The 113314-nt window shown below is 73.2% G+C and carries 104 protein-coding genes, 1 tRNA gene and 1 pseudogene (2 of these 106 only partly in view); 54 read left to right on the plus strand and 52 right to left on the minus strand.

The features are described 5' to 3' along the window. Positions 1 to 299 carry the end of an Ig-like domain-containing protein gene (locus CXR44_RS03135; RefSeq protein ID WP_219601646.1) on the plus strand. The gene continues 2668 nt to the left of window position 1, outside the view, so 299 of the gene's 2967 nt are visible here — the last part of the coding sequence; its start codon lies beyond the left edge, outside the window; it ends in the stop codon at positions 297 to 299. Between the two features lie 160 nt (positions 300 to 459). Further along, positions 460 to 945 carry a DUF5946 family protein gene (locus CXR44_RS03140; protein ID WP_101783277.1) on the plus strand — a complete coding sequence of 162 codons (486 nt, stop codon included), beginning with the start codon at positions 460 to 462 and terminating at the stop codon, positions 943 to 945. Positions 946 to 965: 20 nt separating this feature from the next. Here CXR44_RS03140 and CXR44_RS03145 read toward each other — a convergent pair whose 3' ends face one another. Next, on the minus strand, positions 966 to 1841 hold the full coding sequence (locus CXR44_RS03145) for an LLM class flavin-dependent oxidoreductase (protein WP_101783278.1): 876 nt from the start codon (positions 1839 to 1841) through the stop codon (positions 966 to 968). 85 nt (positions 1842 to 1926) lie between these two features. Here CXR44_RS03145 and CXR44_RS03150 point away from each other — a divergent pair, with 85 nt between their 5' ends. Next, positions 1927 to 2412, plus strand: coding sequence for an SRPBCC family protein (locus CXR44_RS03150; protein WP_101783279.1), 486 nt, complete (start codon positions 1927 to 1929; stop codon positions 2410 to 2412). On the opposite strand, the gene CXR44_RS03155 is transcribed toward CXR44_RS03150, so the two are convergent. From CXR44_RS03155 to CXR44_RS39260, 7 genes are all read right to left on the minus strand, one after another. Next, the gene (locus CXR44_RS03155) at positions 2400 to 2771 is read right to left on the minus strand and encodes an ArsR/SmtB family transcription factor (RefSeq protein ID WP_101783280.1); all 372 of its coding nucleotides are present in this window, start codon (positions 2769 to 2771) and stop codon (positions 2400 to 2402) included. The two genes, CXR44_RS03150 and CXR44_RS03155, sit on opposite strands and share 13 nt — an antisense overlap. Positions 2772 to 2900: 129 nt before the next feature. Then, on the minus strand, positions 2901 to 4100 hold the full coding sequence (locus tag CXR44_RS03160) for a cytochrome P450 (protein WP_101783281.1): 1200 nt from the start codon (positions 4098 to 4100) through the stop codon (positions 2901 to 2903). Further along, entirely contained in the window at positions 4100 to 5164 is a 1065-nt protein-coding gene (locus tag CXR44_RS03165) for a methyltransferase (protein WP_144069838.1), read from the minus strand. Before CXR44_RS03165 ends, CXR44_RS03160 begins: the two co-directional genes overlap by 1 nt. 45 nt (positions 5165 to 5209) lie before the next feature. Beyond that, complete coding sequence (locus tag CXR44_RS03170; RefSeq protein ID WP_144069839.1) at positions 5210 to 6226, minus strand: aromatic ring-hydroxylating oxygenase subunit alpha; 1017 nt, start codon at positions 6224 to 6226, stop codon at positions 5210 to 5212. Positions 6227 to 6271: 45 nt separating this feature from the next. Next, positions 6272 to 7168: a helix-turn-helix domain-containing protein gene (locus CXR44_RS03175; protein WP_101783284.1), complete on the minus strand. Its 897-nt coding sequence runs from the start codon at positions 7166 to 7168 to the stop codon at positions 6272 to 6274. Positions 7169 to 7238: 70 nt separating this feature from the next. Continuing rightward, positions 7239 to 7727: an ester cyclase gene (locus CXR44_RS39255; RefSeq protein ID WP_180903161.1), complete on the minus strand. Its 489-nt coding sequence runs from the start codon at positions 7725 to 7727 to the stop codon at positions 7239 to 7241. Positions 7728 to 7744: 17 nt separating this feature from the next. Continuing rightward, entirely contained in the window at positions 7745 to 8188 is a 444-nt protein-coding gene (locus tag CXR44_RS39260; protein WP_180903162.1) for an ester cyclase, read from the minus strand. A gap of 169 nt (positions 8189 to 8357) precedes the next feature. Between CXR44_RS39260 and CXR44_RS03190 the strand changes: the two genes are divergently transcribed. Continuing rightward, complete coding sequence (locus CXR44_RS03190; protein WP_101783286.1) at positions 8358 to 9404, plus strand: aromatic ring-hydroxylating oxygenase subunit alpha; 1047 nt, start codon at positions 8358 to 8360, stop codon at positions 9402 to 9404. Between the two features lie 63 nt (positions 9405 to 9467). On the opposite strand, the gene CXR44_RS03195 is transcribed toward CXR44_RS03190, so the two are convergent. From CXR44_RS03195 to CXR44_RS03205, 3 genes are all read right to left on the minus strand, one after another. After that, positions 9468 to 10037, minus strand: coding sequence for a DUF5655 domain-containing protein (locus CXR44_RS03195; protein WP_101783287.1), 570 nt, complete (start codon positions 10035 to 10037; stop codon positions 9468 to 9470). Positions 10038 to 10079: 42 nt separating this feature from the next. Beyond that, entirely contained in the window at positions 10080 to 11669 is a 1590-nt protein-coding gene (locus CXR44_RS03200) for an MFS transporter (RefSeq protein WP_101783288.1), read from the minus strand. A gap of 112 nt (positions 11670 to 11781) precedes the next feature. Then, positions 11782 to 12150: a VOC family protein gene (locus CXR44_RS03205; RefSeq protein WP_101783289.1), complete on the minus strand. Its 369-nt coding sequence runs from the start codon at positions 12148 to 12150 to the stop codon at positions 11782 to 11784. A gap of 136 nt (positions 12151 to 12286) precedes the next feature. Here CXR44_RS03205 and CXR44_RS03210 point away from each other — a divergent pair, with 136 nt between their 5' ends. Then, entirely contained in the window at positions 12287 to 13507 is a 1221-nt protein-coding gene (locus CXR44_RS03210) for an FAD-dependent oxidoreductase (protein WP_101783290.1), read from the plus strand. Positions 13508 to 13755: 248 nt separating this feature from the next. Here the strand turns inward: CXR44_RS03210 and CXR44_RS03215 are convergent, their stop codons facing one another. From CXR44_RS03215 to CXR44_RS03250, 8 genes are all read right to left on the minus strand, one after another. Then, positions 13756 to 14346 carry a hypothetical protein gene (locus tag CXR44_RS03215; protein WP_101783291.1) on the minus strand — a complete coding sequence of 197 codons (591 nt, stop codon included), beginning with the start codon at positions 14344 to 14346 and terminating at the stop codon, positions 13756 to 13758. 9 nt (positions 14347 to 14355) lie between these two features. Further along, positions 14356 to 15825 (minus strand): alpha/beta hydrolase, encoded by a 1470-nt coding sequence (locus CXR44_RS03220; protein ID WP_101783292.1) that lies wholly within the window; start codon positions 15823 to 15825, stop codon positions 14356 to 14358. Positions 15826 to 15836: 11 nt separating this feature from the next. Beyond that, complete coding sequence (locus tag CXR44_RS03225; RefSeq protein WP_101783293.1) at positions 15837 to 17261, minus strand: alpha/beta fold hydrolase; 1425 nt, start codon at positions 17259 to 17261, stop codon at positions 15837 to 15839. Then, positions 17258 to 18346, minus strand: coding sequence for a class I SAM-dependent methyltransferase (locus CXR44_RS03230; RefSeq protein ID WP_101783294.1), 1089 nt, complete (start codon positions 18344 to 18346; stop codon positions 17258 to 17260). The genes CXR44_RS03225 and CXR44_RS03230 overlap by 4 nt, the downstream gene beginning before the upstream one ends. 193 nt (positions 18347 to 18539) lie before the next feature. Next, entirely contained in the window at positions 18540 to 19799 is a 1260-nt protein-coding gene (locus tag CXR44_RS03235) for a cytochrome P450 family protein (RefSeq protein WP_101783295.1), read from the minus strand. 52 nt (positions 19800 to 19851) lie between these two features. Continuing rightward, positions 19852 to 20868, minus strand: coding sequence for an SRPBCC family protein (locus CXR44_RS03240; protein WP_101783296.1), 1017 nt, complete (start codon positions 20866 to 20868; stop codon positions 19852 to 19854). 48 nt (positions 20869 to 20916) lie between these two features. Further along, complete coding sequence (locus CXR44_RS03245) at positions 20917 to 21561, minus strand: DUF6073 family protein (RefSeq protein ID WP_101783297.1); 645 nt, start codon at positions 21559 to 21561, stop codon at positions 20917 to 20919. 44 nt (positions 21562 to 21605) lie between these two features. After that, entirely contained in the window at positions 21606 to 22913 is a 1308-nt protein-coding gene (locus CXR44_RS03250; RefSeq protein WP_101783298.1) for a HEAT repeat domain-containing protein, read from the minus strand. Between the two features lie 295 nt (positions 22914 to 23208). Here CXR44_RS03250 and CXR44_RS03255 point away from each other — a divergent pair, with 295 nt between their 5' ends. Continuing rightward, positions 23209 to 24429 (plus strand): KR domain-containing protein, encoded by a 1221-nt coding sequence (locus tag CXR44_RS03255; RefSeq protein ID WP_180903163.1) that lies wholly within the window; start codon positions 23209 to 23211, stop codon positions 24427 to 24429. Then, a complete protein-coding gene (locus CXR44_RS03260; RefSeq protein ID WP_101783300.1) occupies positions 24426 to 25265 on the plus strand; it encodes a hypothetical protein in 840 nt (279 codons plus the stop codon). Before CXR44_RS03255 ends, CXR44_RS03260 begins: the two co-directional genes overlap by 4 nt. Positions 25266 to 25299: 34 nt before the next feature. Here the strand turns inward: CXR44_RS03260 and CXR44_RS03265 are convergent, their stop codons facing one another. Beyond that, the gene (locus tag CXR44_RS03265) at positions 25300 to 27696 is read right to left on the minus strand and encodes an AarF/UbiB family protein (RefSeq protein WP_144069841.1); all 2397 of its coding nucleotides are present in this window, start codon (positions 27694 to 27696) and stop codon (positions 25300 to 25302) included. 143 nt (positions 27697 to 27839) lie between these two features. Here CXR44_RS03265 and CXR44_RS03270 point away from each other — a divergent pair, with 143 nt between their 5' ends. The 3 genes from CXR44_RS03270 (at position 27840) to CXR44_RS03280 (ending at position 30339) form a co-directional block, all read left to right on the plus strand. After that, positions 27840 to 28292, plus strand: a complete 453-nt coding sequence (locus tag CXR44_RS03270; RefSeq protein WP_144069842.1) for an SRPBCC family protein — start codon at positions 27840 to 27842, stop codon at positions 28290 to 28292. After that, the gene (locus tag CXR44_RS38760; RefSeq protein ID WP_144069843.1) at positions 28289 to 29566 is read left to right on the plus strand and encodes an AarF/UbiB family protein; all 1278 of its coding nucleotides are present in this window, start codon (positions 28289 to 28291) and stop codon (positions 29564 to 29566) included. The genes CXR44_RS03270 and CXR44_RS38760 overlap by 4 nt, the downstream gene beginning before the upstream one ends. Positions 29567 to 29643: 77 nt before the next feature. Further along, complete coding sequence (locus CXR44_RS03280; protein ID WP_101783303.1) at positions 29644 to 30339, plus strand: winged helix-turn-helix transcriptional regulator; 696 nt, start codon at positions 29644 to 29646, stop codon at positions 30337 to 30339. Between the two features lie 40 nt (positions 30340 to 30379). Here CXR44_RS03280 and CXR44_RS03285 read toward each other — a convergent pair whose 3' ends face one another. From CXR44_RS03285 to CXR44_RS03295, 3 genes are all read right to left on the minus strand, one after another. Continuing rightward, positions 30380 to 31312 (minus strand): hypothetical protein, encoded by a 933-nt coding sequence (locus CXR44_RS03285; RefSeq protein WP_101783304.1) that lies wholly within the window; start codon positions 31310 to 31312, stop codon positions 30380 to 30382. A 31-nt stretch (positions 31313 to 31343) separates the two neighbouring features. Continuing rightward, on the minus strand, positions 31344 to 31724 hold the full coding sequence (locus CXR44_RS03290) for a VOC family protein (RefSeq protein WP_101783305.1): 381 nt from the start codon (positions 31722 to 31724) through the stop codon (positions 31344 to 31346). Positions 31725 to 31804: 80 nt separating this feature from the next. After that, the gene (locus tag CXR44_RS03295; RefSeq protein ID WP_101783306.1) at positions 31805 to 33019 is read right to left on the minus strand and encodes a cytochrome P450; all 1215 of its coding nucleotides are present in this window, start codon (positions 33017 to 33019) and stop codon (positions 31805 to 31807) included. A gap of 126 nt (positions 33020 to 33145) precedes the next feature. Between CXR44_RS03295 and CXR44_RS03300 the strand changes: the two genes are divergently transcribed. Beyond that, positions 33146 to 33769 carry a hypothetical protein gene (locus tag CXR44_RS03300; RefSeq protein WP_101783307.1) on the plus strand — a complete coding sequence of 208 codons (624 nt, stop codon included), beginning with the start codon at positions 33146 to 33148 and terminating at the stop codon, positions 33767 to 33769. Continuing rightward, entirely contained in the window at positions 33766 to 35037 is a 1272-nt protein-coding gene (locus CXR44_RS03305; RefSeq protein WP_101783308.1) for an ABC1 kinase family protein, read from the plus strand. Before CXR44_RS03300 ends, CXR44_RS03305 begins: the two co-directional genes overlap by 4 nt. Before the next feature lie 12 nt (positions 35038 to 35049). Here the strand turns inward: CXR44_RS03305 and CXR44_RS03310 are convergent, their stop codons facing one another. Next, on the minus strand, positions 35050 to 35460 hold the full coding sequence (locus CXR44_RS03310; RefSeq protein WP_101783309.1) for an SRPBCC family protein: 411 nt from the start codon (positions 35458 to 35460) through the stop codon (positions 35050 to 35052). 457 nt (positions 35461 to 35917) lie between these two features. Here CXR44_RS03310 and CXR44_RS03315 point away from each other — a divergent pair, with 457 nt between their 5' ends. From CXR44_RS03315 to CXR44_RS03370, 12 genes are all read left to right on the plus strand, one after another. Beyond that, a complete protein-coding gene (locus CXR44_RS03315) occupies positions 35918 to 36820 on the plus strand; it encodes a DUF1702 family protein (RefSeq protein WP_101783310.1) in 903 nt (300 codons plus the stop codon). Beyond that, the gene (locus CXR44_RS03320) at positions 36817 to 38721 is read left to right on the plus strand and encodes a CRTAC1 family protein (RefSeq protein WP_101783311.1); all 1905 of its coding nucleotides are present in this window, start codon (positions 36817 to 36819) and stop codon (positions 38719 to 38721) included. Before CXR44_RS03315 ends, CXR44_RS03320 begins: the two co-directional genes overlap by 4 nt. Next, positions 38718 to 39638, plus strand: coding sequence for an RnfABCDGE type electron transport complex subunit D (locus CXR44_RS03325; RefSeq protein WP_180903165.1), 921 nt, complete (start codon positions 38718 to 38720; stop codon positions 39636 to 39638). The genes CXR44_RS03320 and CXR44_RS03325 overlap by 4 nt, the downstream gene beginning before the upstream one ends. 5 nt (positions 39639 to 39643) lie before the next feature. After that, positions 39644 to 45166, plus strand: coding sequence for a type I polyketide synthase (locus tag CXR44_RS03330; protein WP_144069844.1), 5523 nt, complete (start codon positions 39644 to 39646; stop codon positions 45164 to 45166). Continuing rightward, on the plus strand, positions 45163 to 45603 hold the full coding sequence (locus CXR44_RS03335) for an acyl-CoA thioesterase (protein ID WP_101783313.1): 441 nt from the start codon (positions 45163 to 45165) through the stop codon (positions 45601 to 45603). Before CXR44_RS03330 ends, CXR44_RS03335 begins: the two co-directional genes overlap by 4 nt. A gap of 12 nt (positions 45604 to 45615) precedes the next feature. Beyond that, on the plus strand, positions 45616 to 46227 hold the full coding sequence (locus CXR44_RS03340; protein WP_101783314.1) for an NADPH-dependent F420 reductase: 612 nt from the start codon (positions 45616 to 45618) through the stop codon (positions 46225 to 46227). A 62-nt stretch (positions 46228 to 46289) separates the two neighbouring features. After that, positions 46290 to 46832 carry a hypothetical protein gene (locus CXR44_RS03345; RefSeq protein WP_101783315.1) on the plus strand — a complete coding sequence of 181 codons (543 nt, stop codon included), beginning with the start codon at positions 46290 to 46292 and terminating at the stop codon, positions 46830 to 46832. Then, positions 46829 to 47275 (plus strand): hypothetical protein, encoded by a 447-nt coding sequence (locus CXR44_RS03350; RefSeq protein ID WP_101783316.1) that lies wholly within the window; start codon positions 46829 to 46831, stop codon positions 47273 to 47275. The genes CXR44_RS03345 and CXR44_RS03350 overlap by 4 nt, the downstream gene beginning before the upstream one ends. Positions 47276 to 47428: 153 nt before the next feature. After that, on the plus strand, positions 47429 to 48487 hold the full coding sequence (locus CXR44_RS03355) for a polyprenyl synthetase family protein (RefSeq protein ID WP_180903166.1): 1059 nt from the start codon (positions 47429 to 47431) through the stop codon (positions 48485 to 48487). Further along, positions 48484 to 49968, plus strand: coding sequence for a phytoene desaturase family protein (gene crtI, locus CXR44_RS03360; RefSeq protein WP_101783514.1), 1485 nt, complete (start codon positions 48484 to 48486; stop codon positions 49966 to 49968). The genes CXR44_RS03355 and crtI overlap by 4 nt, the downstream gene beginning before the upstream one ends. Next, a complete protein-coding gene (locus CXR44_RS03365) occupies positions 49965 to 50864 on the plus strand; it encodes a phytoene/squalene synthase family protein (RefSeq protein WP_101783318.1) in 900 nt (299 codons plus the stop codon). Before crtI ends, CXR44_RS03365 begins: the two co-directional genes overlap by 4 nt. After that, a complete protein-coding gene (locus tag CXR44_RS03370; RefSeq protein WP_245898788.1) occupies positions 50861 to 51856 on the plus strand; it encodes a phosphate acyltransferase in 996 nt (331 codons plus the stop codon). The genes CXR44_RS03365 and CXR44_RS03370 overlap by 4 nt, the downstream gene beginning before the upstream one ends. A gap of 77 nt (positions 51857 to 51933) precedes the next feature. Here the strand turns inward: CXR44_RS03370 and CXR44_RS03375 are convergent, their stop codons facing one another. Continuing rightward, positions 51934 to 52638 carry a spheroidene monooxygenase gene (locus tag CXR44_RS03375; protein ID WP_245898789.1) on the minus strand — a complete coding sequence of 235 codons (705 nt, stop codon included), beginning with the start codon at positions 52636 to 52638 and terminating at the stop codon, positions 51934 to 51936. Here CXR44_RS03375 and CXR44_RS03380 point away from each other — a divergent pair. After that, a complete protein-coding gene (locus tag CXR44_RS03380) occupies positions 52613 to 53257 on the plus strand; it encodes a glycerol-3-phosphate acyltransferase (protein WP_101783320.1) in 645 nt (214 codons plus the stop codon). The two genes, CXR44_RS03375 and CXR44_RS03380, sit on opposite strands and share 26 nt — an antisense overlap. On the opposite strand, the gene CXR44_RS41555 is transcribed toward CXR44_RS03380, so the two are convergent. The 3 genes from CXR44_RS41555 to CXR44_RS03395 all read right to left on the minus strand — a co-directional run bounded on the left by CXR44_RS41555 (position 53160) and on the right by CXR44_RS03395 (position 56738). Further along, positions 53160 to 54398 carry a glycosyltransferase family 2 protein gene (locus CXR44_RS41555; protein WP_101783321.1) on the minus strand — a complete coding sequence of 413 codons (1239 nt, stop codon included), beginning with the start codon at positions 54396 to 54398 and terminating at the stop codon, positions 53160 to 53162. The genes CXR44_RS03380 and CXR44_RS41555 overlap by 98 nt on opposite strands. Beyond that, positions 54395 to 55852: a phytoene desaturase family protein gene (locus tag CXR44_RS03390; protein ID WP_180903167.1), complete on the minus strand. Its 1458-nt coding sequence runs from the start codon at positions 55850 to 55852 to the stop codon at positions 54395 to 54397. The genes CXR44_RS41555 and CXR44_RS03390 overlap by 4 nt, the downstream gene beginning before the upstream one ends. A gap of 67 nt (positions 55853 to 55919) precedes the next feature. Further along, complete coding sequence (locus CXR44_RS03395) at positions 55920 to 56738, minus strand: carotenoid biosynthesis protein (protein ID WP_245898790.1); 819 nt, start codon at positions 56736 to 56738, stop codon at positions 55920 to 55922. Between the two features lie 142 nt (positions 56739 to 56880). Between CXR44_RS03395 and CXR44_RS03400 the strand changes: the two genes are divergently transcribed. Further along, positions 56881 to 57300, plus strand: a complete 420-nt coding sequence (locus CXR44_RS03400) for a peptidase inhibitor family I36 protein (RefSeq protein ID WP_101783322.1) — start codon at positions 56881 to 56883, stop codon at positions 57298 to 57300. Positions 57301 to 57363: 63 nt separating this feature from the next. Here the strand turns inward: CXR44_RS03400 and CXR44_RS03405 are convergent, their stop codons facing one another. From CXR44_RS03405 to CXR44_RS03415, 3 genes are all read right to left on the minus strand, one after another. Continuing rightward, positions 57364 to 60264: a M36 family metallopeptidase gene (locus CXR44_RS03405; protein WP_101783323.1), complete on the minus strand. Its 2901-nt coding sequence runs from the start codon at positions 60262 to 60264 to the stop codon at positions 57364 to 57366. A gap of 137 nt (positions 60265 to 60401) precedes the next feature. Further along, complete coding sequence (locus tag CXR44_RS03410) at positions 60402 to 61205, minus strand: glycerophosphodiester phosphodiesterase (RefSeq protein WP_101783324.1); 804 nt, start codon at positions 61203 to 61205, stop codon at positions 60402 to 60404. Between the two features lie 97 nt (positions 61206 to 61302). Then, entirely contained in the window at positions 61303 to 62106 is an 804-nt protein-coding gene (locus tag CXR44_RS03415; RefSeq protein ID WP_425437396.1) for an NAD-dependent protein deacetylase, read from the minus strand. A gap of 235 nt (positions 62107 to 62341) precedes the next feature. Between CXR44_RS03415 and CXR44_RS03420 the strand changes: the two genes are divergently transcribed. From CXR44_RS03420 to CXR44_RS03435, 4 genes are all read left to right on the plus strand, one after another. Next, positions 62342 to 63085, plus strand: a complete 744-nt coding sequence (locus CXR44_RS03420) for a phosphatase PAP2 family protein (RefSeq protein ID WP_101783325.1) — start codon at positions 62342 to 62344, stop codon at positions 63083 to 63085. Then, on the plus strand, positions 63078 to 63776 hold the full coding sequence (locus tag CXR44_RS03425; protein WP_101783326.1) for a phosphatase PAP2 family protein: 699 nt from the start codon (positions 63078 to 63080) through the stop codon (positions 63774 to 63776). Before CXR44_RS03420 ends, CXR44_RS03425 begins: the two co-directional genes overlap by 8 nt. Positions 63777 to 63853: 77 nt before the next feature. Next, entirely contained in the window at positions 63854 to 65029 is a 1176-nt protein-coding gene (locus CXR44_RS03430; RefSeq protein ID WP_101783327.1) for a flavin-dependent oxidoreductase, read from the plus strand. 283 nt (positions 65030 to 65312) lie between these two features. Continuing rightward, positions 65313 to 66527: an amidohydrolase family protein gene (locus CXR44_RS03435; RefSeq protein ID WP_101783328.1), complete on the plus strand. Its 1215-nt coding sequence runs from the start codon at positions 65313 to 65315 to the stop codon at positions 66525 to 66527. Positions 66528 to 66713: 186 nt separating this feature from the next. Here the strand turns inward: CXR44_RS03435 and CXR44_RS03440 are convergent, their stop codons facing one another. Next, entirely contained in the window at positions 66714 to 67241 is a 528-nt protein-coding gene (locus CXR44_RS03440) for a DoxX family membrane protein (RefSeq protein WP_101783329.1), read from the minus strand. Positions 67242 to 67475: 234 nt separating this feature from the next. On the opposite strand from CXR44_RS03440, the gene CXR44_RS03445 reads away from it, so the two are divergent. From CXR44_RS03445 to CXR44_RS03460, 4 genes are all read left to right on the plus strand, one after another. Beyond that, a complete protein-coding gene (locus CXR44_RS03445) occupies positions 67476 to 68183 on the plus strand; it encodes a CBS domain-containing protein (protein WP_101783330.1) in 708 nt (235 codons plus the stop codon). Positions 68184 to 68286: 103 nt separating this feature from the next. Then, positions 68287 to 70587 carry a phosphoketolase family protein gene (locus tag CXR44_RS03450; protein WP_101783331.1) on the plus strand — a complete coding sequence of 767 codons (2301 nt, stop codon included), beginning with the start codon at positions 68287 to 68289 and terminating at the stop codon, positions 70585 to 70587. 304 nt (positions 70588 to 70891) lie between these two features. Further along, complete coding sequence (locus CXR44_RS03455) at positions 70892 to 71281, plus strand: VOC family protein (protein WP_219601647.1); 390 nt, start codon at positions 70892 to 70894, stop codon at positions 71279 to 71281. Next, positions 71278 to 72180 (plus strand): sigma-70 family RNA polymerase sigma factor, encoded by a 903-nt coding sequence (locus tag CXR44_RS03460; RefSeq protein ID WP_101783333.1) that lies wholly within the window; start codon positions 71278 to 71280, stop codon positions 72178 to 72180. The genes CXR44_RS03455 and CXR44_RS03460 overlap by 4 nt, the downstream gene beginning before the upstream one ends. Before the next feature lie 225 nt (positions 72181 to 72405). Here CXR44_RS03460 and CXR44_RS03470 read toward each other — a convergent pair whose 3' ends face one another. After that, the gene (locus CXR44_RS03470) at positions 72406 to 73743 is read right to left on the minus strand and encodes an erythromycin esterase family protein (RefSeq protein WP_101783334.1); all 1338 of its coding nucleotides are present in this window, start codon (positions 73741 to 73743) and stop codon (positions 72406 to 72408) included. Between the two features lie 60 nt (positions 73744 to 73803). On the opposite strand from CXR44_RS03470, the gene CXR44_RS03475 reads away from it, so the two are divergent. Next, positions 73804 to 74355 carry a helix-turn-helix domain-containing protein gene (locus tag CXR44_RS03475; protein ID WP_101783335.1) on the plus strand — a complete coding sequence of 184 codons (552 nt, stop codon included), beginning with the start codon at positions 73804 to 73806 and terminating at the stop codon, positions 74353 to 74355. Between the two features lie 434 nt (positions 74356 to 74789). Here the strand turns inward: CXR44_RS03475 and CXR44_RS40015 are convergent, their stop codons facing one another. The 5 genes from CXR44_RS40015 to CXR44_RS03500 all read right to left on the minus strand — a co-directional run bounded on the left by CXR44_RS40015 (position 74790) and on the right by CXR44_RS03500 (position 78525). Beyond that, positions 74790 to 75218: an IS5 family transposase gene (locus CXR44_RS40015; RefSeq protein ID WP_219601648.1), complete on the minus strand. Its 429-nt coding sequence runs from the start codon at positions 75216 to 75218 to the stop codon at positions 74790 to 74792. A gap of 38 nt (positions 75219 to 75256) precedes the next feature. Then, positions 75257 to 75673, minus strand: a complete 417-nt coding sequence (locus CXR44_RS03485; protein ID WP_101783519.1) for a nuclear transport factor 2 family protein — start codon at positions 75671 to 75673, stop codon at positions 75257 to 75259. Between the two features lie 439 nt (positions 75674 to 76112). Next, complete coding sequence (locus tag CXR44_RS03490) at positions 76113 to 76769, minus strand: CBS domain-containing protein (protein ID WP_101783336.1); 657 nt, start codon at positions 76767 to 76769, stop codon at positions 76113 to 76115. 81 nt (positions 76770 to 76850) lie between these two features. Continuing rightward, positions 76851 to 77723: a universal stress protein gene (locus CXR44_RS03495; protein WP_101783337.1), complete on the minus strand. Its 873-nt coding sequence runs from the start codon at positions 77721 to 77723 to the stop codon at positions 76851 to 76853. Positions 77724 to 77862: 139 nt separating this feature from the next. Then, positions 77863 to 78525, minus strand: coding sequence for an adenylate kinase family protein (locus tag CXR44_RS03500; protein WP_101783338.1), 663 nt, complete (start codon positions 78523 to 78525; stop codon positions 77863 to 77865). Positions 78526 to 78627: 102 nt separating this feature from the next. Here CXR44_RS03500 and kstD point away from each other — a divergent pair, with 102 nt between their 5' ends. Next, positions 78628 to 80454, plus strand: a complete 1827-nt coding sequence (gene kstD / locus CXR44_RS03505; protein WP_219601649.1) for a 3-oxosteroid 1-dehydrogenase — start codon at positions 78628 to 78630, stop codon at positions 80452 to 80454. A 1-nt stretch (position 80455) separates the two neighbouring features. On the opposite strand, the pseudogene CXR44_RS03510 reads toward kstD, so the two are convergent. Both CXR44_RS03510 and CXR44_RS03515 read right to left on the minus strand, forming a co-directional pair. Further along, positions 80456 to 80778 (minus strand): annotated as a pseudogene (locus CXR44_RS03510) (TIGR03618 family F420-dependent PPOX class oxidoreductase); the annotation flags it as partial. A gap of 37 nt (positions 80779 to 80815) precedes the next feature. After that, entirely contained in the window at positions 80816 to 81670 is an 855-nt protein-coding gene (locus CXR44_RS03515; RefSeq protein ID WP_245898794.1) for an N-acetylmuramoyl-L-alanine amidase, read from the minus strand. 114 nt (positions 81671 to 81784) lie between these two features. On the opposite strand from CXR44_RS03515, the gene CXR44_RS03520 reads away from it, so the two are divergent. The 6 genes from CXR44_RS03520 (at position 81785) to CXR44_RS03545 (ending at position 86596) form a co-directional block, all read left to right on the plus strand. Further along, positions 81785 to 82189 carry a GntR family transcriptional regulator gene (locus CXR44_RS03520; protein WP_180903168.1) on the plus strand — a complete coding sequence of 135 codons (405 nt, stop codon included), beginning with the start codon at positions 81785 to 81787 and terminating at the stop codon, positions 82187 to 82189. Next, entirely contained in the window at positions 82186 to 83082 is an 897-nt protein-coding gene (locus CXR44_RS03525) for an ABC transporter ATP-binding protein (RefSeq protein ID WP_101783341.1), read from the plus strand. Before CXR44_RS03520 ends, CXR44_RS03525 begins: the two co-directional genes overlap by 4 nt. Beyond that, positions 83079 to 84098 carry a transporter gene (locus tag CXR44_RS03530; RefSeq protein WP_101783342.1) on the plus strand — a complete coding sequence of 340 codons (1020 nt, stop codon included), beginning with the start codon at positions 83079 to 83081 and terminating at the stop codon, positions 84096 to 84098. Before CXR44_RS03525 ends, CXR44_RS03530 begins: the two co-directional genes overlap by 4 nt. A gap of 40 nt (positions 84099 to 84138) precedes the next feature. Continuing rightward, a complete protein-coding gene (locus CXR44_RS03535) occupies positions 84139 to 85401 on the plus strand; it encodes an alpha/beta hydrolase family protein (RefSeq protein WP_101783343.1) in 1263 nt (420 codons plus the stop codon). A 46-nt stretch (positions 85402 to 85447) separates the two neighbouring features. Further along, positions 85448 to 85825, plus strand: coding sequence for a hypothetical protein (locus tag CXR44_RS03540; RefSeq protein WP_101783344.1), 378 nt, complete (start codon positions 85448 to 85450; stop codon positions 85823 to 85825). A gap of 99 nt (positions 85826 to 85924) precedes the next feature. Next, the gene (locus tag CXR44_RS03545; protein ID WP_101783345.1) at positions 85925 to 86596 is read left to right on the plus strand and encodes a DUF6766 family protein; all 672 of its coding nucleotides are present in this window, start codon (positions 85925 to 85927) and stop codon (positions 86594 to 86596) included. Here the strand turns inward: CXR44_RS03545 and CXR44_RS03550 are convergent. Next, positions 86521 to 87387, minus strand: coding sequence for a 1-aminocyclopropane-1-carboxylate deaminase/D-cysteine desulfhydrase (locus tag CXR44_RS03550; RefSeq protein WP_101783346.1), 867 nt, complete (start codon positions 87385 to 87387; stop codon positions 86521 to 86523). The genes CXR44_RS03545 and CXR44_RS03550 overlap by 76 nt on opposite strands. Before the next feature lie 44 nt (positions 87388 to 87431). Between CXR44_RS03550 and galK the strand changes: the two genes are divergently transcribed. Further along, positions 87432 to 88553, plus strand: a complete 1122-nt coding sequence (gene galK / locus CXR44_RS03555) for a galactokinase (RefSeq protein WP_101783347.1) — start codon at positions 87432 to 87434, stop codon at positions 88551 to 88553. A gap of 18 nt (positions 88554 to 88571) precedes the next feature. Here the strand turns inward: galK and CXR44_RS03560 are convergent, their stop codons facing one another. The 4 genes from CXR44_RS03560 to CXR44_RS03575 form a co-directional block, all read right to left on the minus strand. Beyond that, positions 88572 to 89408 carry an SAM-dependent methyltransferase gene (locus tag CXR44_RS03560; RefSeq protein WP_101783521.1) on the minus strand — a complete coding sequence of 279 codons (837 nt, stop codon included), beginning with the start codon at positions 89406 to 89408 and terminating at the stop codon, positions 88572 to 88574. Positions 89409 to 89525: 117 nt separating this feature from the next. Further along, positions 89526 to 90299, minus strand: coding sequence for an enoyl-CoA hydratase-related protein (locus CXR44_RS03565; protein WP_101783348.1), 774 nt, complete (start codon positions 90297 to 90299; stop codon positions 89526 to 89528). 40 nt (positions 90300 to 90339) lie between these two features. Then, the gene (locus CXR44_RS03570) at positions 90340 to 91494 is read right to left on the minus strand and encodes a nitric oxide synthase oxygenase (RefSeq protein ID WP_245898796.1); all 1155 of its coding nucleotides are present in this window, start codon (positions 91492 to 91494) and stop codon (positions 90340 to 90342) included. 411 nt (positions 91495 to 91905) lie between these two features. Beyond that, positions 91906 to 91977 (minus strand) — tRNA-Asn (locus tag CXR44_RS03575). A gap of 126 nt (positions 91978 to 92103) precedes the next feature. Here CXR44_RS03575 and CXR44_RS40565 point away from each other — a divergent pair. Beyond that, on the plus strand, positions 92104 to 92448 hold the full coding sequence (locus CXR44_RS40565; protein WP_101783350.1) for a YtxH domain-containing protein: 345 nt from the start codon (positions 92104 to 92106) through the stop codon (positions 92446 to 92448). Positions 92449 to 92492: 44 nt separating this feature from the next. Here the strand turns inward: CXR44_RS40565 and CXR44_RS03585 are convergent, their stop codons facing one another. Genes CXR44_RS03585 through CXR44_RS38765 form a run of 3 tightly spaced genes read right to left on the minus strand, consistent with a single transcriptional unit; the run spans position 92493 to position 94428 of the window. Next, a complete protein-coding gene (locus CXR44_RS03585) occupies positions 92493 to 92966 on the minus strand; it encodes a hypothetical protein (protein WP_101783351.1) in 474 nt (157 codons plus the stop codon). Next, on the minus strand, positions 92963 to 94237 hold the full coding sequence (locus tag CXR44_RS03590; protein ID WP_101783352.1) for an amylo-alpha-1,6-glucosidase: 1275 nt from the start codon (positions 94235 to 94237) through the stop codon (positions 92963 to 92965). The genes CXR44_RS03585 and CXR44_RS03590 overlap by 4 nt, the downstream gene beginning before the upstream one ends. A gap of 32 nt (positions 94238 to 94269) precedes the next feature. Continuing rightward, positions 94270 to 94428 (minus strand): DUF4175 domain-containing protein, encoded by a 159-nt coding sequence (locus CXR44_RS38765; RefSeq protein WP_144069845.1) that lies wholly within the window; start codon positions 94426 to 94428, stop codon positions 94270 to 94272. A gap of 178 nt (positions 94429 to 94606) precedes the next feature. On the opposite strand from CXR44_RS38765, the gene CXR44_RS03595 reads away from it, so the two are divergent. The 7 genes from CXR44_RS03595 to CXR44_RS03625 are packed head-to-tail and all read left to right on the plus strand — an operon-like array spanning position 94607 to position 103215. After that, positions 94607 to 95776, plus strand: coding sequence for a hypothetical protein (locus CXR44_RS03595; protein WP_101783353.1), 1170 nt, complete (start codon positions 94607 to 94609; stop codon positions 95774 to 95776). After that, positions 95773 to 98019, plus strand: coding sequence for a serine/threonine-protein kinase (locus tag CXR44_RS03600; RefSeq protein WP_101783354.1), 2247 nt, complete (start codon positions 95773 to 95775; stop codon positions 98017 to 98019). The genes CXR44_RS03595 and CXR44_RS03600 overlap by 4 nt, the downstream gene beginning before the upstream one ends. Next, entirely contained in the window at positions 98016 to 98921 is a 906-nt protein-coding gene (locus tag CXR44_RS03605) for a PP2C family protein-serine/threonine phosphatase (RefSeq protein ID WP_101783355.1), read from the plus strand. The genes CXR44_RS03600 and CXR44_RS03605 overlap by 4 nt, the downstream gene beginning before the upstream one ends. Then, positions 98914 to 100206, plus strand: coding sequence for a vWA domain-containing protein (locus CXR44_RS03610; protein WP_101783356.1), 1293 nt, complete (start codon positions 98914 to 98916; stop codon positions 100204 to 100206). The genes CXR44_RS03605 and CXR44_RS03610 overlap by 8 nt, the downstream gene beginning before the upstream one ends. Then, complete coding sequence (locus CXR44_RS03615; RefSeq protein WP_101783357.1) at positions 100206 to 100886, plus strand: FHA domain-containing protein; 681 nt, start codon at positions 100206 to 100208, stop codon at positions 100884 to 100886. Before CXR44_RS03610 ends, CXR44_RS03615 begins: the two co-directional genes overlap by 1 nt. Continuing rightward, complete coding sequence (locus CXR44_RS03620) at positions 100883 to 102409, plus strand: hypothetical protein (RefSeq protein WP_101783358.1); 1527 nt, start codon at positions 100883 to 100885, stop codon at positions 102407 to 102409. Before CXR44_RS03615 ends, CXR44_RS03620 begins: the two co-directional genes overlap by 4 nt. Next, the gene (locus CXR44_RS03625; protein ID WP_101783359.1) at positions 102406 to 103215 is read left to right on the plus strand and encodes a transporter substrate-binding domain-containing protein; all 810 of its coding nucleotides are present in this window, start codon (positions 102406 to 102408) and stop codon (positions 103213 to 103215) included. Before CXR44_RS03620 ends, CXR44_RS03625 begins: the two co-directional genes overlap by 4 nt. Before the next feature lie 112 nt (positions 103216 to 103327). Here CXR44_RS03625 and rpoD read toward each other — a convergent pair whose 3' ends face one another. Together rpoD and dnaG are read right to left on the minus strand one after the other, a co-directional pair. Next, positions 103328 to 104431, minus strand: a complete 1104-nt coding sequence (gene rpoD, locus CXR44_RS03630) for an RNA polymerase sigma factor RpoD (RefSeq protein ID WP_245898797.1) — start codon at positions 104429 to 104431, stop codon at positions 103328 to 103330. A gap of 499 nt (positions 104432 to 104930) precedes the next feature. Beyond that, positions 104931 to 106772 (minus strand): DNA primase, encoded by a 1842-nt coding sequence (gene dnaG, locus CXR44_RS03635; protein WP_101783361.1) that lies wholly within the window; start codon positions 106770 to 106772, stop codon positions 104931 to 104933. 204 nt (positions 106773 to 106976) lie between these two features. Between dnaG and CXR44_RS03640 the strand changes: the two genes are divergently transcribed. Beyond that, positions 106977 to 107831 (plus strand): M23 family metallopeptidase, encoded by an 855-nt coding sequence (locus tag CXR44_RS03640; RefSeq protein WP_245898799.1) that lies wholly within the window; start codon positions 106977 to 106979, stop codon positions 107829 to 107831. A gap of 16 nt (positions 107832 to 107847) precedes the next feature. Here the strand turns inward: CXR44_RS03640 and CXR44_RS03645 are convergent, their stop codons facing one another. After that, positions 107848 to 109068, minus strand: a complete 1221-nt coding sequence (locus tag CXR44_RS03645; RefSeq protein ID WP_101783362.1) for a deoxyguanosinetriphosphate triphosphohydrolase — start codon at positions 109066 to 109068, stop codon at positions 107848 to 107850. 81 nt (positions 109069 to 109149) lie between these two features. Here CXR44_RS03645 and CXR44_RS03650 point away from each other — a divergent pair, with 81 nt between their 5' ends. After that, the gene (locus CXR44_RS03650; protein WP_101783363.1) at positions 109150 to 110679 is read left to right on the plus strand and encodes a M48 family metallopeptidase; all 1530 of its coding nucleotides are present in this window, start codon (positions 109150 to 109152) and stop codon (positions 110677 to 110679) included. Positions 110680 to 110709: 30 nt separating this feature from the next. Further along, positions 110710 to 111669 (plus strand): DUF5996 family protein, encoded by a 960-nt coding sequence (locus tag CXR44_RS03655; RefSeq protein WP_101783364.1) that lies wholly within the window; start codon positions 110710 to 110712, stop codon positions 111667 to 111669. Here CXR44_RS03655 and ppdK read toward each other — a convergent pair. After that, on the minus strand, positions 111666 to 113314 hold the 3' portion of the coding sequence (gene ppdK / locus CXR44_RS03660; RefSeq protein ID WP_101783523.1) for a pyruvate, phosphate dikinase. Its footprint extends 1045 nt past the window's final position; the window shows 1649 of its 2694 coding nt (coding positions 1046–2694); the start codon falls outside the window, past its right edge; the stop codon is at positions 111666 to 111668. The two genes, CXR44_RS03655 and ppdK, sit on opposite strands and share 4 nt — an antisense overlap.

Below are 113314 nucleotides of genomic sequence, written 5' to 3' on the forward strand. Positions count from 1 at the left end.
GCGGCTACGTCCGCTACCGGCACGCGGCGGCAGGATCGACCTGGACCCTCTACGACGCGCAGTGGCGGACGTTGCGCGAGGTCGTCCTGCCGGCGGAGCGCGGCCTGAAACCGGACACGGTCTACGCCCTCCGGATGGTCGTCCGCGGCCCGTCCATCAGCGTCCACGTCAACGACGAACCCGTCATCGAGGGGGACAACCCGACGCACAACCCCTCCGGGAAGGTCGGGTTCTACGCGGCGGGCTTCGCCCGCCTCGACTTCGACGACATCACTCTCTCCCTGCCGTGCACACCCTGACCCCCCCTGCCACCGCGGCCCCGAGGCCCTCGCCGTCGTCGGCGGGGGCCTCCCCTGGTACGCGGGGCCCTCTCCCGGCGCCCGCCGACGCCCGCGGCAGGGCCCCGGGCCACCGTAATCCCGTCGACAAGGTCGTCTCCGGCCGCCTAGGGTGCGGCCCATGGCAGACGAGCGGATCACGGGTCAGTGCGACTGCGGCGCGCCTGCCGGCCCGCTGGGCGTGTGCGCCGACTACTACCACGCGATCCTGGCCGAGGAGCAGGCCGATCCGCGGATGTACCGGTGGCACGCGCCCGTGGTGTGCGCGTATCTCCTGCAGCATCCCGCGCAGGCTCACGAGAAGCACCTGGACAACCAGTTCCGGCTGCTGCAGCTCTACCTGGACAGGGGCCTCGACGCGCTGCTCCGCGTGGCGGCTCACCAGGTGGCGCGCAACAACCACCGGGCACGGACGGGCTACGACCTGACGCCCCTGGCCGCGTACGCGGCGCTCCCGGCGGGCGGGCCTCCGCGGCGCTTCCGCGCCGCGTTCAGCGGGTTGCCGTTCGGCGGCAGCTTCGTGTCCGGCGGGTACGAGGCGTACGGGAACGGCGTCGAAGCCATCGCCGGAGCGACGGTGGAGGCCTGGAGGGCCGTCCCGGCCTGAGGCTCGGCGCCCCCGGATGTCTAGCGGGCGGCCTGAGCGGTGGTGTAGCGGTCGACGAGGTCGGCGAGCCGGGCCACCTGGCCGAGCTCGGGTGACCAGCAGTAGAGGATGACCTCGTCCGCCCCGAGCTCCTCGAACCCGCGCAGCGCCGTGCGGATCTGCTCCTCGGTGGTGAGCATGCCCTCCACCATCCAGTGGGAGGCGCCGACGATGGCGTAGCACTCGCTGATCGCCGCCTTGGCCGTGGCGACCGTCCGGTCCGAGCCGAAGGCCACGTTGAGCTGGCCGACGTTGCGCGGGCGGTCGGGCCGGCCGGCCTGCGACCACTCCTTGTCGACCGCGCGGAAGAGGTCGCCGGCCCACGGCGGAGGCGCGGCGCACAGCAGCCCGTGCCCGAACCTGGCCACCCGCGCCAGAGCCGCCGGCGCGAACGCCCCGAACAGGATCTCCGGGCCTCCCGGCGTCAGCGGCGCCGGCCCCACCGGCCCCAGCCCGCAGTCGGTCCGCCCGCCCGCCCACAGCTGCCGCAGCGCGATCAGCTGACCGTCGAGCCGGCGGCCCCGCCCCTTGAGCGGCATGCCGGCCGCGGCGAAGTCGTCGGTCCGGCTGCCGACCCCCATCCCGAGGGTGAACCGGCCACCGGCGAGCCGATCGAGCGTGGCCGTCTGCTTGGCCAGCAGGGCGGTGTCGCGCAGCGGGCCGATCAGCACCTCGGTCTGGATCCGGATCCGTCTCGTCGTGGCGGCGACGGCGGCCAGCATCACCAGCGGCTCCGGGTTGCGCCAGATGAAGCGGTCGAGCAGTCCGAGCGTGCTGAACGGTCCCGCGTCCGCCTGCCGCGCCCAGTCCAGCAGGAGGTCAGGTTCCTCACCCGGCAACCCGATTCCGATCTTCATCGGTGTCTCCTTCGCAAGTGCGCCGTCTGGCCCGTGGGGATAGACTCGCTCTGGTTCCTCAGTCGCTGATCGAGAGCTGACGGATATGACGGACGACCCCCAGGCGATCAGGCTGGATGAATACCTGCCGTATCCTCCGGACCGCGTGTGGCGGGCGTTCGTCGAACCTCGGCTGGTGACGAAATGGCTCGGCCCGCAGGATTTCCAGCCGGTCGTCGGCCACCGGTTCACCATCGTGGCGCCCGCCGTGCCGGCGACGAGATTCGACGGCGTCATCCACTGCCAGGTGCTCGCCATCGAGCCTGAGCGGATGTTGCGCATCAGCTGGGACGATCACGGTCCCAGCGGGGCGCGGTGCACGGCGACCTGGCGGCTGGTGGCGGAGGGCCACGGCACCAGGCTGTTCTTCGACCACGAGGGCTTCGACCCGGACAACGAGCTGCAGCAGCGGGCCCGGCGGATCATGGGCGGCGGCTGGCGGTCCTGGCTGTTCAGCCGGCTGGAAGCGGTCCTCGCCGGCACGGCCGCCGGGCCCGACGTCGCCCGTGAGGGCCGGCCCTACCGGCCCTGACGCTCGTTCTCCTCCTCCACCACGGTGTCGCGCAGGAGCCGCAGCCGCTCCTGCCAGTAGAGCTCGTACGGGTGCAGCCAGTTGGAGATCTCCTGCATGGGCGCCCGGCACAGGGAGTAGTGGCGTTCCCTGCCGACCTTCCGCTCCGTCACCAGGCCGGAGTCGCGCAGCACCTTCAGGTGTTCGGACACGCTGGGGCGGGCCATGTCGAAGTGCGCGGCGAGGTTGTTGACCGACTGCGGCCCCTGGAGCAGCAACTGGAGGATGCGGCGCCGCACCGGGTTGGCCAGCGCCGGGAACACGTCGTCGAGCAGGGTGGGGACGCCGTCCGGCGTCGTGGTCTTCCCGCTCCGCGGCATGGTTCGCAGCCCTTGGTCGCACCGTCGTCGGCGGCCCGATACTCGCCGACTTCAGTACATTATCAGTAGGCGCTATCCTACCTGTCAACGCGGGACACCCGGCGGGTGAGGGGCCCGGCGCCGGCCCCCTCACCACGTCACCGGGAGCGCCTCAGGCCCTCGCACCAGCCGGTCGACCTTCCAGGCGATCCGCTCCGGGGCGACGGCGAGCCGCAGCCCGGGGACCCTCCGCAGCAGCCCTTCGATGACCAGCTCGATCTCCGCCCTGGCCAGTGCCGCGCCCATGCACCGGTGCGGCCCGAAGCCGAACGTCAGGTGCTGCTCCCTGGCCGCCTCGAAGTCGATCTCGTCGGGATCGTCGAAGACCCGCGGGTCCCGGTTGGCCGCCGACAACTGGGTGTAGACGGCCTCCCCCTTGGCGATGAGGGTGTCGCCGATGGTGACGTCCTCCGTGGCGACGCGGGCGAACCCGCCCGGGCTCTCCAGCGGGACGAAGCGCAGCAGCTCCTCGACGACCCGGGGCACCGGCGCGCCGCCGCCCCGGGCCAGCTCGGCGTAGACGCCGTCGCGGAGCATGACGAACATCATGTCGGCGATCTCGTTGACGGTGGTCTCGTGGCCGACCACGAGCAGGGTGACGCCGAAGGTCACCAGCTCCTGCTCGCTCATCACCGCCTCGGTGTCGCGGGCCCGCACCATGGCGCTGAACAGGTCGTCGGCCGGCGCCACCCGGCGCTGCCCGACCAGCCACCGCAGGTATTCGGTGAGGCTCCGGAAGGCGGCGAAGATCTCCTCGGGGGTGAACGCCGTCACCGACATGACGATGTCCGACCACACCCGGAACTTCTCCCGGTCGGCGAACGGGACGCCCAGGATCTCGCAGATCACCGAGACGGGAAGGGGCAGCGCGAGACTCTTCACGAGATCGGCCGGCGGTCCCTCCCTCATCATGTCGTCGAGCAGCCCCTCGACCTGGTCGGCGATCCACGGCCGGAGCCGCTCCACCCGCCGGGGGGTGAACGCCCGGGCGGCCACCTGGCGGACCCGCGTGTGGTCGGGCGGATCCATGCTCATGATCATCTCGGGGTTCTGGACGATCTGCGGCTGCAACCGGGGCAGGTCCATGGTCAGCGTCACGGCGCGGCTGAACCGCGGGTCCGACAGCACGAATTTGGTGTCCTCGTACCCGGTGACCAGCCACGCGTCCCCGCCGAACGGCATGCGGACGCGGGCGACCCGCTCCGACTCCTGCAGCTTGCGGTACTTTCCGTCCAGCTCCAGCGCGGTGGTGGGGCCGAACGGGAACGGGTGGACGGCGCGCTCGTCCATCACGGGCTCCCGGCCGGACGCAGTTCGAGGATCGCCAGCCCGAAGGAGGTCGGGTGCGAGCCGGCCACGGTCAACCCGGCCCGGGCCGCCAGCTCCTCGTACTGCGGGAGGCTGCGCTCCTTGCCACCGCAGAACAGCAGCATCATGATGTCCAGCCGGGCCAGGCTCCGCTGGTCGCCCGCGCCGCCGACGATCGTCTCGATCACCAGGAGCCGGCCGGTGGACCCGAGCGCCTCGGCGCCGCGCCGCAGCACCGCCACGGCGTCGTCGTCGGACCAGTTGTGCAGGACGTTCATGAGGATGTAGGTGTCCGCCCCGTTGGGCCAGGCGGCGAAGAAGTCCCCTTCGACGAAGCCGGTGCGGCCGGCGACCGGCGAGCCGGCCAGGTGGGCCCGGGCCGTCGCGACCCCGGCCGGGGTGTCGAACACGATGCCGCGCGCCTCCGGTGAGACGCGCAGGACGGCCTCCAGCAGCAGCCCGTGGCCGCCGCCGACGTCGACGACGTCGCCGAGGGCGCGCCAGTCGACGGCCTCGATGATGCTGTCGAGCGAGATGCGGGTCTTGTGCGCCATCGCCTTCTCGAACGACGCCGCCAGCGGGGGGCTGCCGGCGAGGTCCGTCCAGACGTCCCGGCCGAAGAGCCGCTCGTACACCGGCTCGCCGGTCCGTACCGCGTCGAGCATGAGCACGGGTGTGCGGTCGAGCCGGCACATCGCGCCGTCCAGGTGCCACCAGTCGCGCATGCTGACCGGGCTGTCCTCGCGCATCAGCTCCGACAGCCTCGTCGGGCGGTAGAGGCCGGCGGGCCCGTCGTGGTCGAAGACGCCCAGGGACGCCAGGTAGCGCAGCAGGCGGCGCACCGCTTCGGGATGCACGCTCTCCCCGGCGGCCTCCAGCCCCTTGAGGATCGTGTCGGCGGACGCGCCGTCGGGCGCGATCAGATCGGCCAGCCGGAGCGTCGCCGCCACGCGGATGGCCCACGGCGCCACGGTGTCGGTCAGGGCGACCATGGTGCCGAACGCGCTGTCGGCCTGGGGGTCGGGGGTGGCACGGGCATCGGACACCTTGAACTCCGTTCGGGAGCGGGACACCGTGGCGTCTCGCGGCGTCTAGCTGAGGAACTCCCGGGCCGGATTGGCTCGGGGGTAGGTCCGCATGTAGTCCAGGAACAGCGCCAGGGTGCTGTCACGGGAGGTGAGCAGGCCCGGCTGGAAGTGGATGGTGTCGAAGATGTCGGAGTCGTCGGAGTAGAACTGCATCTGCGCCTCGAACACCTGCTGCAGCGCCCGCTCCGCGGCCTCCTCGCTCTCCGACTCGCCCTTGCGGACGCCGTAGACGAAGAAGGAGTCGGTCCGGCCGGGGGCCGGCAGGCTGGGCGAGGTCATCCAGAAGTACCAGCGGCCGTTGAGCAGGCCCGTCTGCAGGAACAGGTTGGGGCCGTGGATGTCGATCCGCACGTCGTACGTGGTGCCGTCCGGCAGCGAGCCGACGAGGTCGTACCCGTGACGATGCCCGCCGTGCCGCACCGTGTCGGCGGGCGGCACCTTCAGGTCGAACCCGTGCGGCAACGACAGATGCTGCAGGTCGAGCGTGTGCGCGGACACCATCCAGGGCTCCATGGCCAGGTGCCCGAACCGTCCCCGTCGCGCCCGGATCTCCTCCTCCGGGCAGGGCAGATCGGGAATCCGGAAGATCGGCTCGGTGCCGTTGAACGCCCACACGACGCCGAACCTCTCCGCGGTGGGGAACCGGAACAGCCGCGCGCCGCTCGGCACCGGGTCGCCGCTGCCGGTCCGGCGGCACACCCCCTCCCCGTCGTAGGCCCAGCCGTGGAAACGGCAGCGCAGCATGCCCTCGGACACGGTCCCCACGCTGAGGTCGGCGCCCAGGTGCACGCAGTAGGCGCTCACCACCGACGGCCGGCCCGATCGGTCGCGGAACGCGACGACGCGCCCGCCGAGGAACTCCGCGCCGACGGCCTTGCCTGCCGTCAGGTCGGCGGCCATGCAGATCGGATACCAGCTCTGGGTGTAGAGGCCGTCGTCCCCCTCGTGGGGAAGGGGTTCGCCCATCGGGCGGGGAACCGGATCGTCGGGGCCGGTCGCCGGAGCCGGGGATTCGGTCACGGGTCACCTCCGCAGTCCGTGTCGCGCGGTGGGCCAAACGCTAGATCAGGCCAGATCCCGGTACTTCTTCGATCCTGCTGAAGCTCGGGCGGCGCCGACCGGCACGCTCTCCGGCGCCGCGTCGTGCCGGCTCTCCTGGGCGGCGAGCAGCGGGGAGGCGAAGACGATGGGGGGATCGCTGGGCCGGCGCGGGCGCAGGTCGATGACGATGCTGCTCTCGCTGACGTGGCCGTCCTCGACGTGGACGTGCCCGTACGAGCCGACCAGGTACTGGTTCGGCAGGTCGTTGGTCATCAGGGCCTCGATGTCCGCGTCGGGCGCGAAGCTCATCGCGAGGGCCATGTAGACGCCGTCGGGGCCGGCCACCATGTCCACCTCGGTGGACTCCCTCGCCATGGCGCAGGCGGCCGGCCAGCCCTGCGGGATTCCCGACTCGAACAGGCCGACCAGCGCGATGTTGCCGGGTTCGAGGCCGTTGAACCGCACGCGGAGCTTCCGGGTCCGCCCGGCCCTCCGCGGAGGCGGCGCCGCCGCGGCCAGCACCGCCTCCCACGACTGGTCGGACATCTCGCTGATCAGCCGCCGGAACTTGCGCGGCGAGACCCCGACGTGCCGGGCGAACTGGTGGGAGAAGGTGCCGAGGCTCGTGTATCCCACCTGCATGCAGATCGTGGTGATGTCCAGGTTCGTCGCCGCGAGCAGCCGTTTGGCCTCGGCGATCCGCAGGGCCGCCAGGAACCTCGCCGGAGTGGTGGCGGTGATGACCCGGAACACGCGAAGGAAGTGGAACGGGCTGAAGCACGCGGTCTGCGCCAGGTCGTCGAGCGAGTGCGCGCGGGACAGGTCGCGCCGGATCTTGACGAGGACCTGTTCGACCGCCCGGAGCCGGTGATCGTCGTAGCCGTCGGCCTGCTCCGTCGTGCTCTTCTCCCGAGTCCGCACACCTACCTCCAGGTCCCCGTAGGATCCATCGATGCGTCGTGGATGTCCACCCGCCGCCCGCGGCGGCCGGTCAGGCGCGGCTGGAGGCTTCCGGATCCGGCCACATCGACGCCCATCCGCCCTGGGCGCCGTGCGTCTCCCGCAGCAGGTCCGGGATCTTGGCCACGTCGAAGACCCCCCAGTGCTCCACGATCTGCCGGCCGTCGAAGCGGAAGGTGTTCGAGCCGCCGATCGCGAAGGTCCGGCCGGTGGCCGGGATCCCCATGAACTCGCCCGTGTGCGCGAAGTGCAGCTCGATGGCCTGCGACAGGTAGTCGCCCTCGCACACCGAGACCAGGACCTCGACCTTGGTGGTGGTCAGCGCGTCGGCGGCCTGCCCGAACCGGTGCGCGACGCCGTCGCGGCCGGGAGGATCCCACGGGGGCGCGAAGTGGTCCACGAACTCCGGGGCCAGGACCTCCTGGATCGCGGTGAAGTCCCGGGAGAACAGCACGGCCCCGCGGAACCGCCGGACGATCTCCTCCCGCTCGGCCTTGGTCGTCGCCAGTTCGTCGTTCACATGCCCTCCCGGGTCCGTCAGGCGGTCGCCTCCAGCAACGCGCTGTCGATCAGTCCGAGCTGTTCCAGCAGATGCACGGTGTCGGCCACCCCCCAGTGCTCGACCACCTTGCCGCCGACGATGCGCAGCTGGCCCATCAACGCGCAGCGGACGGCCCGGCCGGTCGGCTGGATGTTCAGATAGGGGCCGGAGTGGGTCGCCGAGACCGTGAGCCGGGTGCTGACGAGATCGCGCTCGGCGATCATCTCCTGGACGTCGATCCGGATGTCCGGGAACGCGGCGATGAAGCGTTGCATCTCGCTGCCCACCTGGCCGGCCGGCATGGCCCCGTCGCGGCCGTGGTGCACCATGTCCGGGGCCCAGTGCCGCATCATCTCCGCGACGTCCCGCACGTTCCAGGCGTCGACGAGCCTCTGGACCACGGCCTTGTTGGCGGCCAGCTGTGCCGGATCGGCGTTCATGGTTCCTCCCGTCGGCGCCACCACGAATGACACCCTCATAGAGGAACACATCGGCAGGTGCCGCGGTTTCTTCGAGATTGTCGTTCTCCCGGGCCCGATTGACCCGGCCGTCAGGCGGTGGTGACACTGAACGCGGTCTGGCGCCTGCCCGGAAGGGACGGGATTCACTGTGAGGGTCACCGACAAGAGGGTCACCGACAAGAGGGTCAGCGACAAGAGGGTCAGCGACGACGTACGACCTCGGCCCCGCGCCGAGCCGATCCCGTCCGAAGGCGCGGACGGCCTGTTCACGCAGACCTGGTTCCCGGTGTGCCTGAGCAGCGCGCTGCCGGCGACCGGGGGCATCGTCGGCGTCGATCTGCTCGGCGGCCGGGTGGTGGCCGTGCGCTCGTCGTCCGGCGAGGTGTCCGTGTTCAGCGCGTACTGCGTCCATCTGGGCGCCGACCTGTCGGTGGGCCGCCTCGACGGCGACGCGATCCGCTGCGCCTTCCACGGCTGGCGCTACGGCATGGACGGCCGGTGCCTGTCCGCCAACGGCACGCCGGTCGATCCCCGGGCGCGCCTGTTCCGCTTCCCCACCGTCGAGACGCACGGGATCGTGTGGGCGTTCAACGGTTCGGCCCCGCTGTTCACGCTCCCCCAGCCGGACCCGCCGATGCCGCAGGCTCCCGTGGCGACGAGGACACTGGCGTTCGACCAGGAGCTGGCGGTGGATCCCTGGGTGGTCGCGGCCCAGACCATGGACCTGCAGCACTTCGCGCTGCCGCACGAGGGGAAGTTCGTCGAGGACCCCGGCGACTCGGTCGCCTGGGACGAGTTCTCCGTGGGATACCGCTATCACGCGCTGATGCCGGGCGGTGAGGAGTACCGGGTCTGGGCGTCGATCCACGGCAGCAACATCTTCTGGCAGCAGGGCACGCTCGACGGCCGCTGGTTCTACTGGATCACCGGCATGGCGGCGCCCCGGCCCCGGACCACCGCCTCGTTCTTCAGCTGGGGCACCCACGTGTTGCCCGGTGAGACCCGGGAGGCGGCCGACTTCCTCACCCGCGTGCAGGCGTTCATGTTCAACCTGCTGGCCGAGGACGCTCCCGTGCTGATGACCATCCACTACACCCCGGGGCTGCTGACCCGGAGCGACGCCGCGCTCGCCGGCTTCTTCTCGTACCTGCGCCGCTATCCGCGGGCGAACCCGGCGCGCGACTTCCTGCGCTGACGCGCGTTCCGCCGGCCCCGTGGCGGGGCCGGCGGAAACGGGCCGCGATCGGGGACCGGCGGGTCAGTTCTGCTCGTAGGCCTGTCGCAACAGCGCCTTGACGCCGTCGTCGACCTGTTCGGCGGTGGTCAGGCCGGTCTTGTGGGTGGACTGGCCCGGGGCCGTGGCCGGCTTGAGCCGCTCGTCGGACGGCGGGTCGACGAACCGCAGCCCGAGGTCCACCCGGCTCGCGGTGGCCGGTTGCACGGCGGCGAACTGCCGCTTGCGGTTCACCGCGACGAAGCCGGCGCGCACCTCGACGACGACGTCGTCACCGAGCGAGGTGGCCGCGGCGAGGAGCGCCTCGTAGATCGGCTTCAGGCCCTGCTTCGATCCGGCGTACTGGGCGGCGAGATGATCGTCGGCGGTGGGCTCGGCCCATCCGGCCTCCTTGGCCGCGGCGATGGCGATCGCCTCCTGCTGCGGCTTGGTCAGCCCGTGCTCGGACTTGAGCCATTGCCGCACCGCGCGCTGGTCGAGCGGGTCGATCCCGGACTTGCCGACCGCGGCGACCCACTCCTCGACCGACTTGCCGGTCTTCTCGGGAAGGGACGCCGAGACGCGGACGAGCATCTCCGCTCCGGAGAGCGCCATGCCGTGTTCCTTTCGTCGGGTTGCGGGAGGGGGAGGATCTGCTCAGCCCCAGGAGGCGGCCGGCTCCGCCGGAGCCTTGACCCGGCTCGCGATCATGGCCGCCACGACCATGAGCACGGCGCCCACGATCATCGCGGTGTTGAGGCCGCTGGTGAAGCTCTGGCCGACCGCGGTCCTGATCTGCGCGCCCACCTCCGGGGCCACGCCGCTGACCTGCGGCAGGAAGCCCTGGGCCGCCACAGCCGCCTGGTCGCTCGCCCGGCCGACGACGTCCTCGGGCACGCCCGCGGCTGCGAGGCGTCCGGGAAGCTCCGCGGCGACGCGCACGCTGATGATCGTCCCGAGGATCGCCGTGCCCAGCACGGCGCCGAGCATCAGGCCGGTCTGCTGCATGCCCGACGCCGTGCCCGCGAGATCGGCGGGGCTGTGTCCCAGGATCACCCCGACGGCCACCGGGACGATCGCCCCGATCCCGACGCCCATCAGCCCCAGCGACGGGCCGAGCAGGACGTACGACGAGTCGGCCTGCAGCAGCGTGATCCCCACCGAGCCGAGCGCGACCAGGACCGCGCCGAGCATCATCGGCACCTTCGGGCCCCGGTCGTTGCCGAGTTTGCCGCCGACCGCGGCGCCGAGGCCGAACAGGACGGTCTGCGGGAGCAGCAGCACGCCGGCGAGCAGCGGTGAGGCGCCCTGCACCTGCTCCAGGTAGAGGCCGAAGTAGAAGTAGCTGCCGAACGCCACGAACGCGGCCATCGTGAGGACCACGACGGCGGCCGACAGGGAGGTGGAGCGGAACAGGCTCAGCGGCAGGACCGCGTTGGCCGATGCCTGCTGCCGCCACAGGAACAGCGCCGCCAGCACGGCGAAGGCCAGGAAGAGCAGCCCGGTCACCAGGTCGAGACCGTCCACGGGGATGCGGACGATCCCCCACACCAGGGCCAGCAGCGCGGCCGACAGCAGGACCACGCCGGGGATGTCGATGGACGCGGCCAGGCGCTGCTCGCGCCCCTTGTCGATCAACAGAATTCCGGCGATCACCACGATCGCGCCGATCGGGACGTTGAGGAAGAAGATCCCCCGCCACCCGAACTGGTCGACCACCAGGCCGCCGACGAAGGGCCCCGCCGCCATGGCCAGCGCGCCGAACCCGGCCCAGATCCCGATGGCCGTCTTCATCCGGTCGAACGGGAACAGGTTCCGGATGATCGCCAGGGAGTTGGGCGCCAGCACGGCGCCGAACAGCCCCTGCACGACACGGGCGGCGATCAGCACCTCGACGGAGCCGGCCAGCCCTGCGACCACCGAACTCGCGGCGAACCCGACCATGCCCACCAGGAAGGTGTTGCGGTGGCCGAACCTGTCACCGATCTTCCCGGCCGTGATCAGGAAGACGACCACCGCGAACATGTAGCCGTTGCTCACCCACTGGAGCTGGGTGATCTCGGTGCCGAGCTCGACGGCGATCTGCGGGTTCCCGATCGCCATCACGGTGGAGTCGAGCGCCTCCATCATGGCTCCGAGAGAGACGAGCACCAGGGTGATCCACATCCGGCTCGAGACGGCGCCGGCGGGTGCGGGCTCCTCCGCGCCGGATGGTGACCACGTTTCGTCACGTGGCGGTTGGGTCATGGCTTCTCCCACGGAGACGTCTCGGCGCCGGCGGCCCCTTGCGGGGGTGCGGACCCGAGTGCGAGGCGACTGGCGGATCACCGCGGGCGTGCCGCGCGGTGGCGACGGACGGTCAGGCTGCGCCGTCGGTGAGGATGAAGGTGTTGCCGTCGGGGTCGGCGAAGGACGCCTGCTTGCCCCACGGCGTCTCGGTGGGGTCGTCGACGGAGACGCCGGCGTCGCGCAGGGCCTTGACGGCCACGTCGGTGTTCTTGGTCTCGAGCATGGCGTTCTGCAGCTTGGGCGTGTCCGGGAGCCAGGTGCACAGCACCAGCGTCGTCTGCCCGCCCTTGGGCGCCACCTCGATCCAGCGGAGGTTGTCGCCCATCGGCATCGGCGCCTCGCTGCGGAGCTCGAACCCGAGCTTGTCGACGTAGAAGGCCTTGGCGGCGTCCTGGTCGGCGACGGGAATGGTCAACTTCTGCAGATGCGTGATTTCCATGCGGCAATCGTAGGTAGGGAAGATCCTACCCGTCAAGTGTCGGCTACTTCCTACACGTTCCGGGGTGTCACGCCCTCGCCGCCGGCGCGGCAATGTCGAAGAAGGTTCCGCCGCCGGCCTCGGGGATGCTCGGAGCATGCACCAGGACAGGCGCGGCACCGTGCTCGTGGCAGGCGGCGGCATCGCCGGGCTGGCCCTGGCGACCGCGTTGCGCCACCGCGGGCTGGGCGCCGTCGTGCTGGAGCGCTCGGCCGGGCCGGACCGGACCGGTGGCGGGCTGGTGCTGGCCCCCAACGCCGTCAAGGCGCTCGCCGCGATCGCGCCCGGCCTGGCCGACCGGGTCCGCGCGGCCGGCCATCCCGCCGGGGGCCGTGACACTCCCCCGCACCGCAGCGCCTTCCTCGACGAACGCGGCCGCGTGCTCGGATGGGTGTCGTTCGACGGCTACGAGGACCGGTGGGGCATGCCCGCCGTCACCATCCTGCGCGCCGACCTGCACGCGCTGCTCCGGGAGGCGGCGGGCGAGGCCGGGGCGGAGCTCGTCGGCGGATTCGCCGCCGCCCGCTACCGCGACAGCGGCTCGCACGTCGACCTGATCGCCCGCACCGGCGACGTCCGGCGCGGCGACGTCCTGGTCGGGGCCGACGGCATCAACTCCGCCGTACGCGCGCAGCTGCTGGGCGACGGGGACCCCCGCTACCGCGGGTTCACCGCGGTGCGCGGCATCGGGCCGGCCCCCACCGCCCACCCCGACGGCTTCATCGCCTACGGGCGGGGCCTGGTCCTGTTCGCCGCCGCCCTCGGCGGCGGCGACCTCTACTGGGTGGCGTCGATGACCGCGCCGCGCGGCGTCGCGCCCCGCCTGCCGGTCGCCGAGGTGCTGGCCCAGGTGATCGAACGCACCAGCACCTGGCACCCTGACCTGCGCAAGGTACCGGCCTCGGCCGATCCGGCCGGATGCGTCGTCCACGACGTCCACGACCGGCCGGCGCCGCGCAGGTGGGGCCGGGGCCGCGTCGTGCTCGCCGGCGACGCCGCGCACCCCATGGTGTACACCCTCGGCCAGGGCGCCGGGACGGCCCTGGAGGACGCGGCCGTCCTCGCCGCCGCCCTGGCCGGTCCCGCGGCCCGGACCGCCGGCGGAGTGGAGCGGGCCCTGCGCCGCTACGCGGCCGAACGCGGCCCGCGCGTGCGCGGGATCGTGCGGCAGTCACGGATGCTGGGACGCGTCGCGCACGTGCGCTCGCCGCTGCTGGTCCAGCTCCGCAGGGGGATCCTCATCGCCGCGACCCGCGGAAGCGACACCGGCGGGCAGAACGCGGGCCTGTTCGGGTGGACGCCTCCGCAGGAGGACTGACACCGGCCGTACGCGTCCTCCGGACCGCCGCCCCTCCGGCAGGACCGGCACCGGCCGTACGCGCCCTCCGGACCGCCGCCCCTCCGGCAGGACCGGCACCGGCCGTACGCGTCCTCCGGGCCGCCGCCCCTCCGGCAGGACCGGCACCGGCCGTACGCGCCCTCCGGGCCGCCGCCCCTCGGGGTGGGCCGGCACCGGCCGTACGTGTTCCGGGTGGGGCGCCGACCGGCGGCGGGCCGGTCGGCGCTTCACCGGTCGCGGGACCGGCTCGCCAGGTAGGCCGCTCCCCGGGCGGAGATGCGGTAGCCGGTGCCCAGGCTGACGGTCAGCCCGAGGTTCTTGAGCTTGCGGACGTCCAGCTTGAACTGCGCGGGGTCGCGGCCCAGCTCGCCGGCCAGGTCGGCGGCGCGCACCGCGGGCCGCCGACTGATGATCTCCAGCGTCGCCTCGGTCCACGGGCCGGTCCCGCTCGCCCGGTCCAGCCGGGCGAGCCTGCCCGCGAGGGACTCCAGCTCCTCCGCCGGCAGGTCGCCGGAGGCCGCCAGCTCGTCGCGCGGGTCCGGCTCCTCGACGAACCTGACACGGAGCCGGTAGACGGGATCGCCGGGGCGCCCGCGAAGATCCGCGACGGCGGCGGCGGCCGACGGATAGCCGGCGGCCCGCGCGTCGGCTTCGGTGATCTGCTCGGCCACCACGACGTCGATCGCGTCGACCGCCACCCGGCCCAACGCGGTGCGGTACACGTTGCCCGCGGTCGCCTGCCGCTGCCGCCAGCGGCGGAACAACACGGTGATGGTGCCGCTGCGGATGCCGTCGTGCCGTTCCCTCTCGATCAGCATGGGGGAAGGCTACCCGCCGGCGCCCGTCATCCCCGGGCCGGACGCGACCGGCTCCAGCAACCTGTCCGGGTTGGGGCAGACGTGATCGGGGCCCGGCGTCCGGCCGGTCAGCAGGAAGTCGGTGACCAGCTCGTTCAGGCGGACGTTGCCGTAGAAGGGGAAGACGCGGTGGTGGGCCGTGTCCGCGACGGCCACGAAGGTCGAGCGGTCCCCCAGCACCTCGTGCATGCGCCGGGCGGCCACCCACGGGGTGGACATGTCCTCGTCTGCGGCCACCAGCAGGTAGCTGCCGCCACCCGCCTCCGTGCCGAGCCGGGTGGCGGGTTCGGCCGGCGGGACGGGCCAGAAGGCCGGGGCCTTGATCCCGTTGAGCGCCGCGCCGGTCCAGGGGAACTCCTCGGCCGCCTTGAGCATGTCCTGCTCGTACAGGGCCGGGCTGCGCGGCCACGGCGCGTCGCCGGCCAGGATCGCGAGCTGGGCGACCGTGCCGCTCTCCTCCTTCGGCTGCCCGAACATCCGCGCGAGGAAGTCGACGCTGTCCGCGTCGAGGTCGGCCCCGGTGCGCAGGTGCCGGACGATGTCGGCGAGGACGGGGTAGGCCTTCTCGCTGTTGAGTATCCCCACCGGGATCAGCCTGGCCAGGGTGCGGTCGAGCGGGAAGCCCATCAGCGTGACCTCGTCTCCCCGGTCCACCGCGGCGAGCACCGCGTCGTAACGGGCCCGCACGTCGGCGCCGGTGGAGCCGAGCCGGTAGGTGGCGTGCTCGGTGGCGGCCCACCGGCACCACCGGTTGAGCGCGCGTTCGCCGTTCGGGGGGAAGTCGGTGAACAACCCGCGCCACACCCAGTCGGGGCTGCAGATCGCGTCCAGCACCGCCCGGTTCAGGTGGGCGCCGAACATCTCGCCGTAGACCGCGCCGAGATAGGTCCCGTACGAGTAGCCCAGGTAGTCGATCCGGTCGGCGGCGAGCACGCCGCGGATCACGTCCATGTCCCGGCAGATGTTGCGGGAGTTGGCGTGGGCGAGCAGGTCGAGGGAGCCGGCCGAGCACTTGGCGGCCACGGTGGCCTGGTAGCGCACCTCGGCGTCGAACGACTCGGGATGGTGGAACACCCAGAAGCGCTCGGCCGGTTCGAGGTCGCAGAAGATCGGGGTGCTCGCTCCCATGAACCGGTGGTCGAAGCCGACGATGTCGTACGCCTCGACGAGCTCGCCGGGCAGGCTGCCGAGCAGCGCGGACAGCAGGCTCAGGCCGCTGTTGCCCAGGTCGTCGCCGGGGCCGATCATGAGCACCCCGTGGCGGCGGCCGGTCGCCTCGTGCCGGGCGACGCCGATCTCGATGTCCCGCTCGCCGGGGCGCCGGTAGTCCAGGGGGACCCGCAACGCGGCGCGGCGGGCGCCGCCCAGCGCGGGGTCCGGGGCGCTCCATTCGGCCTGCTGGCGGTGGTAGGCCGCCAGGTCCGGGCTTGGCTGGTTCATCGTCGGCCCCCTCAAGGCTCTCGCGTCCCCTCGCCGTCCAGGGTGAGGTCGGCGTCCGGCAGCCGGCCCGTCGTCAGGAACTCCTCGGCCACCGCGGTCACCCCGGCGTGGCCGGCGAAGGGGAAGATCCGGTGCTCGGTCATGCCGCGTACCATGACCAGCCGGGCCCGCTCGCCCAGCAGGCGCCGCATCTGCGTCGCGCCGACGGCGGCGGTGAACATGTCCTGCTCCGCCTGGACCAGCAGCACTCCGCCCGCCCCGGTGGGGCCGAACACCGTAGGCGGTTCGAGCGGCTGGACCGGCCAGAACGCGCCCGCCTTGACGCCGAGCAACGCCCGGCCCATGAAGCCCGACGCCTCCTCGCTCGCCGACTCGTACTCCTCCAGCGCCCGCGGCCAGGCCGCGTCCCCGCACAGGATCGCCATCTGGGCGGCGGCGGTGGAGGCGTCGCGCGGGACCGCGAACATCGAGCCGATGAGCTGCTGGGTGGCCGCCTGCAGGGGTGCCCCGGTCCTGGCCGACCGCACGACGTCCGCCAGCGCCGGGTGCGAGCGTCGCGAGCTCAGCATCATCATCGCCAGCACCCGGAGGAACTGGTCGTCCAGCGGCACCGGCACCCCGGGAAGCATGATCCCCCCGGCGCCCGCCTTGCTCAGCACCTCCTCGAAGGCGTCGCGCACCTGCTCCGGGGTGTCGCCGAGCGGCCCGGCCGGCCGGGCGGTCACCGCGCACCAGCGCCGCAGGGCGGCCTCGCAGTTGCGCGCGAAGTTGCCGAACAGGCCGCGCCACACCCAGTCGGGGCTGAGCACGCTGTCGAGGATCACCCGGTCGGCGCGGTCGCCGAACAGCTGGCAGTACACCGCGGCGACGTAGGAGCCGTAGTTGTGCCCGAGCAGGCAGATGCGCTCCTCGCCGAGGCCACGCCGGATCACGTCGATGTCCCGGGCGATGTTGCGGGTGGTGATGTGCGGCAGGACGGCCAGGGAGCGCTCGGCCGCCTTGGCGGCGATCTCGGCCTGGAAGCGGACCTCGGCGGCGAACGACTCCGACTGGTGGAACACCCAGAAGATCTCCCGCTGGTCCAGCCCCCACTGCAGCGGCGCGCTCTCGCCGCTGAAGCGGTGGTCGAACCCGATCACGTCGAAGCGGGCGGTGACCGCCGGAGGCAGCGCCTTCACCAGCGCGCCGGCCAGCGCAATGCCGGAGCTGCCCGGATCGTCGGGCGCGACGACCAGCGCGCCCAGCCGGACGCCGCGCTCGCCGGCCGGGTGACGGGCCACGGCGATGTCGATCGTCGGCCCGTCCGGATCGCGGTGGTCCACCGGTACGGGCACCCGCGCCCGCTGCGAGCCGTCGGGTGCCTGCGTCCAACGGATCGGTGCGGCCGGTGACGGGGCGTCGGTGACCGGACGGGCACCCGGGGCTGCGCTCATCATGCCTTCCTGATCTGGTAGAGGACGTTGAAGGGCGTGGGGGCGGCGATCCGCTGGGGAACCGTCAGCCCGGCGTCGGCGCACATGCCGGCGAGCACCGGGTGAGGGAGCCCCATCATGCCCGCCACCACCGGTCCCGTCCGGGACAGCGGCACCGAGTACAGGGTGCTGGTGCCGTAGAGGAAGGCGGCGACGTCCCCCACGTTCTCGTGCGGGTCGGTGGAGCAGTGGGTCTCCAGCAGCAGCAGGACGCCGGTCGGGGCCAGCGTCCGCGCGACCCTGCGCAGCACCTCGGCGGGGTCGGCGGCCAGGTGCAGCGAGTCGAACGCCATGACCAGCTCGTAGGGTCCGGACAGCCCGTCGGCGAAGTCCGCCACCCTGGTGACCGTCACACGGTCGGCGACGCCGTACTCGGCGATCTCCCGGCGGGCCCGCCCGACGTTGAGCTCGTGCCGGTCGACGCCCTCGAACCGCGACGCCGGGAACCGCTGGGCGAGCAGGGCGAGCGCCGTGCCCGACCCGCAGGCCAGGTGGGCCGCGCGGGCGCCGGAGGCCAGCTTCTCGGCCAGGCCGGGGACGAGCGGCACCCACTGGTCGAGCAGCATCGCCCGGAGCCACTTGGCGCTCATCTGCCAGGTGGCCTCGTACATCGCGGGCGGGTAGTCGGCCGGGCCCAGTCCGGCGCCGCTGCGGAAGCAGTCCGCCACCCGGTCGGCCATCGCGGCCAGCGGCGGGATGAGCCGGGCGATGCCGCCGACGTAGAAGGGTGAGCCGGGGTCGGCCAGGAGCGCGGCGTGGGCCGGCGGCAGCCGGAACTCGTGTCCCGAGGGATCCATCTCCAGGTAGCCGCCCGCGGCCAGCGTCCGCGCCCACTCACGCACGTAGCGGGAGTCGACTCCGGCCCGCCCGGCGATGTCGTCGGCGCTGCGGGCGGTGCCGTCGGCCAGCGCCGCGAACAGACCCAGCCGGTCCCCGAGGGCGCACGCCAGGGTCACCATGGCGCGGCTCAGGTCCGCCATGAACCGCTCCCCGGCCGCCAGCGTCCGGTCGATGTCGGCTCCACGGTCGGAAACGATGGGGTTGCCCATATGCGCCGCCTGTCGTCGGTTGCCTGTCCGGTTCCGCCAGCGTAGGCATCGCCTCAGCCGGGCGGCTTCTTCGAGATTGCGCCCGCTCCGGGCCGCGAACCCGGGTCGGGAAGGCGGGCTCGGACATGGAGACCGGCACGCCGGTCCGCGTCAGTGCGCAGGGACCGGCGTGCCGGCGGGATCTCGGGAGGCGCTAGGCGGCGTCGCGCCGGGTGAACCAGACCGGCAGCTCGCCGAGGCCGCGCAGGACGCCCGTCTCGCGGTACTCCAGCTTCTCGACGGGGACGGCCAGGGTCATCTCGGAGAACTCGTTGAGCAGCGAGGTGAACGCGATCTCGGTCTCCAGGCGGGACAGGGGCGCCCCGATGCAGTAGTGGATGCCGTAGCCGAACGCCAGGTGGTTGCGGTCGCCGCGGCCGACGTCGAGCCGCTCGCCGCCGTCGAACCTGCGCTCGTCACGGTTCGCCGAGGCGTTGGCGATCGTCACCAGCGCGCCGGCCGGGATCGTGACGTCGCCGATCGTGACGGGCTCGGTGGCGACCCGCAGCATCGCCCGCTCCACGGGGCCGTCGTAGCGGGCCAGCTCCTCCACGGCCGACGCCATCAGCGACGGGTCGCGGCGCAGGCGGGTGATCTCGCCGGGGTTCTGGAGCAGGGCCAGCATCCCGTTGCCGATCAGGTTGACGGTGGTCTTGTAGCCGGCGATGAGCAGCAGGTTGGCCGTGGAGACGACCTCCTTCTCGGTGAACCTGCTGCCCGAGTCGGACGCCACGATCAGCGCGCTGAGCAGGTCGGGCTGCTGCTCCTCGTGCCCGGAGCCGGGCTTGAGCTCGGCGCGCTTGCGCGCGACCAGCTCGACGAAGTACTCGCGCAGCATCCGGTTGGCCTCGTACGGGCGGATCCGCTCGCCCTTGACGTAGGTCGGGGTCAGGGCCGCGAGCACCCAGGTGGTGAAGCTCACCGCGTCCTGGTACGGGACGCCCAGCAGCTCGCAGATGACCTTGATCGGCATGGGCGCGGCGAACGTGCTCATGAAGTCGACCTGCTTGCCGGTCTCGATCCCGGCGATCAGTTCGTCGGTGATCTGCTGGATGCGCGGACGCAGCCGCTCCACCCGCTCGGCGGTGAACGCCTTGTTCGCCAGCTGCCGGAGCCGGGTGTGCTCGGGCGGGTCGGCGTTGAGCATGTGCGGCTCGGAGTCCTCCTCGCCCTCGTCGTAGAGCTCCGTCTGCCGCATGACCTCCCACATGTTGCGGGGGTCGCGGGAGAGCCGGCGGTCCGCGAGCGCGGCCCGCGCCTCCTCGTAACGCGTGATCACCCAGTGCTCGATGCCACGCGGCTCCTTGACGAGCTGGACCGGTCCCTCCTCCCGCATCTGGGCGTAGATCGGGAAGGGATCGTTGCGAAGGTGCTTCTGATAGAGCGGGTGAACCTCGTCCTCGGCGTGTGCCATATCGCCGATCCTTCCGTTGTGTCTTGGTGGGGATGGGTGCGCGGCCCGGCCGTCAGCCGGGGAGGCCGCCCGGCATGTCCGGCGGCGCGGACATGCGCCGGACGAGGCTGCCGAGACGGTCGAAGGCGCCGGCCCAGAACTGGGTGAGCAGGATGCGGTCGTGCGGGGCGGTGTCCGTCGAGCCGAACATCTCCCACCCGTGGTGGAAGACCTGCAGCAGGCTGCCGCCGAGGTGGGTCGGCTCGATCCACAGGTGGCCGGACAGGTGGTCCGGCCACCCTCCGCGGTCGAGCCTGAAGTCCAGGCTCGGCAGGTACGACGGGAAGCGCTGCCCCGCCTCGACGTGCTCGGTGACCGTCAGGACGCAGCTTCCGCTCGCGTCGCCGATCACGAACGCCATCGGATCGCCGACGTTCAGCGACCCCGCCGTGCGGCCCGTCCAGTACTGCAGGGCGGGGACGGCGGTCAGCGCCGCCCACGCCTCGTAGGCCGGCGCGGGCAGCTCGGCCTGCACGTAGGGCCCCATGCGCCGCCAGGTCCAGCGCATGTCACGTCCGGTCTGGACGTGGTCGGACAGCTGGTCGAGGATGCCAGGCCAGCCGGTGCCGTTCCAGCTCCGCCAGTCCGAGGGCCCGTTCGCGCTGATCTCCGTGGTGGTGACGGTGGTGGCGGCGCCCACGGCGGTGAGCTGCCACGTCACGCGGGTGGCCGGGCCCACGCCCACCCACCGCCACCGGTAGCTCAGCCTCGCCCCGTGGCCGTCCGTGCCGGGCGGTTCGACGACGTCGGTGTGACACCAGAAGAACTCCCCGTCGCGGAAGTCGAGCATGCTGCGCTCGTTCTCCCGGGCCCAGGTCGCGCCGGTCCGCGCCAGCCAGTGCCCGACCCGGCCGGGATCGGTCAGCGCCGTCCACACGCTGTCCAGATCGGCCGGGACGGTCACCGTCGTGATCACCCGTTCCCAGCGCTCGTGCGCGACCGGCTGGGCCGTCGACCGGAAGGGCGGGAAGGGCGACGGCTCCATCAGGGGGACGGTGAAGTCGTCGGGCAGTGATGTGACGCTGGTCATGGCATCCTCGGCTCGATCGGTAGGGGCGGCGGACCGGTCGCGCCCCGGTCAGGCGATCTTCTCCGGGGCCAGGTAGCCGCCCATGTTGAACCGCAGGCTGGTCAGGTAGCCGACCGGGTCGCCGTCGGGGTTCTTGAGGTCGTGCAGCGGGAGCATCCGGTAGATCTGGCCCTTGCCGGGGGCGCCCGCCGGCGGGATCGAACGGACGTCGTCGATCGTGAGGATGACCGGCTCCCTGTTGAAGAGCGTCTTGCCCAGCTTGGGCATGTCGAACAGGCAGCCGACCGCCATCCGGCACGCCTTGGCCGCGGGGCCCTCGCCGGCGTACGGGTCGAAGGGGGTGCGGATCTGACCGGCGGACAGGCAGGTCGGGTTGAGGGTGACGGTGATGGTCCCGAGCTCTTCCGACTCCCCGGTCATCTTCATCTCGATGAGGTTGGTGTAGACCTCGGCGTCGGCCCATTCGTTCTCGGTGGGCTCGGACCGCACCACCCGAACGTAACCGTCGAATTCGACGTCGAATTCGCCGACGCCGGGAATGGCGAACGTGTCCCAGGAGTGGAGCCCGAGATTGTCGATTCCGGCCTCCGGCGGCGTCCATTTGACGACCGGCGTGCCCTCGTACAGGTTGGGCACTCCGTCGACCGGCACCGGCCGGCCGAAAACCGTGGTCTTCTCGGAATTGCTGAGCATGGCTGTTCCTTTCCGGGGAGTGTGTGATCGCGGGGGGCGGCGGCTCAGATGCCCACGGCGCGGTAGTCGCAGCAGGTGCGCCCGGGCTCGTCGGCGATGCCGTCCTGGTTGCTGTCGATCTCGCCGTCGACCGTGCTGTAGACGTCGCGCGAGTTGAGGTCGATCCGGCCGTCGCCGTCCCAGTCGTTCAGCTTCCCCTTGAAGGTGCCGAGGATGAACACGTTGGTCAGGTCCCTGACCTCGGGGTCGTGCATGGTCGACAGGATCCCGTTGCCGGGCTGCAGGATCTCCTCGAGGGACTTGCCGGCCACGCCGGCGACGTTCGTGTAGCCCCAGCCCTGGAACCGGCCGCGTACGTACCTGATGGCGTCCTCGCCGCGGACCTTCAGGTTCGGGTCCAGGTGCCAGGTGCCGTAGCGGGCGAACCCGATGCGCGTCTCGTGGGTGCCCATCGACGGGTCGTCCGCCCGCCCGGACTTGAAGAACGTCCGCGGGACCTGCGACTCGAAGAAGAAGTTGCCGCGGTCGCGCCTGGAGCGCTCGGTGAAGCCGCGGAACAGGTAGTTGTCCATGTGCGGCGAGCCGTCGGTGTGCAGGCCGCTGATGCTCTTGGCCATCAGCAGCTGCTTCTCGCGGGTGGCCACGTTCGGGCACGCGTGCGCCTGCCCGTAGATCCGGGCCAGGCCGAGGGGGCCGAGCGAGATCTTGCCCCAGTGCCGGTTGGTGTCGTCCAGCCGGACGTACAGGTCGCAGTGGATGAGCAGGTAGATGGTCTCGTCGAAGGTCCGGCCCTCGGTGAAGACGCCGCTGCGGCCGTCGAAGGCCGGGTCCCCGGTGGTGAGCTCGCTGGCGAACAGCCGCGACCACTCGGCGATCTCGGGGTCGGAGTCCGTCGCGAAGCGGCGCAGCGCCGCGATCGCGTGCGGCCCGCCGAGCTTCTCCATCGCCCACAAGGTGTCCCAGCGGACCTCGCGGTGCTTCTCGTGCCTGATGACCTCGGTGAGCAGTTCGAACGCGTCGGGCAGGTCTCGGTCGGCGTACTCGAAGACGGCCTGCTCGCGCATGACCGGGTCGGGGTGGTGCAGCGCGTCGTGCTGCAGTTCCTCGTCGGTGCGGTTGTCGACGCGGACGGCGGCGCGGTTCAGCGCGTAGCCGAAGTCGCTGCACCAGGCGGCCGGGTCGCCGGCCACGAAGCGCGGGTCCATGCTGAGCGTCGTGCGGTACGCGAAGTTGAGCGCGTCCCGCTGCTCGTCGCGCAGCGACTCAAGCGGCGGAGCCTCGACCGGAAGCGATGACTGAGGACCGGGATTGCCCACGGATTCCGGGGACTTATTGCATAGATCGATTGCCATCTGTTGCCTCCGAAGGGCGAAGTTGTGGGTGCACGATTCACGTTAGGAGGGGCCGGATGGCAAAACTTCTCCCACCTTGCCCACCCCGTGAGCGGCGGCGTCGGCACTGGCACACGCGTAAGTCATCGGATACCGTCGGCGTGACTCAGAAAAGGGCGATTCGCCGATCAAGGGAGTCCGTGGAAGGGCCGCGATGGGCAATCTGATCGCACCGAGCACCGATTTGACGTTCGTTCCCGGACCCTGTCCGCCGCAACGTTGCGCCCCCTTTGCGACGTACCATTCTGATTCACGTGTGCATTCGGGTGACGAGGGTGTCGTCGTCGAGCTGGGCAGCCGCTGGCGCGCCGGTGACGCCGCCGTCCTCCTCGGCGGGATCAGGCGGGCGCTGGCCCGCGACGTCCCGCTCACGCTGGTCCACCGGGGCGCGGGAGGCGGCAGCCTGCTCCAGGCGGCCTCGGGCGAATGGCCCCGGTTACGCTGCCGCGAGATCGTGCAGGGCCGGCACGCGTCCTTCCGGCCACGCTCGCCGCGGTGGACGCAGTACCGCCTGCCCACCCCCGACCCCACCCCCGACCCCGCCTCCGACCCCGCCTCCGGCCCCGTCGGCGAGCCGGCTGGAGTGGCGATCAGCGGCGGGCTCGGCGGCATCGGCCTCGCGCTCGCCTCACGGCTGGCCGCCGCGGGACACCGGCTCTGGCTGCTCGACAGGCGCCCCGCCGCCGGCCTGCCGGCGGCGGCCCTGCGGCGCCTGGCCGCCGTCGTCACGCGGACCCACGTGGTCGTCGACCAGGTGGATGTCACCGCGGCCGTCCCCGCCGCCCCGTTCCCGATCACGCGGCTCGTGCACGCCGCGGGCGAGCTGGACCTGACGCCGGTGGGCGAGCTGTCCGACGACGATCTCGAACGGCTGGCCGGTGGCAAGGCGGGAGCGCTGCGGACCCTGGTGCGGGCGCTGGCCCCCGCCGGGCTGCGGTCGGTGGTGGCGTTCGGCTCGACCGAGTCCCGCCGGCCGCACCGGCTGTTCGGCGGGTACGCGCTGGCCAACGAGCTGCTGCGGCGCGAAGCGGCCCGCCTGCGCCAGGAGCATCCCGGGATGCGCGTCGTCACCGCCGAGTGGTCCCTCTGGTCGGCGGTCGGGATGGGCGCGGCGGCGGCCGCCATGGCCGGCCGGGCAGGGTTCGCGGTCGTCCCGCCGGACTGGGGCGTCCAGGTCACCGAACAGCTCCTCGACGAACGGCGGCCCGCCCCCGAGGAGATCGCGCTCGGCGGGCCGCAGCCCACGCCGGACCGCCCGCTGGCGGCGATCGGCGGGGTCGGCGGGAGCTCCCTGGCCATGGACGACGCCTCCGTGCGCCGGCTGGTGGAGCTCTGCCGGCCAGGCCGGGCCGCCCGGCATCGGCCGGTCGGCCCGCGGGACCGCGTCGTCCGCGCGCAGGTGGCCGGGCACACCGTCTACACCTGGGGCTCCGGCTGCCGGGACTGGAACACGCGGACACCGCGGAGGACGGGGTGAAGGGCTTCACCGTCGAGCACTCGGTCGCGTTGCGGTCCGACGCCGCGACCGTGTGGCGGATGCTGGTGGACGCCGGGCGCGCCCGGGCCTGGTGGGGGCGGCTGGAGTCGGACATCACCCACGTCGCCCAGGAGCTGACCGTCGCCACGGGCTCGTCGTCGGTGTACCGGGTCTGGATCGAGTCGGTCCTCCCGGGCCGGACCCTGGAGTTCGCCTCCGCGTACCTGGGGGTGGGGCCCGTCAGTTCCGTCCGGCTCGACGTGCTCGGCTCCGGGCCCGTGCGGCTGCGCGTCACCGAGACGCTGGAGTCGGCCGATCCGGCGACCGTCTACCAGGTCAGGCGGCTGTGGCAGCATCGGTTCGACCGCCTGGCGGCGGCGCTGACGGCCGCGCCCGCCGGCCCCGTGGACGGGACGGGAGACGCGGCGGCCGACGACCCGGCCCCGATCCCCGACATCAGCGTGCGCTGCACGCTCGACAGGCCGGGATGGCGGCCGCTGCACCGTTCGGTGCTGACCGAGTGGTTGCCGCTGTCCGGTCCCACGTGGCCGCCGCGGTGGTTCTACGTCGTCGACTCCGCGGGGCCGCGGCCGTTCCCCATCATCCGCTGGCGCACGCACTTCGACGACCTGGTCGCCCTCGGCATCGAGGCCGTCCGCGGATGCCCGCCCACCGAGGCCGAGGTCGCCGTGACGGCGACCTCGGCGTCACTGGAGCTTCGGGTGCGGCACACGGGCTGGTCGTCCCTCGACCTGGACGCGGAGACGCGGGAGGTGCTGCGGGACAGATTCCTGGCCACCTGGCAGCACACGCTCCAGCGGGCGGCGCACGTCTGACCCGGCGGGCGCACGTCCGACCGGGTGCCGTGGCTCACCGTACCCCCGCGGCCCCGGGGATCTCCAGGTCGGGCCACCACCGCCGGAGGGTCCCCTCCACGATCATCAGGGACATCAGCGGGAACGCGAAGTCGGCCGGCGGATGCACCCCGAACGCGTTCTGGGCGTCGAAGACGCGGGGGCCGAAGCCGGTCAGGTCGAACCGTCCGCCCGGCTCCGTCGCCGTCCGGACGAGCTCGGCGATGGCGCCGGCGAACGCGCGCCGGTCGGCCGCGCCGTGCCGCGCGGGCGGACCGCCGGGGAACGCCGAGTCGTACATGATCTCTCCGCACCGGAGCCCGTTGCGCAGCGCCAGGTTGACGAAGAAGTCCCGGAGAGCGTGCTGGACCGTCTCGGGCATCTCCACGCAGTACCCGGCGTCCAGGATCACGACCGTGCCGTCGGCCCGGATGTAGATGTTGCCCGGGTGCAGGTCGCAGTGGACGAAGCCGTCCTTGAAGATCATGGAGCCGACGGCGTCCAGCACCCGTGACGCGACCCGGTCGCGGGTCGCCGGGTCCACCCCGGCCGGCGGGTCGTTGGCCAGTCCCGGAACCAGGTCGGTCACCAGGGCGGCGGCGCAGGTGTACTCCCCGTGCACCGCCGGCACGGTGATCTCGTCGTACCGGGCGAGGCCGGCGGCCAGCCGGCGCAGGTGCGCCGCCTCGCGGAAGAAGTCGATCTGACCGTAGAGGGCCCGCGACATGTAGCCGACGAGGTCGGCCAGGGGCGCGCCGCCCGCGGCGGGCAGCCGCTCGGCCACCCGGGTGAGCGCGGTCAGCAGCGCGAGATCGATCGACATCGATTCGGCCACGCCCTCGCGCTGCAGTTTCACGGCCAGCAGGCCGCCGTCCGGGTCCAGCGCCTCGTAGACGCAGGCGATGCTGCCGCTGCCGATGCACCGGTCCAGCACCTTGAGCCGGCCCAGCCGGGGCTCCTGCCGCACGGCGCGGGCGAGCTGGCGGGCGAACTCCTCGGCGCCCATCGGGGTGACGTCGTCGTGCAGGGCTGCCAGTCGCCGGGTGACATGGGCGGGGAACAGGTCGGCACGGCTCGCCAGCATCTGGCCGAACTTCACATAGGTCGGCCCCATGCGTTCCAGGTGCCGGACCAGGCGCCGGGTGGCGCGCTCCTGCGCCCGCACCGTGCCCGAGCGGAGCCGGTCGAGCACCCACATCGAGCCGATGTGCAGGGACGCGCCGGCCGCCCGCGCGGCCAGCCGGACCGCCCGGCCTGCCAGGCGCCGTCTGCCGACGCCCGGCAGGTGGTCCAGGGCGACCTGTTCGCCGAGGCGGCGATCGTCCGGCGCCACGCCGCCGCGCGCCGCCTCGTCCGCCTTGCCGAACGCGTACGCCGACACCAGCGGATGGACGGCCGGAAGGGTGGTGATCGGCGCCAGGCCGGCTTCGGCGGCCACGGACGTCAGGGCGTCAGGTGTGAGCCCCAGGGTGCCCAGCGCCCGGCCGCCCCGGGCGGCGGTGGACGGGACGCAGTACAGGACGCTGGTCGCGAGCAGCATCGCCGCCGCCGGGCCGGTCAGCGGTGGCGACTCGACGACCAGCAGCGTGCCGCCGGGGCGCAGCGCGTCCGCCGCCGCGCGCAGCAGGCGCGGGGGGTCGGCGGCGTCGTGGAGCACGCTGAGGGCGACGATCAGGTCGTACGTGCCGTCCAGCGCCGTCGTGGCGTCGAGCGGGCGGAGCGAGACCCGGCCGGCCAGCCCCCGGGCGGCCAGCCGGGAGTTGCCCGCGCCGGTCAGCCGCTCGTCGAGGTCGAACCCGTCCGCCGTGATCTCGGGGAACGCCGTCGCCAGCGTCTCCAGCGTCTCCCCGGACGCGCAGCCGATCTCGGCGACCCGTCCGCCGGCCCGCAGGGCGTCGACCAGCCCGGGGACGGCGGGCAGCCAGACGTCCGGCAGGATGACCCTGGTCCATTGGGCGCTCATCCGCTGCATGGCCTCGGGGAGCTCCTGGGGGTAGCGCGCGTCCTCGAGGGCGCCTCCCGCGTGGTAGGCCTCGGCGACGGCGGGGACGCACCGGGTCAGCGCGCCGAACAGCGCCACGCCCGGCTGGATGTCCATCATGCCGCCGATGTACGGCCGGACCTCGGGGACCCAGGCATGGTGCGGCCCGTCCCGGCTGACCAGTCCGGCGGCGACCATGCTGCGCAGCCACTCCTCCGCCATCCGGGCGTCGCCTCCGGTGGCACGGGCGAGCTCGGCCGCCTGTGACGGGCCTTCCGCCAACGCGGCGTTCAGTCCCGTCCGTGACCCGAATTCGAGCATGGCGGCGACCATGGCGGTGGCCACGACGGCCATCGGCCGCGGGAGGTCCACGCCCTCGGCGGTATCGGCGGTATCGGCCGTCCCGGCGGCCGGCATGTTTTTCCCGCTCATTGGACGCCCCTTGTCCCGGCAGTAAATGAACAGATTTTAGCCGGGCCCCGGTCACGCGGCTTCTTCTAAATTGCTGCGCTCCGTCCTGAATACCCGGGAGCCGGCCGGTTCCGTCCCCGATAATGCCGTGTTACGGTGACCCCATGTCCGCGGACAGAGATTCGGCAGCCGATTCCGCCACCGTTTCCATCCGTCGCCGGTTCGACTGTTCTTTCGCGGATCTGTGGGTGGCCGTGACGGTGCCCGATTCCATCTCCGCCTGGTTCACGCCGTGCCGCGTCGGACCGGACGGCCGTTATTCGCTGCGATTCACGGAGAAATCCGGGGAGTCGTATGTCAAATACGCGACGGTGCTCGGCTGCCGTCGGCTCGGCAGCGCCGGCGAATATCGGTTCCTCCTGCATGACGAGGGATATCGCGACAGCACGGTCGAGGTGCGGGCCGGCGCGGACGGGGAGGCGGGATCCGGCCTGGAGCTGCGGCACCTGCATCCGCCGCCGCCGCTGATCGACGGCTACGCGCGCGGCTGGGCGGACTATCTGGACGCCCTGGAGCGGCATCTGGCCGCGACCGGGCGGGCGAGGAGCCGGGCGTGAGGTCCGCCGGCCGGCGTCCGGCGCGCCGTCCCGCCCGGCCGGAGCCGCGATCCGCGGTGCGGCAGGCGGTGCGGGCGGCGGTGCGGTCGGGGCAGATCGCCGCCGTCCTGTGCGGGGTGGCCGTGTCGCTGGCCCGGTCCCTGGTCCGGCACGCGGGGCGGGGCCGGCGCGACCGGCGCGACCGGATCGTCCGGGAGGCGGGTGGCGTGGTGAGCGCGGCCCTGTGGCGGCTGGGTCCGGCGTTCATCAAGGTCGGGCAGATGCTGTCCAGCCGCAGAGACCTCTTCGCCGCCGCGTTCTGCGAGGAACTGGAGGCGGGCCTGGCGCGCGGCCGGGCGGGCGGCGTCCGGGCCGGCGTGGAGGTCGGATCCGTCGCCGCGGTGGAGCGGCGCCGCGTCGGCGGCGTCGACGCGGCCGTGAAGACGATCCATCCCACCGCCGCCGAACTGCTGCGGGTCGATCTCGGTCTCATCATGGCGATGACCCGGCTGGCCGGCGTGCCGCTCCGGCGGTCGGGCCCGACGCTGCGGCGGGTCGTACGGGAGATGTGCGAGTCGGTCCGCCGGCAGACCGATCTGGTGGCCGAGGCCGAGACCCTGCGTCTGCTCGAAGACCTCGAGTCGGCCCTGCCCGTCGTCTTCCCGCGGGTCCTGGCCGGTGACAGCGGGCCCGACGCGCTGACGATGACCTGGATCCCCGGGCAGCCCGGCGGACGGCGGTTCGCCAACCCCCGGCGCACGGCCAAGCGGCTGGTCCTGACCGTGTACGAGATGCTCTTCATCACCGGCGTCGTCCACTGCGACCTCCACCCGGGCAACTGGTGGGAGCTGCCCGACGGGCGGCTGGCGATCGTCGACGCCGGCTTCGCCTACGAGCTCGACGAGGAGATGCGCACGCACTTCGCCGAGTTCTTCCTCGGGATGTCCAGCGGCAACGCCGAGGTGTGCGCCACGCACGCGCTGGCCGCCGCCGCCGAACCCGTGTCGCCGGAGGACGAGAAGGCGTTCCGCCGCGACATGGAGGGCCTGATCGGCTCCACCACGGGGCTGACCGCGGGCGACTTCTCCCTGACCGGGTTCGCCGCCCGTTTCTTCGCCATCCAGCGGCGGCACCGGGCCTACTCGCGCGCCGAGTTCGTCTTCCCGCTCATGGCACTGCTGGCCATCGAAGGGCAGGTCAAACAGCTCGACCCCAAGATCAATTTTCAGTCGCTGGCGGGTCCGGTCGTGCTCCGGTCCATCGTCGCCCGGGCCCGCGCGGGGCGCGCGCGCTGAACCCGCGTGTCCCGGCGGGTCTCCGGTGTGCGCGAGTCACCGCATCGGGCCAGCTCATCGCTATACACTTTGTTAGTATGGCAAGAGAGTCGGTGGCCCGCGCCGGCGAACGCAGGCGCTACGGCCAGTACTGCGGCCTCGCCGCGTGCCTCGACGTGATCGGTGAGCGGTGGACGCTGCTGATCGTCCGGGAGCTGCTCGTCGGCCCCCAGCGCTACAACGAGCTGCTTCACAATCTTCCTGGCATCGGGACCAACCTGCTCGCCGAACGGCTCCGGTGGCTCACCCGGCAGGGCGTGATCCGGCAGCATCCCCGCTCGAACGGCAAGGGCCACCGCTACGAGCTGACCGGTTTCGGCGAGGCGCTGCGCGAGCCCATCCTCGGCCTGGCGCGCTGGGGCCTGAACGCCTCGCACCCCTTCGACGCCGAGGACGAGGTGCGGCCCCAGTGGGGAGTGCTGGCCGTCGAAGCGCTGCTCAGGAAGGACCAGATCCCCGAGGTCGACGAGTCCTACGAGTTCCTCGTCGACGACCAGCTGTTCCACATCGCGGTGAAGGACCGGCAGATCACGGTCGCCCAGCAGGGCGCCGAACACGCGGCCCTGCGGGTCTCGACCGACGCCAAGACGTTCGTGGACATCGGATCCGGCCGGGTCTCGCCGTTCGAGGCGGTGGTGACCAAGCGGTTGAGCCTGGAAGGGGATCAGCAGGCCCTGACCCGCTGTTCGCGCCTGCTGGGCCTGCTGCCCGGCGACGGCCTCGCGGACGGCTGACGCCGTACGTCCGGAGGCCGTGCGCCGCCGCGCCCCGGGGTCACCAGGGGATCATCGGGTACCAGGGGATGATCTCGCGCCGGGCCAGCAGCCGCACGTCCCAGTACAGGACGGTGAAGACCCCGACGGCGACGAAGGCCGTTCCGGTGATCAGGGCCAGGCGGCCGGGGCGGGCGGTGAGCCAGCGCTGCACCCGGGCGCCCATGACCACGGCCAGCAGCACGAACAGCACGGCGAGGATCACGATGTTGCCGACCGACTGCAGCATGAAGGCCAGCGCCCCGTAGATCGGGTTGTGGCTCGCGGCGGCGTCCCGGAAGAGCTGCCGGAACAGCCCGTACGGCCGGCCGATGAGGAAACCGCCGATCAGCGCGCCCATGACGACCAGCGGCGCGTTGGGGAAGCGCCGGGTGAGGCGGGCCAGCGGGTCGCGCACCACGCCGAGCGAGGCGAGCCCGAGCCAGACGAAGGCCAGCCCGATCAGCCCGAACGCCACCATGGACTGGACGCTCCTGGCCGACAGCTGGCCGGGGGCCGAGGGGGCGGTCGAGAACTGCGGCATGGCGGTCCCGACGAACCCGACGACGGCCCCGTACAGACCGGAGACGGTGAGCATGCCGGCCGTCAGCCAGCCGAGCGGCCTGAAGACGGCCCCCACCCGGGTGGCGAGCGGGCGCGGCTGCCCGACGACCGGGCAGAGCGCGCCGAGCGCGGCGATGTTGCAGGCGGTGAAGGTGCCGCCCAGCCCGGTGGCGAAGGCGTAGGCGATGCCGGGCAGCACGCCGCCGATGGCGGTGCCCTCGGCCTCGCGGCCGAGCAGGGCGCCGGCGACGTTCTCGCCGATGACGGAGTCGACGAACTCGGCCGACCACACGACCGTGAGCAGGAAGCCTGCCAGCGTGCTGACCAGGACGGCCGTCCAGGGACGGCTGACCCCGGTCCGTTCGGCGGGGTGTTGCCGGATGAGCGTCATGGAGTCTCCTTCGCGCGGGCGACGGCCCACGTCAGTGGTCGGCCCAGAGGCCCACGTGGTTGCCCTCCGGGTCCTGGAAGATGGCGCAGTGGCCGTGGTCCCCGCCGATGTCCATCTTCGGCCGGTGCACGGCGCCGCCCGCTTCGGTGACGGCGTCGAGGGTGCCGTCGATGTCGTCCACGAGCAGGTAGACGACGGTCGACTCGCCGGTGGGCGGCGGGCGGTGCGCCGACTCGGCGAGCCCGCCCAGGGGCGGGGCATGGTCGCCGGCGAGGATCATCGAGTACTCGCCCAGCGGGAACGCGGGGAGCTCGGCATAGGTCCAGCCGAACACCCGCGAGTAGAACGCGCGCATCCGCGCGATGTCGTTGACGTGGATCTCGAACCAGGCGACCGCGTCCGACGACGGCACGGCTTCCTCCTCCGCTGACTCGGGGCCGGCTGGGGCTGACCGGGGGCGCCGGTGGAGAGGCGCCCGCCAGGGAGCGCCGGCTAGGGGGTGCCGGCCGCGTAGGAGATCGGCAGGCTGACGACGCCGCGGAACATCGTGCTGCGCCGGTAGACGAGCTCGCCGTCGGCGACCGCCAGGCGCAGGCCGGTCAGGCCGGTGAGCTCGCGCAGCGCCGCCTTCAGCTCCATGCGGGCGAGCAGCGCGCCCAGGCAGAAGCGCATGCCCGCCCCGAAGGACAGGGGTGGGCCCTCCGCCCGGCCGATGTCGAAGCGGTCCGGTTCGGTGAACTGTGCCGGGTCGCGGTTCGCCGCCCCGGCCAGGGCGACGACGAGGTCGCCCTGGCGCAGCTTCGTGCCGGAGAGCTCCAGGTCCGCCGCGATCCGCCGGCTGTTGGACTGGACCGACGAGTCGTACCGCAGGCATTCCTCGGCGGCGGCCGGCAACCGGCCGGGCTCGGCGCGCAGCAGCGCGAGCTGGCGGGGATGGCGCAGCAGGGCCAGCACGCTGTTGCCGATCTGGTTGGTCACGGTGTCGTGACCGGCGAAGACGAGTGCCACCGCCGTGCCGATCAGGGCGTCGGTGGTGATCGGGTCCCGGCCCGTGGTGGCCGCGATCATGGCGCTGATGAGGTCCTCTCCGGGGTGCGCGCGCCGGTCGCCGATCAGCTCGGTGAGGTAGGCCGCGAACTCACCCATGGCGACCTGGCCCCGGGCGATCTCGTCCGGGCCGGCCAGCAGGTCGAGGGTGGGGGCGATCGCCACGGACCAGGCCCGCAGCGCGTCACGGTCCTTCGCCGGCATTCCGAGCAGCGTGGAGATGGTGGCCAGAGCGAGGGGGTAGGCGAAGTCGTCCACGACGTCCATCCGGCCCCGGGCCCGCAGCGGCCGGAGCAGGTCGCGCGCGTTCTCGTCGATCCGCGCCTGCATCGTCCGGATCAGCCGGGGCGTGAACGCGGGGCCGATCAGGGCGCGGAGCCGGGCGTGATCGGGATCGTCCTGGAAGAAGATGGTGTGGCGGAGCACCTCGCTGAGCGGGCCAGGGCCGACCAGCGTGGCCCAGAGGTCGCGGATGCCGGCCCGGCCGAACCGGGGTTCGCCGAGGACGGTGCGGACGTCGTCGTACCGGGTGACGTACCAGACGCCGTTCGCGCCCCGATGAACGGGGTCGTTGCGCAGGAGCCACGCGTACGACGGGTAGGGATCGCGCAGGATCGCTGGATCCGCGGGGTCGAACCCCGTGCCGACGGGGACCGCCATGCTGACCGCCCTTCTCCGCTACTTCAAACAGCTATACCAAGTGGCCTCCCCGCGGTCCAGGGGGCCGTTGATGGGGGTATGTGGCTATGGTTTAGTGAAGTGAACGTGAAAGCGAGGTGGCGAGAGATGTCCGCCGACGCCCGATCCGCCGCGATCGACCATGCCGACCCGCTGATCATTCCGGGCAGCACGCACCACGTGGGGCTCGCCATCCGGGGCGAGCTCAAGCTCTACTTCGCCGACGGCGAGACGCTCGACTGCGACGACGTGCAGGGCATGAGCGCGGTCCGGAGCTCGGACGAGGTCGGCACGACCGCCGACGGCCGTCCGACCCTCGTCGTGACCCGGCTGATGACGCACTTCCACTCGAACGTGACCGGGCTGCTCATCCAGCAGAATCCCAGCCGCCCCAACCTGGGCAGGCTGACCGGGATCGCCCCGGGCGGACCCGAGACGCTGCTGCCCGCCGACGTCACCTTCGACCAGTACCTCATCCTCGCCCTTCGCGGCCGCCTCTACGTCAACACCGACCCGCTGGTGATGGAGGCCGCCGGGATCACCACGTTCCCGCCGGTCGGCACCACGTTCCTGTCGAAGGGGGCCACCGTCTTCTACGACCTGGCCGACCTGCCCGGGGGGATCACGCAGCGGGACCCGGGGGACGCGGTGCCCCGCCTCGCCCTGGCGTCCCAGAGCGTCTGCGGCAGCCACCTCACGCACCACATCGACATGCCCGTCATGGATGGATGAGGACGGACCCGCGCGAGGCGCCGGCGCTGATCGTCCGCGCGGCGCGGATCGGCGCCGTCCTGGTGCTGGCCCTCCTGCGGGCCGTCACCGACGTGCGCGGACTGGTCGCCGGCGTCCCGCCGGCGGCGCTCCTCGGGGACCGGCTGGCCTGGGCCTGCGAGCGCCTGGGACCGGCGTTCATCAAGATCGGCCAGTTGCTGAGCACCCGCGTCGACATCGCCCCGCCGGCGGCCTGCCGGGCGTTGGCCCGGCTCCGCGACCACGTGCCGCCCCTCGCGGTCCCGGTGGCGGCGCGGGCCCTTCCCGCCCACCTCGCCGCCCGGGTCTCGGGGCCGCTCACCCCGGTCGCCGCCGGCGCGGTGGCGTGCGTCTACCACGGCAGGCTGCTGGACGGCCGTGAGATCGCCGTCAAGGTGCGCAGGCCGGGGATCGCGCGGCTGATCGCCCGCGACCTCGCGCTGTTCCGGCACGGGGCGCGCCTGCTCCAGCGGCTTCCGGGCCTGCGCGGCGCCCCGCTCGCGGACGTGGCCGGCCAACTGGGCGAGGCCCTGCTGGCCCAGCTGGACTTCCTCGGCGAGGCGCGGGCGCTGGGCAGGCTGCGGGCCAACCTCCGTGACCAGGCGGCCGTGCGGGTGCCGGGCGTCCTGGAGGAGTTCTGCCGCCCCGACGTGCTGGTGATGGAGTACGTGCCGGGCCTGGAGAGCTCCGGCCGGGGACCGGACCGGAAGGAGGCCGTGGTGGCCGCCCTGCGGGCGGTCTACCACATGCTGTTCGTCGACGGGTTCGTCCACTGCGACCTGCATCCGGGCAACCTGCACCCGATGCCGGACGGCTCGGTGGTCATCGTCGACGCGGGTTTCTCCCGGCAGCTCACCGACTCCGGACGGCGCGCGTTCGCGGCCTTCTTCTACCGGATGACGAGGGGAGAGGGAGCGGGCTGCGCCGAGGTCGTGCTGTCCACGGTGCTCGGCGGCAGGGACGGCCACGACGCCCGGGGGTTCCGCGCCGACATGGACGAGCTGGTGCGGGCCGCCGGCGGGTCGAGGATCGGAGAGTTCGACCTGGTCAGCTTCGCCGTGCGGCTCTTCGCCATCCAGCGCAGGCACGGTTTCTACGCCGATCCGCAGTTCGTGTTCCCGATCCTGTCGCTGATCGTGATGGAGGGCACGTTGCGCGAGGCCTGCCCGGATGTCGAGTTCCAGACGGAGGCGCTGCCGTTCGTGCTGCGCGGGCTCATGCGGCGCGGCGAGGAGAGTACGGACCCGTGAGCGGTCCGCCGCTCACACCGCTTCGGCGGCCACCTCGGCCAGGCGGGGCAGGACCATGGTCCGCCAGCCCGGGCCCATGCGCTCGAACGCGGCGCGGTCGCGCTTGTCGTCCAGGTCGAAGCCCGAGTGTTCGAGGAGCAGCCGCGTGCCCTTGCCCTCGGCGACCAGACGCCAGGTCAGGGTCCAGGTGGTGTTGAAGGTGTAGACGAGCCGCTCGGGCGGCTCGACCTCGAGCACCTCGCACGCGACCGGGCCCCAGCCGGGCATCTGCAGGTGGAACCGGTGTCCGACGACGGCGCGGATGTCGCCGGGCACCCACCAGCGGGCGAGCAGGTCGGGCTCGGTCAGGGAGCTCCACACCCTCGCCGGCGGCGCGGGGATGAACTGGTCGACCGAGATGGTCGCGAGGCTGGCGTCGTGCACGGTGCTCCTTGGTCAGCGGAGAGTGACCCACCAGATCCTAGGACATCGGCCCTGGCCGGCCCGGTAGGCCGGCCGTCGGCGCGCCACGGAAACGGCCGCGCCCTCGCGCGCCTATCGCGCGGGAGACAATCCAGCACCCCCTTGTCAAGCGACTGTAAACTCCGGGGCACTTGAGGAGGCCGATGATATTCGGGAGGCTCCTGCGGCCACCCGCGAAAGAACGGGCCTCACCGTCCGCCGATTACCCGCGTAAAAGCGCTTATATTCGAGCCGCAATACGGCACACCACGGCCGGACGGCCGCTGACCTCGATAATCACGAATTCAATTAACTGTCTTCGGGGCGCCGAATTCAGAGCGTGAGCACCGGTGACCCGGCCGGCGAAACCTTGACCCGTTGCTTGAAAAATGCTTAGTTTCTCTCCTGACGGTCATCCAGATCAAGACGGGGAACAGCCATGGTGCCCACCCGGCTATTTCGCCTGCCCGAAAATCGGCTGACAGGCTTCGTGCCACGATCGAGCCCGGTCGAAAAGAGCCTTCTGGAGGTTGTCGCCGCTTTTGGCGAAGGCTATAACCGCGCGCTCACCGGTGAGCTGGACGTCGGCGACCTGCCGCGTCATCTCCATGGCTTCGCCTTCGAGGGCGCCGCCATGAGCTGCACCCTGCTGGACACGATCACCATGAGCGGCGACCGGCGGCTGCGGGCCCTGACGGAGAGCACGGGAGGCGCGTACGTCCACCTCATCCACGTCGGCGCCGGCTGGGCCCTGGCCCGCCTGCGCCGCACCCGCTGGCCGGGAATCGGCGACCCCATGCTCCGCTGGCTGGCCTGGGACGGCTGGGGCTTCCACCAGGCCTATTTCAAGCCCCGCCGCGTGTTCCACGATCACTGGATCGAGCGGGGGGCGCGCGGCGTCACCCGGCCCATGAGGGACCAGGGCACCGGCCGCGCCCTGTGGTTCCACGCCGGAGCCGACCCCGAACAGATCGCCCGGGTCATCGGCGCCTACCCGCAGCACCGCAGGAGCGACCTGTGGGCGGGCATCGGCCTGGCCGCGGCCTACACCGGAGTGTCTGACCGGCTGGACGACCTGCTCGCCGCCGGCGCCGGCCACCGCGCCCACCTGGCGCAGGGCGCCGCCTTCGCGGCCAAGGCGCACGTCCTCGGCGGCCATGTCCCGCCGGGGTCGGCCCGCGCCGTCGAGACGCTGACCGGGGTCGGCCCGGCCCAGGCCGCCTGGTGGACCGACCAGGCGCTCGCCCGGATACCGCGGCCCGGCTCGCCCCACGACTACGAGACCTGGCGTGCCGAGATCCGGGAAACCTTCGAACGACACGCGGAGGGCGTACTCCGATGACCAACTGGCAGGCCCACGCGGTCAAGATCGGCGCCATCGTCACGATCCTCGTGTGCGGATGGGCCGCCGCCCTGCCCGCCGTCTCCCCCGCCGCGGCGCACCAGGCAGCCGCCTCCTTCGCCTTCACCCAGCATCCGCTCAACGCGCCGGCCGGCGGGCGTACCGTCCGCCAGGTCGCCCCCGCCTACCAGAACATCCGGCACTGGATCTCCTCGGTCGGGGCCGCGGTCGCGCTCGCCGACCTGGACGGCAACTCCCGTCCGGACGACGTGTGCCTCGTCGATCCGCGGACCGACACCGTCACCCTGCAGCCGGCTCCCCGGACGCAGGACCGGTACCCGCCGATCCGGCTCAGCCCGGCCGGCCTGCCGTACGACACGACGATGGCGCCGATGGGCTGCGTGCCCGCCGACTACGACGACGACGGCACCCTCGACGTCCTGGTCTACTACTGGGGACGGTCCCCGGTCCTGTTCCTGCGCGGCGCCGGGCCGCTGAACGGCCCGGCCTCCTTCACCGCGCGGGAGCTGGTGCGCCCCTACCAACTGTGGAACACCAACGCCCTGTCGCTGGCCGACGTGGACGGCGACGGCCGCACCGACGTGATCGTCGGCAACTACTTCCCCGACGGCGCCCGCGTCCTGGACCCGAAGGCTCCGCCGCAGCCCGAGCTGCGGATGCAGGCCTCCATGTCGAACGCCGCCAACGGCGGAGCCAACCGCGTCCTGCTGTCGCGGGGCGACGGCACGTTCGCCGAGGCGACCGGAGCCTTCGACAAGGAGGTCGCGGGCGGCTGGACGCTGGCGATCGGCGCGCAGGACCTCGACGGCGACGGGCTTCCCGAGCTGTACGTCGCCAACGACTTCGGGCCCGACCACCTGCTGCGCAACCGGTCCCGGCCCGGCAGGGTCGCCTTCGAGGTGACGCGGGGCCCCCGCCACGTCACCACCCCCAAGTCCAAGGTCGTGGGCAAGGACTCCTTCAAGGGCATGGGCGTCGGGTTCACGGACCTGAACGGCGACGACGTCCCCGACATCCTGGTCAGCAACATCACCCAGGAGTACGGCCTGCTGGAGAGCAACTTCGCCTGGGTCAGCAGCCGCGGGAAGGTCTTCGACGGCCACGGCACCGCCTTCTACACCGACGAGAGCGAGGGCCTCGGGCTGTCCCGCAGCGGATGGGGCTGGGACGTCAAGGCCGGCGACTTCGACGGCGACGGCGACACGGAGATCATCCAGGCCACCGGGTTCGTCCGCGGCGACGTCAATCGCTGGGCCGACCTCCAGGAACTCGCCATGACCAACGACGACCTCCTCGCCGACCCGGCGATGTGGCCCGACTTCCAGCCGGACGCCGACATCTCCGGAAACAATCCCAACGCCTTCTTCACCCGTGTCCCCGACGGGCGATACACCGACGTCGGCGGCGACATCGGCGTGGCCGATCCGGGGACGTCCCGGGGCATCGCCACGGCCGACGTCGACCACGACGGCCGGCTCGACTTCGCCGTCGCCAACCAGTGGCGGCAGAGCCGCTTCTACCACAACACCGCGCCAGGGCGCCCGCCGTTCCTGGGCCTGCAGATGATGCGCCCGGCGGGCGGCTGCGCCGCCGGCGGCGACGCCCTCTCCCCCGCCGTCGGCGCGACCGTACGGCTGAAGGCCGGGGCCCGGGGCCTGCGCACCGGCCAGGTCTACCCCGCCAACGGGCACGCCGGCGTCGCCGCCGCCGAGCTGTTGTTCGCGCTCCGGCCGGACGCCTCTTCCGCGCCGGTCGAGGTGACCTGGCGTGACACCTGCGGCCGGCTCCGCACCGCCGGCGTCGACCTCCCGCCCGGATGGCATCGCCTCCGTCTCGGAGACGACGGTTCGATCACACCCCTCACGGAGGAGACGCCATGACCTCTGCCCGGCGCAACCCGAGAACGGCCGCGCTCCGCAGATTCGCCCTCTCGATCACCGTGTTCACCCTGCTGGGACATCTCTGGCTCGGGTTCGAGCAGGCCTTCGTCACCCCGGTCGCCGCCGTGACGTTCGCCTACCTGCTCGATCTCGCCCTGGAGACGGCGGAGGCCTGGGCCGAGAAGCGGGAGCCGAAATATCGCGCCGAGGGGCTGTTCGACTTCCTGCTGCCCGCCCACATCTCCGGGCTGGCCTGCGCCATGCTCCTGTACGCCAACGACCGCCTCTGGCCGGTGCTGTTCGCCGTCGCGGTCGCGATCAGCACCAAGTACCTCATCCGCGTGCGGGTCGCCGGGAAGAGGCGTCACGTGCTCAACCCGTCCAACGCCGGCATCGCGATCACGCTGCTGGTGTTCCCGTGGGTCGGCATCGCACCGCCCTACCACTTCACCGAGTGGGTCACCAGCCCCATCGACTGGCTGATCCCCGCCTTCATCCTCGTCGCCGGCACCCTGCTCAACGCCGGGCTCACCAAGAAGATGCCGCTCATCCTCGGCTGGGTCGGGGCGTTCTTCGCCCAGGCCCTGATCCGCACCTGGATCGACGGCACCGCCACGACCAGCGCGCTGGTGGTCATGACCGGCGTCGCCTTCGTGCTGTTCACCAACTACATGATCACCGACCCGGGGACGACCCCGGTCCGGCCCCGCAACCAGGTCGTGTTCGGGGCCGCCACCGCGGTGGTGTACGGCCTGCTCGTGCACTTCCACATCGTGTACGGCCTGTTCTTCGCGCTGGTCATCGTGTGCGCCGGCCGGGGGCTGCTGCTCGCGGCGCTGGCCGCCCGCACGGCTCCCCCGCAACGGAGCGACGCGCCGGTTCCCGCCACCTCGGTGGCCGTCCCCACCCCCAGGTGATCACCATGGCAGACGGCGTGGCCATCGTCGGCATGGGCTGCCGCTATCCCGACGCCTCCAGCCCGGACCGCCTGTGGGAAGTGGTGATGGCCCGCAGACGGGCGTTCCGGCCGATCCCCGCGACCCGGCTGAACCTCGACGACTACGACACCGACGACCAGGACTCGATCTACGTCCGCCACGCGGCGGTCCTGGAGGGGTGGTCGTTCGACCGGGCCCGGCACCGCGTCCCCGGCGCCACCTACCGGGTCACCGACCCGGCGCACTGGCTGGCCCTCGACGTGGCCGCCGACACCCTGGCGGCGGCGGGCTTCGCCGACGCCGCCGGGCTGGACCGCGACCGCGCCGGGGTCATCATGGGCAACACGCTGACCGGCGAGTTCACCAGGGCGACCGCGATGCGGTTGCGGTGGCCGTACGTCCGCCGCGTCCTCCAGCAGGCCCTCGCCGGCGAGGACGTCCCCGCGGACGTCCGGGACCAGCTCATCCGGCGGTCGGAGGAACTGTTCAAGGCGCCGTTCCCGGAACCCACCGACGAGACCCTCGCCGGGTCGTTGTCCAACACCATTCCCGGGCGGATCTGCAACCACTTCGACCTGCACGGCGGGGGCTTCACCGTCGACGGCGCGTGCGCCTCGTCGCTGCTCGCGGTCATCCACGCCTGCGCGGCGCTGACCGCCGGGGACCTGGACTTCGCCCTGGCCGGAGGCGTGGACCTCAGTCTCGACCCGTTCGAGCTGGTCGGGTTCGCCCGCACCGGCGCGCTGGCCCGTACCGACATGCGGGTCTACGACGCCTCCCCCACCGGTTTCTGGCCGGGCGAGGGGTGCGGCATGGTCGCGCTGATGCGCGCCGACGACGCGCTGGCCATGGGACGGCGCCCCATCGCGGTGATCCGCGGATGGGGCACCTCGTCCGACGGCCGTGGGGGGATCAGCAGGCCCGAGGCCGACGGGCAGCTGCTGGCCCTGCGCCGCGCCTACGAGCGAGCCGGCTTCGGCCCGGAGACGGTCGGCTACTTCGAGGGGCACGGCACCGGGACGTCGGTGGGCGACCAGGCCGAGCTGCGGGCGATGCGGGCGCTGCGCGGGCACCATCGCCGCCCCGCCTTCGTCGGGTCCGTCAAGGCCAACATCGGGCACACCAAGGCGGCGGCGGGCGTGGCCGGTCTGATCAAGGCGGCGCTGGCCGTGCACCATCGGGTCGTCCCGCCGACCACCGGCTCGCACACGCCGCACGAACAGCTCGGCGGCGGCCTGACGACGGCGGAGCGGCCCGTCCCGTGGCCCGCCGCCCCGGCGCGGGCCGCGGTCAGCGCGATGGGCTTCGGCGGGATCAACACCCATGTGGTGATCGAGGCGGCCGGACCGGCCCGCCGGAGCCGGCTGTCCGCCCTGCAGGAGCGGATGGCGCGGGCGCCGCTGGAGGGCGAGGTGTTCGCGGTGACCGCCGGCACCCCCGCCGGACTCACCGCGAAACTCCAGCGGATCGCCCGGCTCGCGGACTCCATCTCCTTCGCCGAGCTCACCGACCTGGCCGCCGCGCTGGCCGCCGCGCCGCCCGAGGCCTGCCGGGTGGCCTTCACCGCCCGCAACCCCGCCCAGCTGGCCCGCCGGGCGCTCCAGGCCGTCCCCCTGGCCGGCCGCGACGCCGCCGAGTCCGGGATCTTCAGCGGGACCGGCCCGGCCGGCCGGGTCGGCCTGATGTTCACCGGCCAGGGCGTCCCGGCACGCGGCACCGCGGGCGCCCTGGGCCAGGTGTTCGACGAGGCGCGGCAGTACTTCACCGGCGAGGAGGGGATCGACACCGAGATCGTCCAGCCGGCCGTCTTCCGGGCCTCGATGGCCGCCCTGAGGTGGCTCGACAGCCTCGGGGTGACGGCGGGCGCCGCGCTCGGCCACAGCGTCGGCGAGATCGCCGCGCTGACCTGGGCCGGAGCCGTCGACGAGGACGCCGCGCTCGACCTCGTCACCGAACGCGGCCGCATCATGGGAGAGGTGGGCGCCGCCGACACGGGCATGGCGACCCTCGCCGCCACGGCCGACCGCGCCGCCGCCCTGATCGACGGCCTGGACCTGGTCGTCGCCGCCGACAACGGCGCCTCCACGGTCGTCGCCGGACCGTCGGCCGCGGTGGCCGCCGTGCTGGGCCGGGCGGCCACGGCGGGCATCCAGGCCAGGACGCTGCAGGTCAGCCACGCCTTCCACTCCCCCGCCGTGGGGGAGGCCGTCGCGCCGTTCGCCGTCTGCCTGGACAAGGTGCCGTTCACCGCGCCCGCCGGGCGGGTCTTCTCGACGGTGACCGGCGCGGAGCTGGCCGCGACCACCGACCTGCGGCGGCACCTGGCGGCGCAGGTCACCGATCCGGTCCTGTTCCGCCGGGCGCTGGAGCTGCTGGCCGCCGAGTGCGACCTGCTCGTCGAGGTGGGCCCCGGCCGGTCGCTGGCGGCCCTGGCCACCGCCCACCTCGGCGCCTCACCACCGGCCGTGTCGGTCGACGCCGGCGCGCAGAGCGGGCAGGGCCTGCTGGAGAGCGCCGCCGCCCTGTTCGCGGCCGGGGCGACGGATTCGCTGCAGCCGCTGTTCAGCCAACGCTTCCATCGGCCCTACGACCTGACCCGCGACCCGGCGTTCCTGACCAATCCGTGCGAGACGGCACCGGTGTGGCCCGGCACGCCGGAGCGGCGCCGCGGCGGCAACGGTGCAGGGGCCGCCGGCGGGCCCGGAAACCGGAGCGGGACCGGCACCGAGGCGGGGCCGGTGACGGGCGTGCTGACCGGGACCAAGGCGATGACCGGCGCGGTGACCGGCGCGGTGACCGGGGCCGAGGCAGGGACAGGGAACGGCGCGGGGAACGGGAACGGCGCGGGAACCGCGGCCGCGACCGTGGGCGCGACCGTGGCCGAGACTGTCCGCGACCTGGTCGCCGCCGCCCTGGAGCTGGAGCCGGACGCGATCCGCGACGACGACCTCCTCCTGGCCGATCTGCACATGAACTCCCTGCAGGTCATCCAGCTCGCCGTAGGGTCGGCGTCGGCGTGCGGAAGGGTGCTGCCCGCGGAGCTGCCGCGGATCGCCGAGGCCACGGTCGGCGACCTCATCGCCGCCGTCGAGACGTTCCCAGCGGCTCGCGAGCAAGCTCCCGACCTGCCGGAATGGTTTCGGCTGTTCGCCGAGCACCGCCGGCCGGCCCCGCTGCCCGAGCCGGACGGCGCGCTGCGCGTACGCGTCCCCGCCGAGCCGACGGACGCCGACGTGACGCGCCTGATCACCACGGCCCGGCAGGCGGTCGCCGGACGCAGGCCCCTGGTCGTCACCGACGAGGCCGACTGCGCCTCCGGCTTCGTCGCCGCGCTCCGTCAGGAGCACCCCGAGATCGAGGCCCACTGGCTCGGCGTGGACGGCGCCGGGCAGACGTACACCGTCGAGCACCTGCCGATGCCGCCGGCGGCGCGCGGAGAGGCTCCGCTCAGCCGCGACGACGTGGTCCTCATCACCGGAGGGGGCAAGGGGATCGGGCTGCACGCCGGGCTCACCCTCGCCGAGGCGTACGGGGTGCGGCTGGCCCTGATCGGCCGGTCCGATCCCGCCGCCGACCCCGAGCTGGCCGACGGCCTGGAGCGGCTGCGGTCAGCCGGGATCGTCGCGGCCTACCGCGGCGCCGACGTCACCGACGCGGCCGCCGTCCGGCGGGCCGTGGCCGAGCTGTCCGAACTCGGCCCGATCACCGGCTTCGTGCACGCCGGCGGCGTCAACCGGCCCGCCCGGTTCGGCGAGCTCACCGAGGAGGACTTCGCCGAGCACGCCCGGACCAAGTGCGCGGGCCTGGCCAACGTGCTGGCGGCCCTGGACGCCGGCAGGCTGCGCCTCGTGCTGGCCTACGGCTCGGTGATCGGACGGTTCGGGCTGGCGGGCGAGACCCACTACGCGCTCGCCAACGGGCGGCTCCAGGCCATGGTCCGTGACGTCGCCGCCGATCTGCCGGCCGGCTGCGTCACCGCGACGCTGGCGTGGACCGCCTGGAGCGGAGCGGGGATGGCCGAACGGCTCGGCGTGGTCGGCCACCTCGCCGGCGCCGGCATCGGCACGCTGCCCGTGAGCGCGGGGGCGGAACTGCTGCTGGAGGCGATCGCGGCGCGGCCGTCCGGCGAGACCATCGTCATCAGCGGCCGGCTCCCGCAGCTCGACCGCGCGGACGTCACCCGGTCCCGGCATCCGCTGCTGCGCCGCGTCCGCGGCTTCGTCCCCGCAGTGGAGCTGGTGGCCGAGTGCGAGCTCGACCCGGCGAGCGGGTACCTGGCCGATCACCGGCTCGACGGGGTGCCGCTGCTGCCGGCGGTCTGCGCCCTGGAGGCGATGGCCCAGGCCGCCGAGATGCTCGGCACCCCTGCTCGGGCGATCACCGACGCCCGGTTCGAACGGCCGATCATCGTGCCGGCCGACGGGACGGGGACGATGCGGATCCATGCCCTCCGCCACCCGGGCGGTGACGTGGAGGTCACCATCCGGAGCGCGGAGACCGACTTCTCCGCCGTTCACTTCGCCGGCCGGGTCACCGCCGTGCAGACGGACCCGCCGAACGCCGCCGTCCCGGCGGACCCGCCGGACACCGCCGTGCAGACGGACCCGCCGGACACCGCCGTGCAGACGGACCCGCCGGACACGGCCGTGCCGGGGGACCCGCCGGACACCGCCGTGCCGGCCGGTGCTCACGCCGGGACGCCGCCCGCCCACGATCCGGCCGGCCTGTACGGGTCGCTGTTCTTCCACGGGCCCGCGTTCCGGCGGCTGGTCCGGTTCGAGGCCCTCTTCGCCACCGGCTGCCGGGCCGTGCTGTCGGCCACCGGCGGCGACCTTGGCCTGGGGGCGCAGGTGCTCGGCGACGCCGCCCAGCACGACGCGGCCGTGCACGTGCTGCAGGCGTGCGTGCCGCATCGCCGGCTGCTGCCGGTCGGCTGCGACCGGTTCCAGGTGCACGACGGCGCCGGCCGGCCCACGGAGGTGATCGTGGAGGCGGTCGAGCGGGCGCGGCACGGCACCGCGTACACCTACGACGTCGTGGCGCGGTCCGCGGACGGGCGGCCGGTGTTCAGCTGGACGGGGCTGCGGCTCCTCGACACCGGGCCGCTGCGCATGGAGGCCATGCCCGCGCTGCTGACGGGCCCGTACCTGGAGCGGATGGCCGGCGATCTGTGCCCGGGGGCGTCCACCGTGGCCGAGGAGTGGCTGGAGCTGAGCGAGCCGCCGATCCCGCCCGAGCCCGGGTGGACGCGTCAGGCCGAGGACCTGGCACGGCTGACGGGCGAGTCGCGCCGCTCCCTCGACGTCCGGCTGCGGACCGTGCACAGGTGCCTGGCCGAAGCCGGACAGCCCGTGCCCCTCCACATCGATGCCGCCTACGAGCACGGCTGGGTCAAGCTGACCGGCCCGGCCGGAGTGGCGGTCCTGTCCGGCCTGCTCACCCTGAACAGTGCAGACGGCCCGCCACGGGACATGGCCGTCGCCGTGCTCACCCGGGAAACGCGATGAATCCTTTCTACGAACACCGCCAGGTCGTGACGTTCGCCGACACCAACGTCGTGGGGAACGTGTACTTCACCCACTACTTCGAGTGGCAGGGCCGCTGCCGGGAACGCTTCCTCGCCGATCAGGCGCCGGAGGTCCTCCAGGCGCTCGCCGGCGACCTCGCCCTGGTGACGGCCGACTGCTCCTGCGAGTTCTTCGGCGAGCTGTACGCCCTCGACGAGGTCTCGATCCGCATGGCGCTGGCCGGCATCGAGGCCAACCGGGTGACCATGGACTTCGGGTACTACCGGCTCGGCTCCGGCCCCGCCCGGCTCGTCGCCCGGGGACGGCAGACCATCGCCTGCATGCGCCGCGACCCCGGCGGCGCGCTGGCCCCGACCGAGATCCCCGGCCCGCTCAGACGAGCGCTGGCCCGCTACTCCCCCGTCACGGCAGCCTAGGAGGACCATCCTGTGGACCTGCGGATCGGGATCATCGGGTGCGGGCGGATGGGCACGGCTCTGGCCCGGCTCGTCGACCGGCACGGGATGCCGTTGCTGCTCGCCAACCGGACGCCCGCGCGGGCCGCGGCGCTCGCCGCCGACCTGTCGCGCGCGCGGGCCGCGCCGCCGGCGCGGGTCGCCGCCGAGGCCGATCTGACCATCCTGGCCACGCCCATCGACGCCACCTGTCACGACCTGGCGCCCCTGATCCGGCACGCGCGGCCGGTCGTCGTGGACGTCTCCAACCCGTGCTTCGACGCGCCGCCCGCTCCCGGGCACCGCTCCGCCGCCCAGCGGATCGCCGCGGCGCTGCCCGGCTGCGCCGTCGTGAAGGCCTTCAACTGCCTGTCCGCCCGATGGATCGCCGCCCACACCCGCTCGCCCGCCCTGGTGACGGTCCCCATCGCGGGCGACGATCCCGACGCCAAGCTGCTCGTCAGCACGTTCTGCAAGACGCTCGGCTTCGACACCGCCGACGCCGGGCCGCTGGCCAACAGCCGGTGCGTCGAAAGCCTCACCGAGCTGCTGCTGTGCATCGGCGCCGACACGGTCGGCGTGCGGCTCGTACCCGCGGCTCCCTGACCACGCGCCCGGCCGCCGGCACGAGCGTCCACCACCGGAGAAACCACCCTCAGGAGATCACCATGTCCACCCGCGTCGCCGGCCGCTTGCAGCTCAACGAACGGCACCACAGAGCCGCTCTCGGGCTCTTCCTCGTGGTCGTCATCGCCCACTGGGCCGAACACGTCGTGCAGGCGATCCAGATCTACGCGCTCGGCTGGCCGATCCCGCAGGCGCGCGGGGTGCTCGGGCTGGTGTTCCCGTGGCTCGTCACCTCCGAATGGATGCACTACGGGTACGCCCTGATCATGCTCGCCGGGCTGGTCATGCTGCGACGGGGCTTCACCGGTCGCTCCCGGACCTGGTGGAACGTCGCGCTCGGGCTCCAATTCTGGCACCACATCGAGCATCTGCTCCTGCTCCTGCAGGCGCTGTCCGGCACGAACCTGGCCGGCCGGCCCGTTCCCACCAGCGTCGTGCAGTTGCTGATCCCCCGTGTCGAGCTGCACCTGTTCTACAACGCCGTGGTCTTCGCGCCGATGGTGGTGGCGATGCTGCTGCACCGCAGGCCGCGCGAGGCCGAACGCTCCGTCATGCGCTGCGACTGCGCGCTGCGGACCGCATGAGCCGGCGGCGCCCGTCCCCGCCGCTGACCGTCGTCCTGCTGCTCGTCGCCGGCCTGCTGCTGGCCTGGACGATCCCCGCGCTCGGCCCGGCGCTGCGGCTCGCGGGCGGCGACGGCCGGCACGGGACCTTCACCGCGCGGCGCCTGGACTGCGTCCGGCACCCCGGCCACGAAAGCTGCGCCTGGACCGGCGACTTCAGCTCCCATGACGGCGTCGTCCGTCGCACCGGAGTCACCCTGGCCGGCAGCGACCGGCCCACCCACCGCGCCGGCATGCGGACCAGGGCGATCGACGTCGGGCTGCCCACCCGGGTGTACGGGCCGGACGGCTCCACCGAATGGATCTTCACGGTGTTCCTGTTCCTGGCCGTGCTGGGGATCCTGGCCTTCACCACCGCGCCGGTCGCCGGAGCGGTCCGCCGGAGGGTGACCAGCGGCGGCTGACCGCCGGCGGGTGACGGCGGCTGCCCACAGGCCGGGCGTTCGCGCGCCGGAGGGCGAACCTGTCAGGAATCCGGATTTTCCGACGCGATGCAACCGGACGTGGCCGGGCGTACGAAGCCTAGGGGTACCAGACCAAGTGAGGTGGCCCCGCACATGACCACGACGGCGTCGCGCACGGACACCGTGCGCGACCTCATCGACGACCGTCTCGGCCGGTTCCTCGACCAGCGGGGCGGCGAGCTCGACTTCCTCGGGCCGGACGCCGCCCCGGTGCGCGACCTGATGAACGCCCAGATCCGCGGCGGCGGCAAGCGGCTGCGGCCGCTGTTCGTCTACTGGGGGCACCGCCTGTCGGCGGACGGCCGCGACGAGGACGGCGAGGCGGTCCTCGCGGCGGCGTGCGCGGTGGAGCTGGTGCACACGGCGGCGCTCATCCTCGACGACATCATGGACGAGGCGCCCGTGCGGCGCGGGCGGCCGAGCGCGCACCACGCGCTGGCCGCGCGGCACGAGCGCGCTGGCTGGCGCGGAGACCCGGCGCGGTTCGGCGAGTCGGCCGCCGTCCTGCTCGGCCTGCTGGCCTTCACCTGGGCGGACGCCGCCCTGCTGGGCACCGGCCCGCGGCTCGGCCCGGCGCTGGAGGTGTTCACCCGGCTGCGCCTGGAGGCGATCGGCGGCCAGTACCTGGACCTGGCCTGCGCGGCGCGCGGCACGGCGGACGTCCGGCAGGCCGCGCACCTGTCGCTGTACAAGACGGGCAAGTACACGGTGGAGCGGCCGCTGCACCTCGGGCATGCCGTCGCGGGCGGCGGCCCCGGCGTCCGGCGGCTGCTGAGCGCCTACGCGGCCCCGCTCGGCGAGGCCTTCCAGCTTCGCGACGACGTCCTGGGCGTGTTCGGCGACCCGGCGCGCACCGGCAAGCCCGGCGGGCTCGACCTGCTGCAGGGCAAGGCGACGTCCCTGGTCGCCCGGACCCGGCTGCTCGCCGGACCGCGCGCCGCGGCGCTGCTGGACCACGTCCGCGACGCGGAGGGCGTCGCGGCGGCCCGGGAACTGGTCGTGTCCTGCGGCGCCCTCGACGCCGTCGAACGGCGCATCGCCGAGCTGGCCGACCGGTCCGCCGCGGTGCTGCTGGACGGCCTGGACCTGCCGCCCGACGCGGTGGACGCCCTGGTCGAGCTGTGCGGCTCGGTCACCAGGAGGACCTCGTGAGGCCCGGCCGGGGGCCGGTCGTGATCGTGGGGGCCGGTCTCGGCGGACTGGCCGCGGCCGCCCGGCTGGCCGCGGCCGGCAGGCGGGTGACGGTGCTGGAGGCGCGTGACGTGCCGGGCGGGTGCTGCGGCACGGCCCGGGTGGGGGCGTACCGGTTCGACACCGGCCCGTCGGTGCTCACCATGCCGGGCGTGCTGGCCGACGCGTTCGAGGGCGCGGGCGAGAACCTGGACGACTGGCTGCCGCTGCGCCGCCTGGACCCGGCCTATCGGATGGCCTTCCCCGACGGCTCGCACCTGGACGTGGTCGCGGGCGGGGAGGCGAGCGGGGAGGCGATGGCCGAGCGGGTGCGGGCCCTGTGCGGCCCGGCCGAGGCCTGCCGCTACCTGGCCTACCGGCGGCGGCTGCGACGGCTCTTCGACCTGGAGTGGCCGGCGTTCATCGATGCCGACATGACCAGGCTGCGGGCGCTCGCGCGGCCGTACGCCCTGCTCAGGCTGGCCGCGCTCGGCGGTTTCCGCCGCCTGGACCGGCTGGCCGCCGCCCACCTGCGCGACCGGAGGCTGATCCAGGCCCACACCTTCCAGTCCCTGTACGTGGGCCTGTCGCCGCAGCGCGCGCTCGGCATCTACGCCGTCATCGCGTTCATGGACACGGTCGGCGGGGTCTACTTCCCCGAACGCGGCGGCATGCACGCCATTCCCGTCGGGCTGGCCGCCCTGGCCGAGAAGAAGGGCGCGGAGCTGCGGTACGGCTCCCGCGCCGCCCGGGTGGAGGTGGACGGCGACGGTGTCACCGGCGTCCGCCTGGCCGACGGCGAGGTGTTGCCGGCCGGGCACGTGGTCGTGGCCTGCGACCTGCCCGCCGCCGACGCCGCCGGGCTGCTGCCGGCCGCGGCCGTCGACTGGCGGTGGCGGCGGCCCCGCTTCTCCCCCTCGTGCCTGGTGGTCCACGCGGGCCTGGACCGCGCCCTGCCGGAGCAGGCGCACCACACGCTGCACTTCGGCCGGGCCTGGGAGGACACGTTCGCGGCGCTGGAGCGGGGGCTGCCGCAGCCCGATCCGAGCCTGCTGGTCACCCACCCGGCGGGCGACGCCGAGGTGGCCCCGGCCGGGCACGCCACGCTCAGCGTCCTGGAGCCCGCCCCGCACCTCGGCGGCGCCGACTGGGGCCGGCTCCGCCCCGTGCTGGAGGAACGTCTGATGGAGCGGATGGCCGCCCTCGGCTACCCGGGTCTGGCGGACGCCCCGCGCCTGGTGCTGGACCCGCCCGCCTGGGCGCGGCTCGGGCACACGGCGGGCACGCCGTTCGCGCTGGACCACCGTTTCACCCAGACCGCGTGGTTCCGCCCCTCGGCCGTGGCCAGGCGGGTGCCGGGCCTGCACTTCGCCGGGATGTACACCGCTCCTGGCGTCGGCGTCCCGCCGGTGCTGATCTCGGGCCGGCTGGCCGCCGACCGGATCCTGCGGGCCGCGCGATGACGCTCACGGCCAGCTACGAGCGCTGCCGCCGCCTGCATGCGGCCCACGGCCGCTCGTACTATCTCGCCACCCGGCTGCTGCCCGCCTGGAAGCGGCGGCACGTGCACGCCCTGTACGGGTTCGCCCGGTACGCCGACGAGATCGTCGACTCCTTCGCCATGACGGGCGACCGGGCCCGCGCGCTGGACAGGCTGGCCGGGCAGGTATCCGCGGGCCTGGCCGGCGGCTCGGTGGACGACCCGGTGCTGCCCGCGTTCCTGCACACGGTGCGTTCCTTCGGGATCGGCCACGACGACGTCGCGGCCTTCCTGGGCGCGATGCGCGCCGACCTGACGGTGACCCGCTACCCCACCTACGACGACCTGCTCGGCTACATGGAGGGCTCGGCGGCCGTCATCGGGACCATGATGCTGCCGGTGCTCGAACCGGTACCCGGGGCCGAGGCGGCGGCCCGCGAGCCGGCCAGGCAGCTCGGCCTGGCGTTCCAGCTGACCAACTTCCTGCGCGACGTGGCCGAGGACCTGGCCAGGGGCCGGATCTACCTGCCGCTGGAGGACCTGGCGAAGTTCGGCGTCGAGGAGGCGGACCTGCGCCGCCCGGCGACCGGGCCCGCGCTGCGCGAGCTGCTCGCCTTCGAGGCGGACCGGGCGCGCGAGCACTACCGGGCGGCCGCGCCCGGCGTCGAGCTGCTGGTGGCGTCGTCCCGGCCGTGCATCCGCGCCGCCCGCGACCTGTACGGCGGCATCCTCGCCGAGATCGAGCGCGGCGGGTACACGGTGCTGGAACGGCGGGCGCGCGTGCCGCGGTCGCGCCGGCTCACCCTGTTCGGCCGCCATCTGCTGGCCTCGGCCGTGGCGGGCCGCGCCGAGCTGCGCACCCTCGTGGGGGCGCCGTGACCGGCCTGCCCGGGGAGCCCGCCGCCGGGGAGGAGCCGGCCGCGAGCCTGAGCCCCGCCTCCCGGCCGGTCGTCGTCGACGCGATGGGCGGCGACCACGCTCCGGCCGAGGTGGTGGCCGGGGCGGTGCTGGCACGCCGGCGCGGCGTTCCCGTGCTGCTGGTGGGCCGCGCGACGGAGGTGCTGCGCGAGCTCGCCCGCCACGGCGCGGCCGGCGACGTCGGCGTGGTGCACGCCCCGGACGTGGTGCCCATGGACGAGCGGGGCGCCGGGGCCGGGACCGCGTCGAGCCTCGCCGTCGGCTGCGACCTGGTGCGCCGGGGAGTCGGCGGCGCGCTGGTGTCCGCGGGATCGACCGGGGCGGTGGTCACCTGCGCGGTGCGCGCGATCGGCCGGGCCGAGGGGGTGCTGCGGCCCGCGCTGGCCGTGGCGCTGCCCACCCTGGCGGGCGGGGCGAGCGTGCTCGTCGACGCGGGCGCCACCGCCGACCCGACCCCGGAGATGGTCGGTCAGTTCGCGCTGCTCGGCAGTTCGTACGCGCGGGCGGTGCTGGGCGTGGCGGATCCGCTGGTGGGGCTGCTGTCCATCGGCTCCGAACCCGGCAAGGGCAACCGGCTCAGCCGCCGGGCCGCCGAGATCCTGCCGGGCCTGCCACTGCGCTTCCACGGCAACGTGGAAGGGCACGACGTGCTGACCGGCGCGGTGGACGTGATCGCCACGGACGGCTTCACCGGCAACGTCGTGCTGAAGAACGTCGAGGGGTGCGTGCGGACCGCGCTGGCGATGGTCGCCCGGACCGGCCTGGCCGGGCCGGCGGCGCTGGATGAGGTGGCGAGCCGCTACGATCCGCGCACGCACGGCGGCGCCTCGCTGCTCGGCCTGCGGGGCACCGTCGTGGTGGCGCACGGTTCGTCCGGCGCGGCCACCATCGCCCGGGCCTGCGAGGTGGCGCACCACCTGGCACGCGAGCGGCTCTCGGAGCCCGTCCCGTGACGGTCGCGGGGGCGGGGCGGGCGGGTGATGGGCTCGCGAGCACGGGGGCTGCGGGTGGGGGGCGGGTCGTGGCGGGGTCAGGTCAGGGGGTCGCGGCCGTCCCAGGTTCCCTCGGCCGCGTACGGGGCGAAGCGGGCGAACAGCTCCTCCCCGTACCAGCGTTCGGTCCTGACCCGGCTGATGACCTCGCGGTGGGACGGCAGGCCGTAGGCGAAGGCGCGCACGGCGGCGGCGTCCCGCCACAGCGAGAACGTGGCCTGCCGGGCCAGCGGCCACTCCCCCACCCCGACGGAGGCCAGCCGCCCCTCCTGCTGCCGCAACGCGCGGTCCACGCCCGGCACCGACCGGTAGAACGCCGCCAGCCGCGACGGCCTGATCGAGGCCCGGGTCAGCACCGCGACGGGGCCGGTCGGCGGATGCGCCGGCGGGACCGCGCCGGCGAACGGGTCGGCCCCGCCCCACCGTCCCCGCCAGGCCAGCGGCGCCAGCCGGACGTGCCAGGATTCGACGGCCTCGGCGCGCCAGCGCTCGGCGACGGGCGAGTCGCGCAGGAAGGCGTCGAGCTGCCGTTCGCCTCGCCACACCGCGAACAGCGCCCACCTGCGCAGGTCGGCCCCCAGTGACATGGACGTGCCGCGCCCGGTGCCCAGCAGCCGCCAGAACACCGGCCCGCCGGCTGCCCGCAGGAGCGGCCGGTCGAGGGCCATGTGCCGCATCGCGCCGGCGTCGCCGTAACGAACGAGGTGGAACGAGGCCATGATCGCTGTGCTGGTGTCGCTCATCGGTGGCTACCTCGCCGGTTCCGTGCCGGTGGCCCTGCTGGTCGGGCGCGCCCACGGGTTCGACCCGCGCGCGGTCGGCGACGGCAATCCGGGTTTCTGGAACGTGAAGGAGCGGCTCGGCTGGCGGGGCGCGGTGCCGGTGTTCGCGGGCGACGCGCTCAAGGGGACCGTGGCCGCGCTGTGCGGGCTGGCCGTGGGCGGCTGGCACACGGGGGACCTCGGGGTGGTGGCCGGGCCGAGTGTCGCGCCCGTGTACGCGGCGGTGGCCGGGGCGATGCTGGGGCACGCGTGGCCGGTGTTCGCGGGGTTTCGCGGGGGCCGGTCGATCCTGACCTTCGCGGGCGGGATGGCGGTCGTCTGCCCGCCCGCCTTCCTGCTCGGCGTGCTGGCGCTGGTCCTGGTCGCAGGGGTGACGAGGTCGTTCGCGATCGGCGCGCGGGTGGGCGTGTTCGGTCTGCCGGTGCTGCAGGCGCTGTTCGTGCCGGCCGGGCAGGTGGCGGCGACGGGAGCGCTGATGTGCCTCATCGGGCTGCGCTTCGGTCAGGCGGCGCTGGCCGCTCGCCGGGCGAGGCCTCGCCGCCGGCGGCAGGCGGGGCCGGGCGGGCAAGGCCACGGCTGACGGCCGCGCCGGTGGCGTGCGACCGGCCGCGGCTGACGGTCGCGGTGGTGGGGTAGGACCGGCCGCGCCAGGTGCGTACCGGCCGGACGGTCGCCTGCGTCAGGCGCCAGGCGGCGGCGGGGTCGAGCAGCGGCGACAGCCACACGCCGGCTCCGGCCCGGGTGTAGCTGCCGCGCAGCGCGCCGGCCAGCAGCCACCGCACGGCCAGCAGCCCCATGTCCAGCTTGGACGGCCGGCCGGCCACCAGCCGGAGCACGGGCAGCCCCGCGGTCAGCCAGATGACCGCCAGGTCGGCCGCCTGCCGGCCGGGCCCCGTCACGTCACGCAGGGGCAGCGACCTGCCCCACTCCCGCCACAGCTCGGCCGGCGACTCGTGCATGTCCACCTCCAGCAGCCCGCTCGCGTCGAGGAAGGCGACCGCCCACCCCTGCGCGGCGAGATGCCGGGCGAGGGCCACGTCGTCGGTCATCCGGTCGCGTACCCGGGCGAACGCGTCGGCCGCCACCATGGGGGCGCGGCGGAAGGCCATGCACTGGCCGTTGGCGACGACCCGATACGGCGGGGGCGGGACCGCCGGGCCGATCGGGCCGGACCGGTACACCAGCGTCGCGAGGAAAGCGGCGTGCAGGGCCTGCTCCAGGGGTCCGTCGCAGACGAACCTGGGCCCCACGCTGACCAGGTCGCGCCCGTCCAGGGCGGCGGCGAGCGCGCCGAACAGGCCCGGCGCGGGCCGGGTGTCGGCGTCCAGCGTGACCACCACCTCCCCGCGGGCGGCGGCCACGCCCTGGCGGAGCGCCCACTGCTTGCCGACCCAGCCGGCGGGCAGCGGGGCTCCGGTCACCACCGTGGCTCCGAGGGACTCCGCCAGGCGCGCGGTGCCGTCGCCGGAGCGGTCGTCCACCACGATCACCTCGCGCACCGCCGGGTCGGCGAGGACGGCGCGCAGGCAGGGGCCGATGCGGTGCTCCTCGTTCCGGGCCGGGATGACGACGGACAGTGTCGTGCGGGGGTCCGGGGCGCGGGGACGCAGCGGAGGCAGCCGGTCCCGGCCCCGGGCGAGGCGGGAGGCCACCACGGCGGCGGCCACGGCCTGCGCGGCCGTCAGGGTGGTCAGCGCCGCCGCTGTCAGGCGCGCGCTCATGGGCCCGCCTCCGCCGGCCGGCGGGCGGGGAAGTCCTCCGCGACCAGGCCGGCCACGATGCCCGCGCCCTTCACCACCAGGGGCAGCCCGCCGCCCGGGTGGGCGGAGCCGCCCACCAGGTACAGGCCGCGCCGCGGACCCCGGTTGCCCGGCCGCAGGACCGGCGCGAGCACTCCGTTGCTGGCGCTGCCGTAGACGGCCCCGCCCCAGGAGCCGTAGCGGTCGCGCACGTCGGCGGGGGTGAACGTCTCGACGAAGCGGAGCCGGCCGGCGAGGTCGTGGCCGCGTCCGGCCAGCCGCTCCAGCACCATGTCCCGGTACGACTCCACGGACTGCGGCCACCGGGCCGGATCGCGGGCGGGGACGTTGACGAGCATGACCCAGTTCTCCGCGCCCTCGGGCGCCTGCGTCGGGTCGCTCACCGCCGAGCAGCCGATGTAGACGGTGGGGTCGCCGGGCGGGCGCCGGTCGCGGAAGATGTCGGCGAACTCGCGCGGGTAGTCGGCGGAGAAGACGATCGAGTGGTGCGCCAGCCCGGGCGTGCGCCCTTCCACCCCGGCGAGGAGCAGCAGCACGGACGAGGACGGCCCGAGCCTGGCGATCCGGCGCAGCCGCCGGCGGTGGGGCAGCAGCTTGCCGTAGAGCTGGGCGGCGTCGGTGTTGGCGACCACGATGTCGGCCGGGACCCGTCCGCCGCCCGCCAGGCGGACCCCCGTCACCCGCTCGCCCCCTGCCAGGACCTCCTCCACCGGGCTGGACAGGTGCACCTCGACGCCGGCCTCGGCCAGCAGCGCCGCCAGGTCGTCGGCGAGCCGGGCCATGCCGCCGGGCACGTGCCAGCCGCCCTGGCCGTGCTCCAGCGCCGGGATGCAGCCGAGCGCCGCGGGCGCCCGGTACGGGTCGGAACCGGAGTAGGTGGCGTACCGGCCGGCGTACTGGAGGAGCCGGGGGTCGTGGAAGAACCGCCGGGCCAGGCCGTCGAGGGTGCGCCCCGGCGCCACGGCGAGCAGGTCGGCCAGCGGGGCGGCCCCGCGGGGCGCGCGACCGGGCGGACCGGCGAAGAAGGTGCGTCCGGCCGCGTCCAGGCAGCCCCGCGCCCAGTCGTGGAAGGCCCGCCAGGCGGCGCCCTGGCCGGGCGCGAGCCGTTCGACCTCGGCGGCCATCAGGTCGGGATCGCGGCGGGCGGTCAGCACGGACCCGTCGGCGAACCGGTAGCGGCACAGCTCGGCCGGTTCCACCAGTTCGCGCCCGAGCCCGAGGTCCCGGAAGGCGTCGGGCATGGTGAGCAGGGAAGGCCCGAGGGAGAAGGTGAAGCCGTCGCGGCGGTGCTCGGCGAGCTTGCCCCCGAGCCGCCCGAGCCGCTCGTACAGGCGGACCCGGTGCCCCTGCCGGGCGAGCAGCAACGCCGCGGCCATGCCCCCGACGCCGCCACCCGCCACCACCACGTCCATCATCCGCACCGTCCTGTCCCCGCCGTCCTGTCCCCCGCCGTCACGTCCCCCACCGTCACGTCCCCCACCGTCAGGTCCCCCACCCTCGGCTCCCTCGCCGGCGCACCCGCCACGTCCGTGCCCACGCCGCGACGGCGAACGCGCCCATCGCCGTCCCGCCCACGGCCGCCACCAGCGGATCCGGCGGGGTGAACACCGCCGCGAACCCCACCGTCTCCATGACGGCCATCGTCGTGTAGACGCCGACCAGCCCTCTGCCGCCGTTCACGTCGCCGAGCACCCGCCACAGCACCACCATGACCAGCAGCGACACGAGGAGCCAGCCGGCGAAGTTGGTGAGCGGCACCCCCCGGTACGGCCCGGGCTCCGCCCACGTCCACAGACCGAGCCGGATCATCTGGGGGTCCAGGAACAGGTCCCATGCGGTCATCGCCAGCGCGCCGGCCGCCAGCCGCACCGGCCAGGCCGCCACCACGGCGCAGCCGATCCCGTACGCGGCCAGCCCCATGCCGCCCCATGCCACGGCCACCGCCACCGGCACGCCGCCCACCTCGGGCCAGAGCGCGCCCGTGTACCGGTAGGCCCCGAACGGGAACCCGGTCGCCACCCCGATCACCTCGGCCGCGTACCCCGTCGCGACGGCCGCGCCGAACGCCGTCAGGGCGCGTGTCCAGCCCCGCGCCGCCGCGGCGAAGGACACCGCGCTCAGCGCCAGCACGGCGACGATCGGCGTGGTGAACCGGCCGGGATCGGCATGCAGCCCGGACACCACCTGCAGGATCACCATGGCGGCCAGGGCCACCGTTCCGAGCTTCCTCCCGGCTGCGGGCAGCCGGGGGCGCCGGGCCGGTGCCGGCGCCCCCGTCCGGGTCGTGCGCGCGTCGTTCACAGACTGTCCTTCGCAGCCGCACCCCCGATCGGATGCACCACCCCGCCTTGTTCCCGTGGATCCCCGGCTCCTCTTCCCCGGCAAGATCGAAGCGTGTATCTTCGCCTCATCGCCGAAAAAAAGTTTCACCCTAGGAGAGGCTATGGGCAAGAAGCTTCAGATGCTGGCGTTACCGGTGGCGGCTCTGGCGCTCGCGCTGGCTCCGGCCATCCCGGCTCAGGCGGCCGACGGCTACGACCGTTGCCGCACCGGCTACTACTGCATGTTCTCCGGGCTGGACGGCACCGGCGACATGATCGAGATCCAGGCCAGCGTCCCTGACCTGGCCGCGCTCGGCATGGCGGGCCGCGCCAAGTCCGACTGGAACCGGACCGGCTCCTACGTCCACCTGCACTCCGAGGCGGGCTACCAGGGCTGCTCGGCGGTCACGTCCCCCGGCGGCAAGGGCAACTTCTTCATCACCTACCGCGACTTCTTCCATTCCGTGCGCGTCGGCGGGCCCAACGGCCACTCGTGCGGCACTCCCCCAGGGGAGGGCCTGCTGGTCAAGTCGCACGCCTGACCCCCGCACGAGGCGCGCCCCCTCCCACCGGGTGGGAGGGGGCGCGCCGTCGTGAACAGCGAATCAGTGCGAGTACGCCTGGAACTCGGCGGCCCGGACCTGGTCGCGCTGCGGGCTGGCCGTGGCGCAGTCCGTAGCGGAGTTCGGGTCGTTGTCCTGCTCACCGGCGTACAGCGGGTTGCCGGTGCACTGGGTGGTCACCGCGCGCAGCATCAGATGGGTGGCGGTGGTGGGCGGCACCCGGAACGACTTGATCAGCATGTCGGCCCCCCGCGGACGGGGCAGCGCGGCCTTGAAGGCGTCCTTCGGGCTGGTGTAGATCTTCGTGAAGCCGGCCGGGTCGGAACAGCCGGAGCTGCACGCCAGCACCTCGAACGAGCGCAGGGCCGAGAAGCGGTTCTGGCCGCCCGGGTCGGCCGGGTCGCCGATGTTCGGGCGGAGCATGGCGCTCACCTGCACCCTGCGGATCTCGACGGGCTGGTCTCCCGCCAGGTCCACGGTGACCGACTTGCCGGCCGGGGCGCCGGTGAGCGAGGCCCAGTTCGTGGCCTCGGTCTCGTCGATCAGCCGGGCGTGGTTGACGCCGTCGCCGGAGGCCGTCGCGCCGGCCGTGGCCGAGGCGTGGTTGCGGCCCAGCGGCAACGGGAGCGGCAGCTTCACCCCGGGCAGCACCGCGAACTTCAGCCGCGTGTGGCCGAAGCCGTTGCCCGCGACGACGAAGTCGTACAGGCCGGGCGTCATCTCCACGGTGTCGCCCAGGTCCGTCGCCGGGTCGGTGTCGGCGACCGGGACCACGCGTCCCTCGTAGTCGCCCACGTACAGCCGCAGCGCCGCGCCCTTGGCCTCGCCGAGCGGCTTGAGCTGCAGCGAGCCGTTCTTGCCCGCCGGGTTGACGAAGCTGGGCGTCGGGTCGGGGTCGTTCGGGCCGTTGCTGGCCGCGCCCTCGCCGAGGCCGTGCTCGGCGAACGCCCGCCACATGATGTCCTGGTCGGCCCCGCCGAAGCGGATCATGTCGGCGGCGAGCAGCGCGTCGCGGTGGTCGACGTAGCTGACCGCGCCCGACGCCATCAGGAGCAGGGCGTCGAACGACAGCTGCGCCCAGCGCCGGTTGCCCGGGCACTGGCCGAGCGGCTTCTGCCCGTCGGCGCAGGCCTTCTGCTGTTCGGCCGTGCCCTTGCCGTACTTCTTGACGAACGCCTGCCGCACGTCGAACTGGGTGGCCGACCAGATCTCGCCGTCGGCGTGGACCTGCTGGCCGACGATGTCGTAGGCGACGTCGCTGTAGTTCAGCGGCGACTTCGACATGTCGTAGTTGCGGATGCCGCGCACGGGGTCGCCGGTGACGTACCCGCCGGTCACGTACGGGGTGGCGCCCGCCGGGCGGAAGCCGTACTCGGCCAGGTACTCCATGGCGAGCAGGTCGGAGGTGCTCTCGTTCATGGCCCCAGCCTGGGCGCCGTTCCAGCCGGCGTTCGGGCCGCCGACCATGCGGCCGGAGATGGCGTGCGTGTACTCATGGCCGATGACCGACATGTCGTAGTCGCCGTCGACGCACGGGGCGTAGAAGGCGCCCGCGATCGGCTGCCACAGGTACATGTTGGTGATCGGCGCGACGCCGTCGGGGCCGGTGATCTGGTTGGCGTTGTCGCGCACCGACAGCACGCGGGCGCCGGCCTGCGCGTTGCCCTGCTCCGGGTCGCCGCCGAGGCCGCCCCGGTCGCCGTTGTCCGCCTGCATGTTCCAGGCCGTCTCGGTGAAGCCGAGCCGGTACGACCAGTCGTGCATGCGGTTGTGCATGGCGTGCAGGTTGGTGATCGCCGCCTCCAGGTCCGCCTCGCCCTCCTTGTCGAAGGTCGTGGGGTCGCACTTGGCGGTGTACCAGGTGTTGCGCCAGGGGTAGGCGTAGTCACGGCTCGGCGTCGCCACGTTGCTTCGGGTGCCGACCGTGAACGGGTCGCCGCTGGCCCGGTTCTCGAACGTGCGGGCCGCGTTGCCGAGGCTGGTGTGCGTGGACTCGCCGGTGGCGTGGTCGACGTCCCAGGCCTTGCCGGTGGCGGGGTCGCCGCCGACCACGTAGTCGCAGCCGGGTCCGGCGGTGGCGCACCACGTCCGGCGGGTGTCGGTCGAGGAGTAGTCGGCGGGCGGGTTGGCCGGGAACGCCTCCCAGCTCGGGTTGTCCGGGTCGAAGTGGTCGACCAGGTTCTCGCGGACCAGGACGGCGCCGCTGACGGCGTCCACGTGTGTGGTGTAGCCAGCGGCCTCGCCGTCCTCGCCGCCGATGAGGACGACCTGGTACGCGCTGTGCACGCCGTCGGGAGCGGGCACGGCCACGGCGGTGACCTGCTTGGTGGCGGCCTTGGCCAGGTCGATCCCGCCGTCGCGGGCCGCGATCTCCAGCGCCTGCTGCTCGGTGATCCGCGCGGCCGGAGGCGCGTCCGTCTCCCGGGACAGCGACGAGGTGACGTGCCGGACCGCGCCGTCGAGCACGCCGACGCTGACGAGTCCGTCCACGCCGGCCGGCAGGCCGCCGAAGCGCTGGCGCAGCAGCACGGCGTGGCCTTCGCCGATGGGGTTGACGGCGACCTTCTCCAGCGCGTCCACCGCCTGGGCGGACAGGCCGAACAGGGTCTCGTGGGACTTGAGGTAGGCCCGGGCGGCCTGTTCGGGGTCCTTGCCCAGGCCCTCGGCGAGGGGCTCGGCCCCGGTGACGACGGCCGGGGTGCCGAGAGCGTTCCAACGGACGCGGGCGGCCGGTCCCGCGCTGCGCGCGTTGATCCCGGTGGGAGGCGGGACACTGCCCCGCCGGTTGTCCAGGTCGGGCTTGCCGTGCTGCTCGGCCTGGAAGTCGTGGACCACCGGGGCCGTCCCGCCGCGTTCGGCCTGGGCGGCGCCGGTGGTGGGCAGAATCGCCGCCGTGACGGCGACGGCGAGGGCAGCGCTGCGTAACCAGGGTTTGGTCGACACCGGTCCTCCTGCTCGGGGGTGCGCGCGGGTGCCGCGCGGTACCCGCAAGAGGTAACACCGCCATCGAGACGTGACAAGATCTTGTAAAGGACGAAAAGTCGGCGTATAGGGGGTTGGGCCGGATCAGGGGTGCCTGGTCAGGTGCACTTGCCGTTCAGCCAGCGGCGGTAGTCCCTGGTGTAGTTGGTCATGACGCTCGGCGGCGACTGGGCCAGGACGCTCTCCCACCGGCTCGCGTTGGCGGTCCACCTCGGCGCCGGCTCGTCCCAGGCGGCGCTGTCGGCCCACCGGGCGGCCGATCCCTTGAGCAGGGTCGGATGCCGCCGGGCCAGCTCGCCCTGGATCCACGGATCGGTCGAGTAGACGAGGATCCGCTGCCGTCCCTGCCGCTCGCGTATCGGGCCGGAGATCTCCTTCCACGCCTGCGCGCCGTGGGCGGTGGAGGCGAGGATGCCCTTCGTCTGCGGCTTGATCTCCAGCAGGGCGATCAGCCCGGTCGACTCGACGTGCGCCAACCAGGCCCGCAGCGTGTGGACCCGCTCCCCCTTGTACGGGCCGCGCGTGATGCGCCGCGCGCCGAGCCGGCTCGGCCCCTTGGCCCACCACAGTTCTGTGATCTTCGCCTTGGCGCCGTCCAGGCCGTTGGTCGTGACGTTGTGCCACATCACGGCCTTGGTGCCGTCGCGGGTGAGCTGGACGTCGGCCTCGACGCCATCGGCGCCCCAGGACTTCATGTCGTCCACGGCGCTGGGATTGTTGGCCTGGCGGACCTGGTCCTTGGCGGTGGCGTCGGGCCCGGTCGGATAGCCGCCGTGCCCGAACACCAGCGGGCACGACACCTTCCCGGCCTTCCCCGCGGCGGCGGTGGGGACGCACGGTCCCGCGCCGGCGGCCACAGCCACGGCAAACGTGAACGCGATCCTGCTCGGCGTGCGAGCCATGGGTTCCTCCCGTCCCGGACGGCACGACGGGATCACCCGCGAGACGAGGCTACGGCCGTACGCGAGCATGATCAAGGATCACGGGGCCGGGACCGGCTCAGCGGCCGGTCAGCCGTGCGGCGAGAGCCCCCAGCGTGTCTCCGAGCGGGGCGTCCAGCGTGAACGCCGCGTCGGCGTCGCCGCGGGTCGGCCCCTGGTTGACGATGCCGATCGGGATGCCCAGCTCGGCGGCGCGGGTGACGAAGCGCAGCCCGGACCGCACGGCCAGCGACGATCCGAGCACCAGCAGCGCCTTCGCGCCCCCTACCAGCGCGAAGCACGCGTCGACCCGGTCGCGCGGCACGTTCTCGCCGAAGAACACCACGTCGGGCTTGAGCAGCCCGCCGCAGGCCGTGCAGTCGACCACCCGGAACCCCTCGACCTGCTCGTCGGTGAGGACGGCGTCGCCGTCGGGGTTGATCCGGCCGCTGGCCTCCCAGCCGGGGTTGGCCGCGCGCAGGCGATGGTCCAGCTCGGTGCGGGAGGTGCGCCGCCGGCACGACAGGCAGACGACCCGGTCCAGGCCGCCGTGCAGCTCGACCACCCGCCGCGCGCCGGCCGCCTGGTGCAGGCCGTCGACGTTCTGGGTGACGATCCCGGCGAGCAGGCCGTGCCGCTCCAGCCGCGCCACCGCGTGGTGCCCGGTGTTGGGCCTGGCCTGGCCGATCCGCCGCCAGCCGACGTGGCTGCGCGCCCAGTAGCGCCGGCGCGCCTGCGCGCTGCCGACGAACGCCTGGTACGTCATGGGCTCCGCCCGCCGGGCCCGGCCGGTGGGGCCCCGGTAGTCGGGGATGCCGGACTCCGTGGACAGGCCCGCCCCGCTGAGAACCGCCACGCCGCCCCCGGCCACCAGCTCGACCAGCGACGCGAACGACCCGGCCGGCCGGGCCCGTGGGACCGGCGCGGAACCGTGGGGCACGCCGGTGGCGTGCGCGCTTCCCGTCACCCTTCCATGGTGCCCGACATGCGACCCGCTCGGGCCGGGGCCCGCTCCCGGACGGCCGGAGGAGGGATGATCGCCGCTCGCTCGGGTAGCCGGAGGCGGATGTGATCCACGACCGGCCCGCCGTCCGAGCAGAAAGGGGCGCTGCCCGCGCATGATCATTAGTCGCCGGACGAGCACAGACCTCGACGGGGACCGCAGGCTGGGCCTGCGGCTGGCCCTCGCGTCCATCGCGGTGGCCCTCATGATGGTCCCCTTCACGCTGCTGCTCGTCGTCGCCAAGATGCCGCTGAACGATCTGGACTCCGGGGTCGCGCGGGCGTTGCACGCCTACGCGCGGGCCAATCCCGACGTGACGGAGGTGATGATCCTGTGGACGGACGTGTTCGGCCCGTGGCCGTGGCGCGTCGCGGTCGCCGTGCTCGCCGGCTGGCTCGTCCACCGGGGCGCGCCACGGCTCGCCCTGTGGGCCATCACCACCATCACGGTGGGCGGGCTGCTGGGCCTGGGACTCAAGATCCTCGTGGACCGGTCGAGGCCGCACCTGCCCGACCCGGTGGCGCTGGCCCCGGGTGACGCGTTCCCGTCGGGCCACGCCCTGACGGTCACGCTGGGCGCCGGCGTGATCGTGCTGGCCCTGCTGCCGGCGCTGCCGCAGTGGGGCAGGAAACTCGCCTGGACCGTGGCCGGGTTCCTCATCGTGACGGTGTCCTTCACCCGGGTCGCCCTCGCCGTGCACTGGGTCAGCGACGTGCTCGGCGGGATCGTGCTGGGCGCCGCGGTGATCATCGCCACCACGGCGGCGTTCGAGACCTGGCGGCGTGACGAGGGCCGCCGGCCCGCCGCGCCGCCGCGTGACGGCGTCGAGCCCGAGTCGGTGCAGGTGACCCGTGACTGACCGGCTCCGCTACTACGCCTCCGTCCTGCTCCTGCCGCTCGTCGCGCTCGCCACGGTGACCTACGGCGCCGGTGAGCTCATCACGTCCCTGCCCACCGGTGAGGCGGCGGTGAACACCCGGCTCGCCGCCTGGCGCACCGACCTGTGGAACACGCTGACCGACATCGGCACGAGCCTGTCCGACACCCCGTACATCGTCGCCCTCACGGCGGTGACCGCCGCGTTCCTCGGGCTGGTCCGCCGGCGCTGGCACGAGGCGGCGTTCCTGGTGGCGGCCGTCTGGAGCCAGTCGCTCATCTTCCTGGCGACGAGCGCGCTGGTGGCCCGCCACCGGCCGCCCGTGCACCACCTCGACCCGGCCCCGCCCACCTCCAGCTTCCCCTCGGGGCACGTCAGCGCCGCCGTCGGCTTCTACTGCGCCGTCACGCTGCTGCTGGCCGCCCGCCTGCGCTCCCCGGTGGCACGCGTCCTGGTGTGGACGCTCGGCGTGGCGGTGCCGCTGATCGTCGCCTTCTCCCGCCTGTACCGGGGCATGCACTTCCTGACGGACGTGCTGTGGGGGCTGCTGCTCGGGGCGTGCTGCGTCGCGGTGTCGGCACGCGCCATCCTGACCCGCCACCGGCGCGTTCAGGCGGACCGGCACGAGCGTCCGCGCGCGCCGGCCGGCGCGCCCGCCGAGCACTCTTCGTGATCACGCCGATGCCGGCGCGGTCTTGAAGATCGCGCCGGGAGCGTGCAGGATCTTCATGCCGTCTAGGAGGTCATGCATTGCGCGTTGTCATCGCCGGAGCCGGGATCGGGGGCCTCACCACGGCCCTCAGCCTGCACGCCGCCGGCATCACCGATGTGGTCGTGCACGAGTCGACGCAGGAGATCCGGCCGCTCGGGGTGGGGATCAACATCCTGCCGCACGCGGTGCGTGAGCTGACCGAACTCGGGCTGGGCGACCGGCTGGCGCGGATCGGCGTGCCGACGGCGGACCTGACGTACGTGAACCGGTGGGGCCGGCTCATCTGGTCGGAGCCGCGCGGCGTGGCCGCCGGGTACGACTGGCCGCAGTACTCGATCCACCGGGGCCGCTTGCAGTTCATGCTGCTCGAGGCGGTGCGCGAGCGGCTCGGCCCCGACTCGGTGGTGACGGGGTCGCCCGTCACCAGCCTCGATCACGACGCCGACCTGCTGGTGGGCGCCGACGGCATCCGGTCCAGCGTGCGCGCCGCGCTCTTCCCGCAGGAGGGTGACCCGCTGTGGAGCGGGCAGGTGCTCTGGCGCGGCACCACGTACGCCAAGCCGTTCATGACAGGCCGGTCCATGCTGATGGCCGGTGACGACGTCCAGCGGGTCGTGATCTACCCCATCGCTCCGCCGGAGCCCGACGGCCGGGTGCTGATCAACTGGGCGATCCAGCGCAAGGCGCCCGAGACCGTGCCGCGGGGCGACTGGAACCGGCGGGTGGAGGTGGAGAAGTTCTTCCACCACGTGGCCGACTGGCACTTCGACTGGCTGGACGTGCCCGCCCTCGTCGCGGACGCCGAGGCCGTCTACGAGTATCCGATGGTGGACCGCGACCCGCTGCCCTACTGGTCGACGGACCGGGTCACGCTGCTGGGCGACGCGGCGCACCCCATGTACCCCACCGGCTCCAACGGCGGCACACAGGCCATCATCGACGCCCGGGTGCTGGCCCACGCCCTGGCGACCGGCAAGGGCCTGGAGTTCTACGAGAGCCGGCGCCGGCCCACGACGGCCGAGATCGTCCAGTCCAACCGCAAGGACGGCCCCGAGGTGGTGCTGGCGCTGGCGCACCAGCGCGCCCCCCAGGGCTTCACCCAGATCGAGGACGTCATCCCGCGGGAGGAGCTGGAGGAGATCGCGCTCCGGTACAAGCAGACGGCCGGGTTCGTCCCCTCGGCGCTGAACGAGCGGGCGTCCTGGTCGGTGTGACGGGCCGCCCCCGCATCGGTCCGAGCTGACCTCACGGCCGCCCCGACCTCGGGGCGGCCTTCACCTCAGGGCGGCCCTCACCTCAGGGCCGCCCTCACCTTGGAGCGCCTCCGCCCCGTGTCGTCCTGACCGGGGCGTTTCTGACGTGGATCGCCACCGCCCCGCGGCTGCCGCGGAGGTCGTCCTGTCGATGATCGACCCCCCGTGTGCCCTCAGGTACTTCTATCTCTTATAGTTAGATGTCGTACTATCAGGAGTGAAAACAACTTGAGGGGAGTCACCCATGCGTACCCTGATCCGCGGCGTCCGCGTCTTCGACGGCGAGCGCACCCTGCCCACGGCGGACGTGCTGATCGTCGACGACCGGATCGCCGAGCCCGACGGGCGGCCGGTGGACGTGGAGATCGACGGCGCCGGCAGGACGCTGCTGCCGGGCCTGATCGACGCGCACACCCACGTCTCCGACGGCATGCTCGCCCAGGCGCTGGCCTTCGGGGTGACGACCGAGCTGGACCTGTTCTGCCTGCCGGGCAACCTGGCGCGCCAGCGCCGCCTGGCCGCCGAGCGCGACGACGTGGCCGACCTGCGCAGCGCCGGGGTGCTGGCCACCATGCCGGGCGGGCACCCGAGCCAGATCATGGCCGCCGAGGCCGAGGCGCTGGCGTACCTGGGTGACGCGGTCGGGTCGTTCGACACGATCGCCCACGCCGCCGACGCCAAGGCGTTCGTGGAGGCACGGCTGGCGGAGGGCAGCGACTTCCTGAAGATCGTGCTCGACGACGGCCGCACCGCCGGGCTGGACCTGCCGGTCATGCCTCCGGAGGTGGTGGCCGCCCTGGTCGGGGCCGGGCACGCCGCCGGGCTGAAGACCATCGCGCACGTGGCCACGGCGCACGACACCGCCGTCGCGCTCGACGCCGGCATCGACGGTCTGGCGCACGTCTTCCACCACAGCGAGCCGGGCGACCCGGCCGTGGAGGACCTGGCCGCCAGGATCGCCGCGCAGCAGGTGTTCGTGATCACCACGCTCGCCTACATCGAGACGATCGCGCAGGACCCCGCCGGCGTGGAGCTCGTCCGCGACGCGCGGATCGCCGCCCGGCTGCCCGAGCACGCCAAGGCCGCCGTCGACCGCGACTACTCGGCGGTGCCCGTCCATCCCGACGGCGTGGCCGACGCCCGTCGCGCCACCGCCGCGCTGCACAAGGCCGGTGTGGCGCTGCTGGCCGGCACCGACGCCAACTTCTTCGCCCCCGTGCACGGCGCCGCCATGCACCGCGAACTCCTCATGCTCACCCAGGCGGGCCTGCGCCCCGAAGCCGCCCTGGCCGCCGCCACCAGCGTCCCCGCCCGGCACTTCGACCTGGCCGACCGTGGCCGCATCGCCCCCGGTCTGCGCGCCGACCTCCTGCTGGTGGACGGCGACCCCACCCGCGACATCACCGCCACCCGCGCCATCGCCGAGGTCTGGCGCCGCGGCGTCCGGCTGCCCCGCTGACCCCCACCCTCTCCGGACGGAGCACCGCATGTTCATGAGGATTCTGATCCGTCGGCGCACGCCCGGGAGGCCGCTGAGACGGGTGAGGTCGCCCCGCCCCGTCGGCGCACGCCCAAAAATGCCCCTGAAACGGCGAAACCCACCCCGCGGGGCGGGGTGGGGGCGCCGGGGGCCGCACGGTGGCGGCTACTTCAGGATCGCGTGGCGCCGGACGATCGGCAGGCCGCCGAGTCCGAGGGTGGCGCCCGCGTTCGCCATGGCCAGCCCGACCAGCACGATCGCGTAGACGATGTGGTCGTCCATGAACGGGTTGGTGGTGAGGGGCAGTTCGGCCGCCCACATGAGGATCATCATCAGGCCACCGGCCGCGGCGGCGACACGGGTGCCGACGCCCAGGATGAGGACGGCGCCGACGCCGAGCAGGCCGGCCATGAACATCCAGTCCACCCAGGCCTGTCCGGCCAGCGAGCTGAAGAAGCCGCCGAGCGCGTTCTCGCCCGTGCCCTTGAGGAAGCCGGTGGTGGGGCTGCCACCGTTGATCCAGGCCTTCGCCGCGGGGGTGGCGAATCCCCAGCCGAAGGTCTTGTCGAGGAACGCCCACAGGAAGACCCAGCCGAGCGAGATCCGGGCGAGGGCCCAGACGTAGTCGACAGGACGGCGGGTCGCGGGGGCGGCGTGCAGGTGAACGGCGGGCTTGCTCATCGTGGCGGCCATGACGGCCCCCTTTCCTCGTGGGGTCACTGTCCTTGTCACATCTCAAGGAAACCTTTACCGCCCCTTGGTGCGGCAGTGCCGTACGACCCGTCCCGATGGGACCTAGGGCCCGGCCGGGCACGCCGGAGGGCCCGCGGCCGGCCGTCAACCCAGGTCAGCAGGGACTTTGGGCCCTACGGTCCGGCCCCGCGGCGAGGTGTGATGGGAGGGTGGCCCGACGAGGAGGGCAGTCCCATGAGCATGATCATCCGAGACGTGATGACGACGGACGTGGCCGCGGTCAAGGAGGACGACTCCTTCCGCGTCGTCACCCAGCTCCTTATCGACAAGGGCGTCAGCGGCCTGCCGGTGGTGGACGAGGACGGCCATGTCAAGGGTGTCGTGTCCGAGGTCGACCTGCTGGCCAAGGAGGAGTACAGGGCACGCTTCCGCGGCGACGAGTACCGGCAGCCGCTGCGGGCGCGGATCCGCCACTCGCTGGGCAGCGAGGGCAGCGGCCACCACAAGGCGACAGGTGAGACCGCGGGCCAGCTCATGACCCACCCGGCGTACGTGACGACGCCCGACGCGCCCGTCGTGCTGGCCGCCCGGCTGATGGACCGGCACGGCATCAAGCGGCTGCCCGTCGTCGACGCCGGCGGCCGGCTGGTCGGCATCGTCAGCCGCCGCGACCTGCTCAAGGTGTTCGTCCGCGCCGACGACGACATCAGGCGCGAGCTGGTGGACAGCATCCCGATCACCGCCCCGTGGACCGACCCGGCGTCGCTGGACATCCGGGTGAAGGACGGGGTCGTCACTCTGGCCGGCACGGTGACCCGGCACAGCGAGGCCCTCTCCCTGGCGCGGGTGGCGCGCGGCGTCGACGGTGTCGTGACGGTACGCGAGGAGCTCACCTGGCGGCACGACGACGTCGTGGACATCCCCGTCTGGGGCGGGGCCTGAGGGGACTTTGGTCCCCGTCGGCGATGACCTCCGGCGGCGGTGTGGACCGTACGGTTGGGGGGACAGTGAGATCTGATCGCATTCAATCACCGGAGGACATCGCATGAGCGTCGTGGACCACATAGACGCGTACTGGCGGGCGGCGAACTACCTGTCGGTCGGCCAGATCTACCTGCTGGACAACGCTCTGCTGACCGAGGCGCTGCGGCCGGAGCACGTCAAGCCGCGCCTGCTCGGCCACTGGGGCACGACGCCGGGGCTCAATTTCTGCTTCGCGCACCTCAACCGGGTCATCCGCGAACGCGACCAGGACATGATCTACATTGCCGGGCCGGGTCACGGCGGGCCCGCCGCGGTGGCGCACGCCTGGCTGGAGGGCTCCTACTCCGAGCGTTACCCCGAGGTTTCCCAGGACGCGGAGGGGATGCAGCGGTTGTTCCGCCAGTTCTCCTTCCCCGGCGGCATCCCGAGCCACGTGGCGCCGGAGACGCCCGGCTCCATCCACGAGGGCGGCGAGCTCGGCTATTCGCTGGCCCACGCCTACGGCGCCGCCTTCGACAACCCGGACCTGGTGGTGGCCTGCGTGGTCGGTGACGGCGAGGCCGAGACCGGGCCGCTGGCCGCGAGCTGGCACTCCAACAAGCTGCTCGACCACCGCCGCGACGGGGTGGTGCTCCCCATCCTGCACCTGAACGGCTACAAGATCGCCAACCCGACGGTGCTGGCCCGCATCCCCGAGACCGAGCTCGTCAAGCTCATGGAGGGGTACGGTTACCGGCCCCACATCGTGGGCCCCGACCACGGGGAGATGATGGCGGCGCTGGACGAGACGTTCGAGGAGATCGCCGCCTACCGCGCCGGGCAGGCCGACCGCCTCCCGATGATCGTGCTGCGCACGCCGAAGGGGTGGACCGGGCCGCGCGAGGTGGACGGGGTGCCGGTCGAGGGCACCTGGCGGTCGCACCAGGTGCCGCTGTCGGGCGTCCGCGACAACCCGGAGCACCTGGCCATGCTGGAGCAGTGGATGCGCTCCTACCGGCCGCAGGAGCTGTTCGAGGCCGACGGCAGGCCCGCCGCCGCCGTTCTGGAGATGGTGCCGGACGGGCCGCGCCGCATGAGCGCCAACCCGCACGCCAACGGAGGAGAGGTGCTCGCCCCGCTGCGCATGCCCGACTTCCGCCGCTACGCCGTCGAGATCAAGACGCCCGCGACCCAGACCAGCGAGCCGACCCGGGTGCTCGGCGGCCTGCTGCGCGACGTGATCGCGGCCAACCCGGACACCTTCCGGCTGATGGGACCGGACGAGACCGCCTCCAACCGGCTGTCGGACGTCTTCGCCGTGACCGACCGTGCCTGGAACGCCCAGGTCGAGCCCACCGACGAGCATCTCGCCCCCGGCGGGCGGGTCATGGAGGTGCTGTCGGAGCACCTGTGCCAGGGTTGGCTGGAGGGCTACCTGCTGACCGGCCGGCACGGGCTGTTCAACTGCTACGAGGCGTTCATCCACATCATCGACGCCATGTTCAACCAGCACGCCAAATGGCTGGAGTCGTCGCAGAAGATCCCGTGGCGGCGGCCGGTCGCCTCGCTCAACTACCTGCTGTCGTCGCACGTGTGGCGGCAGGACCACAACGGCTTCAGCCACCAGGACCCCGGCTTCCTCGACGTCGTGCTCAACAAGAAGGCGTCGGTGGTGCGCGCCTACCTGCCGCCGGACGCCAACACGCTGCTGTCGGTGGCCGACCACTGCCTGCGCTCGCACGACTACGTCAACGTCATCGTCGCCGGGAAGCAGCCGGTGCTCGACCTGTTCACCATGGACGAGGCCATCGCGCACTGCACCCGCGGCGTCGGCATCCTGCCGTGGGCCAGCACCGACCACGAGAACGAACCCGACGTCGTGCTCGCCTGCGCCGGCGACGTGCCGACCCTGGAGACCCTCGCGGCCGCCGCGCTGCTGCGCGAGCACCTGCCGCAGCTCAAGGTACGCGTCATCAACGTGGTCGACCTGATGCGGCTGCAGCCTCCGTCCGAGCACCCGCACGGCATGCCCGACGCCGAGTTCGACACGCTGTTCACCACCGACAAGCCGATCATCTTCAACTTCCACGGCTACCCGTGGCTCATCCACCGTCTCACCTACCGCCGCCACGGCCACGCCAACCTGCACGTACGCGGCTACAAGGAAGAGGGCACCACCACCACTCCGTTCGACATGGCCATGCTCAACGACATCGACCGCTACCACCTCGTCATGGACGTCATCGACCGGGTGCCCGGCCTCGGCGCCGCCGAGGCGCACCTCCGCCAGCAGATGGCCGACGCCCGGCTGCACGCCCGCGCCTACACCCGCGAGCACGGCGAGGACGTTCCCGAGATCAGCGAGTGGACCTGGCCGCACTGATCCCCGCCTTTCCTCGCACACGACGCCCGGGCCCCCGCCCGGGCGTCCCGCATGTGCACGGACGGACACACGGACGGACACACGGACGGACGGACGCACGGACGGACGGACGCACGGACGGACGGACGCACGGACGGACGGACGCACGGACGGAGCGGCTGGACGCACCGGGAACAGGCGGGGCGGCGCACCGGGCTTGTTACCTTCTCCCGTCGGCACTCGTCATAGGGGCGACGACCGAATACGAACGGTCGTCGCACCAACGAGTGAAGTGAGGACATGGATGCTGAACAACATCATGTACGTGACGGTCTACGTCACTGATCAGGACCGTGCGCTGGAGTTCTACACCGAAGGGCTCGGCCTGGAGAAGCGGGCCGACTACGCGGGCCCCGACGGGCGGTTCCTCACCGTCGGCGTTCCCGACAGCCCGGTGCAGATCCTGCTGTGGTCACATGCGGCGGCCGCGGGCCAGCCGGGCGACACGGGCGCCGCAGGCCAGCCTGTCGCGCCCGGTCCCCTGATCCTCGAATCCGACGATCTGCGCAAGGACTTCGAGATCATGCGCGAGCGCGGCGTCACCTTTGAAGAGCGGGAACCCGTGGACTATCCGTTCGGGGTCCGGATCGAGGCGGTGGACCCGGACGGCAACCGGGTCTCGCTGCGTCAGCCGCGAAATCCGCGCCGGTCGTGACCACCCACCCATCCGACCTCGTGACCGAGGCGTTCGAAGCCCAGCGCGATCGGCTGCGGGCCCTGGCCTACCGCGTGCTGGGCTCGCACGCCGACGCCGAGGACGTGGTCCAGGAAGCCTGGATGCGCCTGGTCCGCCATGACGAGGCGACCATCGGCAACCTGGCGGGATGGCTGACCACCGTGGTCGGCCGCATCAGCCTGGACCTCCTGAGATCCCGCCAGGCCCACCCTGAGACCGGCTACGGGCACGAGTTCACCGACCTCGTGGTGACGCCTGCCGACGAGCCCACGCCTGACGAGCAGGTGGCGCTGGCCGATTCGGTCGGCTTCGCCCTGCTCGTCGTGCTGGACACGCTCAACCCGAGCGAGCGGCTGGCGTTCGTCCTGCACGACATGTTCGCGATCCCGTTCCAGGAAATCGGCCACATCCTGGGCAAATCCGCCGACGCAACCAAGATGATCGCCAGCCGCGCCCGCCGCAAGGTCCAAGCCACGGACCGGTCGGCGGGCCCCGGCCGCGAGCACCAAGAGGTCGTCCAGGCATTCCGCGCTGCCGCCGTCGGTGGCGACTTCGAGGCGCTCCTGCGGGTCCTCGACCCGAACGTGAAGCTGACCGTCGACACCCCCGCCGGTGTGGTCGTCACCCTCGGCGCCACCGAGGTGGCCGCCGGTGCCCGGATGTTCTCCGGTGAGGTCGCCCGCCAACGGCCCGTGCTGGTCAACGGCGTCCCCGGGCACATGTCCTGGCGCTCGGACGGAACGCCGCTGTCGGTCATCGCTTTCACCGTCGCCGACGGCCGGATCACCGACATCCATATCGTTGTCGACCCGGCCAAACTCGCCTCGATCCCGCCGCCCGCCCCTGCGGCCGGCGCCCAGGACGCCCGCCCGCGATGACCGCCGAGCAGATCCGTCACGCCCGCGACCTGCTCACCCGGCCGGAGAACACCGTCTCCTCCATCGCCCGCCTGTCGGCGTCAGCCGCTCGACCATCTCAAGTACGTCCCCGAACTCGCGACGGGCCCTGCCGTCGGACAGCCAACGGTGCGAGCCGAACTGGAAGCGGGAAGCTGACTTCCCAGATCGGCCTTCGGCGGTTGGGGCCAGGTCGGTTGCCGACCCCTAGTGGGGCTTGTAGTGGGAGAACACCTCCCGTACCTCCTGGGGGGAGCAGGCCAGTGCGGTCTCATCGGGGTCGGCGCCGGTGACGTGTGGCAGGTGGACGACGATGTCGTACGCGTCCAGCGCGCTTACCGGCGCGTAGAACGCGCCGAGACCAGCGCGTTGCACGGTAGCGCTCCGGACGGCGTCGGCGTCGGCGGGCGACAGCCGCCGTAGGTCGGTGGCGAAGGTGCCGACGCGGCTTTCGTGCATGAGGGCGTCGAGGCTGCCGGGCTCGGGGGCGGGCATCGGCGCGAAGAGGGTGCCGGCCATGAACGCGGCGGCGTCGGAGTTGAGCATGTGGCCAGTTCCCGACGTGGTGCCTATGACCAGGTAGTCCTCGCCCAGCCGGTCTGCCAGGTGCATGCCCATCGGGGTCACTGGGTTCATGCCTGGGAGTACGGCGGGCCCGCGCTGGATGTGGGCGTTGTGGGCGGCCAGGACGATCCGGTCGTGCCTGCGCAGAATCTCTTCGACCGTGTCGGCGATCTCGGCGTCGCGGTTGTAGAGCACACTTTGATGGTCACCGCCGGTCATGCCTCGGATGACGGAGTCCAGGGTGAACGCGTGGTGCATGGAGCGCAGCGCACGCTCGTAGGCCTCGGCGGTGGTGCGCCTGACGTACTCCAGACGCCGGCCCTTCATGCGCGCGGCGAGGCCGGCGAGGCCCGCTGTCAGCGCGTTCTTGGTCTCAGGCGGAAGCTGCGCGTAGGCGGCCATGGTCGCGGGCGCGACGAACGGGGACGTCGCGGAGAAGGCCGAGGCTGTCTCCCTGATGGCCGGGTCGGCCTCGAAGCCGGGATCGGCCTGCGCGAGGAAGGCGAGCACGGCGTCCAAGGCGGGGGTCGGGGAGGCGTTCTGGCCCCCCAGGTCGATGCCGTAGAAGCCGACTGGGCGCTCGGCGGAGGCGTTGTGCCTGCGCATCCACTCCAGGTGGCTCCCCATCTGCCGCCACAGGCCCATCAGCGAGGTCAGCCCGCCCGCCATGACCTCACCGAGCCGATCGTCGTTGCCGCCGCGGACCCAGGCGTCAGCCCGCCATCCCTCCGTGTAACCGGTCTCCATCGCGTAGGCGCCGAAACCGTGCCGCTCGGCCAGGTAGCGCAGGAGGCGGTGGCGCAGATCGTAGGACTCTCGGTTGTAGTGTGCGCTCTCGCCGATCGCCACCACCCGCGCGTTCCCGATCGTCTCGTCCAGCCATTCCAGGTCGTCCAGTGCGGCGGCCGGATCGAGCGTGCGCAGGGGGATCACCGCTGCGTCGCTGAGCCGGGCCGGCGGTGTGGTCGTGTGCGTGGTCATCGACACCCTCTCCACTAGTACCAAGTTTGGGAACAGTACCATTTATGGGAGAGTTGGCTTGTGGATACGCTTGAGCTGATCTTGCATCCGGTCCGGCTGCGCATCATGTGGGCGCTGTCGGGTGGGCGCACCCGGACCACGTCCGACCTGTGCGAGAGCCTGCCCGATGTGCCCAAGACCACCCTGTACCGGCACGTCGGCATGCTCGCCGACGCCGGGCTGCTGGAAGTCGCCAGCGAGCAGCGGGTGCGCGGGATGATCGAGCGCCACTACCGCCTCCGGCGCGACGTCCTTCGCATCGACCCCGACACGGCCCAGGCCATGTCGAACGAGGACCACCGTCACGGGTTCGCGGCGGCCATGGCGGCGCTGCTCGCCGAGTTCAACGCCTATCTCGATCGGCCGGGAGCCGATCCGGCCGCGGATCGGGTGGGATATCGGCAGGGAATGTTGTGGCTCAGCCCGGAGGAGATGGAGGAGGTGGCGGGTGAGTTGCTGGAGGTGCTCAGAGCCCGGGCGGGGAACGGGCCCGCACCGAGGCGTCGACCGCATGTGATCAGCGCGATCTTCTTTCCGACCGAACAGCGGAACCAGGACGACGGGGGCCTGTGAACTCAGACGATCGAGCCTTGCTGGCCGATTCATCCCTGGGCTCATCCCACCTCACACGGTCGTCTTCGGACCTGAACCGGTGAGCGGCTCAGGTCTCGCGCCGGACCCAAGGCTACGAAGAGTGAGGGATCGTGCTGACATCGGTGTCGCGCCGACCGTCATCCGTTGCCGTTCGCGGAGGATAGGGCGTGTTTGAGATGTGGTGAAAGTGCTTGCCGTATGAGGGTGAGGTGGACGGTGGCCTCGTAGCGGACGGCAAGCTTGTCGTACCTGGTCGCGACGCCTCTGGCCTGGCGGACGTCCAACGCCGGCCCGAGGGACGCGGATCTTCTCCATGACCCGCTCGAAGACCGGTGCGGCGCCCCGCTGGCCCGCGGTGATGACAGCCGCAAGGACGTGGAAGGAAGCGTCCACCGCGAGGTGAATCTTGGTGGTCAGCCCACCGCGGGAGCGGCCGAGACCATGGTCGTCCGGCTCGACCGCCAGGCCGTCCGGACGCGTCCGGCCCGGATCGTCAGCCCCTTTTTGCGGGCGCCGGCGGCGTGTCGGTGCGCTCGACAGACGGTGGAGTCGACCGAGACCTCCCACTCGATGATGCCGTCGGCATCAGCCTTGACCTGAAGCTTCTTCAAGATGCGGGGCCAGGTGCCGTCGATCTGCCAGCGCCGGAACACCGGATACACCGTCTCCCAGGGCCCGTACCGCTCGGGCACATCCCGCCACGGCGAGCCCGTCCGCGCCCGCCACCAGATCCCGTCGAAGACCTGCCGCCGATCCCGCGGCGGCCGACCCATCTTCGGTATCGGCGGCAACACGGCTTCCAGCCGCTCCCACTGTGCATCCGTCAGATCGCCCCGAGACATCTGAAGATCGTTTCACAGCCAGGGTGGACAGCAACTCGTCAGCTCTGATCTGTGGTGGGCCGCCACGAACTGCCGGTCTCGCGTTCGAACGCCGGACGCACGTCAACGGTGTCGTACACGATGCGCAGCGTGGCAATACGGCCGTCCTCGGCGAGCTCAGCCAGGTCCACTACGTCAAACGGCGCGGCAGCTCCGGACGGCAGGCGCCAGTCAAAGTGGAACCAGAACGAGATCAGTGCGGCCCCCTGCTGGGTCCGGCCCTCCGCCACCCCCAGCAGAGTCAGGCCCGCCCGGCTGGTATCGGCGAAGAGCTCGGGGTAGAACTCCGTGGCCGGTCGAGGGCCGTACAGCGGAGAGTGCACCATCGCTCCAGGCGCGAACAACTCCAGCACCGCCTCGGCATCCGCCCGCTCCAGCGCCGACAGGTAAGCCGACACGAGCTCAGCTGCAGTCATGATCACTCACTCAAGATCAGGCCAAATCGACAGCCCATGCTCTCATCCCACCACTTGCGCTCCGCCCATCAACCGGCACAACACCCCAACATCTCAAACACGTCTTAGTTCCTGGCGGCGAGCGATGAGATCGTCGCATCTCTCGCGCTTCTCGCTCATGGCATCTTCCTTGGCTGCCCTCATCCGCGGGCCCCGGCGAGGCGGCCGATGTTGAGCAGACGTTCGGTGTGCACCGCAGCGACGGACGGGGCGGCCGGACGAACCGGGAACAGGCGGGGCGGCGCACCGGGAACGGGCACGCGAAAAGGCCGGTCACGGTGGACGTGACCGGCCGGTGGCCGCGACGGCCGGCGGTGGGAGCAGGGGATGGGCCTCCGGATGCCCCCACCGCCGACGAGGTGACCGGGCAGCCCCACGGCCTGCCCGGAGCGTGGGAGAGTCACAGCAGCGGCGGGACGACGAGCAGATCCTCCTTCTCGTAGGACAGGTCCGTGACGACGTCCACGACACCCTCGATCCGGCGGATCGCCTCGGTCAGGTCGATGACCTGGGAGCTCCACTCGACCGTGCCGCGGATGTGCACGACGCCCCCGTCGATCTCCACCCAGAACGCGGCCGGGTCCGGCAGCAGGGCGTTGATCTCGGCCTCCAGCTCGGCCGCCGGCCGGGTGAAGACCCGCAGCACGTCGCGCTGGTGCAGCGTCCCGCTCACCCGTCCGGTCACCGGGTCGATGACGGGCAGTTGCTTGATCCGCTGGTCGCGCATCAGCCGCGCCGCGTCGCGGACCGGCATGCCCGGGGTGACGGTGATCGCCGGAGCGGTCATGAGCTGGGCGGCGGTGACGCCGGACGCCTTGCGGTGTTCCTCGCGCCGCCTGCGCGACTCGAAGACCGGGGCGCCGTGGCGGGCCGGGAGGATCTCCTTCAGCAGCAGGTCCTCCTCCGACACGATGCCCACCGGACGGCGGTCGGCGTCGATCACGGTGACCGCGCCGACGGCGTAGCGCTTCATCGCCGTCACGATGTCGGCGAACGAGGCGTTCTCCCTGACGGTGATCGCCACCCGTCCCATGACGTCCTTGACCTGGATTGACATTGCCGCCACCTTCCTCTCGCCCTCCACGATGCCGCTCCGGCGCGGCCGGCGGCAGCGGCGAACGTCCCCGCCCCCAGGGCCCTAGGTCCTCGGCTGCGGCGGGTTTCCGGGACGGGTGCGGACGACGGCGACCGGGCAGTGGGCGTGGTGGAGCACGCCGCGGCTGACGGAGCCGAGCAGCACCGCGCCGAGCGCGCCGCGACCGTGGGAGCCCACGACCACCAGGTCGGCTTCGGCCGACGCCTCGGTCAGCGCCTCCACGGGGTGCCCGGAGCGGACGTCCTCGACTACGGTGACCTGGGGGTACTCCTTCTCGAACCGCTCCAGCGCCGACCTGATGATCTGGTACTGGGTGGTACGGACGTCGTCCATGTCGTAGGCGAGCTCCGGCGCGAACGCGTGCACGGGGAGCTGCCAGGCGTGGACCGCGCGCAGCGTGGCGCCGCGCATGGCGGCCTGCTCGAAGGCGTGGCGGAGGGCGGCCTCGCCCTCGGGCGTGTCGTCCACGCCCACCACCACCTGCCCGCGTACCTGGTCAGGCGCGCCGCGCACGACCACGACGGGGCAGCGCGCGCGCCCGGCGACGTGGTCGCTGACGGAGCCGAGCAGCGCGCCGGCGAACCCGCCGTGGCCGCGACTGCCGATGACGATCTCGGTGGCCTGCTCGTCCAGCCCGGTCAGCACGACGGCGGCCGTGCCGTTCCCCAGTTCGGTGGTGACGTCCACGGTCGGCTGGCGGTCGCGCGCGACGGCGAGCGCCTCTGCCAGGATCTGTTCCCCGGCCCGGACGAGGGCGTCCGGCCAGTCGGCGGCGGGGAACTTCGCGATCTGGTACGGCGAGCGGTCCACCGCGTGCACGATGCGCAGCGGCTCGCGCATGCGCAGGGCGTCGTCCACAGCCCATTCCACCGCGGCGCGCGCGGGTTGTGATCCGTCGACACCGACAACGATCATGGCTCCTCCTTCGGGTCCGCCTCCATCGGACTCCGGACCGCCGCCGGACGGCAGGGCCGGAAGTCCCGATCGGCCAGGCCGAAGGGCCGTCCCCGATCGGCAGCGCGGGTGGCGGGTCAGGAGGGCGGGAGGTGGCGGGTCAGGCGGCCGGCGCCGGCGCGGTGTACGGCGGCAGGCCGAGGCGGTCGCGAATGGTCTGCTGGATGGAGGCCTTGTCGCCGCGGGCGTCGACCGTCGTCACGTACTCCTTGCGGCGGAACAGCTCCAGCACCGGGTCGATCTTGTCGTGGTGGTCGCGCAGCCGCCTCGCCAGCGCCTCGGGCGTGTCGTCGGCGCGGGTGACCAGCTCGCCCCCGCAGACGTCGCAGCGGCCCTCCACCTCGGGACGGTGCGCGATGAGGTTGTAGTCCATGCCGCACCGCGAGCACAGCCGCCTGGCCAGCACCCGCCGCCGCACCTCGTCGTCGGGCAGGTCCAGGTGGATGACGCCGTCGATGTCGTAGCTCTCCAGGAAGAACTCCGCCTGGCGCCGGTTGCGCGGGAAGCCGTCGATGACGAAGCCGTAGTTCCAGTCGTGCTGCCGCAGCCGCTCGCCGACGACCTCCTCGACGAGGTCGTCGCCGACCAGCTCGCCGGCCGCGACCAGCCGCCTGACCTGGGCGCCCAGCTTGGTGTGCTGTTTGACGTGCCAGCGGAAGATGTCGCCGACGCTGATGTGCGTCAGGTCGAGGTCGGCCGCGAGCAGCGTCGCCTGCGTGCCCTTGCCGCTGCCCTGCACTCCCATGATCACGTATTTGCGCATGCCTCCCATTGTCCGCCGTCGGGCCGGGCGGCGTGTTGACACCCCTACCAACCAAGCGCATGCTTGCGACGGATCGCGCCCGTACGCGAAGGGATGTGCAGCATGGCCGACGCACCCGTCCTCCCCCCGTCCTCCCCGGAGCCCGGCCGGGCCGGCGGGGGACACAGCCGCCGGACCGTCATCAAGGGGGCCGCGCTGGCGGGCGGCGCGCTCGTGGCGGGCGCCGCGCTCGGCCCCCGGCCCGCCCGCGCCGCCTCGGCGCGCACCCGGCACGCCGAGGCCGAGTACGACGTGGTCGTGGCCGGGTCAGGGGCCGCCGGGATGACCGCCGCGCTCACCGCCGCCAGGCGCGGCCTGCGCACCCTCGTCATCGAGAAGGCCCCCACGTTCGGCGGTTCGGCGGCCCGCTCCGGCGCCGGCATCTGGATCCCGTGCAACGAGGTCATCCTCGCCGCCGGCGTGCCCGACACCCCCGCCAAGGCCGCCGCCTACCTGGCCCGCGTGGTCGGCGACACCGTGCCCGCCGACCGGCAGCGCGCCTTTCTCGACAACGGCCCCGCCATGCTGTCGTTCGTCATGCGCAACAGCCCGCTGCGGTTCCGCTTCATGGAGGGGTACTCCGACTACTATCCGGAGCTGCCCGGCGGCATGCCGGGCGGCCGCAGCATCGAACCCGACCAGCTGGACGGCAGGGTGCTCGGCGACGAGCTGGCCCGGCTGAACCCCGCCTACATCCCCACCCCCGCCGGCATGGTCGTCTTCAGCGCCGACTACAAGTGGCTGACGCTGACCGCGGTCAACCCGAAGGGCCTGGAGGTCAGCGCCGCCTGCCTGGCCCGGGGCACGGCGGCCGCGCTGCGCGGCGAGAAGCCGCTGACCATGGGGCAGGCCCTCGCCGCCGGGCTGCGCGCCGGGCTGCTCGCGGCCGGCGTACCGGTCTGGCTGGACACCCCGCTCCTCGACCTGCACGTCGAGTCCGGCCGCGTCACCGGCGTGACCGCCGAGCGCGACGGCGTGCGGACCCTGGTCCGGGCCCGCCGCGGCGTCGTCGTCGGCTCGGGCGGGTTCGAGCACAGCGCCGCCATGCGGGCGGAGTTCCAGCGCCAGCCCATCGGCACGAGCTGGACCGTCGGCGCCAGGGAGAACACCGGCGACGGCATCGAGGCGGGCGAGCGGGCCGGCGCGGCGCTGGAGCTGATGGACGACGCCTGGTGGGGCCCGGCCGTCCCGCTGCCCGGCGAACCGTACTTCTGCCTGGCCGAGCGCACCCTGCCCGGCTGCATCCTGGTCAACGGCGACGGCGCGCGCTTCGTCAACGAGGGCGCGCCGTACAGCGACGTCGTGCACGTCATGTACGACCGCAACACGCCGTCGGCGCCGCACATCCCGTGCTGGCTGATCGTGGACCAGAACTACCGCAACCGCTACCTGTTCAAGGACGTCGCCCCGCTGCTGCCGCTGCCCGACTCCTGGTACGAGGCGGGAGCGGTGTTCAGGGCGGCCACGATCGAGCAGCTCGCGCAGCGGATCGGCGTCCCGGCGACGGCCCTGCGCGCCACCGTCAACCGGTTCAACGGCTTCGCGCTGAAGGGGCGTGACGACGACTTCCACCGGGGTGACAGCGTCTACGACCGCTACTACGCCGACCCGTACGTCAAGCCGAACCCGTGCCTGGCGCCCCTGTGGCTGCCGCCGTTCTACGCGTTCAAGATCGTCCCGGGCGATCTGGGCACCAAGGGCGGCATGCGGACGGACGCGCGGGCGCGGGTGCTGCGGGCGGACGGCTCGGTCATCCCCGGCCTGTACGCGGCCGGCAACGCCAGCGGCGCCGTCATGGGCCACAGCTATGCCGGCGCCGGCTCGACCCTCGGCCCGGCGATGACGTTCGGCTACGTGGCCGCCAACCACATCGCCGACGCCCCGGCCTGACTCAGCCTCCGCCCACCGGATGGGCGGGGAACCCGCCGGTCGCGATGGGCCCCACCGCTCGACGTGGATCCGGATGAGCGACTTGCCCTGGCGGCGCATGGCGGCCCGGTACTGGTCCCAGTCGGGGTGCTCCCCGGCTGTGCACCGGTAGTACTCGACCAGCGCGTCGGCGGCCTCCGGCATGTCCAGCACCTCGGCCCGCCCGTCTACCTGGACGTACGGGCCGTCCCAGTCGTCGGAGAGCACGCAGATGGAGGCCCGCTCGTCACGGCGCGCGTTGCGCGTCTTGGCGCGTCCGGGGTAGGTGGAGACCACGATCCGGCCGCCCCAGGCCATCGGCCGCCCCCGCCGGGCGGGAGAGTCAGCCGGTCCGCAGGTACGTGGTCAGGCCGGCGGCCAGGGAGGCCGCGATGCGCTCGCGGAAGGCGGGATCCGACAGCTTGGCGGCGTCACCGCGGTTGCGCATGTTGCCGCATTCGACGAACACCGCCGGCCGGGTCGACAGGTTCAGCCCGCCCAGGTCGGTGCGGGTCTCCAGCCCCTCGCGCCCCGCGTACGTGGAGTACGGCAGGCCGGTGCCGCGGCGGTAGGCCTCGCGGACGGCCAGCCCGAGCTTCCGCGACGGCGCGACGACGGCGTCGTTGTGCCCGGCGATCAGACCCGGCAGCAGCACGTGGAACCCGTGCCCGCCGGGGGCGGCGCCGTCGCCGTGGATGGACAGGACGGCGTCGGCCCGGGCCTTGTTGCCGATGGCGGCCCGCTCGGTGATGCACGGCCCGACACCCCGGTCGTCCGGCCTGGTGAGGACCACCCTGGCGCCCTCCTTCTCCAGGAGCGGCCGGAGCCTGCGCGCCACGTCCCAGGCGAAGGCGTGCTCGGCGTATCCGGCGTCGGTCGAGGTGCCCGTGGTGTTGCACGGCTTGCGCTGGGTGATGATGTCGACCGGCCGGTTGATCTCCTCCGGGTGGGCGGCGTTGCCCCCGTTGTGGCCGGGGTCGAGCACGACGACCTTCCCCGCGAGGGCCGTGCCCGCCGGATCCTGTCCCGGCGTGCCTTCGGGGCTGCCTCCGGGGGTGGACGGGGTGGCTCGGACCGGGGCGGCGCCGGCGGGCGGCGAGGTGGTCGCCTCACGCGGGCCTCCGCCGCCGGCGCCGCATCCCGTGGTCAGCGCCACGAGCGCGGCGAGCATCACCTGGGCCGTCCTGTCGGCGCGCATGTCTCGTACCGTACCGGGCCGCGCGACGGGCTCCGGTCTGCAATCGGCCTGCTGCCCGCCTCGATTCGGGAGATCTGCTTACCTAATGGTCTATAGTGCTAGGACTATAGATGAATGGAGGGCGCAGTGATCGAGTTCCACCTGGACGGCCGGTCGGGCGTCTCGCCGTACCTGCAGATCGTCCAGCAGGTGCGGCACGCGCTGCGGCTGGGCCTGCTGGACGAGGGTGACCGGCTTCCGACGGTCAAGGAGGTGGTGGCCCGGTTGGCGATCAACCCCAACACCGTGCTCAAGGCCTATCGGGAGCTCGAACACGAGGGGCTCGTCGCCGCCCGCCCCGGTGTCGGGACGTTCGTCACCCGGACGCTCGCCGACGCCTCGCTCGCCGCCCACGCCCCGCTGCGCCAGGAGCTGCGGCGCTGGCTGTCCAGGGCGCGCAGGGCCGGGCTCGACGACGAGAGCATCGAGGCCCTGTTCATGACCACCTTCCGGACGGCCGCTCGGGAGGACATCGCGTGAGCGCGGTGCTGCGAGCCCGGCACCTGGGCAAGAGGTACAAGCAGCGCTGGGCGCTGTCCGACTGCACCTTCGAGGTGCCGGCCGGGCACGTGACCGGCCTGGTCGGTCCCAACGGCGCGGGGAAGTCGACACTGCTGAACCTGGCGGCCGGCATGCTGACGCCGACGTCCGGCACGATCGAGGTGTGCGGCGGCGTGCCCGGAGACGGACCCGCGCAGCTGGCCAAGGTCGGCTTCGTCGCCCAGGACACCCCCGTCTACGCCTCCCTGACCGTCGCCGACCACCTGCGCCTGGGCGCCCGGCTCAACCCCGGCTGGGACGACGCCCTGGCACGCCGGCGGATCGAGCGGCTCGGCCTGGACCCGGACCAGCGGGCCGGGAGGCTCTCGGGCGGTCAGCGCGCCCAGCTCGCCCTCACGCTGGGCATCGCCAAGCGGCCCGAGCTGCTGATCCTCGACGAGCCGGTCGCCGCCCTGGATCCGCTCGCCCGGCGGGAGTTCCTGCAGGACCTCATGGAGGCCGTCGCCGAGCACGGGCTCAGCGTCATCCTGTCGTCCCACCTGGTCGCCGACCTCGAACGGGTCTGCGACCACCTGGTCGTGCTGGTCGCCTCGCAGGTGCGGTTGGCGGGCGCGCTGGACGAGCTGCTGGCCACGCATCACCGGCTGAGCGGGCCGCGCCGCGACGTCGCCACGCTCCCCGCGGACCAGGAGGTCATCTCCGCCAGCCACACCGACCGGCAGACGACGCTGGTCGTCCGCACCGAGGCGCCGATCCTCGACCCGGCCTGGACCGTGAGCGGCCTCACCCTCGAAGACCTCGTGCTGGCCTACCTGGCCCGTCCCGCCGGCGCCGGCTCCGCCGGTCGCCCCGCCCTGACGGTGCTGCGATGATCTGGCTGACCTGGCGCCAGTTCCGTGTCCAGGCCGCGGCGGCGTACGGCCTGCTCGCGGTGGCCGTCGCCGCCCTCCTGGTCGCCGGCCGGCCGCTGCCGGGCTCCGGCGTCACGAGGCTCGCCCCGGCCGACGGCACGCTGTACTCCGCCGGCATCGTGGCGGTGTACGCCCTGCCCGCCCTCGCCGGCGTCTTCTGGGGCGCGCCGCTCGTCAGCCGGGAGCTGGAGACCGGCACCCATCGTCTGGTGTGGAACCAGGGCGTCACCCGGACCCGGTGGCTGGTCACCAAGGTCGCCGTCATCGGCCTGGCCGCGACGTCCGCGGCCGGGCTGCTCAGCCTCGCGGTCACCTGGTGGGCCGGTCCCCTCGACGCCGCCAGCCGGCCGGACACGATCCGGCCGGTCGGCGCCGCCATGCCCGACGCCGTGTCCTTCGCCGCGCGGATCTCTCCGCTCGTGTTCGGCGCGCGCGGGATCGTGCCCGTCGGCCACGCCGCCTTCGCCTTCGTCCTCGGTGTGGCCGCGGGGATCCTGCTGCGCCGCACCGTGCCCGCCATGGCGGTCACCCTGGTCGTGTTCGCCGCCGTCCAGGTGGCCGTGCCGTTCGCGGTGCGCCCGCATCTGGCCCCGGCGGACCGGCAGACCGTCACCATCACCATGGCGAACATCTCGAAGCTGGGCGTGAACGGCACCGAGAGGCTGGAGGAGCTCGCGGTGGCCGGGCCACCGGGCGCCTGGGTCCTGGCCAACGAGACCGTCGACACCGCCGGACGAGTGGTCGCGGCGCCGTCCTGGGTGGCGGACTGCGCGCGTCCACCGGGTCAGGCCGCCCTCCCCACGGCCGACGAGGCCTGCTTCGCCAGGCTCGCCGGCCTCGGCTACCGGCAGCGGCTGACCTACCACCCCGCCGGCCGTTTCTGGGCCCTGCAGGGCATCGAGACCGCGCTCTTCCTCACCCTCGCCGCCCTGCTGACCTGGCTCTGCGTCCGGTGGACCCGCACCCGCCTTCCCTGACCATCCCCTCCCCCATCCCTCCGAAAGGACTGACATCTCCATGAGTCATGCGACGAACGCGGCCGGACGGCACGGCGCCGGCAGGACGACGGGGAGCCGCGTCCGGCGGCGCGGCCTGGCCGCCGCCGGCGGGCTGCTCGCCGTGGTGACCGCCGCCGCGCTGGCGTCCGCGCCCGCCTCGGCGACCGTCTCCGCCCCGGCCTCCGTCTCCACCTCCGTCTCCGTCGCGCCCACGCCGTACCTGCCGAAGCCGACCGGCTCCCAGCCCGTCGGCACCACGAAGCTGTACCTCAAGGACACCTCCCGTCCCGACCCGTGGGTCCCCACGGTGAAGTACAGGGAGCTCATGATCTCCCTGTGGTATCCGGCGAAGGCGCCGGGCCGTCACCGGGCGCAGTACATGACGCCCAAGGAGTCCGAGCTCCTGCTCAAGGACGGAAAGATCACCAGCCTGCCCGCCGACGTGCTGAGCAGGACGCGGACCAACGCCTTCACCGACGCCCGGCCCGCCGGGCGCAAGCGCGCCCTGCCCCTCGTCGTGCTCTCCCCCGGTCACGGCAAGCCGCGGGCCGAGCTCACCTCCCTCGCCGAGGACCTGGCGAGCCGGGGGTACGTGGTGGCCGCGGTCGACCACACGTACGAGAACATCGCCACGACCTTCCCGGACGGACGGGTGACCACCTGCGTCACCTGCGAGATGGACAGGACTCCGGCGTGGTGGGAGAAGCTGAGCCACGGCCGGGCCGCCGACGTCTCCTTCGTGCTCGACCAGCTGACCGGGTCGCGTGCGGCGTGGAAGGGCGCGAGGCTGATCGACCCGTCCAGGATCGCGATGGCCGGCCACTCCGTGGGCGGAGCGAGCGCCCTCCCGGCCATGGTCAAGGACTCCCGGATCCGCGCCGGCGTCGACGTGGACGGCACCACGGACGCCCCGATCCCGGAGAGCGGCCTGTCGCGGCCGTTCCTGTTCCTCGGCAGGCAGTCCACGTACACCCCCGGCAGCGGTGAGGCCGCCGCCACCTGGGAGCGGGACTGGAAGCAGCTCACCGGGTGGAAGCGCTGGCTCCTGGTACGCGGGGCCGAGCACGTGTCCTTCACCGACCTCGGCCTGCTGACCGACCAGCTCGGCATCGACGTCGGCGCCGACATCGCCGGGGTGCGGGCCATGGAGATCACCCGCCGGTACGTCGCGGCCTTCCTCGACCAGCACCTGCGCGGCAGGCCGCAGCCCCTGCTGGACGAGCCGTCGGCCCGCTACCCCGAGGTCCTGCACTGCACGGTGGAGACGAAGATCTGCAGGTAGCGGGCCCCTGCGGAATGCCTGGTTCACGAGCGGGTAACAGAGGCGCATGAGACTACCGCTCGCGCTGCTCGCGCTGGTGCTCGTCACGGGCTGCTCCGTCGACACCAGCGCGCCCGCCCGTACGGTAGAGCGCTTCCACTCCGCCCTGGCCGCGCAGCAGGACGAGGCCGCGTGCGCGCTGCTCGCCCCGCGCACCGCCGAGAAGCTGCCCGACCCCGGGCAGACGTGCGCCGAGGCGCTGCGCGCACTGCGGCTGGGCGCGGGCGGCCCCGTCACCGGCGTGCAGGTCTGGGGCGACGAGGCCCAGGTACGGCTCGCCGGCGACACGGTGTTCCTGCACCGCTTCAGCGACGGCTGGCGGGTCAAGGCCGCCGGCTGCGAGCCGCGGGCCGGCCTCCCCTACGACTGCGAGGTGGAGGACTGATGCGGGTCATGTTCACGCTGACGCTGGTCATCATCGTGACCGGGCTGGTGTGGTTCCTCGCCATCGGGCTGGCGCACCTGTGAGCCGGAGGAGGCGCCGATGAGGCGGATCAAGGACAACGCCCTGTCGTTGACGTTCCTGGTCCTGTTCGTGCTGGCGCTGGGCGGGCAGGCGGTGGCGGGCACCTTCCAGTTCAACGACGAGCAGCTGGTGAGCGGCGGGGAGCCGGTCTCGGTGCTGGAGTACGTGACCTCCTCCAACTTCGCCGTGGACGTGGCGGAGAACTGGCAGTCGGAGTACCTGCAGTTCCTGCTGTTCATCGTGCTGACGGTCTGGCTGGTGCAGCGGGGCTCGCCCGAGTCCAAGGAGCCCGGCGAGGAGGGCGCCGAGTCCGACCGCCGGCAGCTCATCGGCCCGTACGCCCAGGCCGACTCCCCTGCCTGGGCCAAGGTGAAGGGAGTCCGGCTGTGGCTGTACAGCAACTCCCTCGGCCTGGTCATGGGCGCGGTGTTCCTCGGGTCGTGGCTGGCCCAGTCGGTGGCGGGCCTGGCCCAGTTCAACGCCGACCGGCTGGCCGACCTGCAGGACCCCGTCTCGTGGGGCGGCTACCTCGGCTCGCCGGAGTTCTGGAACCGGTCGCTGCAGAACTGGCAGTCGGAGCTGCTGGCGGTGCTGTCGATGGTGGTGCTGTCGATCTACCTGCGCCAGCGGGGGTCACCCGAGTCGAAACCGGTCGGCTCCCCGCACTCGGCGACGGGCGTCGAGGGCTGACCCACCGGCGGGAAGGGCCGGCCGGTGACGACGGCGACGACGCGGGTGCCCGCGGGGAAGGCGCCCTGCCTGATCCGGTCGAGCAGGCCGTACAGCATCTTCGCCACGTACACCTCCTCCACCCCGTGCTCGGCGGCGAAGGCGGCCAGGGCAGGGGTCGAGCGGGCGTAGCCGCCGAAGTGGTAGTCGAGGTCGATCGACCAGTTGTCCCACACCCGCCCGTAGGCCTCGCGCTGCAGCCGGGCCACCTCTCCGGCGAGGAAACCCGCCCCCTTCAGCACCGCGAACCCGATGGCCCGCCTGCCGGGCGGCAACCCCGCCGAGATGCCGGCCAGCGTGCCGCCGGTGCCGACGGGGCAGCAGATCACGTCGTAGTCCTCGGCGATCTCGGCGGGCAGCTCGGCGCAGCCGCGCACGGCCGCGGCGTTGCTGCCGCCCTCGGGCAGGATCGTCACCTCGCCCCACCGCTCGCGCAACCGCGCCTGCATGTCGGGCGTGTGCTTGAGCCGGTAGGCCGCCCGGTCGAGGTAGGTGAGCGTCATCCCGAGGGAGGCGGCGTAGGCGAGCGACGGGTTGAGCGGCAGCCTCTCCTCACCGCGGATCACGCCGATCGTCTCGAACCCGTGCCGCGCCCCGGCCGCGGCGACCGCCCGGATGTGACCGGAGTAGGCGCCGCCGAAGGTGAGCACGCGCGCATGGCCGAGGTTGTGGGCGAGCTTGCGCGCCTTGTTGTCGTCGTGTTTGACGTAGACCCGGACCGAACCGAGGCCAGGCACCAGAAGCTCCTCCACGCGCGCTAGTCTACGCACGGGCCTTTGTTGAGGAGTGTTGGGTTATGGGCGTTGTTGAAGCTTTCCGTACGGCGTTCGGCGCGGACCCGGAGACGGTCTGGCACGCGCCCGGCCGGGTCAACCTGATCGGCGAGCACACCGACTACAACGACGGTTTCGTCCTGCCGTTCGCGGTGCCGTGGGGCGTCACGGCGGCGGTCAGCCCGCGCGGCGACCGGACGATCCGCCTCAGGTCCCTGCAGTCGCCGTCCGCCGAGCCCGTCACGATCGCCCGGCACGAGGACGCCGAAGGCTGGACCCGCTACGTCGTGGGCGTGTTCGCCATGCTGGGCGACCAGGTGCCCGGCGCCGACATCGTGGTCGACGGCGACGTGCCGCAGGGCGCCGGGCTGAGCTCCAGCGCCGCCCTCGAGGTGTCGGTCGCCGGCGCGCTCAACGACCTGCACGGCCTCGGCATGAGCCCGATGGAGGTGGCCCTGCTCTCCCAGCGGGCCGAGAACGACTTCGTCGGCATGCCGTGCGGCATCATGGACCAGGCCGCCTCCGCCCTGTGCCAGGAGGGCACGGCGCTGTTCCTCGACTGCCGCTCCCTCGGCTCGCGCACCATCCCGCTCGACCTGGCCGCCCATGGCCTGCGCATCCTCATCATCGACACCCAGGTCCACCACGAGCACGCGGGCGGCGAGTACGCCAAGCGCCGCGCCGAGTGCGAGTCGGCGGCCCGCAAGCTGGGCGTGGCCGCGCTGCGCGACGTCACCGACCTGGCCGGCGCGCTCGACCGGCTGCGGGGCGACGAGCGCAGGCGCACCATGCACGTCGTCACCGAGAACCACCGCGTCGAGGCCCTCGTCGGCCTGCTCCGCGCGGGCGCGATCACCGAGATCGGCGCGCTGCTGAACGCCTCGCACCTGTCCCTGCGCGACCAGTACGAGGTGTCGTCGCCGGAGCTGGACGTGGCCGTGGAGGCGGCGCTGCGCGGCGGGGCCCGCGGCGCGCGGATGACGGGCGGCGGCTTCGGCGGCTCGGCGATCGCTCTGGTGGCCGAGGACCGGCTCGACAGCGTCAAGGATTCGGTCGCGGCGGCCTACGCGGAGCGCTCCTGGAAGGCGCCGCGCTTCCTGCCCGCCGTCCCCGGCCCCGGCGCGCGGCGGCTCGGCTCCTCCTGAGCCGCCGCGGCCCCGGGGTCAGCCGTGACGCCCGCCCGGCTGCGGAGCTTCGCCGGGCAGGGGCCGGAGCAGAAGGGTGACGAACCCCAGGACGTCGCGGTAGCAGCGCAGCCACATGTCACGGTGGTCATGGACGGCCGCGAGCGCCGCGTCGCCGTCGGGGCCGGGGTGGTCGAGCGCCCAGCGGGTGAGCGTCCCGGTCCAGGACCACTCGTAGTCGTCCCACTCGCCGCGGGTGCTGGTGTGGGCGTAGAGGGTGGCGTATCCGGCCTTCTCCGCCCGCTCCACCGTGCCCGCGAGGTCGGCGAAGTCGTCCGGTCCGGCCCCGAGCCTGTCCAGCACCTGCTGCGTCGGGTTGCTCTCCCAGAAACCCTCCCCGACCAGGGCCAGCCCCGAGGGGGCCAGGTGCGGCCGCACCGCGTCCAGGGTCGCGGCCAGCCCGCCGAACGCGTGGGTGGCGCCCACGCACAGCACCAGGTCGTAGAGCCGGTCGGCGGAAGATCCGCCGGAGGAGACACCGGCGGAGGCGACACCGGCGGAGGCGACACCGGCGGAGGAGAACTCGGCGGCGGGAAGCCGGTGCAGCCGCAGGCGGCCCGACAGCCCGCGGCGCTCGGCCTGCTCACGAGCCGCGTCGAGAGCGACGTCGGAGAGGTCCACCCCGTCGGCGGTCGCGTCGGGGTAGAGGGCCAGCGCCCGCATGAGCCACTCGCCCTGCCCGCAGCCGAGGTCGAGGATGCGGGCCCCCGGTGCCAGGTTCGCCCGCCTGAGCAGGCGCTCGACGTGCGCGTCGGTGATGGGGGCGGCCACGGGATGGTCTGCGTGGGCGAGGTGGCTGATCAGCTGGCGGTTCATCCCGGCCACTCTTCCGAAACGGCCGCCCGCCGTGCCACCCGTTTTCCCCGGGCGCCCGGTCGTGTGCGGCCCGTGCCCGGCCTGGGTGCCGCCGCGGCGGTCCAGGCAGGAGCGCGGTCAGAGGGGCGGGAAGCGCGGCGGGCGGCGTTCGAGGAAGCTCGCCACGCCCTCGGCGAAGTCGGGCCGGCCGAACGAGGCGAGCATCTCGCCGATGGCGGTCCTGGCCGACTCGGCGAGCGTCACCTCCCAGTCGTGCCACACCTGCCGCTTGATCACCGCCATGGACGCGGGCGAGCTGTGAGCCGCCAGTTCCCGGGCGTACGCCTGGGCCTCGGCGAGCAGGCGGTCGGCGGGCACCGCCCGGTTGACCAGTCCCAGCTCGTACGCCTCGGCCCCGCTGAAGACCCGGCCCGACAGCAGCAGGTCCATCGCCCGCTGCTGCCCGACGAGGCGGGGCAGCACCCACGACAGGCCGTACTCCGCGATGAGGCCGCGCCGGGCGAAGGCGGTGGTCCACTTGGCGTCGTCGGCGGTGAACACCAGGTCGCAGACGAGCGCGTGCACCATGCCCAGCCCGGCGCAGGCGCCGTTGACCGCGGCGACCACCGGCTTGCCGAGCGTGGTCGGGAAGGTGTTGGGCCGCGGGTCGGGCTCCTCGGCGTAGGCGCCGCTCTGGATGGCGCCGAGCGTCTCGAAGTCGGCGCCGGCGCAGAAGCCCTTGCCCGCCCCCGTCACCACCACGGCCCGCACGCCCGGGTCCTTGCCGGCCTCCTCCAGCAGGTCGAAGTAACGCCGCCCCAGCGCGTCCGTCCAGGCGTTGAGCCGGTCGGGGCGATTGAAGGTCAACGTCAGCACGCCCTGGTCGAGCGAGGAGAGCACGAGTTCGTCCATAGGCCAACCGAACCATGTTCTGGCCGACGGCGGCAAGCGGTCACTTGTGGCGGACGAAGGCGGGCGTGAGGAACGGGTTGTCGTAGTAGCGGTGGAAGACGGGCGTGACCCCGCCCGAGATCGGCGGGACGATCCACGACCAGTCCGCCGGGCACACCCGGCCGGCCTTCTCCTCCTTCGCCAGGTGGGTGAGGAAGCGCGCGGCCTCGGTGTGGTGGTCGGTCATCGTGACCCCCGCCCGCTCGAACGAGTGCAGCACCGCCACGTTCAGCTCCACCAGGGCGTGGTCGCGCCACAGCGACCGCTCGGTCGAGACGTCGAGGCCGAGGTGCCGGGCCACCACGGGGAGCTGGTCGTAGCGGTCGGCGTCGGCGAGGTTGCGGGCGCCGATCTCCGCCCCCATGTACCAGCCGTTGAACGGCGCGCACGGGTAGCAGATCCCGCCGATCTCCAGGCACAGGTCGGAGATGGCCGGCACGGCGTGCCAGCGCAGCCCCAGCTCCTCGAACCACGGGTAGTGCGGATGCGCCAGCGGCACCTCCAGCACGGCGTCGCCGGGCAGCGTGCACAGCAGCGGCTCGGCCGCGGCGCCGCCCTGCGCGCCGCCGGAGCGGACCACCAGGGGGAGCACGTCGAACCGGCCGCCCCGGCCGCCCCGCCAGCCGAGGGCCCGCGCCATGTCCGTGAAGTCCGCGTAGCGGGGGTCGCCGACGACCGACCCGTCGCTGCCGCGGTACCCGGCGTAGCGGATGAGCTGCTCGTTCAGCACCCTGGGGGCGGGGCGGCCGGGCGCGTCGGGGGCGAAGACGGTGATCGTGGGCCGGATCCGGCCGCCGTTCGTCGCCTCGCGCAGGTGGTTCACGCACTCGACGGCCACGCCCTCGGCGCCGCTCACCTGCCGCAGGTCGCGCACCTTGAGCGAGCGCCAGTAAAGCCGCCCGATGCACCGGTTGCTGTTGCGCCAGGCGACCCGCGCGCCGAACTGGAGCTCGTCGAAGGTGTGGACGTAGGTGCCGAAGCGCGAGACGTCGCGGGCGACCTCCCGCAGCCGGGCGTTCGGGTCGCCGGCGGAGGGGTTCTCCTCGTGGAACAACCTGATGAAGCGCTCGGCCTCACGGATGTCGATGGTGCGCTCGATGAGCGTCTGCACGGCGATGGAGTCGAAGGGACGCAGGGACCTGATCCAGGTACGCACGCAGAAACCGCCACTTTCGATCGCGGAGCGTCCCACCGGTTCCGGGCCGGCGGCACCCTCCTGCCGGCGGCGCCCTCTCCTCGCCACCCTCGGCATGCCCGCGGCTGCCGCACCGGCCGGGCCGGCACGACGCCCTCCATCTTCGCTCGCGATCCGCTTCCTGTCCCGCCACATCCCTGATTGCGTGACCTTACAGTTACAAGGTGTGAAAACCACGCACAGAAGCGACGTAACCCGCCCCGGCCCATCGCCGCGCGTCGAGCCCCTCCGCACCGGATCGGCCCCGGGCGCCCGCCCTGCCCGCGCGAACGGCCGCCCGCCTTCCGCCACCTCGGGACCCCGCCGGCCACCCGGACGCGTCCCACGCGAAAGGCCCCGCACCGGATCCGGTGCGGGGCCTTTACGTTGTTGCTCCCGCGATAGGACTCGAACCTATAACCTGCCGGTTAACAGCCGGCTGCTCTGCCGTTGAGCTACGCGGGATCGAACATCTGCGCCGTCCGGGCCGGGCTTGCGGGCCTTCCCGTTCGGCGCAGGACTAGATTAGCGCACTCCCGGAGTGCGTGTCGCATCGTCAGCGGGGTAGTGCGGAGACAGCGGAGGTGGAAGATGCGATATCGGATGACATTCGCGATCGGACTGGCTGTCGGATACGTGCTGGGCAGCAAGGCCGGCCGCGAACGCTACGAACAGATCAAGAAGACGGCCCAGCGTGTCGCCGACAACCCGAGGTTCCAGCAGACCGCGGGCGTGGTGAACGCGCAGGTGTCGAAGGTGGCCGACATGGCCAGGCACCGGGTGGGAGACACGCTGCAACAGCGGATCCCGTTCCTGCACGGCCAGGAGCGCCACCCCGACTCGGGCACCGGCTGGCCGGACGAGACGGCGACGGATCGGCCCGGACAGGCGGGTCTGGGCCAGAAGAGGGCCGACGAGACCGGCATCCCCTACTGACGGTCTCGCGGCCGGACCGGCGGGGCATGGGTCCATGACGGGCATCACACGCCCATGCTCCGCCGGACTCCTTCGAGGGCCTGTTCGGCGAGCGCGCGCAGCCCGGCGTCGGTGGGGTCGAGGCCGTCGTCGAAGACGAGCGTCCAGCCGAGCACCTCGCCCCCCGGCCTGCGCCGGGCGACGAGCCGCACCCCGCCGCGGCCGGGCAGGACGACGTGCTTGTTGACCACGATCGTGGAGTTGACGCGCTCGCGCACCGTCTCGGGCAGCAGCCGCGGCTCGGGCACCCGCTCGCGACGCCGCTCGCCGTCCGTGGTGATCAGGCGCAGCCCCTCCTCGTCCCACGTGGCCTTGTCGATCGTCTCGTACGGCACCCGCGTCCCGTCGGACAGGAACAGCGCCAGGGTGGTGGCCACCACGTAACCGCCGTCGGCACCGGCGAACGCCAGCACCCGCTCCCCCCGCTCGGTGGCCAGGGACTTGCGGACGTCGGCGGGCAGGCGGCGCAGGAAGCTCATGACTCCACGGTATCGGCGAGCAGGTCGAGGGTGAGCGCGGCACTCCACGAGAAGTCCCGGCAGCCCCGGCCGCTGCCGTCGAAGGGGTCGAAGCACTCACGGAAGCCGGCCTGGCGCACCAGCCGCAGCGTGCAGCCGGTGAGCTGGTCGCGCAGCGTCCGCAGGCCGTGCACGGCTGCGGCCCGGCGCAGCAGCCAGTTGGTGTTCACCCAGGAGGGTCCCCGCCAGTAGCGGGTGCGGTCGAACTGGGCGGCGCGGATCTCGCAGCTCGGCACGGGGTATCCGGTCGCGCCCATGAACCTGGCCGATTCCAGCACCTCGACGGTGGCGGCGACCCGGTCGGCCGGCAGGCCGGGATCGAGCAGCGGGCCGAAGGCGCCGACCGTGCCGACCGGGATGAGCCGGCCGGCCCGCAGGTCACGGGCGTAGAAGCAGCCGTCCCACAGCCGGTCCAGCAGCGCCCGGCGGATGCGGCCGGCCTGCTCGAGGTGCGGGACGGGGTCGGCGCCGGCGACCGGGGCCAGCTCGGCGAGCGCGTGGCAGGAGGCCAGCCAGATCCCGTTGAACAGCGGGCACTCGACGGCGAAGGGGTGCTCGTCGCGCAGGTACTCGGGCCGGTAACCGGCGTTGCGGTAGCGCAGGGCGAGCCAGACGTAGCGGTCGTGATCGCTGTCGGGGTGGCGTTCGGCCAGCTCGACGTTGTGGTAGCCGTATCTGACCTCGGGCAGAGCGGCGAGCGGCGGGTCCCAGGCAGGGCTGTCGTCCATGCCCGACTCCCACGGGTGGACGATCGCCGCCAGGCCGTGCCCGCCGAGGTCACGGGCGGTGGCGAGGTAGCGGTGCTGGGCGACCAGGGCCGGGTAGGCGCGCCGGACGAACCCGGTGTCGCCGGTGTGGCGGTGGATCCACCACACGGCGAGGCCGTGCAGCGGCGGCGCGGTCAGGCCGGAGGTGGGCACCCGGGGCGCCGCCCGGTGCTCGCCGGAGCGCCAGACCGACGGCCCGGGGAAGTACGCCTCCGGGGTGTGGAAGACGATGTGCGGCAGCATGCCGGTGGCCCACTGCCCGCCGAGGAGGCTCAGCAGTTCGGTGCGCGCGCGGTCGGGGCGGTGCCGGGCCAGGCCCATCGCGACGAAGGCGGAGTCCCAGCTCCACTGGTGCGGGTACAGGCCGGGGGCGGGCACGGTGGCCGAGCCCGTCCAGTTCGCCTCGAGCACCGACAGTGCCTCGTGCCCGAGCGCGGCGTCGTCGACCGCGGGCCGCGCCTCCATTCACCCACTATGCGCCGCGAGGCGTTCTGGCGCTATGTCCTCTTCACCCACTTCGCGATGAACAGGGCGCCGACGGCGACCGCGCCGATGATGAGCCCCCACTTCAGCAGGGTGAGAGCGAGCCCGACGAGAGGGCCGAGCAGGAAGAGCGCGGCGACGACCGCCGCGATGATCAGAAGAATGCGTCCCATGTCCATGACGGTAGGCGGTGATTCAAGCCGATTGCAGGCGTCCTGGGGTTGAATCAGGGTTACGTCAGGGATCTCCCTGCCCCCGTCGGAACCAACCCGCCGGGCCTGCCGTTGAGCGGGTAGAAACGGGGCATCGGGGGCCCTCTTCACGGGGAGCGTGATGAGCCTGGGACCACCCATGAGCCGGGAGGGTGTCGACCACGCGCTCCGGGCGCGCGCCGCCGAGCGCGACCGCATCTCCGGCGACCTGCTCGACCTGGAGTCGCACACCACCTTCCAGGTGCTCAAGGACGCCACCCTGAGCGGGGCCACCCGGCAGCGCTGGGCGCACGCGAAGGCGGCCCTGTCCCGGCTGTGGGTGCTGCACGACGCCTATCTGGCCGTCCTGCGCGACGCCGAGCGGACCAGGGCGTTACGCGGCCGGCCGGGCGCCGACCGGCTCGCCGAGCTGACCGCGCTGCTCACCGGCCCCTCGGTGGTGCTGCCGACCGCGGTCAGGCCCGTCGAGCAGCGCTCCCTGTTACCCGAGTCCGACGCGCGGCTCACCTTGGACGAGGCCGTGCTGCGCATGGACGCCGCCTTCCGCGAGGTGACCGGCGCCCTGTCGGAGGTCGATGCCGTCTGGTCCGCGCTGCTGCCCCGCCTCGACGCCGCCGACGCGCTCCTGCGCACGGTCACCGGCCTGCGCGACCGGCTCGGCGAGACGATCGACCTCACCTCGCCCGCGGACGAGCTCCGCGACCTGCGCGCCGCCGTCGTCGCCGATCCCCTGGGGGCCGCCGGCGCGGACGGCGAGCTGGCGCGCGTCACCCGGGTCCTCGACGACCGCCGCGCCGACCTGGAGCGGGCGCTGCGGGCCAGGGACGAGTACGGCAGGCGCCGCGAGGATCTCCTGGCCGCGCTCGACCGGGTGCGCGCGGCCGAGAGCGAGGCCCGGCTGGCGCACGGCGCCGTCGTGGTGAAGATCTCCCTGCCGCCGAGCGCCGCGCCGCGGAGCGCGGCCGGGGAGCTGGCCGGCATGCTCGACGCGCTCGACGTCGCGGCCGACGGCTGGCTGTCGCGGGCGGTCCGGTTGTCGGCGCTGGAGGGCGCGACGCGGGACGCCGAGAACCGGGCGCGGACGACGGCGAAGGCCCTGTACGGCCTCGTCGGCCGGCGCGACGAGCTGCGCGGCCGGCTCGGCGCCTGCCAGGCGATGGCGGTGCGCAAGGGCAGGGCGGAGGACCCGGTGGCGGCCGGCCTGTACGAGCGGGCGCGGCTGCTGCTGTGGAGCGCCCCCTGCGACCTGACGAGGGCGGCCGAGGCCGTCGAGCTCTACCAGCGCGCTATCCACGGAGGTGGCCGATGAGCACGTGCCGTCAGCCCGGCTGCACCGGGACCATCGAGGAGGGCTACTGCGACCTGTGCGGCCACGCCGCCGCCCCCGCGCAGCCCCCGGCCCAGACGCCACAGACAGGTCATGCGCCGCATCCGGGCCACATGCCGCCGGCGGGACCCGTCTCCGGGAACGGCGGACCTTCGACCGGCGGTCCGGCGACGGGCCCCTCGATCGGCGGGCCGGCGACGAGCCCCTCGACAGGCAGGCCGGTGACGGGCCCGGCGAGCAGCGGCCGGTCGCGGGCCGGGGTGCTCGCCGAGCTGGCCGACCTGCCGTCGGTGCCGTACCGCGACCCGCAGAGCGCCGTCCTGGCCGACCCCGAGGTGCCGGAGGACAAACGCTTCTGCTCCAACCCGGCGTGCGAGCAGCCCATCGGCCGGTCGAGGCAGGGCCGGCCGGGACTGACCGACGGGTTCTGCCCCCACTGCCGCACCCCGTTCTCCTTCACCCCCAAGCTGGCCGGGAACGACCTGGTGGCCGGGCAGTACCGGGTGCTGGGCTGCCTGGCGCACGGCGGGCTGGGCTGGATCTACCTGGCCGCCGACGAGAACCTCGACGGCCGCTGGGTGGTGCTCAAGGGCCTGCTCAACACCGCCGACGCGGAAGCGCTCGCGGCGGCGGAGGCCGAGCGCAGGTTCCTCACCACGGTCGACCACCCGAACATCGTCAAGATCTTCAACTTCCAGCGGTCGGCCGGGCTCGGCTACATCGTCATGGAGTACGTGGGCGGCCAGTCGCTGCACGAGCTGCGCCGCCAGGGGACGCTGCCGCTGCGTGAGGTCCTCATGTACGGCCGGGAGATCCTGCGCGCCTTCGCCTACCTGCACGAGCAGGGCCTGGTCTACTGCGACCTCAAGCCGGCCAACGTGATCAGGGTCGGCAGGCGGCTCAAGCTCATCGACCTGGGCGCGGTCCAGCGCATCGGCTCGCCGCCCGGCTCCGGCTGGGCCACTCCCGGATACCACGCGCCCGAGCTGGACAGCCGGCCGTCGTCGGTGACCTCCGACCTCTACACCGTGGGCAGGACGCTCGCCGTGCTGGCCGTGCCGGGGTTCAGCCCGGCCAGGAACGGCGTCGAGATGCCGCTGCCGGACGACTGCGGCGACACGTCGTTCACCCGGCTGCTGCGCCGCGCCACCGCCGCCGACCCGGCCGACCGGTTCCAGAGCGCCGAGGAGATGGAGGCGCAACTCGTCGGCGTGCTGCGCGAGGTGAGCGCGCTGGCCGACGGCGTGCCGTACCCGGCTCCGTCGGCGCTGTTCGGCCCCGAGCGGATCGCCGCCGGGGCGGCGCTGAGCGAGGACCCCGCCAAGGTGTTCGACGCGCTCGACCCGCGCGCCGCGGCGGCGGCGCTGCCGGTGCCGCTCGCCGACCCGGCCGACCCGGCGGCGGGAGCGCTGGCGGGCCTGGTGGGCCGCGATCCGGCGCAGCTCGTCGCCCAGGTGACGGCGATGCCGACCACCCCGGAGACGCTGCTCACCCGGGCGAGGCTGCTGGCCGAGCAGGCCCTGCCGGAGGCCGGGCAGGCCGTCGACGAGGCCCGCCGGGCGCTGCCGGGCGACTGGCGGGTGACCTGGTACGAGGCGGTGCACGCGCTGGCGCGGGGCCTGACCGGCGAGGCGGTCACCCTGTTCGACCGCTGCGTGAGCCTGCTGCCCGGCGAGTGCGCCCCCAAGCTCGGGCTCGCCTTCGCGCTGGAGTCGGAGCGCCAGGACCCGGTCCACTGGTACGAGCGCGTGTGGCGGGTCGACCGTGCCTTCGTCAGCGCCGCGTTCGGGCTGGCCAGGGCGGGCCGGGCGGAGGCGCTCGACGAGGTGCCGGCCAGCTCCAGCCACTGGGTCGCCGCGCAGCTCGCGGCGGTGGCGTCCGTCGCCCGGCCGGAGCTGCGGCCCGGCCTGCGTGCCCGGCCGGGCGCGGTGACGCCCGCGGAGCTGTCGGCCGCCGCCGATCGGCTGGACCATCTGGCCGACCTCGACCCGCGCCGCCGCGACGCGATGACCGCCGAGGTGCTGCGAGCGGCGCTCACCTGGCTGGATTCCATGAGCGGCCCCCCGCAGGGCGTGCGGGTGGCGGGCGCCGACTTCACCGTGCCCGCCGTCCGCCGTCGCCTGGAGGAGATCTACCGCCGGCTCGCGGCCGGCGCCGAGTCCCGGCGGGAACGGCGCGAGCTCGTCGACCGGGCCAACGCCGTGCGGCCGTGGACGTGGGTATGAGCTGCCCCGTGTGCGAGGCGCCGGTGCTGGACGGCGACTCCTTCTGCGAGGCGTGCGGCCACCCGCTGCACGCGCCCCGGTGCGCGGCCTGCGACGCGCCGGCCGTGGACGCCGAGGGCTACTGCGAGCGGTGCGGCGTGCGCCAGCCCACGGCCCGCGACGAGGCCGAGACGGTGCTGGACGGCGGCGCGGCCGGGATCACCCACAAGGGTCTGCGCCGGGCCCGCAACGAGGACGCCATGGCGCTGCTCGCCCGCGGCGCGGACACCGTCGCCGTGGTGTGCGACGGGGTGGGCAGCTCGCCGCGCGCCGACGAGGCGTCGGCCCTGGCGGCGCGGACCGCTGCCGACGCGCTGGCCGGCGGCCTCGGGCAGGCCGAGGCGTTCGAGCTGGCGGGCCGGGCCGTGGCCGAGCTGGCGACCTCGCCGGACGACGCTCCCGCCTGTACGTACGTGTCGGCGGTGGTCACCGGCGACCGGGTGAGCATCGCCTGGGCGGGCGACAGCCGCGCCTACTGGCTGCCCGGCGGTTCCACCCCTGGCGGCGCCGCTCCTGACGGCCCCCCTCCCGGCGGGACCACTGCCGACGGGACCACTCCCGGCGGGGCCGCCGGGTGCGTCCCGTTGACCGAGGACCACGTGGTGCCGACCGGCGAGATCACCGCCTGGCTCGGCGCCGACGCGGCCGGCGTCGAACCCCATCTGCGGGAGTTCGCCGCGGACGGGCCCGGCCTGCTGCTGGTGTGCACCGACGGGCTGTGGCGCTACCTGGACGGCTACGCCTTCCCGCCCGGCCGCACCCCGCTCGACCTGTCCCGCGAGCTGCTGCGCCACGCCCTCGACTCGGGCGGCCACGACAACGTGACCATCGTCCTGATCCCCCTAGGAGGACAGCATGGGTGACCAGCCCACGTTCACGCTCCACATCGACCAGAACAAGTACCTCCCCCTCGACGGCCGCGAGGTGCACGCCATCCTCACCATCTCCTCGACCGGCGCCGTCACCACCACGACGACCGCCCCGGCCGAGGCCGCCGAGGTGATCATCGTGGACACGTCGGGCTCCATGAGCGGCGGCAAGATCCGCGAGGCCCGGCAGGCGGCGTCCACCGCCGTGGAGGCGCTGCGCGACGGCGTGCACTTCGCGGTGCTCTCCGGCACCGACAAGGCCAGGGTGGTCTACCCGCGCGGGCAGACCCTCGTACGCGCCACCCCCGCCACCCGCAAGGAGGCCAAGGACGCCATCGCCCGGCTGTCCGCCAACGGCGGCACCTCGATCGGCGAGTGGCTGCTGCTCGCCGACCGCCTCCTTTCGGCGCACCCCGACGCCATCAGGCACGCCATCCTGATGACCGACGGGCAGAACAACGAGGGCCCCGAACGGTTCGCCGGCGCGCTGGCCCGCTGTTCGGGCAGGTTCGTCTGCGACAGCCTCGGAGTGGGCTCCGACTGGGCTCCGGCCGAGCTGCGCAAGGTGGCCGAAGCGCTGCTCGGCACGTTCGACTTCGTCCGCGACCAGGGCGACCTGGCCGAGTTCTTCCGCCGGATCACCCAGACCTCGATGAGCAAGACCGTGGCCGAACTGGCGATGCGGATCTGGGTGCCGCAGACCGCGAGACTCGCCTTCGTCAAGCAGGTCTCCCCCACCCTCATCGACCTGACCGGCAAGCGCACCGACGTCAACCCGCTGACCGGCGACTACCCGACCGGCTCGTGGGGCGCCGAGGAGCGCGAGTACCACCTGTGCGTCGAGGTGCCGCCCGGCCGGATCGGCAGCGAGATCCGGGCCGGCTGGGTGAAGCTGGTGCGCCCCGACACCCAGGAGGTCCTCGCCAGCGGCAACGTGCTCGCCCAGTGGACCGACGACCTGGCCCAGTCGACGCGCATCAACGGCAAGGTCGCCCACTACACCGGGCAGGCGGAGCTGCACGAGCTGATCCAGGAGGGGCTGAGCGCCCGCGCCGCCGGCGCGGTGGACGTGGCGACGGCCCGGCTGGCCCGGGCCAGGCAGCTCGCCGCCGAGTCGGGGCGCGCCGATACCGCGCGGCTGCTGGACAAGGTGGTCGAGGTGGATCCGCGCAGCGGCACGGCCCGGCTGCGTCCCAACGTGGACAAGGCGGACGAGATCGAGCTCGACACCGGATCGGTCCGCACCAGCCGGCTGCGCCAGGGCGGGGTGGGCGGCTGATGGCGACCTGCCCCCAGGGCCACGCGTCGGGCGCCGACGACTACTGCGACGTGTGCGGCGCCCAGATGGGCGCCGCCGTGGGCCCCGCCATGGACGCTGCCGCCGGATCCGCGACGGGTGCCGCCGCGCCGGTCCCGGCTCCAGGGCCGGCCGGCCGGGCGGAGCCGCCCGGCGAGGAGTGCCCCGTCTGCCGGACGCCGCGCGCCGGGCAGTTCTGCGAGGTGTGCGGGCACGACTACACCGGCACCGCGCCGGCGCGGGTGGCGGTGACCGGTGCCCGCTGGGAGGCGGTCACCGCCGCCGACCGGGCCTACTACGACGAGGTCATCGCGCAGGGCGGCCCCGACGCCCATGCCGTCGCCTTCCCGCCCTACTGCCCGCAGCGTTCGTTCGCGCTCACCGGCGAGCAGGTGCGGATCGGCCGGCGCAGCAGGACCCGCGGGTCGGACCCGGAGATCGACCTGTCCGGCCCGCCGGAGGACCCGGGCGTCTCGCACCTGCACGCCGTGCTGCTCGCCCACGGGGACGACTCCTGGTCGCTGGTCGATCCGGGCTCCGCCAACGGCACGCGGGTCAACGGCAAGCCCGTCACGGTCAACGTGCCCGTACCCGTCGGCGCGGGTGACCGCATCCACCTCGGCGCGTGGACGGTCATCACCATCCGGCAGGGCACGCCGTGACCGGCCCGCCCGTGCGGGCGCCCGGCCATGGACCCGGGCACGGGCCCGGGCAGGCGACCGGGCAGGCGACCGGGCAGGTGACCGCGCAGGCGCCGGGGCAGGTGCCGGGGCAGGCGGCCGTCCCGGCGTCGCACCCGCTGACGCCCGCGCAGCTCGCCGACGCGCGGCTCGCGCCGTCCCCCGCGCGCCCGAGCCGGTCGGGGCGGAGCGGCGTGCCCGGCCGCGTCCTGGCCCTGACCGGCGCCACGGTGACCGCCCTCGCGCTGCTGTTCGCCGCGCTGGCCGTGGGCGCCGGCTCGGCGGGCGACGGGCTGCGCGTCATCGGCCGTGACGCCGGCCCGCAGGTCGTCGCCACCGCCGGGCTGTACTTCGGGCTGAGCGACATGGACGCGCAGGTCGCCGACGCGCTGCTGATGGGCGAGGAGTACGCCGAACGCCGCCGGGCCGCCGTGGCCCGCTACGAGCAGCGGCGTTCGGAGGCCAACGCGGCGCTGCTGAAGGCGTTCGAGCTGTCCGGCGACGACCGGGCCGAGCGGCGGACCATCCAGTCGGTGCTCGACGGCCTCGGCCGCTACGAGCAACTGGCCGGGCAGGCCTTGCTGCTCGACGCGCGGTCCGGCCACGCCGCCGGTCCGCCGCCCGCGGAGGTCGTCGGGCTCTACCGGCAGGCGACCGACCTGATGCGGCGGGTCCTGCTGCCGCAGGCGTACAACCTGACCCTGGAGAGCGGCACGATCGTGCGCGCCACCCACGACGACAACAGCGCGACCGTGCCGCTCCTGCGCGCGGCCGTGATCGTCACCGGGCTGGCGGCCCTGGCGTGCCTGGCCCTGCTGCAGCTGTACCTGGCGCGGCGGTTCCGCCGGCTGGTCGCGCCGGCGCTGCTGGCCGCGGCCGCGGTGACCGTCGCCGCCGTGGTCGGCGGGGCGGGCGCCCTCGGGCGGGCGCAGGCCGACCTGCACACCGGCAAGAGGGAGGGCTTCGACCCGGTGCTGACCGTGGCCAGGGCGCGCGCCATCAGCAACAGCATGCAGGGCGACCAGAGCCGCTACCTGCTGGACAAGGAGCGGGCCGACACCTACGAGCACACCTTCCTCGACAAGTCCCAGACGGTGTTCTACCTGCCGGCCGGCAACCTCGGCGGCTATCACGCCAAGGTCGCCGAGGGCGCCACGGACTTCCTCGGCCTCATGGGGGTCCAGGCGGCCGGGGCGGACGGGCAGCGCGTCGTGGCGGCCTACCGCACGTTCCAGGAGGCCGACACGACCTTCCGGGCGCTCGTGCGCGACGGCCGTCACCGCGAGGCCGTCGCCGCCCGGCTGGGGCCGGTGCGGGAGGCCTTCGACGCCTACGACCGGACGCTGCTGGCGCTGTCGCAGCGGCACCAGGCCGCCTTCGAGCGGGCCATCGGCTCGGGCGAGCGCGGCCTCGACATCCTGTGGCGGCTGCTCCCCTTCGCCATCGGCGGGCTCGGCCTGCTGGTCGCGGCGGGGGTGTGGCCCCGGCTCAAGGAGTACAGGTGAGACGTCTGCTCGCGGCGGCGCTGTCCCTGGTGGCGCTGGCCGGCGCGGGGTGCGCGGGCGACCGGCCCGAGTCGGTCGTGGACCTCGACGAGATCGTCATCGCGGTGCGGCCCGACCTGCCCTCGATCGGATACCGCCGGCCCGACGGGACGCTGGAGGGCTTCGACGTGGACGTCGGCCGCTACATCGCGGGCCGGCTCGGCAAGAAGGCCACGTTCGTGCCGGTGTACGCGGCCGAGCGCGAGCGAGTCGTCACCTCCGGCCGGGCCGACCTGGTGGTGGCCACGTACACGATCAGCATGGACCGCAAGCAGCGGGTGCTGTTCGCCGGGCCGTACCACGTCTCCTACCAGGACATCCTGGTGCGGCCGGACGAGACGGCGATCCGGGGGGTACGCGACCTGAAGGGCCGGCGCATCTGCGAGGTGCAGGGCGCGAACGCCGCCCAGCGGGTCGTGGAGGAGCGCGGCGTGGCGGCCGAGGTGGTGCCGGTGCGCGACTACGCGGCATGCGTGGCCGCGCTGAAGGCCGGCCGGCTGGACGCCATCACCACCAACGACGTCATCCTGGCCGGGCTCGCCATCCAGGACGGCTCCGGGCTGCGCCTGACGAACGCCCGGTTCAACGAGCAGCGGACCGGGGTCGGCATGCGCAAGGGCGACATCGAGGGCTGCGAGGCGGTCAACCGGGCGATCACCTCCATGTACCAGGACGGCACCGCCGCCCGGCTGCTCGGACGGTGGTTCGGCAGGTCGGGGCTGGACCTGTCGACGGTCGCGGTGCCCCAGTTCGAGGGTTGTTCCTGACGCGCGACAGCGTGGCCGCCGCGGCAGGCGCGACGGGCCCGGGAGCTCACGGGCCCGGGAAGCACGACGGGCCCGGGGGTTCCCGGGCCCGTGTGTCGTACGGCGGAGCGGCTCAGTCGAGGTAGTCGCGCAGCATCTGCGCCCGCGTCGGGTGGCGGAGCTTGGCCAGGGTCTTCGACTCGATCTGCCTGATGCGCTCCCTGGTGACGCCGAACTCCCTGCCCACCTCCTCCAGCGTGCGGGGATGCCCGTCCGCCAGCCCGAACCGGAGCTGGATGATGCGCTGCTCGCGGTCGGACAGCGTCGCCAGGATGTCGTCGAGCTGGTCCTGCAGCATGATGAACGCCGCCGCCTCCATGGGCACGACGGCGTCGGCGTCCTCGATGAAGTCACCGAGGTCGGAGTCCTCCTCGCCGATCGGCGACTGCAGGGACACCGGCTCCTGGGCGATGCGCTGGATCTCCACGACCCGGTCGACCGGCAGGTCCATCTCCTTGGCGATCTCCTCGGGGATGGGTTCGCGGCCGAGGTCCTGGTGGAGCTGGCGTTGCACGCGGACCAGCTTGTTGATCGTCTCCACCATGTGCACCGGGATGCGGATGGTGCGGGCCTGGTCGGCTATCGCCCTGGTGATGGCCTGGCGGATCCACCAGGTGGCGTAGGTGGAGAACTTGTAGCCCTTGGTGTAGTCGAACTTCTCGACCGCGCGGATGAGACCGAGGTTGCCCTCCTGGATGAGATCCAGGAAGAGCATCCCGCGGCCCACGTAGCGTTTGGCGATCGACACCACGAGCCGCAGGTTGGCCTCGATGAGACGCTGCTTGGCCCTGGCGCCCTGCCAGACGAGCTCCCTGAACTCCGGAAAGGCCAGGCGTGAGACCCCGTTGGCCAGCTTGTCCTCGGCGAACAGGCCGGCCTCGATCGACTTGGCGAGCTCCACCTCCTCCTCGGCCGTCAGCAGCGGAACCCTGCCGATCTCCCGCAGGTAGATGCGGACCAGATCGCTGGTCGGCGCCCGCTTGCCCACGTCCTCTTCGTCGGCGCGGGTGGTCTCCTCGTCGCCCTGCGGCTCGAGGACCTCCACACCGTTCTCGGCGAGCATCCGCACGACGCGTTCCAGCGCGTCGGACGGCAGCTCGGATCGGTCAAGCGCGGCTGCGACGTCATCGACGGTGACGCTTCCGCGCTCCCTTCCCTTCGCGACGAGGTCCGCCACCTGATCGACAGAAGGCGGCCCGCTTGGCAGCACCGATGCACCCACGGGAGACAGTCTGCAGTATTGCTTCCATAAAATGGCAGACCCATTTTTGTCACCGAAGGTAAGGCCGCGCCCTTACCGAATTGAGATCCCTTATAGGTTTAGCCGGAGTTTGATCAGGAAAGTAAAGTCCATTACGCGATGTGGATTCGCTGGTGCGACGGCGCACCCGGTCGATCAGGGGCCGGACGCGGGCCGCCGCCTGCCCGGATACCGCGCTACGGCCGGCCGCGAAGTCCGTCCATGACGGACGCGAATAACATTCCACCGCGGCTTCCGGACGGGAGCGCCGTCCCGCCGCCGAAATGGCGCGGATGCGGGTGTCACGACAGCCGCTGCGCCTTGCCGAGCAGCCGCCGCGCCACCACCACCGGTGCGAGGAATGCGCCGCCGACCACCTGCGGGAAGGCCAGGGCCGGATCGCGCAGCACGCCCAGCGGGCCGGCGGACGGCGCGGTCAGCTGCCGGCGGCGCGTTCGCGCAGCACCTTGCGCTGCTGCTCCAGCCCCAGCAGCTCGCCGAACAGCCGGCGGTGCTCCTGCGGCTCCTCCACCGGGTTGAGCCGCTGCAGCCGCGACTTGATCTGGGCGATGGCGCGGTCGACCGCGACGGCCTCGATCGCGGCGAGCATGGCGGCTCCGTAGCGCTCCTCGACGTGCGACTCGGCCTGGATCGCCTCCACCGCGAACCGTGTCACCAGCACCCGTGTCGCCTCGTCGTGCGCGTGCTCCAGCAGCCGGTCGATCCACTCGCGGCCGCCGTGCCCGGCCGACGCCGTGCCGCCCGCCGCCGCGATCACCGTGTGCAGCGTCTGGTGGTCGGGCGCGGTGAACGCCTGCTGATCGAGCGCGTCGAAGCGGGGCCCGAGGAGCGCCGGCCGCTGCACGGCGAGCTTGAGCAGCTCCCCCTCGACCCGCACGTGGGGATCGACCGGGGCCGCCCGGGGGGCACGCTGCGGCTTGCCGTGCTGGGCGCGCGCCACGTCGGCGATGCGCTGCATGACGAACCGTTCGTCCATGAACCCGAGCCACCGGTCGAGGTCGATGGCGTAGCGCTTGCGCAGGCCGGCGTCCTTGATGCCGGCCACGATCGGCGCCGCCGCGTCGAGCGCCGCGATCTTGCCTTCGTTGCTGCGCAGGTCGTAGCGGTTGATGGTGCTGCGGATGGCGAACTGGAACAGCGGCTCGCGGCTCGCGACGAGGTCACGCACGGCCGCGTCGCCCTGCTTGATGCGCAGGTCGCACGGGTCGAGCCCGTCGGCCTGCACCGCCACGTAGGTCTGGGTGACGAACTTCTGCTCGTCGGCGAAGGCCCGCAGCGCCGCCTTCTGACCGGCCGCGTCGCCGTCGAAGGTGAAGATCACCTCGCCGCGGAACTCGGCCTGGTCGAGCAGGAAGCGCCGCAGGATCTTGATGTGCTCCTCGCCGAACGAGGTGCCGCAGGTCGCCACCGCCGTCGGCACGCCCGCCAGATGGCAGGCCATCACGTCGGTGTAGCCCTCGACGATCACCGCCTGGGAGCGCCGGGAGATCTCCCGCTTGGCCAGGTCGATGCCGTAGAGGACCTGGCTCTTCTTGTAGAGCGGCGAATCCGGCGTGTTGAGGTATTTGGGGCCGTCGTCGGAGTCGAGCAGCTTGCGCGCCCCGAACCCGATCACGTCGCCGGTGGCGTCGCGGATCGGCCAGATCAGCCGCCCGCGGAACCGGTCGATCGGCCCCCGCCGGCCCTCCCGGGCCAGCCCGCCCTTGACCAGCTCATCGGCGGTGAACCCGCGCCCCATGAGGTGGCGGGCCAGCGCCTCCCACTCGGCCGGCGCGTAGCCCACCCCGAACGCCTCGGCGTCAGCCCGCTCGAAGCCCCGCTCGGACAGGAACCGGCGGCCGGCGGCCGCCTCGGGCTTCATGAGCCGGTCGGCGTAGAACTCGGCGGCGAGCCGGTGCGCCTCGATCAGCCGGGCGCGCTCGCCGTGGTCACGGCGCGGGACGTAGCCGCCCTGCTCGTACTGGAGCTGGATGCCCGCCCGCTGCGCCAGCCGCTCGACGGCCTCGGAGAACGACAGGTGCTCGATCTTCTCGACGAACGTGATCACGTCGCCGCCTTCGGAGCAGCCGAAGCAGAAGTACATCCCCCGCTCGGGCGTGACGTTGAAGGACGGGCTCTTCTCGTCGTGGAAGGGGCACAGGCCCTTGAGGTTTCCGCCGCCGGCGTTGCGCAGCTGGATGTGCTCGCCGATGACCTCGGCGATGGGGGATCGCTCGCGTACGAGCGCGATGTCGACGTCACGGATGCGGCCAGCCACGCCGTGAGTCTATTGCGGCGGACCGACACTCCCCACCCGGCGGCCGCCGCCCCCGCAGGAAAGGGTGATATCACCCGTAGGGCCGGGAAACCGGGAAAACGTATCCAGCCTGTTGCCCGGTCGGCTACAAAGGTAAAGCCTGCGGTGGATACGGTGACACGGGTGGAGATCATGCGATCGGGGCCTTGGGGACGACGGGCTGCCGTGGCGTGCGCGCTTCTGCTGGCCGGCGCCTGCTCGCAGCAGGCCGGCGTCGCGGGGGTCAGCGCCGAGTCGCCGGTGACCGCCCCGCCGGCCGTCTCGCCGACCGGGGCCACGCCCGTCGTCACCGCGACGATCCCGGAGCGGGGCCCGTCGGGGCAGGCCGAGTCCGACACGACGCCCTCCGGGAGGATCGAGGCGCCGGAGGGCGGCAAGCCGGTCAAGGTGCCGCCGCCGAAGCTGTCGGCCCACACCTACACGTTCCCGGTGCAGGGCTGCCGGGTGAGCTACCAGCGCAGGCTGCTGGTGCTGCCCAAGACGACGATCTGGGCCGGCAAGGGGTGCGCGTTCGTGGCGCCCGTCAGCGGCGTGGTGGACGAGGTCAACACCGCCAACAGGTGGCTGCCGTCCACCGACGCGGGTCCCGACCGCGAGGGCAGGTTCGTCACGATCATCGGTGACGACGGGGTGCGCTATCTGGGCGGGCACCTCGACTCGGTCGCCGACGGCATCAGGCCCGGGGTGCGCGTCGGCGGCGGGCAGCTTCTCGGCCGGGTGGGGACGTCCGGCAACGCCCGCAGCACCGGCCCCAACCTCTACTTCGCGATCTCGTGGAAGACCGGGTCGCGCTACTGGTGGGTGCGCCGCGGCATGGTGAACCCGTGGAGCTACCTCGACTCCTGGCTGTCGGGCAACCGCACCCTCTCCCCGCGCGAGGAGACGCTGGCCCTGCGCGCCCGGGTCGGTGAGACCCCGCGCTGCACCGTCCAGTGCTCGGCGAAGAAGAAGCCGGTCGAGCCGCGGGAGGAGCCCGAGCGGGAGGAGCCGCCCGTGGTGATCACCCTCACCCCGTCCTGACGAGCCCCGCGGCGCGTCAGCCGGACAGGCGCCGGTGCCAGGCGACGGCCGAGGTGTCGGTGAGCGAGGCGATCTGGTCGATGACGACCCTGACCCGGGCCGCGTCGTCGGCCGCCTCCAGGAACGCCGGACGGAAGGCCGGCTCCAGCGTGCGCGGCGCGCCCAGGGTGATCAGGGAGGCCAGCTCGGTGATGAGCTCGCGCTGCCTGGCCTGCTTGGCATGGTGGTGGTCGGTGGTCATGACGAAGTGGGCGGTGATGCCCTTGAGCACCGCGCACTCCAGCTTGGTCGAGCGCGGCACGACCAGGTCGACGCGGTGGCGCGGCCCGTAGGCGTCCTTGGTGGCCGTCTGCGCCGAGCGGCAGAACCCGCCGATGAGGCCGCTGGTGAGGGCCTTGAGCGCGGCCAGGTCGGCGAGCGTGGCGGTGAAGGCGCGCGGCCACAGCGGGTGGGCGACCAGCCGCGCCAGCGTCTCCTCCAGTTCGGCGAGGTCGGCGTCGGGCGCGTACCAGACGCGGGCCAGCTCGCACACCTGCCGGCGCTCGACCGGCGAGCGCAGCGCCTCGGGGGTGACGTGGCCGGCGTGGAAGGCGTCCTCCAGGTCGTGCACGGAGTACGCCACGTCGTCGGCCCAGTCCATGATCTGCGCCTCGAAGCTGACCCGGCCGGGCGGCGCGCCCTCCCTGATCCACGCGAAGACGGGCAGGTCGTCGTCGTACACGCCGAACTTGGGCGACGTCTCGCAGGTCCAGGGGTACTTGATGGAGGCGTCGAGGGCGGCCCGGGTGAGGTTGAGCCCGGCGCTGCGGCCGTCCTCGGTGATCACCTTGGCCTCCAGCCGGGTGAGCAGCCGCAGGCTCTGCGCGTTGCCCTCGAAGCCGCCGCAGGTGCCGGCCAGCTCGTTCAGGGCGACCTCGCCGTTGTGCCCGAACGGCGGGTGCCCCAGGTCGTGGGCCAGGCAGGCGGTCTCGACCAGGTCGGGATCGACGCCCAGGGTGGCGCCCATCTCGCGGCCGACCTGGGCGCATTCGAGGGAGTGGGTGAGCCGGGTGCGCGGGATGTGCTGGCCGCCGCCCGGCGCCTCGCCGGGGCCGACGACCTGCGTCTTGGCCGCGAGCCGGCGCAGGGCGGCGCTGTGCAGGACCCGGGCGCGGTCACGCTCGAAGGCGCCGCGCTCGGCGTTGCCGGGAGGCTCCGGCACCCATCGTGCCTCGTCGTGATCGTCATAGCGGACCATAAGTGCACTGATTTTATCCACTTTCCGGTCTCCGCTAGTGTCAAGTGCCGCGAGAACCCCCTTCCCCGGGAGCCCTCCTCCATGACGACAGCGTTACGCGCCGTGCTGGCCTTCGCGTTGCTGACCGGCTTCTACGTGCTGGTGGGCGTGGTCGTCGGCGCGGCGATCCTGGCGGACGTCCTCATGGCCGTCAGCTTCCACGCGAACCTGCTGAGGGAGGCTGTCGCGCTCAACCTGGCGGCCGCCCTCCTCGTGTACGCGCTGGTCATGGTCAGCCGCCGCCGCGCCGGCGAACAGCCGGGCGTGCCGGTCACCCGCGAGCAGGAGCCCGTGCTCTGGCAGACGGTCGAGGACCTGGCCCGGCGGGTGCGCACGGCCCCGCCGGACGAGATCCGCCTGGTCCCCGAGGTGAACGCGGCCGTGTCGGAGGACACCCGCCTCCTCGGCCTGAGAGCCACCCGGCGGCGCCTGTTCATCGGCCTGCCACTGCTGCAGACCCTGACCATGGACGAGATGCGGGCGGTCCTCGGTCACGAGCTGGGCCACTACAGCCGCGCGCACACGCGGCTCGGCGCGCCGGTCCACCGGGGCCGGGTGGCGCTCGCCGCGGCGGTCCGCGGCCTGGCCGGGCACCCGGTCGTGCGCCTGCCGTTCACCTGGTACGCCCGGCTGTACCTGTGGGTCTCCCAGGCGGTGTCGCGGCGGCAGGAGCTGGAGGCGGACGCCCTGGCCGTCGCCATCGGCGGCCGGCAGGCCACGGCCCAGGCGCTGCGCAGGACGCAGGACATGGCGCTGGCCTGGACCCTGTACGTCCGCGACTACCTGTCGCTGGCCGGGACCGGCGGCTGCCGCCCGGTGACCGTCTTCAACGGCTTCCACGCGCTGCTGAACGACCCCGTCCGGCAGGCGGAGATCGCCCGGCTGGCCGGCGAGCCGCGGGAGTCCTCGCCGTACGACTCGCATCCGCCCCTCGCCGACCGGCTCGCCGCGATCGAGCTGCTGCCGGAGCCGCCGCAGGTGCCCGACCCCCGCCCGGCGCAGTCGCTGCTGCGCGACCCGGCGGGGGCGGCGCAGGCGGTGGAGACGTCGATCTGGACACCGGAGGCGCTGACGGGCCTGCGGCCGGCGCCGTGGGAGCACATCGTGGCCGCGGCCACGTACGCGTCGCGCAACGCCGAGCCGCTGCGCGACCTGGCGCTGGCGGGCCAGCGGGTGGTGGGCGCGAGCAGGCCGTACCTGGACGCGGCGTTCGAGGCGATCGCCCGCGGCCGGCAGGCGGAGCTGACCGAGCGGCTGGCCGAGCTGGGCTGGGCCGCCGCCGACGACCTGCTGGCCGGGGTGCTGGGCCGGGCGCTGGAGGCGGTGCTGATCGAGCACGGGCAGGCCCGCTGGACGCTGTCCTGGTCGGGGCCCCCGAGGCTGCTGTTCGAGGACGGCGAGGAGGTGGCGCTGGCCGGCTACGCGGCCCAGGTCGCGGCCGATCCGTCGGCGGTGCCGGGGCTGCGTGCCTGGCTGGGCGACCTGGGCGTGCGCCACGACTACGTGCCGGTCGCCGAGGCCGGCCGGGACCCCTCCCCCGCCGGTCAGGGGGCGTCCGCGACCCGAAGGTAGCGACGGCGGGCGCGGGGAACGCTTGCTGCCATGAACAACCTGTATCCCGTCATGCCGCTGGCCGAGTGGCAGGACACCAAGGCGACCCTGCACCGCTTCTGCCAGGTGGTGGGCAAGATCCGGCTGGAGTCGGCCGTCCGGCGCAACCATTGGTGGCACGCGCCGTTCCACCTCACCGGGCGTGGCATCACCACGCGGCCGATGGGGCAGGTGGACGGCAACCCGATCTTCACCATCGACTTCGACTTCGTCGGCCACCGGCTGGTCGTGACCACGGTGGACGGGCGGGAGGCGGCGTTCCCGCTGTACGGCCTGTCGGTGGCCGACTTCTACCAGCGCACGATGCGGACGCTCGCGGACCTCGGCATCCGGGTGGAGATCCCGGTGCCGCGGCCGTTCGACCTGCCCGACTCCGGGCGGCCGTTCGCCGACGACACCGAGCACGCCGCCTACGACCCGCTCATGGTCACCCGCTACTGGCAGGTGCTCAGTCAGGTCAACCTGCTGCTGGAGGAGTTCGCCGCCGGATACGAGGGCAAGACCAGCCCGGTGCACCACTTCTGGCACACCTTCGACATCGCCTGCACCCGCTTCAGCGACCGCCGCGTCGCCCAGCCGCCCGAGGCGGACCCCGTGACGCGCGAGGCCTATTCGAGGGAGGTGATCAGCTTCGGCTTCTGGTTCGGCGACGACGCCTTCCCCGAGCCGGCGTTCTACTCCTACACCGCTCCCGAGCCGGACGGCCTGGACCGCGAGCCGCTGGAGCCGGCGGCGGCCCGGTGGATCACGCAGCGGGGCGGCCACCTGGCCGTGCTGTCCCACGCCGACGCCCTCGCGCAGGCCGACCCTCGGGCCGCCGTCCTCGCCTTCTTCGGCAGCGCCTACCGGGCCGGGGCACGGCTCGCCGGCTGGGACGCCGCGCGGCTCGCCTGCCCCGGCGGGGTCACCGACCCCCTGGCCGCGTCACCGGCCGCCGGAGACCGCCTCTAGCGGGTGTCGCTCTCGTTGTCACTGAGCGCGGCCCGCGCCGCCTCCAGGCGGGCGACGGGGATGCGGAACGGCGAGCAGGAGACGTAGTCGAGCCCGGCGTCGTGGCAGAAGTGCACCGAGTCGGGGTCGCCGCCGTGCTCCCCGCAGATGCCGACCTTGAGGTCGGACCGCACCGCCCGGCCCTCGTCGGTGGCGAGGCGGACCAGGCGGCCGACGCCGTCGCGGTCGAGCGTCTCGAACGGCGACACGCCGAAGATGCCCAGCTCCAGGTAGCGGGAGAAGAACGCGGCCTCGACGTCGTCGCGGGAGAAGCCCCACATCATCTGGGTCAGGTCGTTGGTGCCGAAGGAGAAGAACTGCGCGGCCTCGGCGACCTGGCCGGCGGTGACGGCGGCCCGCGGCGTCTCGATCATGGTGCCGACGAGGGCGTCCACGCCCACCTCGGCCAGGATGGCGGTGGCCTCCTCGCGGACGGCCTCCAGCTCCTGCACCGCGGCCACCAGCGGGATCATGATCTCGGGCCGGGCGCCCGGCACCTCCTTGGCGGCCTGGGCGATGGCCCGCACCTGCATGGCGAACAGGCCGGGGATCACCAGGCCGAGCCGTACGCCGCGCAGGCCCAGCATGGGGTTCTGCTCGTGCAGCCGCTTGACGGCGGCGAGCAGCCTGCGGTCCTTGTCCGACGCCTCGCCGGAGCCCGCCTCGGCCAGCGCGACCTTGACCGACAGGTCGGTGAGGTCGGGCAGGAACTCGTGCAGGGGCGGGTCGATGAGGCGCACCGTCACCGGCCGGCCCTCCATCGCCCGGAAGATGCCGACGAAGTCGGCCTTCTGCAGCGGCTCCAGCGCGTCGAGCGCCGCCTGCCGCTCGGTGTCGCCGGAGGCGAGCACGAGGTCCTCGACGAGCTGCCGGCGCTCGCCGAGGAACATGTGCTCGGTACGGCACAGCCCGATCCCCTCGGCGCCGAACCGGCGCGCCCTGGCCGCGTCCTCGGGGGTGTCGGCGTTGGCCCGCACCCGCAGCCGGCGTACCCCGTCGGCGTGCCGCATGATCCGGTCGACCGCCTTGACGAGGTTGTCGTCGTGCGAGGCCTCCTGCTCCTCGCCCGTCTCCTCCCCCGCTCCGGCGGAGGTCCCGCGCTCGAAGTACTCGACCACGGGGGAGTCGGCCACCGGCACCTCGCCGAGGAACACCTCGCCGGTGGTGCCGTCGATGGAGATGACCTCCCCTTCGCTGACGACGACGCCGCCGGGCGCGGTGAACCGCCGCTCGCCGACCGAGACCTCCAGTTCCTCCGCGCCGCAGACGCAGGTCTTGCCCATGCCGCGGGCCACGACGGCCGCGTGGGAGGTCTTGCCGCCACGGCTGGTGAGGATGCCGCGGGCGGCGATCATGCCGGCCAGGTCGTCGGGGTTGGTCTCACGGCGTACCAGGATGACGTCCTCGCCCCGCGCGGCCAGCTCGACGGCCCGCTCGGAGGAGAAGACGGCCTTGCCGACGGCCGCGCCGGGCGAGGCGTTCATTCCCTTGGCGATCCGGTTCTTGACGGCACCGCCGTCGAAGCGGGGGAACATGAGCTGGGCGAGCTGGTCGCCGGTCACCCGGGTGACGGCCTCGTCGAGCGTGATGAGGCCCTGGTCGACGA

It is taken from the genome of Nonomuraea indica (genome assembly GCF_002850745.1).
GTDB lineage: Bacteria > Actinomycetota > Actinomycetes > Streptosporangiales > Streptosporangiaceae > Nonomuraea > Nonomuraea indica.

Coding starts and splice junctions, on each gene's coding strand:
- CXR44_RS03140 (WP_101783277.1), top strand. CDS start 460: ATGGCAGACGAGCGGATCACGGGTCAGTGCGACTGCGGCGCGCCTGCC.
- CXR44_RS03145 (WP_101783278.1), bottom strand. CDS start 1,841: ATGAAGATCGGAATCGGGTTGCCGGGTGAGGAACCTGACCTCCTGCTG.
- CXR44_RS03150 (WP_101783279.1), top strand. CDS start 1,927: ATGACGGACGACCCCCAGGCGATCAGGCTGGATGAATACCTGCCGTAT.
- CXR44_RS03155 (WP_101783280.1), bottom strand. CDS start 2,771: ATGCCGCGGAGCGGGAAGACCACGACGCCGGACGGCGTCCCCACCCTG.
- CXR44_RS03160 (WP_101783281.1), bottom strand. CDS start 4,100: ATGGACGAGCGCGCCGTCCACCCGTTCCCGTTCGGCCCCACCACCGCG.
- CXR44_RS39260 (WP_180903162.1), bottom strand. CDS start 8,188: ATGAACGCCGATCCGGCACAGCTGGCCGCCAACAAGGCCGTGGTCCAG.
- CXR44_RS03195 (WP_101783287.1), bottom strand. CDS start 10,037: ATGGCGCTCTCCGGAGCGGAGATGCTCGTCCGCGTCTCGGCGTCCCTT.
- CXR44_RS03200 (WP_101783288.1), bottom strand. CDS start 11,669: ATGACCCAACCGCCACGTGACGAAACGTGGTCACCATCCGGCGCGGAG.
- CXR44_RS03205 (WP_101783289.1), bottom strand. CDS start 12,150: ATGGAAATCACGCATCTGCAGAAGTTGACCATTCCCGTCGCCGACCAG.
- CXR44_RS03210 (WP_101783290.1), top strand. CDS start 12,287: ATGCACCAGGACAGGCGCGGCACCGTGCTCGTGGCAGGCGGCGGCATC.
- CXR44_RS03215 (WP_101783291.1), bottom strand. CDS start 14,346: ATGCTGATCGAGAGGGAACGGCACGACGGCATCCGCAGCGGCACCATC.
- CXR44_RS03220 (WP_101783292.1), bottom strand. CDS start 15,825: ATGAACCAGCCAAGCCCGGACCTGGCGGCCTACCACCGCCAGCAGGCC.
- CXR44_RS03225 (WP_101783293.1), bottom strand. CDS start 17,261: ATGATGAGCGCAGCCCCGGGTGCCCGTCCGGTCACCGACGCCCCGTCA.
- CXR44_RS03230 (WP_101783294.1), bottom strand. CDS start 18,346: ATGGGCAACCCCATCGTTTCCGACCGTGGAGCCGACATCGACCGGACG.
- CXR44_RS03235 (WP_101783295.1), bottom strand. CDS start 19,799: ATGGCACACGCCGAGGACGAGGTTCACCCGCTCTATCAGAAGCACCTT.
- CXR44_RS03240 (WP_101783296.1), bottom strand. CDS start 20,868: ATGACCAGCGTCACATCACTGCCCGACGACTTCACCGTCCCCCTGATG.
- CXR44_RS03245 (WP_101783297.1), bottom strand. CDS start 21,561: ATGCTCAGCAATTCCGAGAAGACCACGGTTTTCGGCCGGCCGGTGCCG.
- CXR44_RS03250 (WP_101783298.1), bottom strand. CDS start 22,913: ATGGCAATCGATCTATGCAATAAGTCCCCGGAATCCGTGGGCAATCCC.
- CXR44_RS03265 (WP_144069841.1), bottom strand. CDS start 27,696: ATGAGCGGGAAAAACATGCCGGCCGCCGGGACGGCCGATACCGCCGAT.
- CXR44_RS03270 (WP_144069842.1), top strand. CDS start 27,840: ATGTCCGCGGACAGAGATTCGGCAGCCGATTCCGCCACCGTTTCCATC.
- CXR44_RS03280 (WP_101783303.1), top strand. CDS start 29,644: ATGGCAAGAGAGTCGGTGGCCCGCGCCGGCGAACGCAGGCGCTACGGC.
- CXR44_RS03285 (WP_101783304.1), bottom strand. CDS start 31,312: ATGACGCTCATCCGGCAACACCCCGCCGAACGGACCGGGGTCAGCCGT.
- CXR44_RS03295 (WP_101783306.1), bottom strand. CDS start 33,019: ATGGCGGTCCCCGTCGGCACGGGGTTCGACCCCGCGGATCCAGCGATC.
- CXR44_RS03300 (WP_101783307.1), top strand. CDS start 33,146: ATGTCCGCCGACGCCCGATCCGCCGCGATCGACCATGCCGACCCGCTG.
- CXR44_RS03305 (WP_101783308.1), top strand. CDS start 33,766: ATGAGGACGGACCCGCGCGAGGCGCCGGCGCTGATCGTCCGCGCGGCG.
- CXR44_RS03315 (WP_101783310.1), top strand. CDS start 35,918: ATGGTGCCCACCCGGCTATTTCGCCTGCCCGAAAATCGGCTGACAGGC.
- CXR44_RS03320 (WP_101783311.1), top strand. CDS start 36,817: ATGACCAACTGGCAGGCCCACGCGGTCAAGATCGGCGCCATCGTCACG.
- CXR44_RS03325 (WP_180903165.1), top strand. CDS start 38,718: ATGACCTCTGCCCGGCGCAACCCGAGAACGGCCGCGCTCCGCAGATTC.
- CXR44_RS03330 (WP_144069844.1), top strand. CDS start 39,644: ATGGCAGACGGCGTGGCCATCGTCGGCATGGGCTGCCGCTATCCCGAC.
- CXR44_RS03335 (WP_101783313.1), top strand. CDS start 45,163: ATGAATCCTTTCTACGAACACCGCCAGGTCGTGACGTTCGCCGACACC.
- CXR44_RS03345 (WP_101783315.1), top strand. CDS start 46,290: ATGTCCACCCGCGTCGCCGGCCGCTTGCAGCTCAACGAACGGCACCAC.
- CXR44_RS03350 (WP_101783316.1), top strand. CDS start 46,829: ATGAGCCGGCGGCGCCCGTCCCCGCCGCTGACCGTCGTCCTGCTGCTC.
- CXR44_RS03355 (WP_180903166.1), top strand. CDS start 47,429: ATGACCACGACGGCGTCGCGCACGGACACCGTGCGCGACCTCATCGAC.
- CXR44_RS03365 (WP_101783318.1), top strand. CDS start 49,965: ATGACGCTCACGGCCAGCTACGAGCGCTGCCGCCGCCTGCATGCGGCC.
- CXR44_RS03380 (WP_101783320.1), top strand. CDS start 52,613: ATGATCGCTGTGCTGGTGTCGCTCATCGGTGGCTACCTCGCCGGTTCC.
- CXR44_RS03375 (WP_245898789.1), bottom strand. CDS start 52,638: ATGAGCGACACCAGCACAGCGATCATGGCCTCGTTCCACCTCGTTCGT.
- CXR44_RS41555 (WP_101783321.1), bottom strand. CDS start 54,398: ATGAGCGCGCGCCTGACAGCGGCGGCGCTGACCACCCTGACGGCCGCG.
- CXR44_RS03390 (WP_180903167.1), bottom strand. CDS start 55,852: ATGATGGACGTGGTGGTGGCGGGTGGCGGCGTCGGGGGCATGGCCGCG.
- CXR44_RS03400 (WP_101783322.1), top strand. CDS start 56,881: ATGGGCAAGAAGCTTCAGATGCTGGCGTTACCGGTGGCGGCTCTGGCG.
- CXR44_RS03410 (WP_101783324.1), bottom strand. CDS start 61,205: ATGGCTCGCACGCCGAGCAGGATCGCGTTCACGTTTGCCGTGGCTGTG.
- CXR44_RS03420 (WP_101783325.1), top strand. CDS start 62,342: ATGATCATTAGTCGCCGGACGAGCACAGACCTCGACGGGGACCGCAGG.
- CXR44_RS03435 (WP_101783328.1), top strand. CDS start 65,313: ATGCGTACCCTGATCCGCGGCGTCCGCGTCTTCGACGGCGAGCGCACC.
- CXR44_RS03440 (WP_101783329.1), bottom strand. CDS start 67,241: ATGGCCGCCACGATGAGCAAGCCCGCCGTTCACCTGCACGCCGCCCCC.
- CXR44_RS03445 (WP_101783330.1), top strand. CDS start 67,476: ATGAGCATGATCATCCGAGACGTGATGACGACGGACGTGGCCGCGGTC.
- CXR44_RS03450 (WP_101783331.1), top strand. CDS start 68,287: ATGAGCGTCGTGGACCACATAGACGCGTACTGGCGGGCGGCGAACTAC.
- CXR44_RS03470 (WP_101783334.1), bottom strand. CDS start 73,743: ATGACCACGCACACGACCACACCGCCGGCCCGGCTCAGCGACGCAGCG.
- CXR44_RS40015 (WP_219601648.1), bottom strand. CDS start 75,218: ATGTCTCGGGGCGATCTGACGGATGCACAGTGGGAGCGGCTGGAAGCC.
- CXR44_RS03485 (WP_101783519.1), bottom strand. CDS start 75,673: ATGACTGCAGCTGAGCTCGTGTCGGCTTACCTGTCGGCGCTGGAGCGG.
- CXR44_RS03490 (WP_101783336.1), bottom strand. CDS start 76,769: ATGTCAATCCAGGTCAAGGACGTCATGGGACGGGTGGCGATCACCGTC.
- CXR44_RS03495 (WP_101783337.1), bottom strand. CDS start 77,723: ATGATCGTTGTCGGTGTCGACGGATCACAACCCGCGCGCGCCGCGGTG.
- CXR44_RS03500 (WP_101783338.1), bottom strand. CDS start 78,525: ATGCGCAAATACGTGATCATGGGAGTGCAGGGCAGCGGCAAGGGCACG.
- kstD (WP_219601649.1), top strand. CDS start 78,628: ATGGCCGACGCACCCGTCCTCCCCCCGTCCTCCCCGGAGCCCGGCCGG.
- CXR44_RS03515 (WP_245898794.1), bottom strand. CDS start 81,670: ATGCGCGCCGACAGGACGGCCCAGGTGATGCTCGCCGCGCTCGTGGCG.
- CXR44_RS03520 (WP_180903168.1), top strand. CDS start 81,785: ATGGAGGGCGCAGTGATCGAGTTCCACCTGGACGGCCGGTCGGGCGTC.
- CXR44_RS03530 (WP_101783342.1), top strand. CDS start 83,079: ATGATCTGGCTGACCTGGCGCCAGTTCCGTGTCCAGGCCGCGGCGGCG.
- CXR44_RS03535 (WP_101783343.1), top strand. CDS start 84,139: ATGAGTCATGCGACGAACGCGGCCGGACGGCACGGCGCCGGCAGGACG.
- CXR44_RS03540 (WP_101783344.1), top strand. CDS start 85,448: ATGAGACTACCGCTCGCGCTGCTCGCGCTGGTGCTCGTCACGGGCTGC.
- CXR44_RS03545 (WP_101783345.1), top strand. CDS start 85,925: ATGAGGCGGATCAAGGACAACGCCCTGTCGTTGACGTTCCTGGTCCTG.
- galK (WP_101783347.1), top strand. CDS start 87,432: ATGGGCGTTGTTGAAGCTTTCCGTACGGCGTTCGGCGCGGACCCGGAG.
- CXR44_RS03560 (WP_101783521.1), bottom strand. CDS start 89,408: ATGAACCGCCAGCTGATCAGCCACCTCGCCCACGCAGACCATCCCGTG.
- CXR44_RS03565 (WP_101783348.1), bottom strand. CDS start 90,299: ATGGACGAACTCGTGCTCTCCTCGCTCGACCAGGGCGTGCTGACGTTG.
- CXR44_RS40565 (WP_101783350.1), top strand. CDS start 92,104: ATGCGATATCGGATGACATTCGCGATCGGACTGGCTGTCGGATACGTG.
- CXR44_RS03585 (WP_101783351.1), bottom strand. CDS start 92,966: ATGAGCTTCCTGCGCCGCCTGCCCGCCGACGTCCGCAAGTCCCTGGCC.
- CXR44_RS03590 (WP_101783352.1), bottom strand. CDS start 94,237: ATGGAGGCGCGGCCCGCGGTCGACGACGCCGCGCTCGGGCACGAGGCA.
- CXR44_RS38765 (WP_144069845.1), bottom strand. CDS start 94,428: ATGGGACGCATTCTTCTGATCATCGCGGCGGTCGTCGCCGCGCTCTTC.
- CXR44_RS03595 (WP_101783353.1), top strand. CDS start 94,607: ATGAGCCGGGAGGGTGTCGACCACGCGCTCCGGGCGCGCGCCGCCGAG.
- CXR44_RS03600 (WP_101783354.1), top strand. CDS start 95,773: ATGAGCACGTGCCGTCAGCCCGGCTGCACCGGGACCATCGAGGAGGGC.
- CXR44_RS03605 (WP_101783355.1), top strand. CDS start 98,016: ATGAGCTGCCCCGTGTGCGAGGCGCCGGTGCTGGACGGCGACTCCTTC.
- CXR44_RS03610 (WP_101783356.1), top strand. CDS start 98,914: ATGGGTGACCAGCCCACGTTCACGCTCCACATCGACCAGAACAAGTAC.
- CXR44_RS03615 (WP_101783357.1), top strand. CDS start 100,206: ATGGCGACCTGCCCCCAGGGCCACGCGTCGGGCGCCGACGACTACTGC.
- CXR44_RS03645 (WP_101783362.1), bottom strand. CDS start 109,068: ATGGTCCGCTATGACGATCACGACGAGGCACGATGGGTGCCGGAGCCT.
- CXR44_RS03650 (WP_101783363.1), top strand. CDS start 109,150: ATGACGACAGCGTTACGCGCCGTGCTGGCCTTCGCGTTGCTGACCGGC.
- CXR44_RS03655 (WP_101783364.1), top strand. CDS start 110,710: ATGAACAACCTGTATCCCGTCATGCCGCTGGCCGAGTGGCAGGACACC.